Raw genomic sequence first — 113,814 nt, 5'->3', positions numbered from 1 at the left:
CTCTCCCATGTTGACCACGCGCCGCTGCGAAGCGCGCTGATCTTTTTTGCGCTCTACGTGGCGGTCTCCGCCCTGTCGATCCCCGGCGCGGCGATCCTCACCCTGCTGGGCGGAGCGTTATTTCCCCTGTGGGAAGGCACCGTTCTGGTCTCGTTTGCCTCCACGCTCGGGGCGACGCTTGCGATGCTCGCCAGCCGTTATCTGCTGCGCGAATGGGTCCAGCGGCGGTTTGCTCAGCAGATGAAAACGGTGAACGCCGGTATGGCGCATGACGGCGCGGGCTATCTTTTTGCCCTGCGCCTGATGCCGCTGTTCCCGTTTTTCCTGGTGAATTTGCTGATGGGGCTGACCCGCATTGGAGTCTGCCGCTACTGGTGGGTCAGCCAGGTCGCGATGCTGCCCGCGACGGTTGTGTTTCTGAACGCCGGGCGCGAGCTGGGGAAAGTGGCGTCGCTGCGCGAGATTGTGTCGCCGGGCATGCTAATCGCCTTTACACTACTGGGATTATTGCCGCTGGCGACGCGCCGGCTGTTTTCCCGTTATCTCCCGTCTGTTAAAAAGTGAGGCATTATGCGCCGTGTGCGTTTTTGCGCGTTCCTGACCGGTCTGCTGCTGGCAGCCCCCCTCTGTGCCGCCGAAAGCTGGCACGCTATTCAACAGCAGGCCAAAGGCCAGACCGTCTGGTTTAACGCCTGGGGCGGCGATCCGGCGGTCAACCGCTACCTTGAGTGGGTCAGCGGTGAGATGCAAACGCACTACGCCATTACCCTAAAAATCGTCCCGCTGGCGGACGCCGCCGATGCGGTAAAACGGATCCAGACCGAAGCCGCCGCAGGACGTAAGGCCAACGGCTCGGTTGACCTGCTGTGGGTCAACGGCGAAAACTTCCGCACGTTAAAAGAGGCGAACCTGCTGCAAACCGGATGGGCGCAGACGTTGCCAGACTGGCGCTATGTCGATACCCGCAAACCCGTCACGGAAGATTTTGCGATTCCAACCGACGGGGCGGAATCCCCGTGGGGCGGCGCGCAGCTGACCTTTATCGCCCGCAAATCCAGCATGCCGACGCCGCCGGAGGATCCTCAGGCGCTGCTGGCCTACGCGCAGCAGCACCCGGGCAAGGTCAGCTATCCGCGCCCGCCCGATTTTACCGGCACGGCATTTCTTGAGCAGCTTCTTCTGACGCTCACCGATCGCCCTGATGCTTTACAAAAAGCGCCCGATGCAACGTTTGCTGAGGTTACGGCACCGCTCTGGGCCTACCTTGATAAGCTGCACCCGCTGCTGTGGCGCGAAGGAAAAGATTTCCCTCTCTCACCTGCCCGAATGGATACCCTGCTTGCCAGCAGCAGTCTGAACCTGTCGCTGACCTTTAACCCGGCTCATGCGCAGCAGAAAGTGGCGAGCGGCGAACTGCCTGCCGACAGCTACAGCTTTGGTTTCCAGAGCGGGATGCTCGGCAACGTCCATTTTGTGGCTATCCCGGCCAATGCCAGCGCGAGCGCGGGTGCAAAGGTGGTCGCTAATTTCCTGCTGTCACCGCAGGCGCAAATCCGCAAGGCCGACCCGGCCATCTGGGGAGACCCGAGCGTCCTGGATGCGAAAGCGCTGCCCGAAGAGGAAGCGAAACAGCTGCTGGCCCATACGCCTCAGGGGCTGCCGCAGGTGCTTGCAGAGCCGCAGTCCGCCTGGGTGAACGCGCTGGAGCAGGAATGGCTGCGTCGTTACGGCACCCGCTGAGCGGGCTTGTCTGGCTGGCGATGGCGGTGATTTATCTGCCGATCCTGCCCGCCGGCGTCATGCTGCTCGCACCGGCGTTTTCTGCGACAAACTGGCAGCGGCTGCTGAACGATCCGCAGCTGCCGCAGGCGACCGTCGCCACGCTGGTCTCAACGCTCATCGCCACGCTGGGGGCGTTGCTGATTGCCCTTTTCTTCGTCTGCCTTTTGTGGCCCGGTCAACGCTGGCGACGCCTCACGACCCGCCTGCCGTGGCTACTGGCGATCCCCCATGTGGCGTTCGCCACCAGCGCGTTACTGCTGTTTGCCGAGGGCGGTCTGTTTTATCAGCTCTGCACCGTCTGTACGGCTCCGTTTGACCGCTACGGCGTCGGGCTGGGCGTGACGCTCGCGGTCAAAGAGAGCGCGTTCGTGCTGTGGGCCATTTACGCCGTGCTGCCGGAACAACGGCTCGCGCAGCAGAAGATCGTCCTGCAAACCTTTGGCTACGGGCGTTATCAGACGCTCAGCTGGCTGATCCTCCCGGCGATCGCGCCTGTCCTCGGCGCGGTGATGCTGGCGGTGCTGGCATGGTCGCTCTCGGTCGTGGACGTGGCGATCGTTCTCGGGCCCGGCAACCCGCCCACCCTGGCCGTGCTGGCCTGGCAGTGGCTAAGCCAGGGCGACGCGCAGCAGCAGGCAAAAGGAATGCTGCTGTGCCTGCTTCTCCTTGTGCTGTTGGCCGCGCTGGCCGCCCTCGGATACGGCCTCTGGAAAGCATGGCGTCGCACGATCCCGAATCTCGCGGGGACGCGCCCCCGTTCTCCACTCGTTCTGCCTGAGCGGGCATTCAGCGGGTTACTGCCCGCGTGCGGCATCCTGTGCACCGCGGTACTGCTGATGCAGGCGCAAGGGGGCGACGTTGGCCCCGTGGAGACCAGCCTTTCCTTCGGCCTGCTGTCGAGCCTGATCGCCCTCATCGTCATTTTTCTCTGGCTGGAATGGGGACCGCAGCGCGGCGCAGCGTGGGTGTGGTCACCGCTCGCCCTTCCTGCGCTGCCGCTCGTCACCGGGCAATACTTTATTGCATTGCGTCTGGGACTCGACGGGCACTATGCCGCCGTGCTCTGGAGCCATCTGCTGTGGGTATTACCCTGGATGCTGCTGGTTCTGCAGCCCGCCTGGCGGCGGATCGATCCCAGGCTTATCCTTACCGCCAGAACGCTCGGCTGGCGACCGGCAAAAATATTCTTACTGCTGAAATGCCCCCTGCTGGTGCGCCCGGCGCTGCTGGCCTTTGCCATTGGTTTTTCCGTCAGCATGGCGCAATACATGCCGACGCTCTGGCTTGGCGCGGGGCGTTTCGCCACGCTGACCACTGAAACCGTCGCGCTCAGCAGCGGGGGCAGCATCCCGATTCTCGCTAACCGGGCGCTGGGATTACTGCTGGTCACGGGCACGGTGTTCGGTCTTGCCGCCCTGTTATCCCGGCTCGTGGGCCGCTACCGTCAAGGATTACGTTAATGCTGAAGGTAAAAGATCTCACCATCGAACCGCTTTTCCGCGAGGTCAATTTTTGCGTTCCCCGCGGGGAGATCGTTACCCTGATGGGGCCGTCCGGCAGCGGTAAATCGACCCTTTTTGCGTGGATGGTCGGCGCGCTGTCAGACGATTTCCAGGCGCGGGGCGAACTGTGGCTCGACGCGCGTCGCTGCGACGGCCTTCCCGTTGAATCACGCGGGCTGGGCATTCTCTTTCAGGATGCGCTGCTGTTTGAACCGTTCAGCGTCGGGCAAAATTTGCTGCTGGCCTTGCCTGAGCGGATCGTCGGACGCGCGCGTCGGGAAGCGGTCGAGCAGGCGCTGGATTCCGCCGGCCTGAGCGGTCATTACGCCAGCGATCCGGCCACCCTCTCCGGCGGGGAGCGTGCCCGTGTCAGCCTGCTGCGGGCCCTGCTCGCAGAGCCGCAGGCGCTGCTGCTGGATGAACCGTTCAGCCGTCTCGATAAAACGCTGCGCACAACGTTTCGGACATGGGTTTTTGACGCCGTCCGCACGCGCAATATCCCGGTGGTGCTGGTCACCCATGACGAAGATGATATTCCGCCCGGCGGCGAGCTGATTGAGATTTCTCGCTGGCAATAATGTGCTAACGCAATGTTTTCCGTTTCGGGAGAGACGACAATGCCCCCCTCTTTTACTGACGTCAGGTTATTCGATGAAACGTGTTTCTCAACTGACCGCGCTGGCCCTGCTCTGCGGCCTCGCGTCCTTTTCCTCTCTGGCAGCTGACATGGCCAACGCGATGACGCTCTCCCAGCTTCAGGCGCAGCACGGCACGCCTGTCGACACCCGTCCCAGCGCGTTTTACAACGGCTGGCCGCAGACCCTCAGCGGCCCCTCCGGGCATGAACCCGCCGCACTCAACCTGGCTGCCGCCTGGCTGGGCGCAATGAGCGACGAGCAGATTGCGAGCTGGGCAAAACAGCATCAGCTTACGCCTGCAACCGCCATCGCCCTTTACGGCGACGAGAACGATAACCTGGCGGTGAAGTCCCGCCTGGAGAAAGCCGGATACCGCCACGTCTCGCTGCTCAGCGACGCGCTGCAGACGCCCGACCGCCTTCAGCGCCTGCCCCACTTTGAACAGCTGGTTTACCCGCAGTGGATCCACCGCCTTCAGCAGGGTAAACCCGTGACCGCCGCGCCGGCGGGTGACTGGAAAGTGATTGAAGCCGCCTGGGGCGCACCGAAGTTTTACCTGCTGAACCACATTCCCGGCGCGGGCTACATCGACACCAACGAGGTGGAGAGCGAGCCGCTGTGGAATAAAGTCTCCGACGACGCGCTGAAAGCGATGCTGGCAAAGCACGGGATCCGTCACGACACCACCGTCATTTTGTATGGCCGTGACGTTTACGCCGCCGCGCGCGTGGCGCAGATCATGCTGTATGCGGGCGTGAAGGATGTGCGTATTCTCGACGGCGGCTGGAAGACGTGGTCGGATGCAGGCCTGCCGGTTGAACGCGGCACGCCCGGTAAAGTAACGCCAGCCCCCGATTTCGGCGCGCCGATCCCCGGCCAGCCGCAGCTGATGGTTGATATGGAACAGGCGCGCGGGATGCTGCACCGTCAGGATGCCGCCCTGGTCAGCATTCGTTCGTGGCCGGAGTTCATCGGCGAAACCAGCGGCTACAGCTACATCAAGCCAAAAGGTGAAATAGCCGGTGCCCGCTGGGGTCATGCGGGCAGCGACGCGACCCATATGGAAGATTTCCATAACCCGGATGGCACCATGCGCAGCGCGGACGATATCGCCGCCCAGTGGAAGCGCTGGAATATTCTGCCGGAACAGCACGTCGCGTTTTACTGCGGCACCGGGTGGCGCGCGTCAGAAACCTTTATCTACGCCCGGGCGATGGGCTGGAAGAATGTCGCCGTCTATGACGGCGGCTGGTACGAATGGAGCAGTTACCCGCAGAACCCGGTCACCGCCGGAGAGCGCGGGCCCGAGAGTACTCTCTAACGGGTGAGTGACTTCAGCGTTACATAACCGCTCCAGACGCGCGTTGTGGTGGTCAGCCAGCACAGCGCGCCGAATACCCACGCGAACAGCGCAAAGTGCGCCGGGAAGAGGCAGCACAGCACGAACAGCGCGATGGTCTCCGTCCCTTCCGTTAACCCACCGATGTAATAAAACGACTTGTGCGCATAGCCGGGGTTGTCGATGTCGTGCTTTGCGGCCAGCGCCGCAAACGCCAGAAAGCTGCTGCCGGTACCGATAAACGCAAACAGTAGCCAGGCGGCCGCGAGCGCATTCTCTGCCGGAGCCGCGAGCGCAAAGCCAAACGGTACCAGGGCGTAGAACAGAAAATCGAGCGCGATGTCGAGAAATCCCCCCGCATCGGTCAGCCCTCTCCGGCGCGCCAGCGCGCCGTCCAGACCATCCAGCAGGCGGTTAAGCACGATGGCGGCCAGCGCCGCCGGATACCAGCCGAGGGCCAGAAACGGCAGCGCCAGCACGCCGAAGACAAACCCGGTCAGGGTCAATCCGTCGGGCGTGATGCCCGGCCTATCCAGCACGGAAACCAGACGATTCAGAACGGGCTTTACCCGCGGATGAAGATGACGGTCAAGCATGAGGAGTCTCGTTAAACGTGGCGCACAGCCCCTGCGCCGGAATATCCAGCGCGGCATTAAAGCGGGCGGAGAGATTCTGAAACGCAATCAGCGCCGTCATCTCGGTGATGGCATCATCCGTGAAGTGGCGTTTCAGCGCCGTTCTGACTGACTCATCCGCCCGGGGCGGCGTGGCGGTCATCGCCTCGGCGTAGGCCAGGGCCGCGCGCTCTTGCTCGGTAAACAAGGCGGAATCCTGCCAGTCGCTCACGGCCTGAACCTTATCCAGCGCGCCGCAGCGCTCGGCCAGCCGCAGGCTGTTGGCATCAATACAGAAAGCGCAGTGACAGAGCTGGGATACCCGCGTCATGAGCAGCGAACGCAGCGCGGGCGTCAGGCGCGCGTGACGACGCTCCAGAAAGCCGACAAACAGCGCCACCAGCCAGAACAGACGCGGCATTCGCCCCCACCAGCGGGTGGGATTCAGCACCGCGCCAAAGTGCTTTTTCTGCATGGCGGCAATCGGTTTTAGGCTGGCGGGAAGGGATTCGAGGGGGGCAACCCAGGCGGTGGACTCTTTCACCTGATTCTCCTGTTTACTGGACTCTGAGAAAGGGCACGATAATATGTCTTTTTTCGCTATCAATTATTGACGACCATGCTGAAAACACTCGATGTCGTTGCCGCCATCATCGAAAAAGACGGCAACATTTTACTGGCGCAGCGCCCTGCCCACGCCGACCAGCCGGGAATGTGGGAATTTGCAGGCGGTAAAGTCGAGGCCGGAGAAACCCAGCCAGAAGCGCTTATCCGCGAGCTGCGTGAAGAGTTGGGCATTGACGCCCTGCCGGGGCAATACGTGGCAAGCCACCAGCGGGAAGTGTCGCAGCGGTTGATTAACCTGCATGCCTGGCACGTTCCTGCTTTTCGCGGCGAGCTCACGGCGCACTACCACAGCGCGCTCGCGTGGTGTACGCCGGAAGAGGCGTTTGGCTACGACTTAGCCCCGGCGGATATTCCGCTGCTGGAAGCCTTTATTGTTTTACGCGACGCCAGACCAGCGGGTTCGTGCTGATGGCGCGCTCGTCGCGCTGGCACTGCAGCAGAATGCCGTCCGCTTTCACAACGGCCCCTTCCGAGTAGTTCTGATTCTGATAGATACAGCACTGATTACAGGGCTGCACCGTTTGATTCTGGCCGCTGGAGCTAAACACTTCCGGCGGCACATTCACTTCCACGTCCGGGAGAATGGGGTTGGCCTGCACGCCTGCGGCAAAGATCGCGCATAACGCGGTGAGTAGATAACGTTTCATAGACACATCTTCCAGTAGTTCCTTGATAATGACTATAACGGTAAACCAGAGCGGAACCTTTAATTTATCTCTTCATCGCTTTTCGTTATGACGCCCGCCCTCTCATTAATTTCCCTTTCGTCATAAATTTCTGCTTGCCTCACAAAGCGGTACGGGTGGTATAGTCAAAAAAACAACACAAATCGCATAAGTAATACACATAAAATACGATAAGAGGTTCTTATATCTATGGATCAGACACGCTCTCTGGAAAGTTTCCTTGCCCATGTTCAGCAGCGCGACCCGCACCAAAGCGAGTTCGCGCAGGCCGTGCGTGAAGTTATGACCACCCTGTGGCCCTTCCTTGAACAAAACCCGCGTTATCGCCAGATGTCTCTGCTTGAACGCCTGGTCGAGCCAGAGCGCGTGATCCAGTTCCGCGTGACGTGGGTTGACGATCGCAACCAGGTACAGGTTAACCGCGCGTGGCGCGTTCAGTTTAACTCGGCCATTGGCCCGTTTAAGGGCGGCATGCGTTTTCATCCGTCCGTGAACCTGTCGATTCTGAAATTCCTCGGCTTCGAGCAGACCTTTAAAAACGCCCTCACCACGCTACCGATGGGCGGCGGGAAAGGCGGCAGCGATTTCGACCCGAAAGGCAAAAGCGAAGGCGAAGTCATGCGCTTCTGCCAGGCGCTGATGACCGAACTCTACCGTCACCTCGGCCCGGATACCGACGTTCCTGCCGGTGATATCGGCGTGGGCGGACGTGAAGTGGGCTTTATGGCCGGGATGATGAAAAAGCTCTCCAACAACAGCGCCTGCGTCTTTACCGGCAAGGGGCTGTCGTTTGGCGGGAGCCTGATCCGCCCGGAAGCGACGGGATACGGCCTGGTTTACTTCACCGAGGCGATGCTCAAGCGTCACGGTTTAGGCTTTGAAGGTATGCGCGTCGCGGTGTCCGGCTCAGGTAACGTGGCGCAGTACGCGATTGAGAAAGCGATGCAGCTTGGCGCTCGCGTGGTGACCGCCTCTGACTCCAGCGGCACGGTAGTGGATGAAGCGGGCTTCACGGCAGAGAAGCTGGCGCGCCTGTGTGAAATCAAAGCCAGCCGCGACGGTCGCGTGGCGGATTATGCCCGGGAGCTTGGCCTGACCTACCAGGAAGGGAAACAGCCGTGGGGCGTGCCGGTGGATATCGCCCTGCCGTGCGCCACGCAGAACGAGCTGGATGCGGACGCCGCACGTACCCTGATTAGCAACGGCGTAAAAGCGGTGGCCGAAGGGGCGAATATGCCGACCACCATCGACGCGACGGACCTGTTCCTCGAAGCGGGCGTGCTGTTTGCGCCGGGCAAGGCCGCTAACGCGGGCGGCGTGGCGACCTCCGGCCTCGAGATGGCGCAAAACGCCGCGCGTCTCGGCTGGAAGGCGGAAAAAGTGGATGCGCGCCTGCACCACATCATGCTGGATATTCACCATGCCTGCGTGGAGTACGGCGGCGAGGCGTCGCAAACCAACTACGTGCGCGGGGCGAATATCGCCGGATTCGTGAAGGTGGCGGATGCGATGATTGGTCAGGGCGTGATTTAAGGTTTATCGCGTGCGGCCGGGAGCCCTCATCCCGGCCCTCTCCCAGAGGGAGAGGGAGAAAACCGGGCGTATCAGGCCGCGCTCTTTTTCTTTTTGAACGGTTTCTTCGCGCCGCCACCGGGCGCAACCATCCCTCTGAACGTTTTCACCGGCGTGCTGCGCGCCTGATCGATCAGCTGGTAAAGCGTCCCGACCAGCGGCTGCATAAAGTCCTGATAGCGGCACTGCTTCTCGCTGATCTGCGTCAGCACCGATTCCCAGTGCGCGGTCATGTCCGGCCTCGCGGCCAGCTCCGGCAGAGAATGAATCAGCGCCCGGCCCGGTTCCGTTGAGTGGATGTAGCGTCCCTTTTTCTCCAGGAAGCCGCGCTTAAAGAGCAGCTCGATGATCCCCGCTCGCGTCGCTTCCGTCCCCAGACCATCGGTGGCGCGCAGGATCTTCTTCAGATCTTTATCCTGCACAAACCGGGCGATCCCGGTCATCGCCGACAGCAGCGTCGCATCGGTGAAATGGCGCGGCGGCTGGGTCTGACGTTCAACCACTTCGCCCTTCTCGCACAGCAGTTCGTCATCTTTAGCGACCACCGGCAGCGGCGTGCCGTCGTTCTCTTCGTCGCGCTCTTTGTTACCGAGCAGCGTGCGCCAGCCTGCTTCCGCGAGGAAACGCGCTTTGGCGATAAACTTGCCTTTGGCAATCTCAAGCTCAATCACGCACTTACGGAATACCGCGTCCGGGCAGAACTGCATCAGGTACTGACGGGCGATCAGGTTATAGACCTTCGCTTCGTTCTCGGTCAGGTTGACGTTGCTGGCGCGCGCCGTCGGGATAATCGCGTGGTGAGCATCGACTTTTTTGTCGTCCCAGCAGCGATTATGGGTGTCCGGATTCACCGCCGGCTGCGGGAGCAGATCCGGCGCGTGCACGCTAATGGCGTTCATCACCGAGTGGCGTCCGGCAAAGTGTTCTTCCGGCAGATAGCGGCTGTCCGAACGCGGATAGGTGATGAGCTTGTGGGTTTCGTAGAGCTTCTGGCAGATGTCCAGCACGTTCTGTGCGCTTAAGCCAAACTTTTTGGCCGCCTCAATCTGAAGTGCGGAAAGCGAGAACGGCAGCGGCGCGGGTTCTGATTCCCGTTTATCGTTATAGCTGGTGACGATAGCCGGCTGGCCGGTAATGCGGTTAACCACGTGATCCGCCAGCGGACGATGGAGCAGTCGCCCCTCTTCATCCTGATACGATTCACAGGCATCGCTCGGCTGCCAGACGGCGGTAAAGCGTTCGTCTTTAGGCGTGACGATATGCGCTTTCACCTCAAAGAAATCTTTGGCGACGAAGTTCTCAATCTCTTCGTCACGACGCACGACCAGCCCCAGCACCGGCGTCTGCACGCGCCCCACGGAAAGCACGCCCTGATAGCCCGCGTTGCGCCCGAGGATGGTGTAGGCGCGGGTCATGTTGATGCCGTACAGCCAGTCGGCGCGTGCGCGGGCTAATGCCGAGACGCACAGCGGGATAAACTCGCTGTTGGCGCGCAGGCGCGAAATCGCCCGCTCGACGGCCTGCGGGTTGAGGTCGTTTATCAGGCAGCGCTGTACCTGCTGGCGCTTTTCCGGCGCCAGCTCAAGATAGTCCAGCACCTCATCCACCAGCAGCTGCCCTTCCCTGTCCGGGTCACCCGCGTGCACAATTTCAGCCGCTTCATGCAGGAAACGCTTGATCACGTTGAGCTGTTTGGTGACCGAAGGCCGGGGCTGCAGACGCCATTTTTCCGGCACGATGGGCAGATCGTTCAGGTTCCAGCGGGCGTAGCGGCTGTCGTAAACGTCCGGCTGCGCCTGCTCAAGCAGGTGACCAATACACCAGGTGACCACCTGCCCGTTACCGCATTCGATAAAGCCGTCGCCCTTGCGATGCGGCTTAGGCAGCACGTCGGCGATGGCACGGGCCAGGCTCGGCTTTTCGGCAATAAACAACCGCATCGAATTAACGGATCTCAATCATCGGACGACCGCCGCGCGCGGTCACCAGCTCGCCGATCGCCGTCAGGGTGATGCCGAACTCGGCGGCAGTGGCCTGAACCTCGGCTTCGGATTCCGGCGTGACCGCCAGCAGCAGGCCGCCGGAGGTTTGCGGATCGCACAGCAGGTTGCGCCACTCCTCAGGCATTTCGCCCATCAGGTGACCGTAGCTGGCGAAGTTGCGCTGGGTACCGCCCGGGACCGCGCCCTGAGCAATATACTCCTCCACGCCCGGCAGCTTCGGCACGTCCTGATACCAGACCTGCGCCTGAACGCCCGCGCCCTGACACACTTCAGAGAGATGTCCCAGCAGACCAAAACCGGTGACGTCGGTCATCGCCTTCACGCCGTCGATATTGGCAAACGCCGCACCGGCAAGGTTCATCTGGCACATGACTTCCGTTGCCAGGCCTTTGTGCTCCGGTTTCAGCAGGGATTTTTTCTCGGCGGTGGTCAGCACGCCAATGCCCAGCGGCTTGGTGAGGAACAGTTTGCAGCCCGCCTGGGCGGTGCTGTTGCGCTTGACGCGTTCGGTCGGCACCACGCCGGTGACGGCCAGGCCGAAGATAGGTTCGGGCGCATCAATAGAGTGACCGCCGGCCAGGGCAATCCCCGCCTGCTGGCAGGCAAAACGTCCGCCATCAATCACCTCACGGGCCACTTCCGGCGGGATGGTGTTGATCGGCCAGCCCAGAATGGCAATCGCCATGATCGGCTTACCGCCCATCGCGAAGATATCGCTGATGGCGTTGGTGGCCGCAATGCGCCCGAAGTCGAACGGGTTATCGACAATCGGCATAAAGAAGTCGGTAGTACTGATAATGCTGGTGCCGTTACCTAAGTCATAAACTGCAGCATCGTCACGCGTTTCGTTGCCGACAAGCAGGTTCGGGTCGACAAACTTCGCCTGTTCACTGTGCAGGATGGTCTCCAGCACTTTCGGGGAAATTTTACAACCGCAACCGGCTCCGTGGCTGTACTGCGTTAAACGAATGGTTTGCTCGCTCATGGACGTCTCCTGTCATCTCAATCGCGCTATGGTAGCGCTCATTCCATAAAGAGGTAAGTATGACTGTCTGAATTCTGCGGCAGATGCTCAGAATCCAGACAGTTTAGGTGCGTTATCAGAAATGGCTGACGAAAGGCGTGGTGTCCGGAATGCTGATGGTGCTGGAGGCTTTAAGCTGCGGGGTGCCGAGATAGAGGAAGCCGACAATTTTGTCATGCTCACCGCAGCCAAAACCGTCACGGACCGCCGGGCTTTCGGTCAGCGCACCGGTACGCCAGATACCGTTAAAGCCCTGCGCGACGGCGGCCATTTGCATCGCCATGACCGCACAGCCTGCGGACATTTCCTGCTCCCAGACCGGCACCTTATGACCGGCCTGGCATTTCGCCACGACGGCGATAATCATCGGGGCGCGGAACGGAGCATTGCGCGCCTTGTCGATACCTTTCTCATCCTGACCGGCGGCAACCGCGCCCTGCTCCAGCAGCTGACTGAAACGATCGCGGCCTTCGCCTTCAATCACAAAGAAGTGCCACGGCTGCAGCGTGCCGTGATCGGGGGCACGCATGCCGGCACGCAGAATGTTCTCCAGCTGCTCGCCTGCCGGTGCAGGTTCGGCCAGACGGGAAGCGCTACGGCGGTTAACAAGCAGTTCGAGTGCGTCCATTGGTTAACTCCTTTCTTGAAATTTACTCACAAAATTAACACGACGGCAGATTTTGTTACAGCCTGGCAGGCGATTCCTGCTGACAAGTGGCGGTTGGGTCATTACGATAACCCCACATTACCGTCCAGTGGCGACGGAAACAGTCATTTTCTGGTTAGGGAGAATACATGCGAACCCTTTGGCGAATCATTGCCGGTTTCTTTAAATGGACGTGGCGACTGCTCAACTTCGTCCGCAACCTGGTGATGAACATCTTCTTCATCCTGCTGGTTCTGGTTTGCGCGGGCATCTGGATGCATATCAGCAACGCGAATCAGGCTCAGCATTCGACTCGCGGGGCCCTGTTACTCGATATCACCGGCGTTATCGTTGATAAACCGTCCGCCAGCAACCGTCTGGGGGCAATCAGCCGCCAGCTGTTTGGCGCGACATCAGACCGTCTGCAGGAAAACTCCCTGTTCGATATCGTCGATACCATCCGCCAGGCCAAAGACGACCGTAACATCACCGGGATCGTGCTGGATCTGAAAGATTTCGCCGGAGGCGATCAGCCTTCAATGCAGTACATCGGTAAAGCGCTGCGTGAATTCCGCGACAGCGGCAAGCCGGTGATTGCCGTGGGCGACAGCTACAGCCAGGGGCAATATTATCTGGCGAGCTTCGCCAATAAAATCTGGCTCTCACCGCAGGGGACGGTGGATCTGCACGGTTTTGCCACCAACGGCCTGTACTACAAATCCCTGCTCGACAAGCTGAAGGTCACCACCCACGTCTTCCGCGTCGGCACGTATAAATCAGCCGTCGAGCCGTTTATCCGCGACGACATGTCTCCTGCCGCCCGTGAAGCGGACAGCCGCTGGATTGGCGAGCTGTGGCAGAACTTTCTCGGCACCGTTGCCGCCAACCGCCAGATTACGCCTGAGCAGGCGTTCCCCGGCGCGCAGGGCGTGCTGGATGGCCTGCGTAAGGTTGACGGTGATACCGCGAAATATGCGCTGGATAACAAACTGGTTGATGCCCTGGGCACCAGCGCCGAGATTGAAAAATCCCTGAGCAAGCAGTTTGGGTGGAGCAAAGAGGACAAAAATTACAGCGCCATCAGCATGTATGATTACTCGGCGAAAAAGCCGGATGACAGCGGTGACAGCGTCGCGGTGGTGTTTGCCAACGGCGCCATCATGGACGGCCAGGAGACGCCGGGGAACGTGGGCGGCGATACTACCGCGTCACAAATCCGCGATGCTCGCCTGGATCCGAAAGTGAAAGCTATTGTCCTGCGGGTGAACAGCCCTGGCGGCAGCGTCAGCGCCTCCGAGGTGATCCGCGCTGAACTGGCCGCGGCGCGCGCCGCCGGCAAGCCGGTGGTTGTATCCATGGGCGGAATGGCCGCCTCCGGGGGTTACTGGATCTCAACGCCAGCCAACTACATCGTGGCCAACCCAAGCACGCTGACCGGTTCGATTGGCATCTTCGGGGTGATCAACACCGTGGAAAACAGCCTGGATTCTCTGGGCGTGCATACCGATGGCGTGGCCACCTCTCCGCTGGCGGATGTGTCGGTGACCAAATCCCTGCCGCCGGAAGTCTCTGAGATGATGCAGCTCAGCATTGAGAACGGCTATAAGCGCTTTATCACCCTGGTGGCGGACTCGCGTAAAAAGACGCCTGAGCAGATCGACCAGATTGCACAGGGACACGTCTGGACCGGCCAGGATGCGAAGAACAACGGTCTGGTGGACAGCCTGGGCGACTTCGATGACGCGGTGAAGAAAGCCGCCGAGCTGGCGAAGCTCAAGCAGTGGCATATCGAGTATTACCAGGACGAGCCGTCGTTCTTCGATATGGTCATGGACAGCATGTCCGGCTCGGTACGCGCCATGCTGCCGGAGGCGATGCAGGCTTACCTGCCTGCGCCAGTCGCCACGGCGGCGAAAGCGATGAAGGCGGAAAGCGACAAGCTTGCGGCCTTTAACGATCCACAGAGTCGTTACGCGTTTTGCCTGACCTGCGCTAACGTCCGTTAAAAACCGTCCCCTCTTCCCGCGAAGAGGGGATTTTTTTCTTTGAAGAACAAGAACTCACTACCATGCAGAAGAAATCGATTTATGTAGCCTACACTGGCGGTACCATCGGTATGCAGCGCTCTGAAAACGGCTATATCCCTGTCTCCGGCCACCTTCAGCGTCAGCTTGCGCTGATGCCAGAATTCCACCGTCCGGAAATGCCTGACTTCACCATCCACGAATACGAGCCGCTGATGGACTCCTCCGACATGACGCCGGAAGACTGGCAGCATATCGCGGATGACATTAAAGCCCATTACGACCAGTACGACGGCTTTGTGATCCTGCACGGCACCGACACCATGGCGTTTACCGCCTCGGCGCTCTCCTTCATGCTGGAGAACCTGAGCAAGCCGGTTATCGTCACCGGGTCGCAAATCCCGCTGGCTGAGCTGCGCTCGGACGGGCAGATCAACCTGCTTAACTCCCTGTACGTGGCGGCGAATTACCCGATTAACGAAGTGTCGCTGTTCTTCAATAACCGTCTGTATCGCGGCAACCGTACCACCAAAGCCCATGCCGACGGTTTTGACGCCTTCGCCTCCCCTAACCTGCAGCCGCTGCTGGAGGCCGGGATTCATATCCGTCGTCTGGGCACGCCGCCTGCGCCGAACACCGCCGGCGAGCTGATCGTGCATCCGATAACTCCGCAGCCGATTGGCGTGGTCACTATCTACCCGGGTATCTCTGCCGACGTGGTGCGTAACTTCCTGCGCCAGCCGGTGAAAGCGCTGATTCTGCGCTCCTATGGCGTCGGCAACGCGCCGCAGAACGGCGAATTCCTGAAAGAGCTTCAGGAAGCCAGCGAGCGCGGAATTGTGGTCGTGAACCTGACCCAGTGTATGTCCGGAAAGGTCAACATGGGCGGCTATGCCACCGGCAACGCGCTGGCACATGCGGGGGTTATCAGCGGCTTCGATATGACCGTTGAGGCAACGCTGACTAAACTTCACTATTTACTGAGTCAGGATCTGGACATTCAGTCCATTCGCAGCGCGATGATGCAAAACCTGCGCGGCGAGCTGACCCCGGACGAATAAGGAGTGCTCATGAAGCAACGCGCCCTGCTACTGGTCGATTTGCAAAATGATTTCTGCGCGGGCGGTGCGCTGGCCGTCGCCGAAGGTGACAGTACCGTTGAAGTGGCAAACACGCTGATTGACTGGTGCAAAGCCCGCGGTGAAGCGGTTGTCGCAAGCCAGGACTGGCACCCGGCGAACCACGGCAGCTTTGCCAGCCAGCACGACGTCGAGCCTTTCACTCCGGGGGAACTCGACGGGCTGGCGCAAACCTTCTGGCCGGATCACTGCGTACAGCAGACGGAAGGCGCGGAGCTGCATCCGCTCCTGAACCAGAAAGCCATCGACGCGGTGTTCCATAAAGGTGAAAACCCGGCTATCGACAGCTATAGCGCGTTTTTTGATAACGGGCATCGCCAGAAAACGGCGCTGGACGCGTGGTTACGCCACCATGAAATCACGGAGCTGATCGTGCTGGGCCTGGCGACGGATTACTGCGTGAAGTTTACCGTGCTGGACGCGCTCCAGTTGGGGTATACCGTCAGCGTCATCACCGACGGCTGCCGCGGGGTAAACATTCACCCGCAGGACAGCGCTCAGGCGTTTATGGATATGGCTGCGGAAGGCGCAACGCTGTATACGCTCGAAGACTGGCTGGAAACACAGGCGTAGTCTTTTACGCCCTCTCCCTGTGGGAGAGGGTATCAACCTGCACCGTTATTGCATTTTCATCGTCGCAATCGGCTTCGGCGTGATGCCAAAGTCTTCTTTCAGCTCGCGCTTGCTCTTCATGACCATCTGGCCTTTGGTGTCGATCGTCATGTGCTGCGCGTCGGTGTTATTGCGCGCCTGCCACAGCATCACCAGCTGCAAACTGTTCTCTTTTTGCTCCGGCGTCAGCGCAACGCCGTCGGGCCATTTTCCCAGTTCTACGGCGGTCACCAGACGCTGATAAATCTCCGGCGTCATGCCGCTAATCATGTCATCAATATTCACTCTCGCACCCTTTCAAAGGAATAATTTGCTGAATCGTTTTTTCAACCCTTAATCTGGTCACCGTTTTCATCATCGGTGAAGCTCATTGAGGCTGAATTTACGCAGAAACGCTCGCCCGTAGGCTGGGGGCCATCCGGGAAGACGTGCCCAAGGTGCGCATCGCAGTTGCCGCAGCGAATTTCCGTACGCACCATGCCGTGCGACGAGTCGGTCAGGTAGCGGATGGCCTCATCGCTCACCGGCTCGTAGAAACTCGGCCAGCCGCAGCCAGAATCAAATTTCGTTTGTGAATTGAACAGAGGCGCATCGCAGACCAGGCAGTGGTACACGCCGTCTCGCTTGTTGTGCAGTAAACGCCCGGTGAACGGCGGTTCCGTTCCGTGATTCTGCGTCACGTAAAACTGCATTTCTGTGAGGTTTTTTTTCAAATCGTCAGGGTTACGTTGGTTCGACATATGCTTACATCTCGCTGTAGAAACAGACATCTTTCAACCCGGATTCTAACAAAACATTAACACCCTTGCGTGCACTTTTGATCTAAACTTATGTGTCGCGAATAAGCGGTCAGGCAATTGTGATCACGTTCACATTTTTATCCTGCGAGGACTTTAAAATCCCGGCTCAGCCCCCATATGGGTGCAAGCTCAAAGGGAAAGTGAGGCGAGTCAGTCGCACAAACGTTAGTCACAGGATTGATTTGTCGCAATGATTGACACGATTCCGCTTGACGCTGCGTAAGGTTTTTGTAATTTTACAGGCAACCTTTTATTCACTAACAAATAGCTGGTGGAATATATGACTATCAAAGTAGGTATCAACGGTTTTGGCCGTATCGGCCGTATTGTTTTCCGTGCTGCTCAGAAACGTTCTGACATCGAAATCGTTGGTATCAACGATCTCCTGGACGCTGAATACATGGCGTACATGCTGAAGTACGACTCAACTCACGGTCGTTTCGACGGCACCGTTGAAGTGAAAGACGGCCACCTGGTTGTTAATGGCAAAACCATCCGCGTTACTGCTGAAAAAGACCCAGCTAACCTGAAATGGAACGAAATCGGTGTTGACGTTGTTGCTGAAGCAACCGGTATCTTCCTGACCGACGAAACTGCGCGTAAACACATCACCGCTGGTGCGAAGAAAGTTGTTCTGACTGGTCCTTCCAAAGACAACACCCCAATGTTCGTTCGTGGTGCAAACTTCGAAACTTACGCTGGCCAGGATATCGTGTCTAACGCATCCTGCACCACCAACTGCCTGGCACCGCTGGCTAAAGTTATCAACGACAACTTCGGCATCATCGAAGGTCTGATGACTACCGTTCACGCGACTACCGCTACTCAGAAAACCGTTGATGGCCCGTCTCACAAAGACTGGCGCGGCGGCCGTGGCGCGGCTCAGAACATCATCCCATCCTCTACCGGTGCTGCTAAAGCTGTAGGTAAAGTACTGCCAGAACTGAATGGCAAACTGACTGGTATGGCGTTCCGCGTTCCAACTCCTAACGTATCCGTTGTTGACCTGACCGTTCGTCTGGAAAAAGCTGCTTCTTATGAAGAAATTAAGAAAGCGATCAAAGCTGCTTCCGAAGGCGCAATGAAAGGCGTTCTGGGCTACACCGAAGACGACGTTGTATCTACCGATTTCAACGGCGAAATCTGCACTTCAGTATTCGATGCTAAAGCAGGTATCGCACTGAACGACAACTTCGTGAAACTGGTTTCCTGGTACGACAACGAAACTGGCTACTCTAACAAAGTACTGGACCTGATCGCTCACATCTCCAAATAAGTTGAGATGAGTGTTTGATCCAAAAAGGCGACTTCGGTCGCCTTTTTTTATTTATAAGACAGAGGATTGCTTAATGACTAATAAAATTTTTGCACTTCCGGTAGTCGAACAACTTACCCCTGTGCTCTCCCGCCGTCAGATTGACGGTGCTGATGTCATCGTCGTTGACCACCCACGCGTTAAAGCCTCCGTAGCGCTCAACGGCGCCCACCTGCTCTCCTGGAAACCGGAAGGCGAAGCAGAAGGCTTATGGCTGAGCGATGCGACCTCCTTCAAAAAAGGGGCCGCAATCCGCGGTGGCGTACCGATCTGCTGGCCGTGGTTCGGCCCGTCCGCACAGCCGGGTTTGCCGTCTCACGGTTTTGCCCGTAACCAGCAGTGGACGCTGAAAGCGCATAACGAAGATGACAACGGCGCAGTGCTGACCTTTGAGCTGCAGGCTAATGATGAAACCCGCGCCCTCTGGCCGCACGATTTCACCCTTTATGCCCGCTTCAAGCTGGGTAAAACCTGTGAAATCGAACTGGAAGCTCACGGCGAGTTCGAAACCACCTCTGCCCTGCACACCTATTTCAACGTGGGTGATATCAGCGCCGTGAAGGTGAGCGGCCTGGGCGATACCTATATCGACAAAGTGGATAACGCGAAAGAAGGCAAACTGAGCGACGGCGTTCAGGCATTCCCTGACCGTACCGACCGCGTTTACCTGCACCCGGAAGCGTGCAGCGTGATCCACGACGGCGCCCTGAACCGCGGCATTGAAGTGGTCCATCATCATCACAGCGACGTGGTGGGCTGGAACCCGGGCCCTGCGCTGTCCGTCAGCATGGCCGACATGACGGATGATGGCTACAAAACGTTTGTCTGCGTGGAAACCGCTTGCGTGAGCAACCCGCAAAAAGCGAGTGAGGAAAAACCGTCTCGTTTAGGGCAGACGATTCGCATTGTTAAGCGATAAATTCACTGCACCACGCTAAAGCAAACGGGGCGCAAGCGCCCCGTTTTGATGCATAGATTGCACTAAATTAATGCACAATCAGAACTTGTAGCTCACACCCACAGAGAAGATGCCTGCCCAGGACTTATCGACCATCGGGCTATCCTTCACTTCGTCGCTCAGACGCTCATAGCGGCCGGTACCGTACACGCTCCAGTCGCCAAGGAAGTTGTAGCTCGCGGTCAGCTCCAGGTAAGGATCCCAGCCGTCATCTGCACTGTAGCTTTTCAGACCACTGCGGCGGGACTCGTTTTTAGAGACGCCGTAGTAGTAGTCGTTGTAGTTCTCGCTGTTGTACTGCACACCGATACCCGGCGTCAGGGTGAGCCCACCGTTGGTGTAGCGGTACAACCACGCCAGATCCCAGATAAAGCCGTTGCTGTTATCCAGCGTGTCACCCGCCAGGGCCGTACGCAGGAAGCCATACTCGGTGTTATGTACATACGAGAGCCCGGCCATCATGGTGCTTTTACGCTTGTCGAGCTGGCGAAGCGCATGGCTGTCGCTGTCACCCGGCTTGAAGTGCGTTGGATCGTAGTAGGCCATGATGGAAAGCTTATCGGCCTTATCGTTCCAGAGATAGTAGCCGCCGCCGAGCCCGCGGAACCAGACGTTGTCGCCTTCATAGGTGATAACGGGAACAGGATAAACATCACGGTCATACTGTTTATACGGGCTGTTAATGACGCCAACACCCGCGCCAACCGTCCACTGACTTTCCGCCTGCGCGGTGTTCACTGCGGTTGCGGCAAGGATGCCTAATGCCAGAAGTTTGAGTTTGGTCACAATCCATTCTTTCCTGTAGTCAAATAATCAGCGGATGAAGTGTAACCGCCATTCCCGCACATCCCAAAATTTTTTGCCTGCTAATCAGTCTAATTAACCCGTTATTTTTAACTTTTCAGATGACAACACGCTTTCATTTATATGACCACTGAATGAAAAACGTGCATTTGTCTTATAACGACAGTGGAAATTTTTGGATGAGTTATTGATATGTCATTGAAAGTAGATTTTCTGGGCATGCAAGTTTTGCAAATGCCATCTACGCTTTAATTTAAGAAGAGTTTTCCTGAACACCCTGCGGTTCTTAGCGTCTGACCTGGCACACAGGTTGCTGCTCTGGCAGTGAGGTGCGAGAGATTCTCTTCCGGGAGCCTCCACTACTCATACGAACGGCTCTTATCCTGTGCTAAAAAACGAAAGGACGGCATGCCATGAATATATTCGATCACTATCGCCAGCGCTATGAAGCTGCCAAGGACGAAGAGTTCACACTGCAGGAGTTTCTTACCATCTGTCGGCAAGATCGCAGTGCCTATGCCAATGCGGCAGAACGGCTATTGATGGCTATTGGTGAGCCAAACATGGTTGACACTGCCCTGGAGCCTCGGCTTTCCCGTCTCTTTTCGAACCGGGTGGTCGCCCGATACCCGGCGTTTGAAGAGTTCTATGGTATGGAAGATGCCATCGAACAGATTGTCTCCTATCTGAAGCATGCCGCTCAGGGTCTGGAAGAGAAGAAACAGATCCTCTATTTACTCGGCCCGGTGGGTGGCGGTAAATCATCGCTGGCTGAACGTCTGAAGTCGCTGATGCAGCGCGTCCCTATCTATGTGCTGAGCGCCAACGGTGAACGCAGCCCGGTAAACGACCATCCGCTGTGCCTGTTCAATCCGCAGGAAGACGCGCAAATTCTGGATAAAGAGTATGGCATCCCGCGTCGCTACCTCGGCACCATCATGTCGCCGTGGGCGGCAAAACGCCTGCACGAGTTTGGTGGTGACATCACCAAATTCCGCGTGGTGAAGGTCTGGCCGTCTATCCTTGAGCAGATCGCCATCGCCAAAACAGAACCCGGTGATGAGAACAACCAGGATATCTCGGCGCTGGTGGGTAAAGTCGATATCCGTAAGCTGGAAAACTTCGCGCAAAACGATCCGGATGCCTACGGTTACTCAGGCGCGCTGTGCCGTGCGAACCAGGGGATTATGGAATTCGTCGAGATGTTTAAAGCACCGATTAAAGTGCTGCATCCTCTGCTGACGGCTACCCAGGAAGGCAACTACAACGGGACGGAAGGTATCTCCGCCCTGCCGTTTAACGGGATTATTCTCGCCCACTCGAACGAATCTGAATGGGTGACCTTCCGTAATAACAAAAACAATGAGGCCTTCCTTGACCGCGTGTACATCGTCAAGGTGCCTTATTGCCTGCGGATCTCCGAAGAGATCAAAATTTACGAGAAACTGCTTAACCACAGCGAGCTGGTGCACGCTCCCTGCGCGCCCGGCACGCTGGAAACGCTGTCGCGCTTCTCCATCCTTTCGCGTCTGAAAGAGCCGGAAAACTCCAGCATCTATTCGAAAATGCGCGTCTATGACGGTGAAAGCCTGAAAGATACCGACCCGAAAGCGAAGTCGTATCAGGAATACCGCGACTATGCCGGGGTTGATGAGGGGATGAACGGTCTGTCCACGCGTTTCGCGTTTAAGATCCTCTCCCGCGTCTTTAACTTCGACCATGCGGAAGTGGCGGCCAACCCGGTTCATCTGTTCTACGTGCTGGAGCAGCAAATCGAACGCGAGCAGTTCCCGCAGGAGCAGGCTGAACGCTACCTTGAGTTCCTCAAAGGTTACCTGATCCCGAAATACGCCGAGTTCATTGGCAAAGAGATCCAGACGGCCTACCTGGAATCCTATTCAGAATACGGGCAGAACATTTTCGACCGTTATGTCACCTATGCTGACTTCTGGATCCAGGATCAGGAGTACCGCGACCCGGATACCGGCCAGCTGTTTGACCGTGAATCCCTGAACGCGGAGCTGGAAAAAATCGAGAAGCCTGCCGGGATCAGCAACCCGAAAGACTTCCGTAACGAGATTGTGAACTTTGTCCTGCGCGCCAGAGCGCATAACAACGGGCGCAATCCGAACTGGACCAGCTACGAGAAACTGCGCACGGTCATTGAGAAGAAAATGTTCTCCAATACCGAAGAGCTGCTGCCGGTGATCTCGTTTAACGCCAAAACCTCAACCGATGAGCAGAAAAAACACGACGACTTTGTCGACCGTATGATGGAAAAAGGCTACACCCGCAAGCAGGTCCGTCTGCTCTGCGAATGGTATCTGCGCGTGCGTAAATCGTCTTAAAAACAAGTGCCCGGTGGCGGTTAGCGCTGACCGGGCCTACAAAATGCAAGTTGGCAAATGCAGTACGGGGGGTATATGACCTGGTTTATTGACCGGCGTCTTAACGGCAAAAACAAGAGCACGGTGAACCGCCAGCGCTTCTTGCGTCGTTATAAAACGCAAATTAAACAGTCTATCTCCGAGGCCATCAACAAACGCTCGGTGACCGACGTCGACAGCGGCGAGTCTGTCTCCATCCCCACCGATGACATCAGCGAACCGATGTTTCATCAGGGGCGAGGCGGCCTGCGCCATCGCGTACACCCAGGTAATGACCACTTCGTTCAGAACGACAGAATTGAGCGTCCTCAGGGCGGCGGCGGTGGTTCAGGAAGCGGTCAGGGACAGGCCAGCCAGGACGGTGAAGGTCAGGACGAATTTGTCTTCCAGATTTCGAAAGACGAATATCTCGACCTGCTGTTTGAAGACCTGGCGCTGCCGAATCTGAAAAAGAATCAGCATCGTCAGCTTAATGAATACAAAACCCATCGCGCGGGCTATACCGCCAACGGCGTGCCCGCCAATATCAGCGTCGTGCGTTCGTTGCAGAATTCGCTGGCGCGACGAACGGCCATGACGGCGGGCAAACGGCGCGAACTGCGCGAGCTGGAGAGCAGCCTGAAGGTCGTGGAAAACACGGAACCGGCGCAACTGCTGGAAGAGGAGCGTCTGCGTAAAGAGATTGCGGAACTAAGAGCGAAGATCGAACGGGTACCGTTTATCGACACCTTCGACCTGCGCTACAAGAATTACGAAAAACGCCCTGAGCCCTCCAGCCAGGCGGTAATGTTCTGTCTGATGGACGTTTCCGGCTCGATGGACCAGGCCACGAAGGATATGGCGAAGCGTTTTTATATTCTGCTCTACCTGTTCCTGAGCAGAACCTATAAGAACGTGGAGGTGGTTTATATTCGTCACCACACTCAGGCGAAAGAGGTGGATGAACATGAGTTCTTCTACTCGCAGGAGACCGGCGGGACCATCGTATCAAGCGCCCTGAAGCTGATGGATGAAGTGGTGAAAGAGCGTTACGACCCGGCGCAGTGGAACATTTATGCCGCGCAGGCGTCCGATGGCGACAACTGGGCCGATGACTCACCGCTGTGTCACGAGATTCTGGCGAAGAAAATTCTGCCGGTGGTGCGTTACTACAGCTATATCGAAATTACCCGTCGCGCGCACCAGACCCTGTGGCGGGAGTATGAACATCTGCAAGCAATGTTCGATAATTTTGCCATGCAGCATATCCGTGACCAGGATGATATTTATCCGGTGTTCAGGGAGCTGTTCCACAAGCAATCTGCTACCAGCAACGCATAATCCAACAGCCAGCGAACCCGCTGGCTGTTTTCTTTCGACCCCGTTCATCCCGTGCTAATGTAGAACCCTGCAAAATGGATTATCACCGGGAAATCGTTATGACTGACGACGTTATTGGGGCAGGAACCCACCAGCAGCTGATTACCTTACTCACCGAACAGGGCGCGCGGTTTCGCGTCATGGAGCACGAGGCGGTTGGGAAATGCGAAGCGGTAAGTGAAATTCGCGGGACCGATCTGCGGCAAGGCGCAAAAGCCCTGGTCTGCAAGGTGAAGGGAAACGGCGTAAAAAAACACGTTCTGGCGATCCTCGCCGCCGATCTGCAGGCCGACCTGAGCCAGCTTGCCAGCCATTTTGGCGGGCTGAAGGCCTCCCTCGCCAGCCCTGCCGAGGTCGATAGCCTGACCGCCTGCGTTTTCGGCGCGATCCCGCCCTTTAGCTTCCATCCTGATTTGGCGCTGGTTGCCGACCCGCTGCTGTTCGAGCGCTTTGACGAAATCGCCTTTAACGCCGGTTTACTGGAGAAATCCGTGATTATGGATACCCAGGATTACCTTCGCATCGCCCGTCCTGAGCTGGTGACCTTCCACAAAGCGTAACCGCGATGGCTGACGACCCTGTCAGCCTTTTCTTTCCAGAAACAGCACGGAGGCGACGAGAATAATGGCAATAGCAAAAAACGATGAGGAGATAATCAGCGTTTCAACAAACATGTGATCGTTCATGATGGCGACCCCTTTTGCGATATCTGCCTTCGTTTTAATCCGCGTAAATGACAAGGTTATGACAGCAATATAATCTTTTTAAAACTGTCCTCCGCCGCGTTTGCGCGTAAAGTAAGCAAGTTGATTATTTTGGCAAGGATTCCCTATGTTTGACCCTACTCTGCTCATTCTTCTGGCACTCGCCGCGCTCGGCTTTGTCAGCCATAACACCACGGTCGCCATCTCGATTCTGGTGCTGATTATTGTTCGCGTGACCCCGTTAAATACCTTCTTCCCGTGGATAGAAAAACAAGGCCTTACCATCGGGATCATTATTTTAACCATCGGGGTAATGGCGCCTATCGCCAGCGGCACGCTTCCCGCCTCAACCCTGCTGCACTCGTTTGTAAACTGGAAATCGCTGGTGGCGATCGCGGTGGGGATTTTTGTTTCGTGGCTGGGCGGGCGCGGCGTTACGCTGATGAGCAGCCAGCCCTCGCTGGTGGCGGGTCTGCTGGTGGGCACCGTGCTGGGCGTGGCGCTCTTTCGCGGCGTTCCGGTGGGGCCGCTGATTGCGGCAGGCCTTGTCTCTCTGTTTATCGGGAAGTCGTAGTCAGGCTGGCCATATAACGCGCCGGCGTCTGGCCCAGTCCCTTTCTGAACATGGTGATAAACGCGGTGGTAGAGTCGTAGCCAAGTGTCTGTGCCACCTGCTGTACCGATTTCCCACCGATCAAATGCTGTAACGCCACGATCAGCTGCAGCTGGTGACGCCAGCGGCGAAAGCTTAAGCCGGTCTCTTTCACTACCAGCCGCGCCAGGTTGCGTTCGCTCATGGCAAAGTGGCTCGCCCACTGCGTCAGCGTCTGCCAGGCGGCGGGCTCTTCCGCCATTTTCTCGCTCATCAGCCGAATTTTAGGATGGGGCGAGACGGGCAGCTGCAGATGCTCCTGACGCTGGAGCGGCAGCTCGTCAAACAGAACGTCTACCAGGCGCGACGTGGCCGCAAGAGAGAATTGTTCACGCGATTTTTCCGCCAGGGATAAAATCAGCTCCCGCACCAGAGGGGAGATTTTCAGGGTGCAGCAGCGGTCGGGCAAGCTTGCCGCCCCCGGTTCAATGAACAAAAAGCAGAGCTGCGCGCCCGGGGTGGCCCTGTTGCTGTGCGGCATCTGGCCGGGGATCCAGACGGCGTACTGGGGCGGAACCATCAGCATGGCATTTTCCACTTCGCAGGTGATCGCGCCGCCGAGGGCCAGAATCAGCTGCCCCTTACGGTGATGATGCCGGGGAATATACTGTTCCTCAGCCACCACGCGGATGCGAAATGCGACGGCCGCGTCGTGCTGGCTATCGGGATCATAGCCGTCCAGTCCCAGACCAATCATCAGTTTGTCCGATTTTAGCGATAAACTGTCATTTTAGCCTGATTTCAACCGCCGGGAAAATCGGTATTGTGTGCGCTCGCTTGAACGTATGAGAACATAATGACTACTGCTATTCGCACCTCAGGAAAACACGGCGCGCTGTTGATTGCAGGCATCCTGATGATTGCCACTACGCTTCGCGTCACCTTTACCGGCGCAGCTCCGCTGCTCGACACTATTCGTCTTGATTATGGCTTAAGCACGGCGCAAACCGGTCTGCTGACTACCCTGCCCCTGCTGGCTTTCGCCCTTGTCTCGCCGCTCGCCGCAGGCGTTGCCCGACGTATCGGCATGGAGCGCAGCCTGTTTGTCGCCCTGCTGCTGATTTGCGCCGGAATTGCACTTCGCTCGCTGCCTTCCGCCGCGCTGCTTTTCATCGGAACCGCGGTCATCGGCTGCGGAATTGCGCTCGGGAACGTGCTGTTACCCGGATTAATTAAGCGTGACTTCCCGGGCCTGGTAGCCCGACTCACCGGGGCCTATTCTCTGACGATGGGCGTCTCGGCGGCGTTTGGCTCAGCGATGATTGTTCCCCTGGCGCAGGGTAGCGCGGGCTGGCATGGCGCGCTGCTGATGCTGATGGCGTTTCCGCTGGTCGCGCTGCTGCTCTGGCTGCCGCAGTGGCGCCAGAAACACGTTGCGACGGTAACGGGCGCTGGCGCGCTGCATAATCGCGCCATCTGGCGTTCGGCCCTCGCCTGGCAGGTGACGCTCTTTTTGGGGATTAACTCGCTGATTTACTACGTCATCATCGGCTGGCTGCCGGCGATATTGCTCAGCCACGGCTACAGCGAAGCGCAGGCCGGCTCGGTGCACGGGCTGTTGCAGCTGGCCACGGCCGTGCCGGGGCTTGCCGTTCCGCTGGTTCTTCACCGTCTGAAAGATCAGCGGGGGATCGCCGGCGCGGTGGCGCTGATGTGCGCGGTAAGCGCGGCAGGGCTATGGTTTATGCCTGACATGGCGGTGATGTGGACGCTGGTGTTTGGCTTTGGCTCCGGAGCAACGATGATCCTCGGCCTGACGTTCATCGGTCTGCGCGCCAGCTCCGCGCACCAGGCTGCGGCGCTGTCCGGCATGGCGCAGTCGATTGGTTATCTGCTCGCCGCCTGCGGCCCTCCGCTGATGGGGAAAATTCACGATAGCGCGGGAGACTGGCAAATCCCGCTTCTGGGCTGCGCTCTGGCCGCCGTGATAATGGCGCTCTGCGGCGTGCTTGCCGGGCGAGACCGCGAGATCGCGCCCCGTTAAAGACTCTGGCAGACCATCGGGTCTGCCTTTTCCTACCCGCGAGCCGCGCGCAGCATCGCCTGCACCAGCACGACCGGACGGCCTTCCAGCGCGGCACGCTCATGCTGGAATAAGGTGATCACGAAGAACGGGTGCGTAACCAGCTCTGCGGCGCGAATTTCCCCCTGTTCGTCCCAGCCCGTAACATGCATATCACCGCTTTCCAGCGCCTGGGAAAACGCCGGCGACACGCCATAGTTACAGTGATAACCCTCTTCTATTTCCGGCTTGCCGTAGGCTTTCGCGATCAGCGTATTTTTGCGCAGCTCAATGGCATCGGTTTTTTCCACCAGCGAGCAGGTCAGCGGCGCAATCACCATGGTGCCTTCGGTATCCGTCTCGGCATGTGCCGCATCGGCCCAGCCCAACACATTGCGGGCATACTCAATCAGCGCGTGCTGGAATCCACCGCAGGTGCCCAGGAACGGTACGCCGTTTTCACGCGCGTAGCGCGCGGCGATAAAGGCGGCCTCGGTGTTTTTATAGGGGCTGGCAGGCACCAGCCAGATGGCATCGTAGCCCACCAGATCTTCAGGGCTTGTCAGCTCCGTGGTGGCAAGCCAGTCGTAATCGGCGGTGAGGTCAAGGACTGCGGCGGCGTCGTCAATCGCCAGCGGGATCGCCTGATGCGCAATAACACTGGGATTGTAATCGCCAACCAGCGCAATGCGCAGCGTCGTTTTAACCGGGAGGTGTTCCATGAAAGGTTCCTTATGCCAGAGTATTATCAGATAACATAAGGAACCTCAGACTACCGATCTTCTGCAATTATCACAATACCTTAAATTGGGAGGGTGGAATTATGATTCAATGCAAACGCGTATACGAGCAGGCTGGTCCGGACGACGGCTATCGGGTGCTGGTAGACAAGCTGTGGCCGCGCGGGGTCAAGAAAACGGACCTCGCGTATGATGAATGGTGTAAAGCGCTCACGCCTTCGAATGAATTACGCAAGGCCTTTCATAGCGAAACCATTGATTTCGCCGCCTTCAGCAAAGCCTATCGGGAAGAGCTGGCGCAGCATGCTGACGAGGGAATGCGTCTGGCGACGCTGGCGAACAGGCAGACCGTCACCCTGCTCTACGCTGCCAAAGACACGAAGCAAAATCACGCCCTGGTATTAGCCGACTGGCTGCGCCATCTCTGATCAGCCGATCGCCAGCTCATCGAGGATTTGCGGCGCTTCATCGGGAGTGAGCGGCATCAGATGTTCGGCGCGGACAAAGGCAAAGCCGTGCTGATTGTCAAAGGCGTAAACATCGCCAGTCACCAGCCAAAGGGCGCGATCGGCGGTAGCGGGTAATTGCGTCATTACGCCGTTGACCGGGTTAACGAAACGCAGGCCAGGCTGACAAAGGCCAAACAGCTCAACAGATTTACCAATATTGCGACGGCCTGACGCCGTGCGGGCACCGATGATCATCGCCATGCTGCCCGGTTTAAGCTGAAACATACTTCTCTCACGGTAACGATAGCCAGGGACTGGCTAAGAATAATCCTAAAGAGAAGTGTATCGCAGGCAATATACGTCTGTCACCTGGTGGGTTGCGGACGATCGCGACGGTAGAGCGTCCATTCATCAATCACTTCGCCCCCCGGTAGTTTGCACTCCGTGCGTACGCCCTGCGGGCTTTGAACCGGGATCTGTTCCCCACCTTTCTCCAGGCAGTACACGGAGGCCGGGTTCGCCATACCGATAGCGTGCGGTGGTTTCGGCGCATCGGGTGGGGTTGTTTTCGCGGTGCAGGCAGCCAGGGGAAGCGCCAGCGCCAGAAGCAGAAATCTCATCTCATTGATCCTTGTGACATCATGACAATCTAAGGTTAACGGGTCATCGCCCCTTTCTCCATGATTTCTCCATTTTAACTGCACTTTTCAACACTATAGTGTGGCATGTTCTCGATATGACCAGAGAACATCATTCCGTAATCAAGATGTCTTTGCCCCGGTCTCAACAACGGGGCCTTTTTTTCTCTGCTGCTGCCCTCTCCCTGCATATATTAAATTTTTTATATTCATGTTTTACTATGCCTGAAGTCTAAAAATTCAGCATAACATGCAGATGCAGACGTCTTCTGCCTGGGAGTCATTCTACGTCATGTCGGATATTATCCTTGCCCGTGTTTCAGAAACCCTCGCCACTGAACAATCCCTTGAAGGTCTCGTTCGCCAGCTGCTGGAGATGCTGGAGATTGTGACTGACATGGAGTCGACTTACCTCACCAAGGTAGATATCGAAGCCCGACTGCAGCATATCCTCTACGCCCGCAACAGCAAGCAGATGACAATTCCTGAGGGGCTGAGCGTCCCATGGGATGAAACACTGTGCAAGCGCGCGCTGGATAGCGACACCGTATTCAGCAACGACGTTCCCGAACGCTGGCCGGAATGCGAGGCGGCGAAAGCGCTCGGCATTACGACCTACATGAGTATTCCTGTCCATCTTGCGGATGGTTCACTCTACGGAACGCTTTGTGCCACCAGCACGGCCAGAAAGCCGCTTAGCGAGCGCGGTGAACAGGTCCTGAAGTTATTCGCCGGTCTGATTGCCCAGTCCATTCAGAAAGAGTCGCTGGTAACCCAGCTTCGCGAAGCCAACGCGGCCCTCATCGCGCACTCTTACACAGATGCCCTTACCGGTTTACCCAACCGTCGCGCCATTTTTGAAGATCTGACCACGCTATTTTCGCTGGCGCGGCACCTTAAACGTAACACCGTCATCGCGTTCATCGATCTGGATGATTTCAAGCTGATTAACGATCGCTACGGCCACGAGGCTGGCGACCAGTTCCTGATTGAAGTGGGCAAGCGTCTGACGGAAGAAAAACAGCAGGACGATATCATTGGCAGGCTGGGCGGCGATGAGTTTCTGGTGGCGTCGTTGAGCACATCCCACAGCGAAGGAGATAACGCGCAGGTCACGCTGCTCAAAACGCGCCTCAGCGCCTCTATTGCCGGTGAATACTGGCTGGGTAGCGTCAACCTCATTTACCCCGGAGCCAGCGTCGGCGTTATCGAAGTGGACCCTCGGGTAACCGATCCGGACAGCGCATTACGCGACGCGGATGTCGCGATGTATCAGGATAAGAAAGGAAAAAGCAAAACACGCTTTCTCACTATCGATTAACCCCGTACACTCTACGGCGTTACAAAAACCGAAACAGGTGATGATATGAGAATAGGGATCCTCTTCCCGGTCGTTATTTTTATAACGGCGGTGATTTTTTTAGCATGGTTTTTTGTCGGTGGTTACGCGGCGCCTGGGGCATAAATGAGAAAAACGACCCTCGTTATGCTGATCGTTGCCATCGCGGCATTTGCCGGCACGCAGCTTGGCTGGTGGTAAACGCCACTACGTAAAAAGGCCGCCATCTGGCAGCCTTTTTTAACGCTTGTAAGCCTTAGCTTTTGATTTTTCTGTAGATAAACAGAACAACCAGCGCACCGATGACCGCGACGGCAAAGCTGCCGAAGTTAAAGCCATCGACTTTGCCAAAACCGAACAGCGTACTGATCCAGCCGCCGACTACCGCGCCGATAATACCCAGTATTACGGTGACGATAAACCCACCGCCATCTTTGCCCGGCATGATCCACTTCGCCAGAATACCCGCAATAAGCCCAAAGATAATCCAGGATAAAATTCCCATAACTTTCCTCTCTGTATGGTTTTTGTCATTAAATCAACGACACAAAAAAGAATAGCACAGGATTTCAGAAAGGAAATTTGTGATAGGCATCACAATGAGAGAGTGCGCAATTATTCATCAACAAAAAGAGCCTGCCGCATAAACTGTGGGGTTGCATCTTCTGTTGAGAAAGATTATCTTTCTCAACACTGAATAGTTGAGCGTAACACTCAGGTATTCAGTACGACATTGCTCACATTGCTTCCAGTATTTCTTGCCCACTCCTGTGTGGGCTTTTTTTTCTGTTCATACCCCAACAAACGCGTACCGGTTACGTCCCGCGCGCTTTGCCTGATAGAGCGCCTGGTCAGCGGCAATAATGATATTCTGCTGGCTGCCCGCGATGTCGACCGCACGCGCGGTAGAAATCCCGACGCTTACCGTCACCCGTCCGAAGGGGCTAAAATCATGCGTGATTTGCAGGGAGAACACGTTGCGAATAATCGTCTGCGCCAGTCGAAGCGCCTCCTGAATATCCGTATCAGGCAATATCAGCGCAAACTCCTCTCCGCCGTAGCGCGCCACAATCTGATTATCACGGGTAAGGCTCTCCCTGAGACTGTTTCCCAGCAGCGTCAGACACCGGTCCCCTTCCGGATGGCCGTAGTTATCGTTGTATTTTTTGAAGTAGTCCACGTCCACAATCAGTATCGAAATTGCTGCGTCATGCGCGGCACAAGTCGCGATTTCCGAGAGGATTCTTTCATCAAAAATGCGACGGTTATACAGCCCGGTCAACGCATCCTCGGAAGCGATAATCTTCAGCGCCTTATTATCTCTGGTTTTTCTGGATAAGTCGGAATACAGGAAGTATGACGCGACGATAAGTATCGCAGTGAAAACGAAAATGAGCAGCGCCAGCTGAATGGCCTGCTTGCGCCACGGTGCGAGGGCTTCATCAATGCTGACGGCCACGGTGGTCACCAGCCCGTAGCGTCGGTTTTTCTCATAGGCGTAAATGCGTTCGATTTTATCAAACCGCGAGACGGAACTGGCTATCCCGGTATTTTGTACCTTTAGGTATTTCCTGAAGAGGGGTGAATCAGAAAAAATCGTGCCGACGTAGGTATTTTTAAAGGGGTGACGGACCAGCAGCACGCCGGATTGTGTCGTTAAGCCAATGACGCCCAGGTGACCAATATTAATCTGCCCGTAAAGCGCGAGAAAATTCTCGATACCCAGCGTCACCACCACGACACCGTTAAATGCCCCGGTGTGGGTTTCAAGGCGACGACTAATGGTAATGACCCATTTGCCATTGGTTCTGCTGACCACGGGCTCACCAATAAAAATCTGCTGATTTTTATTTTCCTTGTGATAGATAAAAAATGACCTGTCCGATCCTTTGCGTGGGCCTGTAAAAGTTTCGTGCAACGCGGTAAAGATATCGCCCTGAGCGTCGTAAACAACCACATTATTAATCTGGGTAAGAAGATTATCCTGATTATTTATCATCCGCTGAATATTGGTCGCCTGTTGCGGCGTCATGCCATAAATTTCGATTATGTCGGAAACGGTAGTAATTAACATTTCGCTTTGGCGCATGATCCCCTCGGTGTAGACATCAAGGGTATGGCTCAGGTTAGCAACGCTGGTATTAATTTGCTGAATTGACTGCTGTCTGGACGTGGCAATTTGGACGGCAAGCGACAGCGAGATGATCAATGAGACAATGATGACGGTAATGGTTGTTGTGTAAAAAGTATTTTTCACATGCACGAGCTTTTCCACCTTATCACGCCTGACATCCCTGGCTGACAACTCTTGTCACTGTAACAAAGCTCGGGATAAGAGGAAAATGAATTGCACTTAAGCATACAACAGAAGCTCGTCTTTATTTCGTTTTACAAACTAACAGTCTCCCTGGGTTTAGATAAAATGACTTTAATAAAATCGATATAGGAGACGGGCTTACCAAAATAATATCCCTGTAACAGGGTTATCTCATTACGGTTGAGATACTCCAGTTGCTCTTTTGTTTCTACGCCTTCAGCGACAATGCGCAAAGAGAGTTTTTTCGCCAGGTCAATGACGCAGTCCAGCAGGATCGTTGAGTCTTTTTCCTCTGAAACCCGGTTCACAAAGCTTTTATCAATTTTAATATAATCAATGGCCAGCGCATTAAGGCATGACAGCCCGGAATAACCCGTACCAAAATCATCCAGGGCAATAACAAAGCCGGCGTTATGCAGCATGTTAAGGTTCTCCACGAGGTGAGGATTATCGACCAGCGGTTCACGCTCGGTCACCTCGAGAACCAGTTCGACCTCTTTACCCTGAAACCCCTTCCCGAAAACGCGACAGTCACCGATAAATGAAGGCGCATTAATATGCCTGGCGCTGATGTTCACCCCGATATGAAACCCGTCCGGTAGCTTAGGCAAAAGCGGCTTAAGCTGGGTCACCACTTTCGCCATCAATCCTTTGGTCAGCGGAATAATCAACCCGCTACGTTCAGCAATAGGAATAAAGACATCCGGCGGGATAAAGCCTGACTTTGGATGCTTCCATCTTGCCAGGACCTCAACGCCGTACAGCCCGCCGGTATCGCCGTTCACGATCGGCTGGTAATAAGGCTCGATCTCCCCCTGCAAAATCGCTTTACGCAAATCGTCTTCAAATGAGGTACTTTTCCCCTTGTATCGGCGGATCAAAATACCTACCGCCACCGATAGCGCGAGAATAAGCAGTATCAGGCTCCATCCCTGTTGCAAAAGCCGCGTCAGGCTGAAAAAGGCAGGAGGTTGCCAGGCCAGGCTAAAGGGAAATTGCGTTGATGCCGTAAGCGACCCCGTCCAGGAGGCCGCTTTCCAGCCCCTCACATCGCCGTTGCGAACAAGCATGCTTTCGCCGACAACCAGCCCCAGATCCACGCTGTTCGATGCACTTGCAATGACGTCCTGCAAATGCGCGTCACTGATGCTGACAATGACGCGCCCTCCCGCGATGGGCATCTGGAAGATAAGCACCGGAATGCCGTTCACCAGTCGATTGCCGGGTAACAGCATCAATTTTTCGGCAGGTAACGTCTCAGGATGAATAATCAACACGCCATTCCCGGGAAGGGAAGTACAGATGATTTTCCCCTGCAGCTCGATCATGATGGCGCGCAGATGCGGTTTTAGCGCTGCCTCTGTTCCCAGCACCAGCTGTCCGCTACTGGTACACCCTTGAGCCGCAACGCGCTTTGCCGTGCTGGCCGCACTGACTGCTTCAGCCAGAATGTTTTCTATTTTTTGGGTGCTGGCCGTGGCGGTATGACTATTACTCAGCTTCGCCATCTGCCATAGCTGCCAGTTAATAATCAAAATGCCGCTCAGAAAAAGAAACAGAGCGCTAAGAATAGGGATCATCACGTTGCGCACGATGTTTTCCTTAATAGAAAAAACAAGCATGGATGTTCTGGTAGAAGAGCCTGTGCTATCCCGGTATTGCATATAACAATGAAAATAGCTTAGCTGAGAATTGTCTTAAAAAACTGATACTTTCGTATGAGTTCACCTGCCGGCATTTACTCACATGACGTGACTATCAGGCTTGTTCCTTGCCCTGGCTGTGTTAAGATTTGTGAAATCAGGGAGCGGACTGGATATCTGGAAAATGAAAAAGCTCATTGCCATTGCTATCGTTTCGACGCTTCTGGTCTTCCTGTCTCTTTATGCGGTCAATGCTGTAATCATCGGTCAGCAGAAGAGTAAACAGCGTGAAATATCCCGTACCCTTTTACATTATTCAGAAGACGTGTCCCAAAGCGTGGCGCTGGGTCTCAAAAGCATCACGACGCAGGGATGTGATAAAACCAGCCTCGATCGCTACAGACAAATTAAGCTTAATAATCTTTATTTTGCCGATATCGGCTTTATTGAGAAGGGAAAAATAGTCTGTACCGCTTTTTGGGGGAAACTCGCGACGCCCGTTGCACTTCCTGCAGAACTGCATAAAACGCCGAGGGGCTTTCTCCTGGCCCAGTTTTCGAGAAAAGACTTTTTCACGGGCAATGCGGCAATTTATAATAATATTATTATCTTCACCTCCCGCTATGCTTACGATAAATTCACCCCGGTCACCGCAAGCTATTCGCTCAGTGCTACCACCAAAGACTTCGGCAGAGTCTTTTTTTCGGCCGCCACGGAGCTAAATCAGCAGAGCTGGCTGCATTCGACATTGTTTACCCTGACCCTGACACAGTGCAGCGCCTTCTGGGACCTGTGCGTCATCGTGCAGCATCACGACGCCGGGCTCGCCTCGTTACCTCCGTTTATCTTTGCGCTTCTCGCGGTCATTCTCTGTTTTATCTGGATTGCGATAACGTTATTTATCTTCCGTATCTATGAAGACCGTTTTTCTCTGGAACGTACGCTGATAAAAGCCGTCCTCACGAATACCATAAGCGTTAACTATCAGCCCATTATTCGTATTCACGATCAAAAAATCGTGGGTGTAGAAGTTCTGTCGAGATGGCGTGACCAAAAGCACGGGGACGTCTCTCCGGAGCTGTTTATCCCATTAATTAAGAAGATCGGTTTGTATAAAAAATATTACAGTAATATTATCGAAAAATCCCTTTCCGAAATTGCCCCTCTGGCGATAAAACACCAGCTGATAGTCTCAATAAACGTTGGGCACAAGGAAATTGAAGATGGACAGTTCATTACCATTTTGCGTCGTGCGTGTTTTGCCAATCACCTTCCCCTTTCCCTGATGAAGGTCGAACTTTCTGAGAAAGCCGTTTCCACGGCAGATATCCTCGAGGGATTCTGTCAGGAGCTGAAATCGCTCGGCGTTAAAATATCAATAGATGATTTTGGCGTGCAAAACTCCAATCTCGCCCGCCTGTCGCTGCTTGAATATGATGAAATCAAAATTGATAAGTCGCTGGTGGACGGCATCAGCGAGCATTATAAGCAAAACATCTTTGCAATCTTCTGCGATGCCCTTGCAAGATTGAATAAAACGCTTGTTTTCGAGGGCGTGGAAAATGAAATTCAATATCGCTTTATTGCAAGCAGATATCCCGATGCGCTGATTCAGGGATGGTATTTTTCAAAAGCACTCACCCGGAGCGAGCTGGCGAAGCGACTCACCGGGGTCGCACCGTAACCCGAAGCCTTGCGCGTCCGTTTTTTTCCAGTCGGGCATTTCTATTTTTTACGCAAAAACATATAGTCGTCACATTCAGACGGTAGATTACCCTGAAGCACACTCATATTTTGGTTAAAAACGTGAAATTATCCTTACTATTCCCAGTGGTACTCTTTTGTCTGACCGTTATTTTCGCGCTGTTTATCGAAGCCCCCGCTTCGCATATTCTGCGGAAAAAATGCATGTGGTCCGATAGCGTGATGCTGAGCTGTATCGCAAAGCATCAGCATAACGGTTTTTGAAGCAGACTATTCATTTCCCCACTGATTGAGGAAGTTCGCAATATCATCAACGCGACCCGCACGGATCCCGGCCTCAGTGGCCATCTCCTGCTGGGCTTCCTCGCTAATCTCCTCATTATTCGATAAACGGGTGAGCAGCAGCTGGAAATAATGTGCCAGCGCGTCGCGCTCTGACTCAGCGACCTGTTCAGCGGCTTCCGTCGCGTACTCATCGGCAATGTCATAATATTTCAGTGGGATATCGTTGTTCATAACTGTCTCGTCGCTAATTTTTACGGGTAAAGCCATCAGTATATCGGACGCCTAATCTCAACCAAAGCATTGCTTCAGATGAGTAACGCAAGCAGCGCTGCGAGAGCAGGCGCGGCCTGTACATACAAAATTTTTCGGCTGGCGGTGGCTGCGCCAAAGAGTCCGGCGATCAGCACGCAGGTAAGGAAGAAGATGGCCACCTGAATCCCCTTTTCCCCGAGCCAGAGGCTCCAGAGCAGACCGGCCGCCAGAAAACCGTTATACAGCCCCTGATTCGCGGCCAGCACGCGGGTCTCGCGCGCAAAATCAGGACGCAGATTAAAGGCCTTATGCCCTGTTTTGGTATTCCACAGGAACATTTCCAGCACAAGAATATAAAGATGGATGAATGCAACGACAGCGATAAGGACGGTGGCTAACATCGTGTTGTTTCCCGCAGGCAGAGGCAAAAAAAACGGGAACCCTCAGGCCCCCGCTCTTGTTTAACCCAGAATCCTGGATTACATGTTCGCGATAATCGCGTCGCCAAACTCTGAGCATTTCAGCAGCTTAGCGCCTTCCATCAGACGTTCGAAGTCATAGGTTACGGTTTTCGCGTTGATCGCGCCTTCCATACCTTTAACGATCAGGTCTGCGGCTTCGAACCATTCCATATGACGCAGCATCATCTCTGCGGACAGGATGATAGAGCCTGGGTTCACTTTGTCCTGGCCCGCGTATTTAGGTGCAGTACCGTGGGTCGCTTCGAACAGGGCGCACTCGTCACCGATGTTCGCGCCAGGGGCGATACCGATACCACCAACCTGAGCAGCCAGGGCGTCAGAGATGTAGTCACCGTTCAGGTTCATACAGGCAATTACGTCGTATTCTGCAGGACGCAGCAGGATCTGCTGCAGGAACGCATCGGCGATCACATCTTTAATGATGATCTCTTTGCCGGTGTTCGGGTTCTTAATCTTCTGCCACGGGCCGCCGTCGATCAGCTCACCGCCGAACTCTTCTTTCGCCAACTGGTAGCCCCAGTCTTTGAACGCGCCTTCGGTGAACTTCATGATGTTGCCTTTGTGAACCAGAGTCACAGAGTCACGGTCGTTGGTGATCGCGTATTCGATGGCCGCACGCACGAGACGTTTAGTACCGTCTTCAGAGCATGGCTTGATGCCGATACCGCAATGCTCAGGGAAGCGAATCTTCTTCACGCCCATCTCTTCGCGCAGGAATTTAATCACTTTTTCTGCGTCAGCAGAGTCCGCTTTCCATTCGATACCCGCGTAGATGTCTTCTGAGTTTTCGCGGAAGATAACCATATCGGTCAGTTCAGGGTGCTTAACCGGGCTTGGGGTGCCCTGATAGTAACGAACCGGACGCAGACACACGTACAGGTCCAGCTCCTGACGCAGTGCCACGTTCAGGGAACGGATACCGCCGCCAACTGGCGTCGTCAGTGGGCCTTTAATAGCAACGCGGTAGTCGCGGATCAGGTCCAGCGTTTCTGCTGGCAGCCAGACGTCCTGGCCATAAACTTGAGTAGATTTCTCACCGGTGTAAATTTCCATCCAGGAAATTTTACGCTCGCCTTTGTAGGCTTTCTCAACAGCGGCATCAACCACTTTCAGCATCGCCGGGGTAACGTCTACACCGATACCGTCACCTTCGATGAACGGGATAATCGGATTGTGAGGAACGTTAATCTTGCCGTTTTGCAGGGTGATCTTTTTACCTTCCGCCGGAACAACTACTTTGCTTTCCATTAACCTCTCCTTCGAGCGCTTCTGGTTGTTACTGATCTTATGTTAATAAATTGTAATGAGCCCTTCGATAGTACCTGATTGTCCTGCGCCATGAAAGGTCTTCGTTATTAGGCTATAATGCGGCAATTGATAACGCCTGAAAATACCATGAAGAAAACTTCTTTTACAAAACACCGGGTTGAGCGATTCAGCTCGCGACAAGCCGCCAGAAGACCGCAGGAAACCCAGCCGAAGCGGGTTATTTTGTTCAATAAACCCTACGATGTTTTGCCGCAGTTTACCGATGAAGCCGGGCGCAGCACGCTGAAGGACTACATTCCCGTTCAGGGCGTCTACGCGGCCGGGCGCCTGGACCGCGACAGCGAAGGCCTTCTGGTCTTAACCAACGACGGCGCGTTGCAGGCGAAGCTCACGCAGCCGGGCAAACGCACCGGTAAAATTTACTTCGTCCAGGTGGAAGGCGAGCCGGATGACGCGACGCTGGCAGCGCTACGCAGCGGCGTGACGTTGAACGACGGCCCAACCCTGCCCGCGGGTATTGAACGCGTGAATGAGCCGGAGTGGCTGTGGCCGCGCAACCCGCCGATTCGTGAACGTAAATCCATCCCGACAAGCTGGCTCAAAATCACCCTTTATGAAGGCCGCAACCGCCAGGTTCGCCGCATGACCGCACACGTCGGCTTCCCTACCCTGCGTCTCATTCGCTACGCCATGGGCAGCTACACCCTGGAAACGCTGGCAAACGGCGAATGGCGCGACGTCGCCCCTTAAGGAGTCACTATGTTTAAACCTCATGTCACGGTTGCCTGCGTGGTCCACGCCAGGGGTAAATTCCTTGTTGTTGAAGAGAGCATTAACGGCAAAGCGCTGTGGAACCAGCCTGCCGGACACCTTGAAGCCAATGAAACCCTGCTGCAGGCAGCAAAACGCGAGCTGTGGGAAGAGACCGGTATTCACGCTGAGCCCCAGCACTTCATCCGTATGCACCAGTGGATCGCGCCGGATCACACCCCGTTTCTGCGCTTTTTATTCGCCGTTGAGCTTAGCGAAACGTGCGCCACAGAGCCGCAGGATGACGATATCGATCGCTGTCTCTGGGTCACCGCCGACGAGATCCTGAACGCGCCAAACCTGCGCTCGCCGCTGGTTGCGGAAAGCATTCGCTGCTGGCAGTCTGCTGGCCGCTTACCGCTGGACGTCATCGGCGCATTTAACTGGCCGTTTACAGAGGGTGTCAATGGTGGGGGGGCGTGATAGAATACGCCGCCTTGAAGTTCAATGTCGTGAGTATTCCATGTCAGATAACAGCCAGAAAAAAGTGATCGTCGGCATGTCCGGCGGTGTCGATTCCTCCGTTTCCGCCTACCTGTTACAGCAACAGGGCTATAAGGTGGAGGGCCTGTTCATGAAGAACTGGGAGGAAGATGATGGCGAGGAATACTGCACCGCCGCTGCGGATCTCGCCGACGCGCAGGCCGTATGCGATAAGCTCGGCATTGAACTGCACACCGTTAACTTTGCCGCAGAATACTGGGACAACGTTTTTGAACTGTTCCTGGAAGAGTACAAAGCGGGCCGCACGCCGAACCCGGATATTCTGTGCAACAAAGAGATCAAATTTAAGGCCTTCCTGGAATTCGCCGCGGAAGATCTGGGCGCTGACTACATCGCGACCGGTCACTACGTGCGTCGCGCAGACGTCAATGGCAAAAGCCAGCTGCTGCGCGGTCTGGACGGCAACAAAGATCAAAGCTACTTCCTCTATACGCTGAGCCACGAGCAAATCGCCCAGAGCCTGTTCCCGGTCGGCGAGCTGGAAAAGCCGCAGGTGCGTAAAATCGCCGAAGAGCTGGACCTGATCACCGCGAAGAAAAAAGACTCTACCGGCATTTGCTTCATCGGCGAGCGCAAATTCCGCGATTTCCTGGGACGTTATCTGCCTGCTCAGCCGGGTAAAATTGTCACCGTCGACGGGGAAGAGATTGGCCAGCATCAGGGGCTGATGTACCACACGCTCGGCCAGCGTAAAGGCCTCGGTATTGGCGGGACCAAAGAAGGTAGCGAAGATCCATGGTATGTTGTCGACAAAGACGTCGAAAACAATATTCTGGTTGTTGCCCAGGGCCACGATCATCCGCGTCTGATGTCCGTTGGCCTTATTGCACAGCAGCTGCACTGGGTCGATCGTGAGCCGCTGAAAGGCACCCTGCGCTGCACGGTGAAAACACGCTACCGCCAGACCGATATTCCTTGCACCATTACCGCGCTTGATGACGATCGCATTGACGTGCGTTTCGACGAGCCGGTCGCGGCCGTCACCCCGGGTCAGTCTGCTGTCTTCTACAGCGGCGAAATCTGTCTGGGCGGCGGGATCATTGAACAGCGCCTGCCGCTGCCTGCTGTTTAATACGATTCACACATAAAGGAGAGCGTGTGGCGAAGAACTACTATGACATCACCCTGGCGCTGGCGGGAATTTGCCAGTCAGCCCGTCTGGTGCAACAGCTGGCGCATCAGGGTCATTGCGACGCAGATGCCCTGCACGTTTCACTGAACAGCGTTATCGATCTCAACCCCGGCTCGACCCTGGGCGTGTTCGGCGGCAGTGAAACTAATCTTCGTCTCGGTCTTGAAACCCTGCTCGGCGTGCTTAACGCCAGCAGCCGTCAGGGATTAAACGCGGAGCTGACCCGCTACACGCTGAGCCTGATGGTGCTGGAGCGTAAGTTGAGCGCTGCAAAAGGCGCAATGAATACCCTGGGCGATCGTATTGCCGGGCTGCAGCGCCAGCTCGATCATTTTGACCTGCAGTCCGACACGCTGCTGAGCGCTATGGCCGGCATTTATGTTGACGTCATCAGCCCGCTGGGCCCGCGTATTCAGGTCACCGGATCCCCTGCCGTGCTGCAAAGTCCGCAGGTACAGGCAAAAGTGCGCGCGTCCCTGCTGGCAGGTATCCGCGCCGCCGTGCTGTGGCACCAGGTGGGCGGTGGCCGCCTGCAGTTAATGTTTTCTCGTAATCGCCTGACCACTCAGGCAAAACAAATTCTTGCTCATTGTTAACCTCCCGGAGTTGCGAATTATGGAATTATCCTCACTGACCGCCGTATCCCCTGTCGATGGACGCTACGGCGATAAAGTCAGCGCGCTGCGCGGGATCTTCAGCGAATATGGTTTGCTGAAGTTCCGTGTTCAGGTTGAAGTACGCTGGCTGCAAAAGCTGGCCGCCCAGGCAGCAATCAAGGAAGTTCCTGCTTTTGACGAAAAGGCAAACGATTACCTTGATAAAATCGTTGCCGAGTTTAGCGAACAAGACGCCGCGCGCATTAAAACCATCGAACGCACCACCAACCACGACGTGAAAGCGGTTGAGTACTTCCTGAAAGAGAAAGTGGAAAGCGTCCCTGCGCTGCATGCCGTGTCTGAGTTCATTCACTTCGCCTGTACCTCTGAAGACATCAACAACCTCTCTCACGCGCTGATGCTCTCCACCGCGCGTAAAGAGGTGGTGCTGCCTTACTGGCGTAAAATCATCGACGCGGTAAAAGCGCTGTCCGTGGAATACCGCGACATTCCGCTGCTCTCCCGTACCCACGGCCAGCCGGCCACCCCATCCACGATGGGTAAAGAGATGGCTAACGTCGCGTACCGTATGGAGCGCCAGTACCGTCAGCTGGAGCAGGTTGAGATCCTCGGCAAAATCAACGGCGCGGTCGGTAACTATAACGCCCACATCGCCGCTTACCCGGAAGTGGACTGGCACCAGTTCAGCGAAGAGTTCGTGACCTCTCTGGGCATTCAGTGGAACCCGTACACCACGCAGATTGAGCCGCACGACTATATCGCCGAACTGTTTGACTGCATCGCGCGCTTCAACACCATCCTGATCGACTTCGATCGTGACGTGTGGGGCTACATCGCCCTGAACCACTTCAAGCAGAAAACCATCGCCGGTGAAATCGGCTCTTCCACCATGCCGCACAAAGTGAACCCAATCGACTTCGAAAACTCCGAAGGCAACCTGGGCCTGGCGAACGCCGTGCTGCAGCATATGGCGAGCAAACTGCCGGTATCCCGCTGGCAGCGCGACCTGACCGACTCCACCGTACTGCGTAACCTGGGCGTGGGCATTGGCTACGCGCTGATCGCGTACCAGTCCACCCTGAAAGGCGTGAGCAAACTGGAAGTGAACCGTGACCGTCTGCTGGACGAGCTGGATCACAACTGGGAAGTGCTGGCGGAGCCAATCCAGACCGTGATGCGCCGTTACGGTATCGAAAAACCGTACGAGAAGCTGAAAGAGCTGACCCGCGGCAAACGCGTTGACGCCGAAGGCATGAAGCAGTTTATCGACGGTCTGGCGCTGCCGGAAGAAGAGAAAACGCGCCTGAAGGCGATGACCCCGGCGAACTACATTGGTCGCGCTATCACCATGGTCGACGAGCTGAAGTAACGCCCTTCTCCCCCTTTTCGCCCGAAAAGGGGGATGCTTTTCCCCGGTTTACTCAATGTTTATCCCCACAACAACATAATCAGCGTTAAACTATTCATACCAATTATTTAGGGAGAAGAGATGATGCGCGTACTGGTTGTTGAGGATAACGCATTGCTACGCCATCACCTGAAGGTTCAGCTTCAGGAGATGGGACATCAGGTGGACGATGCTGAAGATGCAAAAGAAGCCGATTATTATCTCAATGAACACCTGCCGGATATCGCCATTGTCGATTTAGGGTTGCCTGACGAAGACGGTCTGTCGTTAATTCGCCGCTGGCGCAGCCACGATGTCTCCCTGCCGGTTCTGGTTCTGACCGCCCGTGAAGGCTGGCAGGATAAGGTCGAAGTGCTCAGCGCGGGTGCAGACGATTACGTCACCAAGCCGTTTCATATTGAAGAGGTGGCGGCGCGCATGCAGGCGCTGTTACGCCGCAACAGCGGGCTGGCTTCACAGGTTATTTCCATCCCACCATTCCAGGTCGATCTCTCCCGGCGGGAATTAGCAATCAATGATGAAGTGATTAAGCTCACCGCCTTCGAATACACCATTATGGAAACGCTGATCCGTAACAATGGCAAAGTGGTGAGCAAAGATTCCTTAATGCTCCAGCTTTATCCTGATGCTGAACTGCGCGAGAGCCATACCATTGACGTGCTGATGGGACGTTTGCGTAAAAAAATTCAGGCGCAGTATCCGCAGGATGTGATTACCACCGTCCGTGGCCAGGGCTACCTGTTCGAATTACGCTAAATGAGAGGGATTTTACGCCACATTCTGCCCCTCTCGCTGCGGGTTCGTTTCTTACTGGCAACAGCCGCCGTCGTGCTGGTGCTGTCGCTCTCCTACGGCATGGTCGCCCTGGTGGGCTACAGCGTCAGCTTTGATAAAACCACCTTTCGACTGTTACGCGGCGAAAGCAATCTGTTTTATACCCTGGCGAAGTGGGAAAACAACCGAATCACCGTCGAAATGCCGGAAAACCTCAACCAGCAGAGTCCAACGCTGGCCCTGATTTATAACGAAAAAGGGAAATTACTGTGGGCGCAGCGTGATATCCCCTGGCTGGTTAAAAGCATTCGTCCGGACTGGCTCAAAACCAACGGGTTTCATGAAATTGAAGCCGATCTCAACACCACCAGCTCGCTGATCCGTGAAGATCGCTCCCTGCAGCAAAAGCTGAACGAGATCCGCGCCGACAACGCCGAAACGGAGATGACGCACTCCGTCGCGATTAACCTCTATCCGGCGACGCTGAACATGCCGCAGCTGACCATTGTGGTGATCGACACCATTCCGGTCGAGCTGAAGCGTTCTTATATGGTCTGGAGCTGGTTCATCTACGTTCTGGCTGCGAATCTCCTGCTGGTGATCCCGCTGCTGTGGGTGGCAGCGTGGTGGAGCTTGCGCCCCATTGAGTCACTGGCGAAAGAGGTTCGTGAGCTGGAAGAACATCATCGCGAGAAGCTGAACCCGGAAACCACCCGTGAGCTCACCAGCCTGGTGCGTAACCTCAACCGCCTGCTGAAAAGTGAACGCGAACGCTACGATAAATACCGTACCACCCTTACCGACCTGACCCACAGCCTGAAAACTCCGCTGGCCGTCATGCAAAGTACCCTGCGTTCAATGCGCAGTTCGAAGCTGAGCGTCGATGATGCCGAGCCGGTGATGCTGGAGCAGATCAGCCGTATTTCACAGCAAATTGGCTATTACCTGCACCGCGCCAGCATGCGTTCCGGCAGCGCGCTTCTGAGCCGCGAGCTGCACCCGGTAGCCCCGCTTCTGGATAACCTCACGTCCGCCCTCAACAAGGTGTATCAGCGTAAAGGGGTGAACATCAGCCTCGATATCTCGCCAGAGATAAGCTTTGTGGGTGAAAAAAATGACTTCATGGAAGTGATGGGTAACCTGCTGGATAACGCCTGCAAATACTGCCTGGAGTTCGTGGAAGTGTCAGCGCGTCAGACGGAAACCGAACTGCATATTATCGTTGAGGATGATGGCCCGGGGATCCCGCGAAATAAACGCGATGTGGTGTTCGATCGCGGTCAGCGCGCCGATACGCTACGTCCTGGCCAGGGCGTAGGATTAGCCGTCGCCCGTGAGATTGTCGACCAGTACGACGGGAAAATCGAAACCGGCGAAAGTCTGCTGGGCGGCGCCAGAATGGAGGTTATTTTTGGCCGCCAGCAGCCCACATTGAACGATAGTTAACCCGTTATGTGAAAAATGCGAGGATCTCGCAGCCGGGGGGCTGAGCTTCCGTTATAATCCGAGTCAGTAAGAGCCTGCGGAATAAAAAAATATGGATTATCACTTAACGCTTAACTGGCCCGAGTTTATTGAACGTTACTGGCAAAAACGCCCGGTGGTTCTGAAACGCGGATTCAGCAATTTTGTCGACCCTATCTCGCCTGACGAGCTGGCAGGTCTGGCCATGGAAAACGAAGTCGACAGCCGTCTGGTGAGCCACCAGGACGGGAAATGGCAGGTTAGCCACGGTCCTTTCGAGAGCTACGATCACCTCGGTGAAAACAACTGGTCGCTGCTGGTGCAGGCGGTCAACCACTGGCACGAGCCGACTGCCGCCTTAATGCGCCCGTTCCGCGCCCTGCCCGACTGGCGCATGGACGATCTGATGATCTCCTTCTCCGTGCCGGGCGGCGGCGTAGGTCCACATCTTGACCAGTACGACGTGTTCATCATTCAGGGTACGGGCCGCCGCCGCTGGCGCGTGGGCGAAAAAGTCCCGATGAAGCAGCACTGCCCGCATCCTGACCTGCTTCAGGTTGACCCGTTTGAAGGGATTATCGATGAAGAGCTGGAGCCGGGTGATATTCTCTACATTCCGCCGGGATTCCCTCACGAAGGCTACTCCCTGGAAAACTCACTCAACTACTCCGTGGGGTTCCGCGCGCCAAGCGGCCGCGAGATGATCAGCGGATTTGCCGACTATGTTCTGCAACGCGAGCTGGGCAGCTATCGTTACAGCGATCCTGATGTGCCTGCGCGCGAGCATCCGGCGGATATTCTGCCAGAAGAACTCGATAAGCTGCGCGGCATGATGCTGGATCTGATCAACGAGCCGGAGCACTTCAAACAGTGGTTTGGTGAGTTTATCAGCCAGTCTCGTCATGAGCTGGACGTTGCGCCGCCGGAGCCGCCGTATCAGGCCGACGAGATTTATGATGCGCTTCAGCAGGGCGACAAGCTGACGCGTCTGGGCGGGTTGCGCGTGCTGCGCATTGGTGAAGAGGTGTTCGTCAACGGCGAGAAGCTGGACTCTCCGCACCGTCCGGCGCTGGAAGCCATTGCCAGCCATCTGGTGCTGACTGCCGACACCTTTGGCGATGCGCTGGAGGATCCTTCCTTCCTCGCGATGCTGGCCGCGCTGGTCAACAGCGGGTACTGGTTCTTTGAGGACTGAGTCGCCTTAATTCCCGGTGGCGCTTCGCCACCGGGCTTTTCTTACCGCTTCGCGGTCAACTCCGCTATCCGCACTATCACCTTCACCGCTTTTTCCATCCCCTCCAGCGTCACGAACTCATGCTTACCATGGTAGTTGTAGCCACCGGTAAACAGGTTCGGGCACGGCAGCCCCATAAACGACAGCTGAGAACCGTCGGTGCCGCCGCGAATCGGCTTCAGCTGCGGTTCAATATCGCAGTCGCGCATTGCCTGCTGGGCGATATCGAGAATATGCGGATGCGCCATCACCTTCTCGCGCATGTTGTAATAGCTGTCTTCAATGATCAGCTCAATATAGCAATCAGGGTGTAAACCTTTACCGACCTTCTTTGCGATCTCCATCATCTTGCGCTTGCGCGCCTCAAAGGCTTTGCGGTCGAAATCGCGGATGATGTAGTGCATCTGCGCGCTGTCCACGGTGCCTTTGATGCTGGTCAGGTGATAGAAACCTTCATACCCTTCGGTCTGTTCAGGGCTCTCTTCCGACGGGACTTCTGCATGAATTCTGGACGCCAGCGACAGCGCGTTCACCATGACGCCTTTCGCCGAACCGGGATGAACGTTGTTGCCGACAATTTTGATCGTGACGGACGCGGCATTGAAGTTTTCATACTCCAGTTCACCGACGCCGCCGCCGTCGACGGTATAGGCCCACTGCGCGTTAAAAGCTTCCACGTCGAAGTGCTTCGCGCCCTTGCCGACCTCTTCATCCGGCGTAAAGGCCACGCGGATATCGCCGTGCGGGATGTTTTTGCCCTTCAGCACCGCCAGCGCGGTCATGATCTCCGCAATGCCCGCCTTGTCATCCGCCCCCAGCAGCGTTTTACCGTCGGTGGTGATCAGCGTCTGGCCCAGCAGCTGGTGCAGTACCGGGAACATCACCGGCGAGAGCACCTCGTCGCCAATGCCCAGCGCAATATCGCCGCCGCGGTAATTTTCCACAATCTGCGGGTTCACATGTTTACCGCTAAAATCCGGAGAGGTGTCGACATGGGAGATAAAGCCAATCGCCGGAATATCCCCCTGGACATTCGCCGGCAGCGTTGCCATCACAGTGCCTTTTTCGCTTAACGTGACGTTGACCAGCCCCATGGCGTCAAGCTGCTCTTTAAGCAGGTTTAATAACTTCCACTGGCCTTCGGTGCTCGGCACCTGGCGAACACCCGGCTTAGATTGGGTATCCAGCGAAACGTACTGTAAAAAACGCTCAAGTAATTTATCCATGCAGTCACCCTCACTTTTCGTGACAACATTATCAGTAAGCATCAAAACGCAAATATTGCGTCAGGTCACTTTTATCCCGCAAACGAGAATATTTTCCGTTTATATGGTTATGCGTTAGTAAATGTAGCTTATGAATCAGTGACAAGGTTTGGCGATCGCAGGGGATTGCCGTAGAATGTCCGCCCTCATTACGAGTCACCAAGGTGGTTACACACAAACCCCGCTTCAGTCTGCTGCCTGAGGCGTCTATATGGGACAGCGCAAAAATTGAATACACAATCCCGTTCACGTTCACCGCTGGTGCAACTGGAACGAATTCGTAAAAGTTTTGATGGTAAAGACGTTATTTCCGACCTCACTCTGACCATCAATGACGGTGAGTTTCTGACGCTGCTTGGCCCCTCGGGCTGCGGCAAAACAACCGTACTGCGCCTTATCGCCGGGCTGGAAAGCGTCGATAACGGCCATATCCATCTTGAAAACCAGGACATCACCCAAGTTCCTGCCGAAGACCGCCACGTCAATACCGTCTTTCAGAGCTACGCCCTGTTCCCGCACATGACCGTGTTTGAAAACGTGGCGTTTGGCCTGCGGATGCAAAAAACGCCGGCGAATGAGATCGAACCGCGCGTCACCGACGCCCTGCGCATGGTGCAGCTTGAGACGTTTGCCCAGCGTAAACCCCATCAGCTTTCCGGCGGCCAGCAGCAGCGCGTGGCCATCGCCCGCGCCGTGGTCAACAAGCCGCGCCTGCTCCTGCTGGATGAATCCCTCTCCGCGCTGGATTACAAGCTGCGCAAGCAGATGCAGAACGAGCTTAAAGCCCTGCAGCGCAAGCTCGGCATTACCTTTGTCTTCGTCACCCACGATCAGGAAGAGGCCCTGACCATGTCCGACCGCATCGTGGTAATGCGCGACGGCAAAATCGAGCAGGACGGCACGCCGCGCGAAATCTACGAAGAGCCGAAGAATCTGTTTGTCGCCAGCTTCATTGGCGAGATCAATATCTTCGACGCCACGGTGATTGAGCGTCTGGACGACCAGCGCGTGCGCGCCAGCGTCGAAGGACGCGAGTGTAATATCACGGTGACTTTCCCCGTCGAAAAGGGACAAAAACTCAACGTTCTGCTGCGCCCGGAAGATCTGCGCGTCGATGAAATTCACGGCAATACCGAGGCCGAAGGGTTAATCGGCTATATCCGCGAGCGCAACTACAAAGGGATGACGCTGGAGTCCGTTGTCGAGCTGGAGAACGGCAAGATGGTGATGGTCAGCGAGTTCTTTAACGAAGACGACCCTGACTTCGACCACTCTCTCGACCAGAAAATGGTTATCAACTGGGTAGAAAGCTGGGAGGTTGTGCTGGCTGATGAAGAACACAAGTAAATTCCAGAATGTGGTGATCGCCACGATCGTCGGTTGGCTTGTGCTGTTTGTCTTTTTACCCAACCTGATGATCGTTGCCACCAGCTTTCTGACCCGCGACGACGCTAGCTTCGTTTCGCTGGTCTTTACGCTGGACAACTACGCGCGCCTGCTCGATCCGCTCTATTTTGACGTGCTGCTGCACTCGCTCAACATGGCGCTGATTGCCACCCTTGCCTGTCTGGTGCTGGGGTATCCTTTCGCATGGTTCCTCGCGGGCCTGCCGCAAAAGGTGCGGCCCCTGCTGCTGTTTTTACTGATTGTTCCCTTCTGGACCAACTCGTTAATCCGCATCTACGGGCTGAAGATCTTCCTCAGCACTAAAGGCTATCTCAACGAGTTTCTACTGTGGCTGGGGGTGATTGATACGCCGATCCGCATCATGTTTACCCCGAGCGCGGTGATTGTCGGCCTGGTCTATATCCTGCTGCCGTTTATGGTGATGCCGCTCTACTCCAGCATCGAGAAGCTGGATAAACCGCTGCTGGAGGCGGCAAAAGATCTGGGCGCTAACAAGCTGCAGACCTTCATACGCATTATTATCCCGCTGACCATGCCGGGCATTATTGCGGGCTGTCTGCTGGTAATGCTCCCGGCGATGGGTTTGTTCTACGTGTCGGATCTGATGGGCGGCGCGAAAAACCTGCTGATCGGTAACGTGATCAAGAGCCAGTTCCTGAACATCCGCGACTGGCCGTTCGGCTCCGCGACCAGCATTACGCTGACGGTGATCATGGGCCTGATGCTGCTGGTCTACTGGCGCGCCTCACGCTTGCTGAATAAAAAGGTGGAACTCGAATGATCGGTCGACTGCTTCGCGGCGGTTTTATGACCGCCATTTATGCCTGGCTCTATATCCCGATCGTTATTTTGATCGTGAACTCGTTTAACAGCTCACGCTTCGGGATTAACTGGCAGGGCTTTACCACCAGCTGGTACAGCCTGCTGATGAACAACGATAGCCTCCTTCAGGCCGCGCAGCACTCGCTGACGATGGCGATCTTCTCCGCCACCTTCGCGACGCTGATTGGCTCGCTCACCGCCGTGGCGCTCTACCGCTATCGCTTTCGCGGCAAACCGTTTGTCAGCGGCATGCTGTTTGTGGTGATGATGTCGCCGGACATCGTGATGGCCATTTCGCTGCTGGTGCTGTTTATGCTGCTGGGCGTACAGCTTGGCTTCTGGTCGCTGCTGTTCTCACACATCACCTTCTGCCTGCCGTTTGTGGTGGTGACTGTTTTCGCGCGCCTGAAAGGGTTCGACGTGCGCATGCTGGAGGCGGCGAAGGATCTGGGCGCCAGCGAGATGACCATCCTGCGCAAAATCATCTTGCCGCTGGCGATGCCCGCCGTGGCGGCCGGATGGCTACTTAGCTTCACCCTGTCGATGGATGACGTGGTCGTGTCCTCCTTCGTCACCGGTCCGAGCTATGAAATTCTGCCGTTGAAGATCTATTCAATGGTGAAAGTCGGCGTCTCACCGGAGGTGAACGCGCTGGCAACCATTCTGCTGGTGTTTTCGCTGGTGCTGGTGATCGCCAGCCAGGTTATTGCTCGTGATAAAACAAAATCTCAGGGGACAATGAAATGAAAAAAATGCTCGCCGCTGCGGCGCTGGTGCTTGGCATGGGTGCCGCGCACGCTGATGACAGCAAAACGCTCTACTTCTACAACTGGACCGAATACGTGCCGCCGGGCCTGTTGGAACAGTTCACAAAGGAGACGGGCATCAAGGTTATCTACTCGACCTACGAGTCGAATGAAACCATGTACGCCAAGCTGAAAACCTACAAAGACGGCGCGTACGATCTGGTCGTGCCTTCCACCTACTTTGTCGACAAAATGCGCAAAGAGGGCATGATCCAGAAGATCGACAAAACGAAGCTAACCAATTTTGCAAACCTCGATCCAGAGATGCTCAACAAGCCGTTCGACCCCAATAACGACTACTCCATTCCGTACATCTGGGGGGCAACCGCGATTGGCGTGAATAGCGATGCCGTCGATCCGAAAACAGTGACAAGCTGGGCCGACCTGTGGAAACCGGAATACAAGGGTAGCCTGCTGTTAACCGACGACGCGCGTGAAGTGTTCCAGGTCGCGCTGCGCAAGCTGGGCTACTCGGGCAACACGACGGATCCCAAAGAGATTGAAGCGGCATATGCCGAGCTGAAAAAGCTGATGCCTAACGTGGCGGCGTACAACTCTGATAACCCGGCAAACCCGTATATGGAAGGCGAAGTGAACCTGGGGATGGTGTGGAACGGCTCCGCGTATGTCGCCCGCCAGGCCGGGACGCCGCTTGAGGTGGTCTGGCCGAAAGAAGGGGGGATCTTCTGGATGGACAGCCTTGCGATCCCCGCCAACGCGAAAAACGCTGAAGGGGCGCACAAGCTGATTAACTTCCTGCTGCGCCCGGACGTGGCGAAACAGGTTGCCGAGACGATTGGCTACCCGACGCCAAACCTCGCCGCACGCAGGCTGCTGAAGCCTGAAGTGGCTAACGATAAATCGCTCTACCCGGATGCCGAAACCATCAGCAAAGGTGAATGGCAAAACGATGTCGGTGACGCCAGCCGCCTCTACGAAGAGTATTACCAGAAATTAAAAGCGGGCCGATAAACGGTATCGCGTTCTTCCTCACGCCGTACGTGCGGCGTGAGGAGGATTAACTGACCGCATTCTCCCCAGCCCAGATCGTCGCCTTTCTCATCGCCTCAACCACATCCTCATCCGACAGACCCAGCGCCTGACGAACCCGGGCAGCCTCGTCCCACTGCTGCTGTTCATAGTAACGGCACAGGCTCACCATATCGGCTAACCGTCCCTCCTGGTGGCACAGGGCATTGCTCACGCTCTGCGGGACCGCAATTTGCTTCATCAACTCGGCCATCGGCTGTTCGAGGAGGGTATCGAGCAGCGAAAACAGGCCGCACATGAAGGCATTTTCAGCCAGCGCCGGTTCGTTCATCGTCCCGGCTATCAGCTCGCAGAACTTGCCGCGCATCATGCTCAGCGGATAAAGCTCGCTGACGGTGTCATTGCCTGCGCTCGCCAGGACCACGACGGCAACAAACCGTCTCAGCTGGTTTTCTCCGAGATATCTGAGGACTTCACTCAGGGTTAACTTGCTGAAATTACAGGCACCGATATGTTTAAAGGCGGTGTGCTTCATGTAGCGCATGATTTTCCAGGACAGCGTGAGATCGGTTTTAATCAACGACTCGACGATCCGAAAATCAGGCTTATTGCGCCCAACCTCCATTTGCAGCCGAAAAATTGCCAGCTGATTTTGCGATAGCCGTTTATATTTAATGACCTCCGGACGGCAGAAAAAATAGCCCTGAAACAGCGAGAATCCCTCTTCCCTGTATTGGCTGAATTCCTCTTTAGTCTCAATTTTTTCAGCGAGATATTTAATATGCCCGGTTAAATGTTTACGCTCTTTCAGATACTGTTTAATTTGCGCTAAGGTATAATTTCTGACGTCAAATTTCAGTATTGAAATATAGGGTAAAAAAGCATCCCATTCTGGAGCAAGGGTGAAATCATCAAGCGCAAACTGATAACCATCCGCACTCATCTCCCTGACGGCCTGCAACAGCTCCGCTCCCGGCACAGCATCTTCCAGGATCTCAATGACCACGCTCTCTTTATCCAGCGCTTCTCCACTGCGGTCTATGACCATCCGCGAAGGGAAATTAATAAACGACGTATGTGCCCCGGCGATGCGCTGGGACGGCACGCATAAAAACTGATCTGATATCATCCTGGAGGTGGCATATTCCGCCGACACGTCCGGAAAACGGTTTGTCATCCCATCTCTGAAGAGCAGCTCATAGGCCACCGTCTTCATCTCAGGGTTAAAAATGGGTTGTCGCGCAATAAATCCGTACATATCCCATCCTCCTCTACAACTTTATATTTATTAGCATCCTCTTTCTACACGACGATAACGAGCTTTATCGAGCACTATTTTGATAGAATGCACAAAATAAAAGCATCCACACTAATTAACCGGATTTACAAATCAAAATTTAAATTAAATATCCCTGGCGCTCTACAGAAAGAGGAGAAAATATCCGATAAGGAATATGTGCCTGCCCGACATGCACGATATTACGGGAGATGAGAATGAAAGACGCCGTGGTCCAAAGAAAAAAAATAAGAGTCAAGACGTTGATGCTATTGTCCATTTTCCTCACCGTAACGGTGGGCTTTACGGCAACGATCGGGTTTATGATGTGGCAGTGGATGGCACAGCAGGAGGTTCTGGCCAAAAAGCATATCCGCCAGATTGCCGAGGTGCAAGCGTTGCAGGTCAGTAAACAGCTGGATTCTGCCCTGACTGCCGCCCGGGATATGGGCAACAGCGCCCTGGCGCTGCGCGAGGCGGGCGTGACCGATCGCCAGAGCCTGAACCAGCTGCTCATCCACTACCTTTCGGCTCACCCGCAGTTTCTCTCCATGTCGATGGCCTTTGAGCCTAACGCGTTCGACGATAAAGATGCCGTCTGGGCCGGTCAAAGCGGTGAAGATCCTGCCGGGCGCTACGCCCGCTACGTTGACCGGGACGCCACCGGCAAACCGGCATTACACCTGCTGACGGACATCGAAACGCCCGGCAGCGGCGATTATTATCTGCTGCCGAAACAACGCCATAAAGATGTGATCATCGAACCCTATATCTATCCCTACAACGGCGTGGACGTGATGCTCACCTCGATTGCCGCCCCCATCATGCGTGACGGTCAGTTTCTGGGCTCGGTCACCTCTGACTTCTCTCTCGCCACGCTGCAATCGACGATCGGCGCGATTAAACCGTGGAACGGCACGGGCTATGCCCTGCTCCTCTCCGCAGGTCATAACGTGGTGTCCAGCCCGGACAAGCGCGCGGCGGGCAAGCCTTACGCCGGTCAGATTGCCGGTCATGACGTCACCCGCATTAACGATCCGCTGCTGAAGGAGGACGTGTTTATCACCTGGCAGGACATCGCCGTCGGTAACAGCCAGACGCCGTGGAAACTTGCCATTATCACGCCGGTCAGCGAAGTGATGGCCGAAGCGCGCGCATTTTTACTGAAAGCCATCATCATGATGGTGCTAAGCATCGTGGCGGTTAGCCTGGTCATGGCACAGATCTTCACCCGCAAAGTTGACCGTCCGGTTGGGGGAGAACCTTCTGAGGCCGCCGGGATCGCTCTGGCCGTTGCCCGGGGAGACCTGAACAACACCATCCCGGTGCGTTCCGGAGATACCCACAGCATTTTTTACGCCCTGCACACCATGCAGATGCAGCTCAAGCGCATCGTCGACAACATCAGCGAAGCCAGCCACTCCGTGCACGGCGGCACCAGCGAAATTTCGGCGGGCAACCTGGACCTCGCCTCGCGAACCGAGGAACAGGCGGCTGCGATTGTTGAAACGGCAGCCAGCATGGAAGAGATTTCGGTCACGGTGAAGAATAACGCCGACAACGCCCACAAGGCGACCACGCTGACCGATCGCGCCGCGAGCCTCGCCGGGCATGGCGAAACGCTGGTGAACGACGTGGTCGTGGTGATTGGGGAGATTGATGAGAGCGCGCGTAAGATCGGCGAGATTAACAGCATTGTCGATGGCATCGCCTTCCAGACCAATATCCTGGCGCTGAATGCTGCCGTTGAAGCGGCACGGGCAGGCGAACAGGGGCGCGGCTTCGCGGTCGTCGCAGGGGAAGTGCGCAATCTTGCCCAGCGAAGCGCTAACGCGGCAAAAGAGATCTCTCAGCTGATTGCCGAGTCCTCAGGGCGCGTCAGCAAAGGCGTTGAGCTGGTCAATGAAACCGGCGTGATGATGAAACAGGTGATTGAAGCGGTGTCGCATGTGCATCTGGTCATCAACGATATCGTTCAGGCGCTGGACGAGCAAAATCGCGGGATTAGCCAGGTCAGCACCGCCGTTAACCAGATGGACAGCACGACCCAGCAGAACGCCTCGCTGGTTCAGCAGATCTCTGCGGCGGCGCTCTCGCTGGATGAGCAGGCTAAATCGCTCGAGAAGACGCTGGCGTTCTTCCACTCATAAATAAAAAGGCACCCGCTGGACGGGTGCCTTTTCACGCGATTGCCGTTATAGCCCTTTCAGCAGCTTGTCGACAAACTCCGGGACGACCGTGCTTGCCAGACCGTAGTGTTTCTCTTCAAACTCGCTGCCCACCTGGCTTGGCTCAAGATTGAGTTCTACCGTATGCGCACCGTGCAGTCGCGCTTCGTGGACAAACCCCGCCGCCGGATAAACATGACCGGATGTGCCGATGGCGATAAACACGTCGGCCATCGCCAGCGCGCTGTAGATATCATCCATTCCCAGCGGCATTTCACCGAACCAGACCACGTGCGGACGCAGGCGCGACGGGAACTGGCAGCAGTGGCACTTATCCTCAGGCAGCACGTCCTCTTGCCAGTCCAGCACCTGACCGCTCCAGGCGCAGCGAACCTTGAGCAGCTCGCCGTGCATGTGGATGATGTTCTTGTTACCGGCCCGCTCGTGCAGGTTATCGATATTCTGCGTCACCAGCAGAAAACGATCGCCGAGCGCCTCTTCGAGCTTCGCCAGCGCCAGATGTGCCGCATTCGGCGCGACGTCAGGCTGCTGAAGCTGACGGCGGCGGGCGTTGTAAAACGCCTGCACGAGATCCGGATCGCGGGCAAAGCCTTCCGGCGTGGCTACATCCTCCACGCGGTGCTCTTCCCACAGCCCGTCCGCCGCGCGGAAGGTTCGAATTCCTGACTCGGCGGAGATCCCCGCCCCGGTCAGCACCACCACTCTGGGTTTATCCATCGCTTCTGGCATCATTCTGTCTCTGAAAAAGATCCGCTGGCGCAAGCGCTCACGCAAGCGGCGTTTGTTTTTGCGAAAACGGCTGAGTCGACCCTGGCGACGCGACAGCATAGAAACCTCGTAAACTAATCGGTGAGATGAAGGAATGCGGCTCCGCGCATGCCTCCTGCGTCCCCGTGTCGCGCGCGTTCAATACGCGGCACGCGGGCAACCGGCAATAAATGTCGGGGCAAACGCCCGGACAACCGTTCCGTAATCGCGGTAAAGTTTGAAAGCCCTCCCCCGATCACCAGCAGATCCGGGTCGACGATGGTGAGAATATTTCCCAGACACACCGCCAGCAGATCCAGATAGCGCTCGACGTGCTCACGCGCCTGCGCATCCCCTTGCTCCCACAGGGTAATGATTTGAGGGGCCTCAAGTTTCTGATGATAGAAGTGTTCGTAAAGCCATGCAAACCCGCGGCCGGAGAGGTAGTTCTCAATACAGCCGTGCTGGCCGCAGCCGCAGCGGGTCAGCGGGAAATCGCGCCCCACTACCTCCAGGGCATCCACCGGGAGACGGATATGACCAAACTCGCCGGTGATGTAGCTGCGCCCGGTGATTGGCTTCCCGTTGATCACAATTCCCCCGCCGACGCCGGTACCGAGGATCAGCCCCATCACCAGCGGATACTGACGGAACTCATCGTCCCAGGCTTCGGAGAGCGCAAAGCAGTTAGCATCATTGTCTAAACGCACGTCGCGTTCAAGGAGGGCAGAGAGATCGGCGCGGAGCGGTTTACCGCTGGCGGCAGGCACGTTGGCGGCATACAGCGTGCCGTCGTCGGTTTCGGGCATACCCGGAATGCCGATGCCGACGCTGCCTTTCACGCCAAAGCGTTCATCGGCCTGCGCCACCAGCGCGGCAATCGCGGTTAAAAATTCGTCGTAGCTTTCGCGCGGCGTGGGAACGCGGGTTTCCCACTGTAGTTTGAGGTCTTTATCAAACACGCCGAGCGCAATCTTGGTGCCGCCAATATCAAATCCGTAATACATAACGCATTCCTCTTTTAACCTGGCGGCCCGAAAGCCGCTAGATCATGACGTAATTACTGGCCACTTAATACCCTCGCCGGATCAATTCGGCTTGCGCGACGCGCCGGATACCAGCTTGCCAGCAGACTCAGTAAAAGTGCTGTAACCAGCACATAAAAAACGTCCAGCCAGTGCAGTTCAGACGGCAGGAAGTCAATAAAGTAGATATCACCCGACAGGAACTGGTGGCCGATAAGCTTTTCGATCCCGTTGATAATCGGCGTCAGCTGCAGGGAAACCACCACGCCAATCACTACGCCGCACAGGCTGCCGAACAGCCCCGCCAGCAAACCGTACCAGACGAAGATGGCGCGAATAAGACCGTCTTTCGCCCCCAGCGTACGCAGCACGGCGATGTCGCCGCTCTTGTCCTTGACCGCCATCACCAGCGTCGAGACGATATTAAAGCACGCGACACCAATCACCAGCACCATCGCCAGATACATGATGGCGCGGATCATCTGGATATCACGGTACATATAGCCGTAAGTGCCGATCCAGCTTTTGATGTAGACATAGTTATTGGTCACGCTGCCCGCGTCGCGAACCAGCTTGTTGGCGTTAAAGACGTCGTTCACCTTGATGGCAATGCCCGTCACGCTGTCGGCCATGTCGAGATACTGGCGCGCATCCTCCATCGGCACCATCGCAAAGCTATGGTCAAGCTGACCGCTCAGCTGAAGAATACCGGTGACGTGCAGGCGCACGCGCTTAGGCTGCTGCAGCTTGTGGTCGGCGCTGGCGTTCGGGATCATGATCGACACCCAGTCGCCCTGCTTGACCTTCAGGGCATCGGCCACGCCTTTACCCATGATGATCTGCTGCTCGCCGGCCTTAAAGTTGGCCCACGCGCCGTTCTGCACATAGTTTGGCAGCGCGCTGAGACGCGCTTCCTGGGCGGGGTTGACCCCTTTCACCTGAATCGCGCGCAGGTTTACCCCGCTCTCCACCAGCCCGGTAAAGTTAATGTAGGGCGCGGCGGCGGCAATGCCCGGCACCTTTTCGACTTTGGCGAGCGCATCGCTCCAGTTCGTCCACGGCTGGTTAACCGGCTCGATCTCCCCGTGCGGCACTACCGCCAGAATGCGGTTATTCAGCTCGCGCTCAAAGCCGTTCATGGCGCTCAAGCCGACAATCAGCACCGCCACACCGAGCGCAATGCCGATGGTCGAGATGACGGAGATCAGCGACACCATGCCGCCGCGGCGGCGGCCGCGGCTAAAACGTAAACCAATGAGTAAGGATAACGGTGACGCCATTACTCTGCTCCCATCAGGGTCAGTTCCGCGTTCAGATGGCCGTCGCGCATTTCAAGCTGGCGCCCCATGCGTTTTGCCAGCTGCAGATCGTGGGTCACGACCAGAAACGCGGTGCCCTGCGAGGCGTTCAGCTCGCCCAGAAGCTGGAAAATACTGTCCGCATTGCGGGCATCCAGGTTACCGGTAGGCTCATCCGCCAGCACCAGACGCGGGTTGTTGACCAGCGCACGGGCAATCGCCACGCGCTGGCGCTCGCCGCCGGAAAGCTCAGAGGGACGATGGTTACCGCGATGGCCCAGCCCTACCGCTTTCAGCATGTCGCTGGCGCGGGCGTTAATTTCTGCCGGTTTCTTTTTGCCAATCAGCAGCGGCATCGCCACGTTTTCCAGCGCCGTGAAATCCGGCAGCAGGTGGTGGAACTGGTAGATAAAGCCCAGCTCGCGGTTGCGCAGCTCGGCCTTCGCCGCGGAGGACATTTTGCTCATCGGCTGGCTGGAGAAAATCACGTCGCCTTCGGTTGGCGTATCCAGCCCGCCCAGCAGATGCAGCAGCGTACTTTTACCCGAGCCGGAGCTACCGACAATCGCCATCATCTCGCCTTCGCCCACGCTGAAGCTCACATTGTGCAGCACGTCGGTTTGCACAGTGCCTTCCTGATAGCGTTTGGACAGGTTGTCGCATTGCAACAGGATCTTATTCATAACGTAAAGCCTCAGCGGGTTGAGTGGCGGCAGCGCGCCAGGAAGGATAAAGCGTAGAAAGCAGCGCAATGGCCATCGCGGCCAGCGCAATACCGACCACCTGCAGCGGCTCGATAGCCACCGGCAGCGCCGCGCCGTCGAGCAGGGCGCCGATGATCGGCATTAAGTTATTAAGCTGGCTGGCAAGCAAGGCCCCCAGCACGGCGCCGAGCAGCGCGCCAATGATGCCTGCGCTGGCACCCTGCACCATAAACACCGCCATGATCTGGCGCGGCGTGAGCCCCTGGGTTTGCAGAATGGCGACTTCGCCCTGCTTCTCCATTACCATCAGGCCCAGCGAGGTGATGATGTTAAATGCGGCCACGGCCACGATCAGGCTCAGCAGCAGCCCCATCATATTTTTTTCCATCCGCACGGCCTGGAACAGTTCGCCTTTACGCTCGCGCCAGTCCTGCCATTTGGTGCCGTCCGGCAGTTTTTGCTGGCTGAGGGTATCGACCTTCAGCGGCGCATCGAGCCACAGACGCCAGCCGGTGATGTTCCCTGCCGGGTAGCGCATCAGGCGTGAAGCGTCCTGAATGTTAACCAGCATCTGGTAACCATCGACTTCGCTGTTGGCAGCAAAGGTACCAATCACGTTGAACAGGCGCTGGCTTGGCAGGCGCCCCATCGGCGTAAACTGGCTGGCAGAAGGCACCATCACGCGCAGCTGATCGCCGCGGTTGACGCCAAGCTGTCCGGCAAGCTGTTCACCCAGAATCACGTTGTATTTCCCGGCTTCCAGATCGGTCTGCTTCACGTTAACCAGATACGGCGTCAGCGGATCGTTTTGCGCCGGGTCAATACCCAGCATCACGCCGACCGCCACGCTGCGGGCGCTTTGCAGCACCACGTCACCGGTCGTCAACGGCGCGACGCGCGTGACGCCCTGTAACTTCGCCGCGCTTTCCGGCAGCTGTTGCGGGTTAACCGAACCGTTGGATGATGAGAGAACGGCCTGCGGCATCAGCCCCAGGATGTTGTTTTGCAGCTCGCGCTCAAAGCCATTCATGACGGAAAGTACCGTCACCAGTGCCATCACGCCAAGCGTAATGCCAATAGTCGAAAGCCAGGAGACAAAGCGACCGAAGCGGTCCGCGGCGCGCCCACGCATGTAACGTAAGCCTATGAAGAGTGCGACAGGTTGATACATGAAATCCGTCTGTTTGCTGATAGCAGACCCACGAGTATATAAGCGAATCCGTTAAGCGTAAATGACTGAAACAGTAAGCTTTGGTAATCATTCTTCCTAAAAATTCAGATAAATCAGGGTGCTATTGTCTGAATACTCGCCTCGCAACCTCCACCTTTTCCGAAAAACCGCCGGATACAGACTGTTACCCATTACATCCCGGCTTCGTTTTACAACAATTGCTCGTTCGTTTATGGCAATAAGGTAGTGGCGAACAATGAAGCAAAAAGCATTATGGATTAACCAGATAAAAGGGCTGTGTATCTGCCTGGTGGTTATCTATCATTCGGTTATCACGTTTTATCCGCATCTGATCGGGCTGCAGCACCCGCTCTCCGGCCTTCTCGCCAAATGCTGGGTCTATTTTAACCTCTATCTCGCACCGTTTCGTATGCCGGTCTTCTTCTTTATCTCCGGCTATCTGATCCGTCGTTATATTGACGAAGTGGACTGGCGAACCAGTCTCGATAAACGGATCTGGAGCATTGTCTGGGTCCTGGCGCTGTGGGGCGTTCTGCAATGGCAGGCGTTGACCCACCTGAACGCCTGGCTGGCGCCCGAGCGTGAGCTTGCCACCGCGTCGAACGCGGCCTACGCCGACTCGCTCTCAGGATTTGTACGGGGTATGCTCACCGCCAGCACCAGCCTGTGGTATCTGTATGCCCTGGTGGTCTACTTCACGCTGTGTAAACTGCTGAGCCGCTGGAAGCTGCCGGTTCTTGGACTGCTGGCGCTGGCGAGCATCGCGATTAACTTCCTGCCGCTGCCGTGGTGGGGAATGAACAGCGTGGTCCGCAACATGATCTACTACAGCCTCGGGGCGTGGTATGGCGCAGCGCTGATGACGTGGATGAAAAGCGTCAACCTGCGCCGCATCTGGCTGGCAACCGGCGCTTTCGCCGCCGTCTCCGTGGTGCTGTGGTTTGCTAACGTTCCGCTGCTCCTCTCATTGCTGTCGATTGTGTTGATCATGAAGCTGTTCTACAGCCTTGAGCAGCGCTACGCCGTTAACCCGAACAATCTGCTGAACGTGATTGGCTCCAATACCATTGCGATTTATACCACCCACCGCATCCTGATTGAGGCCTTTAGCCTGTTCCTGATTGGCGAAATGAATGCCGCCTCGTGGCCGGTCTGGGCAGAGCTCACCTTGGTGCTGGTCTACCCGTTTGCCAGCCTGCTTATCTGTACCCTTGCCGGGCTCGGAGTGCGTAAAATCTCCACCGCGCTGTTTGGGGACGTTTTCTTCTCTCCTCCGTCTACGCTAACCCTGTCACCTTCAACGCGTTAATGCCCTCTCCGCCCCCGTTTCGGGGGCGTTTAGCCCCGCCGTGCGGTTACGATTTGCTTATGTAAAACGATCGAGGATAATAAAGACATTGCGTATCAGTGATATGCCCCAATACTGTTGGTATATCCATAAGAGACTCTGACATAGCTATGCCTGAACACTATCGTTATTCCTTGCCTGTCAAAGCGGGCGACCAGCGCCAGCTGGGTGAACTCACGGGCGCGGCGTGCGCCACGCTGGTGGCGGAAATCGCCGAGCGTCATCCAGGCCCGGTGATTCTGGTTGCCCCGGATATGCAAAACGCCCTGCGCCTGCACGACGAAATTCGCCAGTTCACCGATAGCCTGGTATTCAGCCTGGCCGACTGGGAGACGCTGCCGTATGACAGCTTCTCTCCGCATCAGGAGATCATCTCCTCGCGCCTGTCGACGCTCTATCAGCTGCCGACCATGCAGCGCGGCGTGCTGATTGTGCCGGTGAACACCCTGATGCAGCGCGTCTGTCCGCACAGCTATCTGCACGGTCACGCGCTGGTGATGAAAAAAGGCCAGCGCCTCTCCCGTGATGCCCTGCGCGCGCAGCTTGACGGTGCCGGCTATCGCCACGTCGACCAGGTGATGGAGCACGGGGAATACGCGACCCGCGGCGCGCTGCTTGACCTTTACCCGATGGGCAGCGACCAGCCGTATCGTCTGGATTTCTTTGATGATGAAATCGACAGCCTGCGCGTATTCGACGCCGACACGCAGCGCACGCTGGAGGAAGTCGAGTCGATCAATTTACTGCCCGCGCATGAGTTCCCCACGGACAAAACCGCTATCGAGCTGTTCCGCAGCCAGTGGCGCGATAAGTTCGAGGTGAAGCGCGACGCGGAACATATTTATCAGCAGGTCAGTAAAGGCACGCTTCCAGCCGGGATCGAATACTGGCAGCCGCTGTTCTTCAACGAGCCGCTGCCTGCCCTGTTCAGCTACTTCCCGGCGAATACGCTGATTGTCAACACCGGGGATATCGACGCCAGCGCCAGCCGCTTTGAAAGCGAAACCCGCGCCCGTTTTGAAAACCGTGGCGTTGACCCAATGCGTCCGCTGCTGCCGCCGGAAGCGCTGTGGCTGCGCACCGACGAGCTCAACGCCGAGCTGAAGCGCTGGCCGCGCATGCAGCTGAAAACCGATTCGCTTGCCGACAAGGCCGCCAATACCAACCTCGCCTTCCGGACGCTGCCGGACCTGGCCGTTCAGGCGCAGCAGAAATCCCCGCTGGATAATCTGCGCAAGTTCCTGGAGTCCTTCACCGGCCCGGTGGTGTTCTCCGTTGAGAGTGAAGGCCGCCGCGAAGCGTTAGGTGAGCTGCTGGGACGCATTAAGGTGGCGCCGAAGCGCATCCTGCGTTTGAGCGAAGCGACCGGAAACGGTCGTTACCTGATGATTGGCGCCGCCGAGCACGGGTTCATCGACACGCTCAACAACCTGGCGCTGATTTGCGAAAGCGACCTGCTGGGCGAGCGCGTCGCGCGCCGCCGTCAGGACAGCCGTCGGACCATCAACCCGGACACGCTGATCCGTAACCTGGCCGAGCTGCATCCGGGCCAGCCGATTGTTCACCTGGAGCACGGCGTTGGGCGCTATCAGGGGATGACCACGCTGGAAGCGGGCGGCATCAAAGGTGAATACCTGATGCTCACCTACGCCAACGACGCCAAACTGTATGTCCCGGTCTCCTCCCTGCATCTGATCAGCCGCTACGCGGGCGGCGCCGAAGAAAATGCGCCGCTGCACAAGCTGGGCGGCGATGCCTGGGCGCGCGCGCGCCAGAAGGCGGCGGAAAAAGTGCGCGATGTGGCAGCCGAGCTGCTGGATATCTACGCCCAGCGCGCGGCCAAACAGGGCTTCGCCTTTAAGCACGATAAAGAACAGTACCAGCTGTTCTGCGACAGCTTCCCGTTTGAAACCACGCCGGATCAGGCCCAGGCCATCAACGCCGTGCTGAGCGACATGTGCCAGCCGCTGGCCATGGACCGCTTAGTCTGCGGCGACGTCGGCTTCGGCAAAACCGAAGTGGCGATGCGCGCCGCCTTCCTTGCGGTGGAAAACAACAAGCAGGTGGCGGTGCTGGTGCCGACCACCCTGCTCGCTCAGCAGCACTTTGACAACTTCCGCGACCGTTTCGCCAACTGGCCGGTACGTATCGAGATGCTCTCGCGTTTTCGCAGCACTAAAGAGCAGACGCAGATCCTCGAACAGGCCAGCGAAGGCAAAATCGATATTCTGATCGGCACCCACAAGCTGCTGCAAAGCGATGTGAAGTGGAAAGATCTGGGGCTGCTGATCGTCGACGAAGAGCACCGCTTCGGGGTACGTCATAAAGAGCGAATCAAAGCGATGCGCGCCGACGTCGATATCCTGACCCTGACCGCGACGCCGATCCCGCGAACCCTCAACATGGCGATGAGCGGCATGCGCGATCTGTCTATTATCGCCACGCCGCCGGCGCGCCGTCTGGCGGTGAAAACCTTTGTCCGCGAGTACGATAATCTGGTGGTGCGTGAGGCCATTCTGCGTGAAGTGCTGCGCGGAGGTCAGGTCTACTACCTCTACAATGACGTGGAAAACATTCAGAAAGCCGCGGACAGGCTGGCGGAGCTGGTGCCGGAAGCGCGCATAGCTATCGGTCACGGGCAGATGCGCGAGCGCGAGCTGGAACGGGTAATGAACGACTTCCACCACCAGCGCTTTAACGTGCTGGTGTGCACCACCATCATTGAGACCGGGATCGACATTCCGACGGCAAACACCATCATCATTGAGCGTGCGGATCACTTTGGTCTGGCGCAGCTTCACCAGCTGCGCGGCCGCGTCGGGCGTTCGCACCATCAGGCCTACGCCTGGCTACTGACGCCGCATCCGAAAGCGATGACCACCGACGCGCAAAAGCGTCTGGAAGCCATCGCCTCGCTGGAAGACCTCGGCGCAGGCTTTGCGCTGGCCACGCACGATCTCGAGATCCGCGGTGCCGGCGAGCTGCTGGGTGAAGACCAGAGCGGCTCCATGGAAACCATCGGCTTCTCGCTCTATATGGAGCTGCTGGAAAACGCGGTTGATGCCCTGAAGGCCGGACGCGAGCCGTCGCTGGAAGATCTCACCAGCCAGCAGACCGAGGTCGAGCTGCGTATGCCTTCCCTGCTGCCGGACGATTTTATTCCGGACGTGAATACCCGACTGTCGTTCTACAAGCGCATCGCCAGCGCGAAGAAGGAGAACGAGCTGGAAGAGATTAAGGTGGAGCTGATTGACCGCTTTGGACTGCTGCCCGATCCGGCGAGAAATTTGCTGGATATCGCGAGGCTGCGCCAGCAGGCGCAAAAGCTGGGGATCCGCAAGCTTGAAGGCAATGAAAAAGGCGGCGTGATTGAATTCGCCGAGAAGAATCACGTCAACCCGATGTGGCTAATCGGCCTGCTGCAAAAACAGCCGCAGCATTTCCGTCTGGATGGTCCAACCCGTCTGAAATTTACCCAGGAGCTGACGGAGCGCAAAACCCGTATGGACTGGGTGCGTAACTTTATGCGTCAGCTGGAAGAGAACGCGATCGCTTAACCTTCCTTCCCCCTGTTAGCTGAGGAGTTTCATGTAGTTTATTAACCGGAAGCGATGAAAGTTGCTTCCGGGAATGAACAGCTTACAGCGACACCCTGGTCCGGCTGTAAATCGCTGAGGCGTTTCCTGCAGGCCGGGGCGAGGCGCAGGGATGCGCCGAGAGGGCGGGCTTTACATGGACGTTGCCTCCGCCCGTCCCCGATAAGCCGGAAGGAATAAGCCGAGGGCATCGCGAAGCGGCGATTTACCACCGGGAGCCCGGGTCGCCAGGGTGGTGGCGACTGAGCCACCCTGGCACGTTCACCGGTTATGTCGTTAAAGAGTAGCAAGGAACATGAAGTGAACGGAATGACCACCAGAGCCGTATGTTCCCCCTCACCCCAACCCTCTCCCTCAAGGGAGAGAGGGTCGTCCGTTCAGGCATTATTTTATGGGGATCCCTTCCCCCTGTTAGCCCGGCGCTACGGGGGGACAATTTACAAACTCTTTGCACTTCACCCGATCTTCCCGACACACCCATTCGCCATAATTATGTTTAACGCCTTACAAAACAATAACCTTATCATTTACATGGATTATGGTGATGATGACCTCTTCGCGTTTTACTCGCTGGATGACTCTGTTTGCGCTGGCAGCCACCGTCGCGGTTGCGCTTCCCGCCCGGGCAAACACCTGGCCCCTTCCCCCTCCCGGCAGCAAGGTGGTGGGTGAAAACCGCTTTCATGTGGTTGAAAATAATGGCGGTTCACTGGAAGCGATTGCCAAAAAATATAACGTCGGTTTTCTGGCCCTGCTGCAGGCGAACCCCGGCGTCGATCCGTATGTCCCGCGCGCGGGCAGCGTACTGACCATCCCGTTACAGACCATCCTGCCGGACGCCCCGCGCGAGGGGATGGTGATAAACCTGGCCGAGCTGCGCCTGTACTATTACCCGCCGGGTAAAAATGAAGTCACCGTCTACCCTATCGGTATTGGTCAGCTGGGCGGCGACACGCTGACGCCGACGATGGTCACCACCGTCTCGGATAAACGCGCGAATCCAACCTGGACCCCGACGGCCAACATTCGTGCCCGTTATAAGGCCCAGGGGATCGATCTTCCTGCCGTGGTGCCGGCAGGTCCGGATAACCCGATGGGACACCACGCGATACGCCTCGCGGCATACGGCGGCGTCTACCTGCTGCACGGAACGAATGCGGACTTTGGCATCGGCATGCGCGTCAGCTCCGGCTGTATTCGTCTGCGCGATGACGATATCAAAACGCTGTTTAACGTCGTTACGCCGGGAACTAAAGTGAATATTATCAATACGCCGATTAAAGTTTCAGAGGAGCCCGGCGGCGTGCGGCTGGTTGAGATCCATCAGCCGTTATCGAAAAACATTGGTGACGATCCGCAGACGCTGCCCATTAACCTGAATGCCGCGATGGTAAGTTTCAAAACGAATGCGAATACCAACAGCGTGGTGATGGAACGTGCGATGGAAGCCCGGTCAGGCATGCCGACCGATGTCACCCGGCATCACGGTGTCGTCCCGCAGTCGATGTAAATCAGAAATAAAAAAACGCCCTGCTCAGCAGGGCGTTTTTTATTGCAGTGGCATAAATGAGGGTTCATGCACGGCTTATTTGTAGATGACAGCAGTGCCGTGCAGGGTGTTAGGACCGGTCACTGAGGTGATGCGGTAAGATTTTGCACCCATCTCTTGCGCTTTTTGCGCCAGCTGATCTTCCAGGGAACCCAGGTTAGTACCTGCAGACGCAGAGATTGTCCCGACTTTATGCTGGTCGGCAGGGGTGGATTGCACCTGTACAGCAGCAAAGCTTGCGAAAGAGAGTGAACTCAGGACAGCGGCAGCGATGAGAGTTTTTACGTTTTTCATGATGTTTACCTTTAGCAGATGAATTTGGAGGTCGTTAATCATTTAGTTAACGATCGATAGGTAAATCATAAATGTGATCCATGTCACGCGTCAACATAATTTTATAACGATCGTTAACTTAATTTTAAAATTGTTATTTTTCATACATATATGATTAATTTATTTTTAAGCATTCTGCACTGGTGGTGGGTTGCGTTTATTTTTATAATGGTCATTCACCAAACCAACAGAGGACCAACGGCAAATGACAACCGATGTCACGAGTTGTGCGAAGAAAAGCCGTGGCCGACCAAAAGTGTTTGACAGGGATGCAGCGCTTGATAAGGCCATGACTCTCTTCTGGCAACATGGGTATGAAGCAACCTCGCTTTCCGATCTGGTAGAAGCCACCGGAGCCAAAGCGCCGACGCTGTATGCCGAATTTACCAATAAAGAGGGGCTGTTCAGGGCGGTGCTGGACAGATACATTTCGCGCTTTGCGGCGAAACACGAAGCCCAGCTGTTCTGCGAAGAGAAAAGCGTTGAACAGGCGCTCCGGGACTATTTCACCGCCGTCGCGACCTGCTTTACCAGTAAAGAGACGCCTGCGGGCTGCTTTATGATTAACACCTCTGCCACCCTTGCGGCGTCCTCTAAAGAGATTGCCAATACGGTGAAATCACGGCATGCCATGCAGGAAGAGACCCTCAGCGCATTTCTGGCTCAGCGCCAGCAGCGCGGTGAAATCCCGGCGCAATGCAACCCTCAGCTGCTGGCGCAATACCTGAGCTGTATTTTGCAGGGGATGTCGATCAGCGCCCGTGAAGGAGCCACGCTGGAAAAACTGCAGCATATTAGCGAAACCACGCTGCGGCTGTGGCCTGAGCTACTGAAAATCTGAAGCAAAAAAAAAGCTCCTCAGCCTGAGCGCATGAGGAGCTAAATTCAGAGAACATCTTTTTTACACTTTGTTATTCAGAACCAGCTGGCCGTTTCCATCCAGTGGAATTTGCGTGCCCGGGTCTTTATCCATGCGGATTTTGCCCTGCTGATCGCCAATTTTGTACGTCACGTCATAGCCCAGCATTTTTTCCGACTTGTCATAGACGGTTTTGCAGCGTTGCTGAGTCGTGGTGTAGGTATCATTATCCTGCATCGCGCCCTGCACTTGGTTACCGGCATAGCCGCCACCCAGCGCGCCGACCACGGTAGCCACGTCTTTACCCCGGCCGCCGCCAAACTGGTGACCAATAACGCCACCCGCTACTGCCCCCAGAACAGAACCGGCAATGCGGTTTTCATCCTGCACCGGACGACGGTGCGTCACGGAGACGTTACGGCACTCCTGACGAGGCGTTTTTACGGTTTCTTTAATCGGTGTAGCAGAAACCACCTGTGCATACTGCGGGCCGCGATCTAATACGTTGAGACTGGCAACGGCAGCCACACCTAACGCAGCCGCGACGCCAATCCCTATACCCGCCAACATTGATTTATTCACGGGACTTCCTCCTTTGTTGCTATTGGTAACAATTTTGCAATGGAGGCACGGCTTCGCCAATAAGATAAAGGATCAAAAAAGGGGCGTTGAGAGGAGATATATTGTATTTAGGAGAACTCTTAAGCAGTCAAACTGTGATCTACAGCATGAAATGCTAAAAACTCCCTCCGGAGGGCCCGGAGGGAGTGAAAGATTAGTGCAACTTCAGACGCGGACGGATCACGCGGTTGATTCTGCCCACCAGCATCATCAGCCCGGTTTTGAAGTAGCCGTGCAGCGCAATCTGGTGCATGCGGTACAGGGAGATATACACGAAGCGGGCAATGCGCCCTTCTACCATCATTGAGCCGCGCATCAGGTTGCCCATCAGGCTGCCGACGGTAGAGAAGTTTGACAGCGACACCAGTGAACCGTGGTCTTTGTAGACATAGGCTTTCATTGGCTTGCCTTTGTACTGCGCCAGAATGTTGTGCAGCACCAGGCTTGCCATCTGGTGAGCGGCCTGCGCGCGCGGCGGCACGAATCCACCTTCAGGACGCGCGCAGGAGGCACAGTCACCGATGGCAAAGATTTCAGGATCGCGCGTGGTTTGTAGCGTTGGCTCCGTCACCAGCTGGTTAATGCGGTTGGTTTCCAGACCGCCGATCTCTTTCATAAAGTCAGGCGCTTTGATACCAGCCGCCCAGACCATCAGATCCGCTTTGATATACTCGCCGTCTTTGGTGTGCAGGCCGCCTTCGTCGGCGCTGGTCACCATGGTCTGCGTCAGCACCCGCACGCCCAGCTTGGTGAGCTCATTGTGCGCCGCACCGGAAATACGCGGAGGCAGCGCAGGCAGGATACGTTCACCGGCTTCAACCAGCGTGACGTTCAGCGCTTCGTTAGTTAACCCTTTGTAACCGTAGCTGTGCAGCTGCTTCACCGCATTGTGCAGCTCCGCTGACAGCTCAACGCCCGTCGCGCCGCCGCCGACAATGGCGATATTCACCTTACCGTTCGCACCCATATTGCTGGTGTACTTCAGGAACAGGTTCAGCATTTCCTGATGGAAACGACGCGCCTGGTGCGGGTTATCGAGGAAGATACAGTGCTCTTTCACGCCCGGCGTGTTGAAGTCGTTGGAGGTACTGCCCAGCGCCATGACCAGCGTGTCGTACGCCAGTTTACGCTCGGGAACCAGTAGCTCCCCTTTTTCATCGCGCAGCTCTGCCAGGGTGATGGTTTTGCTTTCACGGTTGATGTCCACCACCGAGCCCAGCTGGAACTGGAAATGATGGTTGCGCGCGTGCGCCAGATAGCTGAGCGCGTCCACGCCCTCATCCAGAGAACCGGTCGCCACTTCGTGCAGCAGCGGTTTCCACAGATGGCTGTGGTTACGATCCACCAGCGTAATTTTGGCTTTTTTACCGCGACCCAGCTTCTTGCCCAGCTGTGTAGCCAGCTCCAGCCCGCCAGCACCACCGCCTACAATCACTATCTTTTTCAATGGCGTAGTCAACGTGACCCCCTCAAATTATTAACCAATTGTTAATTAAAAGTTATAAAAATAACCCTTAATTAACAACAGGTTACAGCACTGAAACCATTCAGGTGCATTGAGAATACCACGTCAGGCGCATTGGTCATACCAAAATTGATATGCATCAAGTTTTGATGGCTTAAAAGTAGACAATTCTGGTCAAAAAGAAAGCCCGGTACGCTTTCGCGGCCGGGCTTTGATGCATGCGGGTAATTGATTAACCCAGCGTTTTAAACGCTTTGATACGCTGCAGATGCGGAGAGATGTTTTTGAACTTGTGGGTCTGTTCTTCGTCCCAGACGATCTCATAGTAATGATGCAGGAGCTCTGCTGCCCGATGGGTGTTGAGCGCTTCATCATTACGGGAAAGGATCACCAGGCAGCGGTCGCGGTTTTTCTCACGAAAATTGCTGACGCACTTGGTCGCAATATCGACATACTCTTCCGGGCGGTCAATTTTGCCTTCCATGTTCTCGTTCGGGAACAGGTTAGGATTGAACACCACCTGGCGAATATCGCACAGGAAGCCAATTCGCTCCGCCCAGTAGCCGCCCAGCCCCACGCCGCAAATCAACGGGCGATCGTCGACGTTGAGCTGCAACATCTTGTCCACCTCTTTGAGCAGATGCTGCATATCATGCTTCGGATGGCGCGTGCTGTAGCTGATCAACCGTACATCCGGATCGATAAACTGCAGCTGCAGCACCTTCTCATGATTGCCAGGACTGTTTGAGTCAAAACCGTGTAAATAGATGATCATCGTCTTCTCACCACGCTACGCCTTCCGGGAGGGTTTACAGGCTGGCTTTATGTGCCTGCCAGCGCTCATTCAGGTCTTCAAGCCGGGCGTTGACCGTCTTCCAGCGCGCCGAATCCATCAGCTCCTGACGGCTAAATGAACCTTTATGATACAATTGTGTAACACGCTCTGCATTGATCGGCGACAGGTTATCCAGCACGCTAACGGCACCTTTACGATTATTGCAGACCAGGATCATATCGCAACCCGCATCCAGCGATGCCTGACCGCGTTCAGCGTAGCTGCCCATGATCGCGGCCCCTTCCATCGACAAATCGTCAGAGAAAATCACGCCGTTGAAGCCCAGTTCCTGACGCAGGACGGTTTTCAGCCAGTGCGGAGAACCGCTGGCAGGACGCGGGTCGACGTCGCTGTAAATCACGTGCGCGGGCATAATGGCATCAAGCTTGTTATCGGTGATAAGCGACTGGAAAACCGACATATCTTTGGCGCGAATTTCCGCTTCCGGGCGCGGATCGCGCGGGGTCTCTTTGTGAGAATCCGCCGTCACCGCCCCGTGACCCGGGAAGTGTTTCCCGGTGGTTTTCATGCCTGCGTCGTGCATGCCGTCGATGAACCGGGTCGCCATTGCCAGCGCAATACGCGGGTCTTCATGGTATGAGCGCTCTCCAATGGCAGCGCTGATATGCCCTACATCCAGCACCGGTGCAAAGCTGATGTCGATATCCATAGCAATCATTTCGCTGGCCATCAGCCAGCCGGCCTCCTGCGCCAGTTTTCCACCCTCTTCCGTGCCGAGCAGTGCAGCGAATGACTGGGCTGCCGGGAGACGGGTAAAACCGTCGCGAAAACGCTGCACGCGCCCGCCTTCCTGATCGACGGCCACCACCAGATGGTTACGCGACGCGGCGCGGATCTGACGCACCAGCTCACGCAGCTGCGCCGGATCGTGATAGTTGCGGGTAAACAGGATCAGGCCACCCACCAGCGGATGCGCCAGAATTTCACGCTCCTCCGCATCCAGCTCAAACCCTTCTACATCCAACATGACTGGACCCACATCCACCTCTCTTATCCTTTAGGTTGTAACTGACGCCAGGCATCGTCTGCCAGCGCAATAAATTGTTTGTCTCTGGACTGCCGATAGCGCATTTCAAACCAGCCAGCCATTAACATGATGACCCAGGGTCGCCAGCGCCTGACCTGACGCCTCAGCGCGTCGGGGTCAATATGCGCTACCCGGGCGTATTCCCTGATGAGCATCTGCCGCGCGGCTTCACTTTCCGTCCAGACGGCCGCCAGCTCCAGCGCCACATCGCCATCTCCGGCATACTCCCAGTCGATAAGCCTGATCCCCGCTGGCGTATGAACAATATTCCCGGCATGAACATCCATATGCAGCGGCGTGAGCCGAATCGGCTGCGGCTCGCCCGTTTTACGCAACCGCCTGAGAAGTGCCAGCCACACTGGAGTACGCCTGTCAGGCAGGGCTTGCTGCCAGTAATGTTCCAGCAGTGGGAATAACGTAATTCGCCATCCCAGACGTGGCTGCCGGTGCAGATGATACAGCACCGCCGCAAGCTCCGGCGTGTCCGGCAGCGCGCTTTTAACTTCACCTTCCAGATAGTCGACGGCCATCCAGCCCTGTCTGAAAAAACGAGGGGCAGGTACGAGATCCGCCGGAAGACGTCTCAGGGCACGAAACTGACGACGGAAATGGGAGGCAGGCGCGTCGGGGTCGTGATTTTGCCGCAAGACCAGACGTCGTTCGCCCTGTTCTATAATGCAACTCGCGCCGCCAAGCCCGGAATGGGCCTGCGGCGCGATAAGGCGGTACTGAGGAAAATAGCGCGTCAGAATCTCTTCACGCGTGCCGTCATTGTTGCGTAACCGCACCTTTACCTGACCAGATAATTTCGCCTGTCTGAACCAGCATCAGCTGCATCTGCAGGGCTGGGGTATTCACGTTACCGGTGGCGTTAGAGTAAAGCACATACTGCGCGCCAACGTTACGGGCAATGCCGATCGCCTTGCTGCGGGTACCGAGGCTATCCTGCGGCGACAGGCCCAGCTGCTGTTTGGCGACGGCGAGCTGCTGAGCCGAGACCAGCGTAAACTTGCCGTTGTTAGCCAGAGCATTGCGCAGGGTTTCCGTGGCTTCACCCGCGTTCAGCGAACCGTTGGTACGGTTGTTCACGCTGTCGACCAGCAATACGCTGCCCGCCGTCACGCCCTGCGCCTGCAGCATTTTGCCTACCATCGGCTGCATCGCCCCGTTCCAGTCGTAATGGCGCACGCGCGGCGTGGGCTGTGACGTCTGGTCCGGATGTTCAATCGGGCCTGGCTGCGCCGGAATAGACGGTACAGATGGCACGGTTGGCTGCTGCTGCGTTGGCGATGTCGGCTGTTCAGTACCCGGTTTAGCCTCTTCCACAGGCGCAGGCTGTTCAGTTCGGGTCACACACCCTGCAAGAAACAGAGCGAAAGCTGTCACGAGCGCATAGCGGCTCAAATTTTTAATCAAGGTTCACCCCTCAGAGATAAAGATAAAGTCTCACCTTATGCGCACCCAGATAGTTGGCGCTGCCATAGAGCGTTACCGACGACCTGGCCGGAATGGTGACGCTGCGCGGCGCCTCCAGCGGATGCATTTCAAGACCTCTTACGTCATACCAGAAAAAACGGTAGTGGACCGTCACTGGTTCATGTCTTTCATTAAAGAGCGTAGAGGAGGCTGATGAGTTGATTTCACTGATGGTCAACGCAGGCTGTTGCGCCGTGATGCCCGCGGCAAGCACGGAGGATTCCATGACCAGCGTCTGTTCATCATTCACGGGGATCGCCGGACGCGAGCTGCACCCCACAATCATCATCGCCATTACCAGCGCTGCAATACGCCCTTTCAGCATGTCAAAGACCTTTATGTGCCAGCATCGGCCCCAGAGGACGTCCACCCAGCAGATGCATGTGAATATGATAAACTTCCTGGCCACCATGGCGGTTGCAGTTCATGATCAGACGGTAACCGTCTTCTGCAATCCCTTCCTGTTCAGCGATTTTGGCAGCCACCGTCAGCATACGACCTAACGCCACTTCGTGCTCGGTTTTTACGTCGTTTACAGTCGGAATCAGAATATTGGGAATGATAAGGATGTGCGTCGGAGCCTGAGGGGAAATGTCCCGGAAAGCCGTCACCAGTTCATCCTGATAGACGATATCTGACGGAATTTCGCGGCGGATAATTTTACTGAAAATCGTTTCTTCAGCCATGACCTTTTCCTTTTTTGTTTAATCTGGCGCAATGCGTCCGCTGTAAACACACTCCCGGGATCGGTGTGTGACACAATCCAAGAGTATGAGCGAGTTTCTCCTGTCCTTTCAACCTCCTCCCTCGATTTCTTTCCTGAATGTTCACCAGCTGACTGAAGAGTGACCGCTCTCGCGTCTCAGTGGCGTTTTTTAAGACACAAATAAAAAAGGCAGCCATTCGGCTGCCTTAGTCTCCCCAGGTCACAACTTAGTTGCTGCGGATGTACTCATCCATTTCGGTTTTCAGGTTATCGGATTTGGTACCGAAGATTGCCTGTACACCAGAACCTGCAACAACTACGCCCGCTGCGCCCAGTTTTTTCAGACCCGGCTGGTCTACTTTCGCCACGTCGGCAACGCTCACACGCAGACGAGTGATGCACGCGTCCAGGTTAGTGATGTTCTCTTTACCGCCGAACGCTGCGACCAGTGCCGGAGCCATTTCGCTGGTAGCGCCAGCTTTGCTGTCTTCTGTCGCATCTTCACGACCCGGAGTTTTCAGGTCCAGTGCTTTAATCAGCACGCGGAAGATGGTGTAGTAAACAACGGCATAGCACGCACCCACGATTGGGAACAGCCACAGTTTGCTGCTGTTACCGGACAGAACGATGAAGTCGATCAGACCGTGAGAGAAGGACGTACCGTCACGCATACCCAGCAGGATACAGATTGGGAACGCCAGGCCCGCCAGAATCGCGTGGATAACGTACAGGATCGGCGCAACGAACATGAAGGAGAACTCGATCGGCTCGGTGATACCGGTCAGGAACGAGGTCAGCGCTGCGGAGATCATGATACCGCCCACTTTTGCACGGTTCTCTGGCTTAGCAGAGTGCCAGATAGCAATCGCAGCTGCTGGCAGACCGTACATTTTGAACAGGAAGCCACCAGACAGTTTACCTGCAGTTGGGTCGCCCGCCATGTAACGTGGGATATCGCCGTGGAATACCTGACCTGCTGCGTTGGTGAATTCACCAATCTGCATCTGGAATGGAACGTTCCAGATGTGGTGCAGACCGAATGGTACCAGGCAACGCTCGATGAAGCCGTAGATACCAAACGCCACAACCGGGTTCTGGTAAGCAGCCCACTGAGAGAAGGTCTGGATAGCAGAGCCGATTGGTGGCCAGATGAAGGACAGGATCACGCCAGTGAAAATCGCTGCCAGACCAGAGATGATCGGAACGAAACGCTTGCCCGCGAAGAAGCCCAGATACTCAGGCAGCTTGATGCGATAGAAGCGGTTAAACATATACGCTGCAATCGCACCGGAGATGATACCGCCCAGAACACCGGTGTCCACCAGGTGTTTCGCGGCGATCTCTTCTGCCGGTAAATGCAGAACCAGCGGCGCAACCACAGCCATGGTTTTCACCATGATGCCGTAGGCAACCACTGCAGCCAGCGCAGAAACGCCGTCGTTATTGGTGAAGCCCAGAGCCACACCGATCGCGAAGATCAGTGGCATGTTAGCAAAGACAGAACCGCCTGCTTCGGCCATCACGTGGGACACTACGGCTGGCAGCCAGCTGAAGTTAGCAGAACCGACACCCAGCAGGATACCTGCGATAGGCAGTACGGATACTGGCAGCATCAGCGATTTACCGACCTTTTGCAGGTTAGCAAATGCATTCTTAAACATAATTGAGAGTGCTCCTGAGTATTTGTGCTTTTTTTTACGCTTTCACGCATTGGCCCGGGGGGAGTACCGTGCCGTGGACAGGACATCTAAGCGCCCTTTATTTATTACACAGAGTAAAATAATTCCCTCTGAGTTTGTTTGACGGCTATCACGTTTCAGCTTAAGGCGGTCGAAAAACTTTCAGTTATTTACAAAAAGCATGTCCGGATGTGTCTAAATACACACTCACCGCCCCAAATGAGGCGGTGAACTTTACTCGCTTTACTTATTAATTACGAGCCTAAAAAAAACAGGTGTATCAAACAGATTGCAGGCGGGCGGGGTCGATATGGAACAGCGTGGAGAAGTTTTCCGTCGTCACGCGGGCCAGCTCATCGATGCTGACGCCCTTCAGTACGGCCATGTACTCAGCCACATCTCTCGTCATAGCGGGCTGGTTCTCTTTACCGCGATGCGGTACCGGTGCCAGGTACGGAGAATCCGTCTCCACCAGAATGCGATCGAGCGGAACATAACGTGCAGCATCACGCAGCTGCTCAGCGTTACGGAACGTCACGATCCCCGAAAACGAGATATAAAACCCCAAATCAAGCAGCTTCCCCGCCGTTTCTCTGTCTTCTGTGAAACAGTGTAGTACGCCACCGCAATCCGTCACGTTTTCTTCCCGGAGGATAGCCAGGGTATCCGCACGCGCATCGCGGGTGTGGACGATAACCGGCTTATTCAGTTCCCGACCAATGCGAATATGGTTGCGGAAGGACTCCTGCTGGCGCGGTTTGGTTTCCGGCGTGTAAAAATAGTCCAGCCCGGTCTCGCCCATCGCCACAACGCCCTCTTCTGCTGCCAGTCGGCGCAGATCCTCAACGTCGTAGGCCTCGTCCTGATTCAACGGATGCACGCCGCAGGAGAACACCACGTTATCGCGAACGCCCACCAGCTCACGCATGGAGCGGTAGCCCGGCAGCGTCGTCGCCACCGCAAGACAGAATTTCACATCGCGGGCAGCGGCTTTTGCCAGCACGTCATCCACGTTTTTATGCAGGGATTGATAATCCAGGCCATCAAGATGGCAGTGTGAGTCGACTAAAAACATAATGTCTCTCTCAGAGATGGAAAACAGGCGGTGTGACGCCGGGTTGCAGGTAATGTTCGATACGCAGTAACTGGTCGGTCAGTAAAAGCTCGCGATTAAGACCCGTTACGGTTAAAAGCTGTTCACGGCTCTGGCAGATGTCATGGAGCATCGCGTGAAGAACCGTCCCTGAGAGCCGGTTCGCCAGCGTATTCACCAGCGGCAACGCGTCCGGGTTAGTCAGAAGCGTTGCACCTTGCTGGATTTTGAGCGCATCCAGCAGTAGGGAGGCCAGCCAGTGCAGACGATCAACGGCCCGATCGCTGTTAAGCGCAGGCAGTAAACTTAGCCAGTCCTGACTGTTCAGTGAGACATCCAGGGCCCGGCAGAGCGTTTCTCGCTCTGACCAGACGTCAGGCTGCAGTAGTGCCAGCGCCGCCGCGGGCGCGCCGCTGCTCAGGCGCAAGGCGGACAGCGCACTCTCAGGTGACGTTGTCACCTCTCGTTCAAGCCAGCTCAGCGCCCACGATTCCTGAGGTACTGCAAGGTGATGAAGACGACAACGGCTACGCAACGTTGCCAGTAATCGTCCCGGGTCACGGCATGAGAGGAAAAACCACGTTTTAACCGGCGGCTCTTCCAGGGTTTTAAGCAGGGCGTTAGCCGCCGCCTCGGTAAGCAGCGTGGCGTCTTTAAGCCAGACCACTTTAGCGCCGCCCAGTCGCGCGTGTTCATACAATTTTTCACTGACTTCACGCACGGCATCGATACCGAGCGCGCTTTTGCCCTTCTCAGGCTCAAGGGTGTAGTAGTCAGGATGCGTGCCCGCCTGCATCAGCTGGCAGCCACGGCATTTACCACAGCTCTTGTGCCCTTCCGGCTGCTGACACATCAGAAAACGGGTGATGGCATAAATCAACGCATCATCACCCATTCCTGGCAACGCCTGAATCAGTAACGCATGATGCCCCCGACCCGCCTGATAGCTGCCGATCAGCTGTTCAAAGTGTGGGCGCAACCATGGATACCATTTCATGCCTGCTGCTCCTGCACCCACTGCGTAATGGTGTGCTGAATGTCGCGCGTAACGTCGTCCAGAGACTGCGTCGCATCGATGGTACAAATTGAGCTGTCCTGTGCGGCCAGTTCAAGATAGCGCGCACGGGTGCGGTTAAAGAAATCAAACGACTCTTGTTCAATGCGGTCCAGCTCGCCGCGCGCGCGGGCACGTTTGAGACCCACTTCCGGGGTCACATCCAGATAGAGCGTCAGGTCGGGGCGAAAATCACCCAGTACGGCATTACGCAGCGTGGCAAGCATTGTCTGGTCGATGCCGCGTCCTCCGCCCTGATACGCCTGAGTCGACAGATCGTGACGGTCGCCGATCACCCACTTGCCCTCGGCCAGCGCGGGTTTGATCACCGTCTCAACCAGCTGAACGCGCGCCGCGTAGAACATCAGCACTTCGGCTTTGTCAGTGATAACTTCGTCGCCGACGGATTTGATATCCAGTACCAGGCTGCGCAACTTTTCAGCCAGCTGCGTGCCGCCCGGCTCGCGGGTAAATACCATGTCCGCCACGCCAAGCGCTTTGAGCGTATCCACCACCACGTTGCGGGCGGTGGTTTTACCCGCCCCTTCGAGTCCCTCAATGACAATGTATTTACTGCGCATTTTTTTCCTTAAGTGCCTTCAGATAGTCCTGAACAGAGCGATTGTGGCTGGCAAGGTTGGTGTTAAAGGTATGCCCCCCTTTTCCATCAGCCACAAAATAGAGATACGGTGTTTTAGCCGGATGCGCGGCGGCTTTGAGCGACGCCTCGCTCGGCGTGGCAATCGGGCCCGGCGGTAAACCGCTAATCACGTAGGTATTATACGCCGTTGGCGTCTCCAGATCTTTTCTTGAGATCTTGCCGGTATAGCTCTCACCCATGCCGTAGATTACGGTAGGGTCGGTTTGCAGACGCATGCCGATGCGCAGACGGTTGATAAATACTGACGCCACCCGATCGCGCTCAGCAGCGATGGCCGTCTCTTTCTCGATGATCGAGGCCATGGTGACGAACTGGTTCGGATCGCTGTAAGGCAATCCTTCCATCCGCCCTTCCCAGGCGGCATCTACGGCGGCAACCATTTTTTTGTGCGCCCGCTTCAGGATAGCCACATCGGTCGTGCCTGCCGTGTACATCCAGGTGTCTGGCCAGAACCAGCCTTCCACCCATTCCGGATGTTCAAGCTTCAGCGCTTCTGCCACCGTCTGATAGCTATCGTCTTTTAACGTATGTTTGATATACGGCGCGTCACGCAGCTGTTTGAGGTAATCACTCAGGCGCATCCCTTCCACAAACCGCAGGGGGAACTGGGCTTCTTTACCGCTTTCCAGCAGCTGCAGCATCTCTCTGACGGTCATTCCCGACGTAAAGCGATAGGTACCGGCTTTGAAATGTGACAGCTCAGGTTCCACGCGCAATAGCCACTGGAATACGCGTGGACGATTGATAATCTTGTCGCCATAGAGCTGTTCCCCAAGCGCCTGACGGCCGGTTCCCGCTTTCAGGGTAAAGATCGTTTCGTCTTTAACCAGGATCTTGCTGTTCGCCAGCTGGCGAACTTTCCATACGCCTGCTCCGCCGGCGACGCCCAGCGCGACGATGAGGATAAGGACAAAGCGCAACATTTTTTTCATGACTATCTGGTTTGCTCACATATCGGGGCTAAAAACTGAAACAGCTCGCGCGAAGACCAGCGTTGTTGGCCATACGCACGGACGGGTACAACAGGCATCAGCGCATTGCAGATGATGACTTCATCGGCGGTCTGTAGCGCCGCTTCTCCTGCGCTAACTTCGACAACGCGAAAGTCAGAGCGTGCCAGCTGTTGCAGACAAAACTGACGCATTAACCCATTTACGCCAGCGTGTTCCAGCGACGGAGTGAACACCTCTTCCCCCTGCCGCCAGAGTAAATTAGCCGCACAGCATTCCGTAATGAACCCTTCGCTGTCAAGAACCAGCGCCTCATCGGCGTCCGTCTGTTCAAGATGAGTACGAATGAGCACCTGCTCGAGGCGGTTGAGATGCTTAAGCCCGGCCAACATCGGGTTTCGTCCCAGTCGTACTGGGCTCAGCGTCAGCGTGATGCCGTCTTCTCGCCAGCGAGTGTAATGCGCGGGATAAGCAGAAACGGAGAGAATACGCGTAGGGTTGATACACGATGCGGCGCTGTAACCCCGGCCACCACTGCCGCGGCTGATGATGACTTTGAGTACGCCGCTGTCCTTCCCGGTTGCCAACTGGCACATTTCCTGTCGCAACGTGTCCCAGTGCGTAAAGGGGATCATGAGCTTTTCACAGCCATGCTGCAGGCGTCGAATGTGCGCCTCCAGCAGGCAGACATCGCCGTCCAGAATGCGCGCCGTCGTAAAGCAACCATCACCAAACTGTATCGCCCTGTCGCTGGCAGGCAGCGTGTCCTGCTCAAGGCCATTGATTAAAAACATGGTGGCTCCTTATGCGTGGGCATTTAGTCTGGCAGGATGTCATGCAGCCGACAAGAAGATTAGGCTTAATAAAAAAGGCCCGGCAAGCGGACCTTTTTAAAAGCTATCGGGACGTCAGGATCAGATCTTTTTGAAGATCAGAGAACCGTTGGTGCCGCCGAAGCCGAAGGAGTTACACAGGGTGTACTCCATACCGCTAACCTGACGCGCTTCGTGAGGAACGAAGTCCAGATCGCAACCTTCATCCGGGTTATCCAGGTTGATGGTTGGCGGAACAGCCTGATCGCGCAGCGCAAGGATGGAGTAGATTGACTCTACTGCACCCGCCGCACCCAACAGGTGACCGGTCATGGACTTGGTGGAGCTCACCATTACGCGGCTGGCAGATTCGCCGAAGATAGACTTAACCGCCTGAGCTTCAGCTTTATCGCCTGCAGGTGTAGAAGTACCGTGCGCGTTCACGTAGCCAATTTGTGCTGGGGTAATACCCGCATCACGAATCGCGTTTTCCATCGCCAGCGCAGCACCCGCGCCGTTCTCAGGAGGAGACGTCATGTGGTAAGCATCGCTGCTCATGCCGAAACCAACGATTTCAGCATAAATTTTCGCGCCGCGTTTTTTCGCGTGTTCGTACTCTTCCAGTACGATCATGCCCGCCCCGTCGCCCAGCACGAAGCCGTCACGGTCTTTATCCCACGGACGGCTCGCCGCCTGCGGGTTATCATTGCGGGTAGACAGCGCACGCGCCGCACCAAAACCGCCGACACCCAGTGGGGTACTGGCTTTTTCAGCACCGCCCGCAACCATAGCATCTGCATCGCCGTACGCAATAATGCGCGCGGCCTGGCCGATGTTATGTACGCCAGACGTACAGGCAGTCGCGATAGAAATGCTTGGCCCACGCAGGCCGAACATGATGGTCAGGTGACCCGCCACCATGTTAACAATCGTGGACGGAACGAAGAACGGGCTGATCTTACGCGGGCCGCCATTCATCAGAGATGTATGGTTTTCCTCGATCAGGCCAAGACCGCCAATCCCGGAGCCGATAGCGGCGCCAATACGGGTTGCGTTCTCTTCCGTAATCACAAGGCCAGAATCCTGCATGGCCTGAACGCCAGCGACAATTCCATATTGAATGAAGGCATCCATCTTGCGCTGTTCTTTGCGCGAGATGATCTCTTCACAGTTAAAATCCTTTACTAAGCCAGCAAATTTCGTTGCATAGGCGCTAGTATCGAAATGGTCGATTAGGCTGATGCCGCTCTGACCGGCAAGGAGAGCTTTCCAGGTGGACTCTACGGTATTGCCGACAGGAGACAACATGCCAAGTCCGGTCACAACTACACGACGCTTAGACACGTTTGTCCTCCAGGGAGGGATAAAAAAAGAGATTCGTGGGACTAAAAAAGATAAAACTCAGGCGGTCGAATGACCGCCTGGAGATGTTCACTTACGCCTGGTGACCGTTGATGTAATCAATGGCAGCCTGAACGGTGGTGATCTTCTCAGCTTCTTCGTCCGGAATCTCAGTATCAAACTCTTCTTCCAGAGCCATTACCAGCTCAACGGTGTCAAGAGAATCTGCGCCCAGGTCTTCAACGAAGGAAGCGGAGTTCACAACTTCTTCCTGCTTAACGCCCAGCTGTTCGCCGATAATTTTCTTAACGCGTTCTTCGATAGTGCTCATACTCTTAAATTTCCTATCAAAACTCGCTTTCGCGATGGTTTTCGTAGTGTATAAAATGTTGAAAAATTTGCAACTAAATCCCGGCAGTTCGTACCACGATTTTACGTTATTTTGAGGCCATTTGCCCTAATAACGCAAATATTTTTCTACACGTCATCATCCAGGCTGCCTCTGCGTTGGCTGCGCCCTCTAATCCCGGTCACATAGTAATCTATGCTCCCAGGCTTCTCGGTCTTGCCGCCTTGATCCAACCAGAATGATTTAGTGTATCTCGTGGTTAAACCATATACATCCCGCCGTTGACGTGGAGGGTCTCACCAGTGATGTAACCCGCTTCGTCAGAGGCTAAAAATGCAACCGCACTGGCGATTTCTTTAGGGTCGCCAAGACGACCCGCCGGAACTGCCGCCAGCGTACCCGCACGCTGCTCATCAGTCAGCGCACGCGTCATGTCCGTTTCAATAAAGCCCGGAGCAACAACGTTTACCGTAATACCGCGGGACGCGACTTCACGCGCCAGCGACTTACTGAAACCAATCAGACCTGCTTTCGCCGCAGCGTAGTTAGCCTGACCAGCATTTCCCATGGTACCAACCACAGAACCGACAGTGATAATACGTCCATGACGCTTTTTCATCATAGCGCGCATTACCGCTTTTGACAGACGGAATACAGATGACAGGTTGGTTTCGATGATATCGTTCCACTCGTCGTCTTTCATTCGCATTAACAGGTTATCGCGAGTGATCCCGGCATTGTTTACCAGAATATCCACTTCACCAAACTCTGCGCGAATATTTTCCAGAACAGATTCGATAGATGCAGGTTCGGTCACATTCAGTACCAGACCTTTACCATTTGCACCCAGATACTCGCTGATGGCCTGAGCGCCATTCTCGCTGGTTGCTGTACCAATCACCTTCGCGCCGCGCGCAACCAGTGTTTCAGCAATTGCACGCCCGATACCGCGGCTTGCGCCAGTGACCAGGGCGATTTTTCCTTCAAAACTCATGGTATTCCTCTTTTATTGCGAGAGTGCCGCTGACATCGCTTCCGGCTCGTTAATCGCCGAGGCTGTCAGGGTGTCAACAATACGTTTTGTCAGACCGGTGAGGACTTTACCTGGGCCGACTTCATACAGGTGCTCAACGCCCTGAGCGGCCATAAACTCAACGGTTTTAGTCCACTGTACCGGGCTGTAGAGCTGGCGAACCAGCGCGTCACGGATCGCTTCCGGCGTGGTTTCGCATTTCACATCGACGTTGTTCACAACGGAAATCGTCGGTGCGTTAAACGTAATTTTTTCCAGCTCAACCGCCAGTTTTTCGGCAGCAGGCTTCATCAGCGCACAGTGAGACGGCACGCTGACCGGCAGCGGCAGCGCACGCTTAGCACCCGCTGCTTTACAGGCCGCACCCGCACGTTCAACCGCTTCTTTATGACCGGCAATAACCACCTGGCCCGGCGAGTTGAAGTTTACCGGAGAGACAACCTGGCCTTCAGCAGATTCTTCACACGCTTTTGCAATTGCAGCATCATCCAGACCGATGATGGCAGACATGCCGCCCGTGCCTTCCGGCACCGCTTCCTGCATGAATTTACCGCGCAGTTCAACCAGACGTACCGCGTCAGCAAACGCGATCACGCCGGCACACACCAGCGCAGAGTATTCACCCAGGCTGTGACCCGCGAGCAGCGCTGGCGCTTTACCGCCCTGCTGCTGCCAGACACGCCACAGCGCAACGGACGCGGTCAGCAGCGCTGGCTGGGTCTGCCAGGTTTTGTTCAGTTCTTCGGCCGGCCCCTGCTGGGTCAGCGCCCATAAATCATAACCCAGTGCATCAGAAGCTTCACGGAAAGTCTCTTCAATTACCGGATAGCGTGCTGCCATTTCAGACAACATCCCAACGGTTTGAGAGCCCTGGCCCGGGAACACAAAAGCAAATTGCGTCATTTTTTATTCCTTATACTAGAAACGAACCAGCGCGGAACCCCAGGTGAACCCGCCACCGAAGGCTTCAAGCAAGACCAGCTGGCCCCGTTTGATTCGTCCATCGCGTACCGCTTCATCAAATGCGCACGGTACCGACGCCGCAGAGGTGTTGCCGTGACGATCCAGCGTCACCACAACGTTATCCATCGACATGCCCAGCTTTTTCGCGGTCGCGCTGATGATACGCAGGTTCGCCTGATGCGGCACCAGCCAGTCGAGTGCGGTACGCTCAAGGTTATTCGCTTCCAGCGTTTCATCAACGATGTGTGCAAGCTCGGTTACCGCCACCTTGAACACCTCGTTCCCTGCCATGGTCAGGTAAATCGAGTTGTCCGGATTAACGCGATCGGCGTTAGGCAGGGTCAACAGTTCGCCATAGCTGCCATCAGCATGCAGATGCGTAGAGATGATACCTGGCTCTTCGGACTGCCCCAGCAGCACCGCACCCGCACCATCACCAAAAATAATGATCGTTCCACGATCGGTTGGATCGCAGGTACGCGCCAGCACGTCAGCACCGATCACCAGCGCGTATTTAACGGCACCGGATTTCACGTACTGATCGGCGACGCTCAGCGCATAGGTGAAGCCTGCGCACGCGGCAGCGACGTCAAACGCCGGACAGCCTTTAATGCCGAGCATGTTCTGCACCTGGCATGCCGCGCTTGGGAAAGCATGCGTGGCAGACGTCGTGGCGAACACGATCAAACCAATCTGTTCTTTATCAATGCCCGCCATTTCGATAGCACGCTGTGCGGCTTCGTAACCCATGGTCGACACGGTTTCGTCTGGCGCAGCAATACGACGTTCACGGATACCTGTGCGCGTGACAATCCACTCGTCAGACGTATCTACCATTTTTTCCAGATCGGCGTTGGTACGCACTTGTTTTGGCAGGTAGCTGCCGGTACCTAAAATCTTCGTATACATGTACGCTCAGTCACTTTTAGCTAATACAGATTCCAGGCGAGCGGCAATCCGCTGAGGGACTTGTCGCTGCACCGCCTGCACTGCCTGTTCAATCGCGACAGCAAATGCTCGCTGATTGGCGGCGCCATGACTCTTAATCACGATGCCGCGCAATCCTAACAGACAGGCGCCATTATACTGGTCGGGGTTGAGGTGACTGAATCGCCGCGTCAGGCTCTTTTGTAACCAACGCTTCAATAAAATCAGCCACCAGGCGCTTTTTTTGCCTTCTCCCTGAGATTTCAGCAGAGAAAGAAACATGCGTACGACCCCTTCCATGGTCTTCAACGTGACGTTTCCGGTGAAGCCATCGCACACCAGAACATCCGTTTTACCCGTCAACAACTCATTGGCTTCGAGATAACCAATATAGTTGATGGAGGGAACCTGTTTGAGCAATTCAGCTGCTTCGCGAATGCTGTCCAGGCCTTTGGTCTCTTCTTCACCAATGTTCAGTAACGCAACACGGGGAGTGTTGATCCCGACAACTTCTTCTGCCAGCACCGATCCCATCACGGCAAACTGAGCCAGCATAGTACTATCACAGTCGACGTTAGCGCCCAAATCGAGCACCACCGTCTTGCCCTTTTGCTGATGCGGTAACACCGTTACCAGCGCAGGGCGCTCAATACCTTCAATAGGTTTGAGCAGCAATTTCGACAGCCCCATCAGCGCGCCGGTATTTCCCGCGCTGACGCAAGCCTGAGCTCGCCCTTCTTTCACCAGCTCCAGCGCTATCCGCATAGAGCTGCCACGACTATTGCGAATCGCCTGCGAGGGTCGGGCATCACTGGCAATAACTGACTGCGCAGGAATAATCTGCAGACGCGAACGTTGTTCAAAGTCAGCTTTTGCGAGTAATGGCGTGATTGCGTCGGGATTGCCGACTAAAAGAAGTGTGAGTTGCGAATTAGAATTCAGTGCCTGCAATGCTGCAGGCACTGTCACGGAAGGGCCAAAATCTCCCCCCATGACATCTAACGCCAGGGTTAGACGTGTCAAGGTATCGTCGCAGCCTGGTTCGGTAAATTCCCCGTTTGCACGGGGAAATCCTCACTAAGCCTAATCACGCTTGCGCGTGATTACTTAGTGATAACCTTGCGGCCGCGGTAGAAACCGTCAGCGGTGATGTGGTGACGCAGGTGTTTCTCACCAGAAGTCTTGTCTACAGACAGGCTGGTAACTGCGGTCAGCGCGTCATGGGAACGACGCATGCCACGTTTGGAACGGGTTGGTTTATTCTGTTGTACGGCCATGGACCTTACTCCTCAATTACTTACGCTTTAAGCTGGCTAATACGGCAAATGGGTTTGGTTTTTGCGCTTCATCAGGCAGTTCCCCAAAGACCATGTCCGCCTCGGACACTTCACAGTGTTCAGAATCATGCACCGGAACTACTGGCAAGGTGAGGATGATTTCATCTTCAACCAGAGCCAGAAGATCGATTTCACCGAATTCGTTAACCTCAATCGGCTCATACGCTTCCGGGAGTGCTTCAGCCTGTTCGTCAGAACGAACGGGACTGAAACAATACGTTGTGTGAACATGCTGTACAAACGGTTTCCCGCAACGCTGACACTCGAGCGTTACCGTCACCTTTGCATCACCGGTTAAAACGGCGAGACGCTGGTTGTCGATAGCGAACGACATGGAGCATTCTACATCACTGTCCACACTGACTACGGATTCGGCAATACGCTCAGCCTGATCGGAAGTATAGATACCTTCGTAATCGAGGCGTTTTTGAGCCGTACGAACCGGATCAAGAGTCAGGGGTAATTTTACCTTTTGCATAGGGCGCGCATATTAACTTTGTAACGTCATAGAGTCAAAGAAAAAGGCAACCAGAGCTGCCTTTTGCCAATTATTCGCACACATTGCGGCCTGTAGTTTAAAATGGCTGGCATCGATACGCTATATCTGGTGATAAAAATATGCCAAATCTCGTCCTTGCTTCCACTTCTCCCTACCGCCGAACGATGCTGGAAAAGCTCGGGATCCCGTTTGAATGCGCCGCGCCAGAGGTTGATGAAACGCCACAGCCGGGCGAATCACCGCGTCATCTGGTGATGCGTCTTGCTAAGGAGAAAGCGCAGTCGCTGGCCGCACGTTATCCCGCACATTTGATTATAGGCTCCGACCAGGTTTGCGTACTGGGCGGCGAAATCACCGGCAAGCCCCATACGGAGGAGAACGCCTGCCAGCAGCTTCTGCGAGCGCGAGGCACTATCGTGACCTTTTATACCGGCCTGGCACTCTATAACTCCGCCACCGGTCATCTGCAAACCGAATGCGAGCCGTTCGACGTACACTTCCGCCATCTCAGCGAGCAAGAGATCGTGGATTATGTGCGCCGGGAACGTCCGCTGAACTGCGCAGGAAGCTTTAAAAGTGAAGGATTGGGAATTGCGCTGTTCGACAAGCTGGACGGTCGCGATCCCAACACGCTGGTGGGGTTACCGCTGATTGCCCTGTGTCAGATGTTAAGGCGAGAAGAGTGTAATCCGCTGACCATGTGACTTTTGCCCAGCGGCGCTTCGCTTGCATGGGCCTACTAAACTGCGGCCTGATGCCCTCACCCCGGCCCTCTCCCACAGGGAGAGGGAGCAAACATTAAAAACGACAACATTCGTTGCCGTTTTACGTTTACCTTAGCCGCGCAGAACCTTAAGACAGCGTTTCAACTGCTCGTCCAGCGGCGCTTCAATACGGATGACTTCCCCCGTATTAGGATGGGTAAACTTCAGCGCTGCCGCATGCAGGAACAGACGCGACAGCCCCGTCCCCGCCAGCTGCTTATCAAACTCGCGGTCGCCATAGCGGTCATCAAAGGCGATAGGGTGCCCTGCGAACTGCGTATGCACGCGGATCTGGTGAGTACGACCGGTCACCGGACTGCAGCGCACCAGCGTGGCAAACTCATAGCGCTCTTCAACTTTAAAGCGCGTCTCAGACGGTTTCCCTTCCTGGCTCACGCGGACAATACGTTCGCCGCTTTGCAGAATGTTCTTCAGCAGCGGCGCCTGCACCACTTTTACATGGGACTGCCACTGACCGCGCACCAGCGCCAGGTAGTCTTTCTGCATCCCTTTCTCACGCAGCTGTTCATGCAGAGAACGCAGCGCAGAACGCTTTTTCGCCACCAGCAGTACGCCAGAGGTGTCACGGTCAAGACGGTGCACCAGCTCAAGGAAACGCGCTTCCGGGCGCAGGGCTCGCAGTCCTTCAATCACGCCGAAGCTCAGACCGCTGCCGCCATGGACAGCCGTTCCTGACGGTTTATTGAGCACCAGAATATGGTCATCTTCGTAAAGGATCACATCGCTCAGGGCCGCCACTTTCTGTAGCTTCGGTGAAACGGTCTCTTCTTCACGTTCCGCAACGCGCACCGGCGGAATACGCACTTCATCGCCCGCCTCGAGTTTGTACTCAGGCTTCACGCGTTTTTTGTTCACCCGCACCTCGCCCTTGCGCAGGATGCGGTAAATCATGCTCTTTGGTACACCTTTCAACTGGGTGCGCAAAAAGTTATCGATACGTTGCCCCGCGTCATCTTCGGCGATGGCAACCATTTTTACGGCTGGAGTCTCTGTTTTCATGGTTGGCGATTCTAAATATCGTCAGCCATTAGCGCCACTCATTTTTCTATGCTTATATTTACTTTTATCCGGCCAGCTCCCCGTTTCGCGCAACCGATTTGGTGGTTATTAAACCAATCGCCATTCTGAAGTGAAGAAACTGTGAGTAACCGGGTGATAATTGGTAAAAGTCATCTTGCTATAACCCGGCGAGCAGTGGAATAATGAGGCTGTTTTCCGTGTTAAATCCTGGTTAAGTAAGGATGTTGACGGAATGACCAATTTTGTCTGACCGATCATCCACGCAGCAATGGCGTAAGACGTATTGATCTTTCAGGCAGTTAGCGGGCTGCGGGTTGCAGTACTTCCCGGTATAAGGATTGTTCTCTGGAGAGTTCTACCCAGGCAATTCCCCTGATAATTGCGCTGTGTTTCCGTATGAAACACAGGCAACCGACACTCTGCGCCTCTTAAGCGAGCGACAACCGTGAGGTTGGCGACGTGAACAGACACGAGGCCATCGGTTCATACCCCGGAAAGCGTCACCTTGCCCGCAGCTTTGTCGTCAATGTAAGAATAACGAGTAAGTTACGATGAAAAGAATGTTAATCAACGCAACTCAGCAAGAAGAGTTGCGTGTCGCCCTTGTGGATGGGCAGCGCCTGTACGATCTGGATATCGAAAGTCCTGGACACGAACAGAAAAAAGCGAACATTTACAAAGGTAAAATCACCCGCATTGAACCAAGCCTTGAAGCTGCATTTGTCGATTACGGTGCTGAGCGTCATGGTTTCCTCCCTCTGAAAGAAATCGCCCGCGAATATTTCCCCGCAAACTACAACGCCCATGGCCGCCCAAACATCAAAGATGTTCTGCGTGAAGGTCAGGAAGTTATCGTTCAGATTGATAAAGAAGAGCGTGGCAACAAAGGTGCCGCACTGACCACCTTTATCAGCCTGGCTGGGAGCTATCTGGTGCTGATGCCTAACAACCCGCGTGCGGGTGGCATCTCTCGCCGTATCGAAGGTGATGACCGTACCGAGCTAAAAGAAGCGCTGGCAAGCCTCGAACTGCCTGATGGCATGGGGCTTATCGTGCGTACCGCAGGCGTTGGCAAATCAGCCGAAGCGCTGCAATGGGACCTGAGCTTCCGTCTGAAGCACTGGGAAGCCATTCAGAAAGCAGCCGAAAGCCGCCCTGCTCCGTTCCTGATCCATCAGGAAAGCAACGTTATCGTGCGTGCCTTCCGTGATTACCTGCGTCAGGACATCGGTGAGATTCTGATCGATAACCCGAAAGTGCTTGAGCTGGCGCGCCAGCACATCGCCGCGCTGGGTCGTCCGGATTTCACAAGCAAAATTAAACTGTACACCGGTGAAATCCCGCTGTTCAGCCACTATCAGATCGAATCCCAGATTGAGTCCGCCTTCCAGCGTGAAGTGCGTCTGCCATCCGGCGGTTCTATCGTTATCGATACCACTGAAGCGCTGACCGCTATCGACATCAACTCCGCGCGTGCAACGCGCGGTGGCGATATCGAAGAGACCGCCTACAACACTAACCTCGAAGCCGCTGATGAAATCGCCCGCCAGCTCCGCCTGCGCGACCTGGGTGGTCTGATTGTTATCGACTTCATCGACATGACCCCGGTACGCCACCAGCGTGCGGTTGAAAACCGTCTGCGCGAAGCGGTGCGTCAGGACAGGGCGCGTATCCAGATTAGCCATATCTCACGCTTTGGCCTGCTGGAGATGTCCCGTCAGCGTCTGAGCCCGTCTCTCGGCGAGTCCAGCCATCACGTTTGTCCGCGCTGCTCCGGCACCGGTACCGTGCGTGATAACGAATCGCTGTCCCTCTCCATTCTGCGTCTGATTGAAGAAGAAGCGCTGAAAGAGAACACCAAAGAGGTTCACGCCATTGTGCCGGTGCCCGTTGCCTCTTACCTGCTTAACGAAAAACGTGCAGCGGTAAGTGCGATTGAAGCGCGTCAGGGTGGCGTTCGCTGCATCATCGTGCCAAACGACCAGATGCAGACCCCACACTATCACGTGCTGCGCGTGCGTAAGGGCGAAGAGACGACCACCCTCAGCTACCTGCTGCCGAAGCTGCATGAAGAAGAGATGTCCCTGCCTTCCGATGAAGAGCCAGCCGAGCGCAAACTGCCAGAGCAGCCTGCGTTAGCGACCTTCATCATGCCTGAAGCACCACCGGAAGCGGCTCTGGAAAAACCTGCTGCCAAACCTGCAGCGCAGAAACCAGAAGCCGCGGTAGCAAAAGCCCAGCCGGCACAGCCGGGTCTGCTGAGCCGCTTCTTTGGCGCGCTGAAGAAGATGTTTGCTGAAGAAGAAGTTCAGCCAGAGCAGCCGAAAGAAGAGCCAAAAGCGGCCAAGCCAGAGCGTCAGCAGGACCGCCGTAAGCGTCAGAACAACCGCCGCGATCGTAACGACCGCAGCGATCGCAATGACCGCAGCGAGCGTCGTGACAACCGTGACAACCGCTCTGAGAATGGCGAAGGCCGTGAGCAACGCGAAGACAACCGCCGCAACCGTCGCGAGAAACAACAGCCGAATGTTGAAGATCGTGAAATTCGCCAGCAGGCGGGCGATGAGTCTGAGAAGAGCAAACAGCGTGACGACCAGCAGCCGCGCCGTGAACGCAGCCGTCGCCGTAACGACGAGAAGCGTCAGGCACAGCAGGAAGTCAAAAACCTGAACCGCGAAGAGCCTGTTGAACAGCAGGACGGCGAGCAGGAAGAACGTACTCAGGTTATGCCGCGTCGTAAGCAGCGCCAGCTTTCTCAGAAAGTTCGCTTCGCCTCTGAAGCAACCGAAGAGTCAGGCGCTATCGCGGTTGAAACCAGCGAGATCGCAACCGGTACACAAGTGGCAAAAGTTGACCTGCCAGCGGTCGTTGAAAACAACGTTGAGCAGGATGATAACGGTGAAAACCGTGATAACGCCGGTATGCCGCGCCGTTCACGTCGTTCTCCACGTCATCTGCGCGTCAGCGGCCAGCGCCGTCGTCGCTATCGTGACGAGCGTTACCCGACTCAGTCGCCAATGCCGCTGACTATTGCCTGTGCTTCGCCAGAAATGGCCTCCGGCAAAGTCTGGATCCGCTACCCGGTTGCTCGCCCGGAGCAGGTTGTTGAAGAACAGCCTGTAACCGAAGAGGTGATTGCACCAGCAGCCGCGGTAGAAGCTGTCGTGACTGAAGCGGCAACCGTGGTTGAACCTGAGGTTGTTGAACCTGAGGTTGTTGAAGCTGAAGCACCTCACGCAGTGGAAGTTGAAACCACCCATCCAGAAGTGATTGCCGCGCCGGTTGATGCCGCACCGCAGCTTATCGCCGAAGAAGATGCCGTGGTGGCTGAGGAAGTCGCTGAAGAGGCTGAACCTGTAGCCGCAGTGGAAGACACCGCAGAAACCCTCGTTGAAACCACCACTGAAGAAGTCGTTCAGGACGTTGAGATTCAGGTTGAACCGGTTGTCGAAGAAGCGAAAGCGCCTGAGGTAAAACCTGAGCCGGTTGTTTCTGCACCAGCCGCAGCCCACGTGGCGACAGCACCAATGACGCGCGCCCCGGCACCGGATTACGTGCCTGAAGCCCCGCGTCACAGTGACTGGGTACGCCCGGCCTTCAGCTTCGACGGTAAAGGCGCTGCAGGCGGCCACAGTGCAACGCATCAGGCGACTGCACCGGCGACGCGTCCGCAGTCTGTCGAATAACGACGCTGAAAGTAAAAAGCCGACCTTCGGGTCGGCTTTTTTTATGGCTGCTGCACGGGCTTTCTCATTCCGGTCACCTCAGGCATGACCTGCCGCATCAACTCCAGAAAACGCCGCAAGCGTGCCGGATAATAGCGGGACCAGGGGTAAACCAGATGCACCGGTAACGCCGCTGGCTGCCACTCTGGCAGCAAATGCACCAGCCGCCCTTCCCGAATATCATCCTGTACCGTCCAGCTGGATACCACCGCCACGCCAAGCCCGGTGAGCGCCGTATTGCGTGCGACATACAGGCTGTCGGTGCTCAGCCGTGGCGTAATAGCAATCCGCGCGGTGGCGGATGATGCATCGTGAAAAAGCTCCACATGGCGCTGGTAGAAAGAGCTAATCGCTATCCAGGGAAACTGCTGCAAATCCTCCGGCGTGTTGACCGTCGGGAAACGGGCCAGCAGCGCCGGAGAAGCCACTACCGAACGCGGCACTTCGGCCAGCAGCACGGACACGGTCGCCGGATCGACTTCCACGCCCACCCGAATCGCACAGTCAAGGTTGTCGCCGAGGAAGTCCGCCGACCGATCGTTGAGCATCCACTCAATCGAAAGCTGCGGATAACGTTGCAAAAACTCGGTTACGGGTTTCAGAAGCTGGTCCTGACCAAACGCGTGAGGAGCGCGCACCCGCAGCACGCCTACCGGCTCATCTTCCGTCTGCCCCACCTCATCTTCCAGCGCCAGCCAGCTGTCAATCACCCGACGGGCGTGCTGATAACAGCGCTCGCCGTCATCCGTCAGCCGCGTCGTGTGGGTGGTGCGCAATATCAGGCGCACGCCCAGCATGGTCTCCAGCGACTGTAACCGTCTGCTTACCGTGGCCTGGGTAGTAGCCAGCTGCCGTGCCGCCGCAGAGAGGGATCCCGCCTCCACAATACGAACAAACGTCCGCATTAGCTCCACCCTGTCTATACGCTCAGCTCTTTTCATCGCATTTTCACTTATACGTTTAACGTATAAGCGTTTTACCACCGGGCCCGCTACCGTCGCAAGGCGTACTGATAAAAAATAGCCTCACACGACGAATGAGGAACATCTTATGAACACAACAACCGCCGCCCATGCCGTGAGCCGCTGGGTAATCTTAATGCTGGCGATCGGTGCAGGTTTCAGCGTGGCATCTATCTATTATGCCCAGCCTCTGCTGCCGCTGATGGGCGCAGACCTTCATCTGAGTATCGAAGGAATGGGGTTGGTCCCAACGCTCACCCAGGCGGGATATGCCCTGGGGATCCTGTTCCTGCTCCCGCTCGGCGATCGCCACGACCGCAGGACGTTAATCCTGATAAAAAGTGCGGCGCTGGCGCTGTTTCTTCTCGGCTGTAGCCTGACCGGGCAGATCCACTCTCTGCTGCTGGCCAGCCTGCTCATCGGCATGGCCGCCACCATGGCACAGGATATCGTCCCTGCCGCAGCCATCCTTGCGCCGGAAGGTAAACAGGGGAAAACCGTGGGTACGGTAATGACCGGGCTGCTGATGGGTATCTTATTATCAAGAACCGTGAGCGGCGTGGTGGGCGAAGCGTTTGGCTGGCGCGTCATGTACCAGCTGGCGGCGGCGAGCATTGCGTTCGTCGGGGTGATGATGTGGTTTGTGCTTCCCCGTTTTGCCATTCACTCCACGCTGAGCTACCCCGCGCTGATGCGCTCAATGGAACATCTGTGGCGTCGCTATCCGGCGCTGCGCCGTGCGGCGCTGGCTCAGGGCTTTCTGTCGATTGCCTTTAGCGCCTTCTGGTCTACGCTTGCGGTCATGCTGCTGGAACGCTATCACCTGGGTAGCGCTGTAGCGGGAGGATTTGGTATTGCAGGTGCCGCCGGTGCGTTAGCTGCCCCGCTGGCAGGGGGTCTGGCAGACAAACTGGGCGCAGGAAAAGTCACGCAGATTGGTGCCGCTCTTGTGACCGCTTCATTCGCCCTGATGTTCCTGATGCCCGCGCTGGGCGTTCATGGACAGCTGATTCTGATCGCCATCTCCGCCGTCGGGTTCGACCTGGGGCTGCAGTCCAGCCTGGTCGCTCACCAGAACCTGGTATACAGCCTTGAACCGCAGGCGCGCGGTCGTCTCAACGCCCTGCTCTTTACGGTGGTCTTTATCGGGATGGCGCTGGGTTCCGCGTTAGGCAGCTATATCTACTCGCTGGCCGGCTGGACGGGCGTGGTCGCGCTGGCGACGGTCTGTGGCGTCATTGCGCTGGCAATCCGTCTGATAGAAAGCGCACGAGTCACCTCCGCATCAGCAGAAGTTGCATAAAAAAAATGCCCAATCCAGACGGATTGGGCAGTAAAACATGCCCAGTTTCAAGACATGTTCCAAGAGGTCAAGATGTTATTTGTTCAGCTGGAACAGAGACATGCCCTGCATATCGCTAAACGCTTTATAAGACGCCTGCAAGGCAGCCTGCTGCATGGTGTAAGAGGAAATCGCTTCGTTCCAGTCAACATCCACCAGGTCACTCATCTGCTTGGTCTGACCCAGCGCGCGGTCATCGCCCAGCGTGTCGAGTTTTTCCAGCTCGTTCATCTTGGTTCCCACATCCGCAACGACCGTCAGGACATTGTTCTGGGAGTTTTTGATGCCGATTTGCGCATTGGCAATCACCTGGCTTTGCGCCGTTGCGGCAGCCGGATCGTTCTCAATCGGTGTCTTCAGCGAGGCAATAGCAGAATCCAGGATTTTGAACATGTTGGTCTGGCCATATCCACCGCCCGGCAGCTGTTCCGCATTACTGGTAATGCTTTCGAAAATTTGCTGGCCGGTATGGCTGATGGTCATATTTCGCGCCGTATCAACCTGCTGTGTGATGGCCTCAGCGCCGCCGTTGTAATCCCCGGTCGCGGCATCAAACGGTGCGCTCTCGGTTTTGTATCCCGCAAAGATAAAACGACCATTACCATCCGTCGTGTTGGCCAGGTTCATCAGCTGATCGCGGATCCCCTGAATATCGGTTGCCAGAGAAAGACGGTCATCATCGCTTAATGTGCCGTTTGACGCATAAACGAGCTTCTCGCGCACGCTTGAGATCGCGGTGTTGACCTGGGTTAACACGTTATCTTCCAGCGAGACCTTCTGCGTTGCAAAGGTACGCGCGAGCGCAAACTGGCTGTTTTGCGACTGAGACTGTGACAGAACGATGGCCTGCGACGCGGCGATAGGATCGTCCGAAGGACGATTGACGCGCTTGCCGGTGGACATCTGCTCACCGTAGCTCAGCCATCTGCTCTGAGAATCGGTGATCCCACGCATGTTCTGCTCGTACATCATCTGGGTGCTAATACGCATTGTTCACCTCAACCTTAACGAATGTTGATAATTGCATCGAAGAGCGTACTGGCAGTTTGTAGCACCTGGGCATTGGCCAGGTAATACTGCTGATAACGCTGCAAATTGCCATACTCTTCGTCGAGGTTTACCCCAGAGATGGTCTGCTGCTGCTTGATTAACTGCGTTTCCACGTTGGCTTTCGTCTGGCTGCTCACCTTCAGTGACGCCGTTGAGCTACCGACGGTACTGACGAGAGAGGCATACGCATCGTTGAAGGTTTTATTTCCACCCACCACTTTGCCGTTTTGCAGATCGAGCAGTTTCTGGCCGTTACGGTTGTCACTTTCGCCGCCGTTCTGCACAGATGCCATCGCCAGTTTGGACTCGTCGCTGATCGCGAGATCCATGTTCATGATGACGTTGGAAACAGGCTTCACGGTAAAGCTGTCTTTGGTATTTGCCGTGCCGCTGACGTTGACGTTAAGGCCATCAAACGACAGATTGCCGCTGGCATCCGGGCTCATCGTAAAGCTGGTTTTGTCTGACGTGCGGGTGACCGTCCAGTCAGTGCCGTTAAACTGCAGCTTATAGTCTGTCGCCTGGACCTGTTTGCTGTCCGCCACAGAAGCCGTAACAACGGCAGAGCCGCCGTTCTTGCTGTTGGACAGGACCGCCGGAGAACCGAAGTTGAACAGCTTACCGCCCGCATCACCGTTCGCATCAAAACCGGCTTCATGCTGCGTGTTCATTGAATCGGCAAAGGCCAGCGCCATCTGGTTCAGGGTGTTACGGGCTTTATCCAGATCTTCCGTGCGGAAGGTCAGTAAACCGCCCAAAGAACCGGTGGTGATAAATTTCTCGGGGATCTCAATATTACCCGCCACGTCATCGACGTAGGCGATAGTCGTACGAGCCGGATCGGCGCTGGACTTCACGGCCGCCAGCTGGCTGGCTTTACTGCCCTGCACCAGGCTGTAACCGTTGCCGAGAGAGATGTTAAACGTACCGCTATCCTGCACGGAGACTTCCACGCCCACGATTTTGTTCAGTTCAGTCACGAGCTGATCGCGCTGGTCGAGCAGATCGTTAGGCGATGCGCCCGCACCGACGCCGGTCAGACGGGAGATCTGATCGTTCAGGTTCGCAATCTGTTTGGCATAGTTGTTGATCTGAGACACGCTGGTCCCAATCGCGGTATTGACCTGCGTATCCTGGTCACGCAGATACTGATCGTTGGTTTTGAACTGATTGACCAGACCGCCCGCTTTACCCAGCACCGTCTGACGTGCTGCCGGGTCTTCCGCGTTGCTCACCAGGGTTTGCAGGCTTTTAAAGAAATCCTGCAGGGTGGTGGAGAGCGAGTTGGTGGTATCGGAGAGCACATCGTCAATTTTTGACATCTGCTGATAGCGGGTCGTCAGACCGCTGCTCTGCGTCTGCGCGGCGCGCAGCTGGTTGGTGATGAAGGCGTCATACTCACGCTGGACACCGGAGACATAAACCCCGTTACCCACCCAGCCACCGCCGGTCAGCGTGCTGTTAGATGCACCCAGCACCGTGGTCTGGCGGGTGTAACCTGCCACGTTATAGCTTGAAATATTATTACTGACGGTATTGAGTGCCGACTGCGCGGCACTGAGGCCACTCATGGCGCTGTTAATCAAACTGGACATGGGGGTTCCTTTTATACGTTCAGACACGAGTCCTGATGAAGGTTATCGGCAACCTCCACCGGGACTTGAGAACTTTCAGAACAGATTTTCAATATCTGTGCTATAGGCTTTGCTGACCTTCTCGCCCATGGATTTCAGCTGCTGGATCATGCTGGTGAGCTTGCGCGCATAGTTCGGGTCAGTCGCGTAGCCCGCGTTTTGTAAGGCCTGAGCGCCCTGCTCCGCCGTCGCCGCCTGCGTAACGGCGGTATAACGCGGATTGCGGCTCAGCAGGCCAACGTAGTCGGACAATGCTTCCAGGTAGGAGCTGTAGACGCGGAATTTTGCTTTGACCTTCACCGCCGCACCGTTCTCGTATTCGGTGGTCGTGATCTCCGTTGTTGGCCCCTTCCAGCTGGAGGTGGCCTTCACGCCGAAGATGTTGAAGCTCGGATCGCCGTTTTCCTTGCGGATCTGACGCTGGCCCCAGCCCGACTCCAGCGCGGCCTGTGCCAGAATCAGGTGATGCGGCACGCCGCTCTGTTCGCTGGCAAGGCGCGCGGGCAGAGAAAGCTGCGCCAGGAAGTCTTTGCTGTCACCGGAGAGCGGCTCATCGCCGCTGCCCGTGGCTTTTGGCATCGCTTTACGCACCATTTGCGTCAGAGCCTGGTTCTGATAACTGGTCACCGTTTCCAGGTCGAACTTCATCGGCACCTGCTGCGTCTGATCCTGAGGCTGAATGCCCTGCGCGGCTTCGGTCTGTTTCACAATCATGTCAGCCAGACCGAGGCCTTTACTGGCGGTCATCTGCTGCGCAATCTGCTGGTCATACATGCTGGTGTAGAGACGCGTTGAATCACTGCTGAACATCCCGTCTTTCGGCAGGGTTTCACGCATGCTTTTCAGCATCATCTGTACAAACATCCCTTCCACCTGGCGGGCGACCGGGCGGATGTTCGCCGCCGGGTCTTTGCCTGCTTTGGTTTTCAGTTCGTTGAGCGACTGGGCGTCCCAGGCTGCACTGGTCAACAGTTTGCTATCGGTCAGCATTAGATGATTTCCAGTTTGGCGCGCAGGCAGCCTGCGCTTTGCATGGATTGCAGAATGGACATCAGATCCATCGGCGTTGCGCCCAGGGCGTTCAGGGCACGCACCACGCTGTTCAGGTTGGCGCTGGAGCGAACGCTCTGCAGCGACCCGCCGCTCTGACGCATATCAATCTGCGTTTGCGGCGTCACCACCGTCTGACCGCCACCAAATGGCGTATTCGGCTGGCTCACGTTCGCGGAGCGGTTTACCGTCACGGAGAGGTTCCCCTGCGCCACGGCACAGCTGTCCAACGACACTTCCCGGTTCATCACCACCGAGCCGGTACGGGAGTTGATGATCACTTTCGCATCCTGAACCGGAACGTTCACTTCCATATTCTGGATATCCGCCAGCATGCGCACCTGGTTGCTGCTGCCGGTGGAGGTGCGGATCTGCACGGTGCGCGCGTCGAGTGCCGTTGCATTACCGTAGCCGCGGCTGCGGTTGATGGTATCGGCAATTTGCTGCGCCATGGTGAAGTCTTCATTATTGAGCTGCAGGTTGATGGTGTTGCCCGCGCCAAACTGGGTCGGCAGTTCACGCTCAATGATCGCACCGTTGGTGATACGTCCACCGTTCAGCTGGTTCACCTGCACGCTGCTTCCGCCTGCGGATGCCCCCGCACCGCCAACCAGAATGTTCCCCTGCGCCAGCGCATAGACCTGGCTGTCAACGCCTTTCAGCGGGGTCATCAGCAGCGTACCGCCGCGCAGGCTTTTGGCGTTACCCATTGAGGAGACCACCACATCAATGGTCTGTCCCTGACGCGCAAACGCCGGGTAGGACGCGGTGACCATTACCGCGGCCACGTTTTTCAGCTGCATGTTGGTTCCCGCCGGCACGGTAATGCCGAGCTGGGAAAGCATGTTGTTCAGGCTTTGGGTGGTGAACGGCGTCTGGGTCGTCTGGTCACCGGTACCATCCAGACCAACCACCAGGCCATAGCCAATCAGGGAGTTTTCACGAACGCCCTGAACGCTGGTGAGGTCGCGAATACGGTCAGCCTGGGCAAACGTTGCCACCAGCGCGAGCGCCACGGCGAAGATCGATTTAAACATGGGTCACCTCGCTTACATCGGCGATAAATTAAGGAAGAAGCGCTGCAGCCAACCCATATTTTGCGCTTCATTGATATAGCCGTTACCGACGTACTCAATGCGCGCATCCGCCACCTGGGTGGACGGAACGGTGTTGGTGCCGCTGATGGTGCGAGGGTTAACCACGCCCGAGAAGCGAATGAATTCAGTGCCCTGGTTGATGGCGATCTGTTTTTCACCCACAACGTGTAAGTTGCCGTTAACCAGTACCTGGTCAACCGTGACCGTCAGCGTACCGCTGAAGGTGTTGCTGGCGTTCGCGCCGCCTTTGCCGTTAAAGGTATTGCCGCCGGACGCGTTCACATCAGCACGCGCGTTGCCGAACAGCCCTTCGAGATAGCGTGGCACGGTATCGAAGCCAAAATTGGTTTTGCCATCGCGGCTGGCGTTCGCCGACGAGCTCTTGCTCGCGCTGACGTTTTCCTGCAGCACAATGGTCAATGTATCGCCGACGTTACGCGGGCGGCGATCTTCAAACAGCGGCTGATAGCCGTAATTAATCGGCTGCGCGGTCTGGAAAATGGAGCCGTTTACCACTGGCGCGGGGCCAGGAACGGGTTGGGCAGTCGTCGCACCCTGGACCAATGGTTTAGACGGGATCAAAGCACACCCGCTGAGGGTGACAGCCAGAACAGTCAGTATCGGATAACGAAACGCCGCGTTTTTTTGCATTGCCTTCATCTTCGAAAACAGGGAGCCGGTGCGGCGTTTACCGCACCGGGCTACACCTTAGAGTTGCGTCAGTTTCTGCAGCATCTGGTCGGTCGTCGACACTGCTTTACTGTTAATTTCATACGCGCGCTGGACCTGGATCATATTCACCAGCTCTTCCGCCACGTTCACGTTGGACGTTTCAACATAACCCTGGTACAGCAGACCCGCGCCGTTCAGGCCCGGGGTGCTCTCATTCGGCGTACCGGAGGATTGCGTTTCGGTGTAGAGGTTCTCACCAATGCTTTCCAGACCGGTATCGTTCATGAAGGTGGTCAGGTTGAGCTGCCCGACCTGAACCGGCGCGGCCTGTCCCTGCTGGGTCACGCTGACCACACCGTCGCGTCCGATGGTGATGCTCAGGGCATTCGCCGGGATAGTAATCGCAGGCTGAACCTGGAAACCGCCCGCCGTCACCAGCTGGCCGTTCTGATCGACCTGGAACGAACCGTCGCGGGTATAGGCAGAGGTCCCGTCAGGCAGCTGCACCTGGAAGAAGCCCTGGCCTTTGATTGCCACGTCTTTACTGTTGTTGGTCTGAGACAGGTTGCCCTGGCTGTGCAGACGCTCGGTGGCCACCGGACGAACACCGGTACCGATCTGCAGGCCCGACGGCAGCGTCGTCTGTTCAGAAGACTGCGCGCCCGGCTGGCGGATGGTTTGATAAAGCAAATCTTCGAAAACGGCACGCTGACGCTTGAAACCATTGGTGCTCACGTTTGCCAGGTTGTTGGCAATCACGTCCATATTGGTTTGCTGGGCGTCCAGGCCAGTTTTCGCGATCCATAAAGAACTGATCATAAGGAGTCCTGTTAACTCATAGCCAGAAGTTGGTTAGCTTTGCCCGCGTTTTCATCCACGCTGCTGATGATCTTCATCTGCATTTCAAAACGACGGGCGCTGGCAATCATGTCGGTCATGGCTTCGACCGGCTTGACGTTGCTGCCTTCCAGAACGCCGGACATCACGCGGATGCTCGGATCGGCCTGTAACGTGGCACCACGCGTCGCCTGCGCCGCCTGGGTCAGACGGAACATGCCGTCGTCGCCGCGCTGCACGTCTTTGGCTTCCGCTTTCACCAGCTTCAGACGTCCGACGGGCGCAACGGTATTGGCCGGATCGCCCGGGTTCAGCGCCGAAATGGTGCCGTCCGCGGCGATAGTCAGCTCAGAGCCTTCCGGCACGGTCAGCGGACCCGCTTCCCCCATCACCGGATGCCCCTGAATCGTCAGCTGGCCCGTCGCGCTCACCTGGATATTGCCGTTACGGGTATAGCCTTCACTGCCGTCCGCAGTTTGCACCGCCAGCCAGCCGTCCTGCTGCAGGGCAACGTCCAGCGGGCGCGAGGTGTAGTCCATCTGCCCAGGCGTCATATCTGCGCCAGGGGTTGATGCCGTCACCAGCGTACGGGTCGGCAGGGACAACCCTTCTACCGGCACCGCGCGCAGCGCATTAAGCTGCGCGCGAAAGCCTGGCGTAGAGGCGTTTGCCAGGTTGCTGGCGGTAACGGCCTGCTGATTGAGCGTCTGACTTGCCGCGCCCATCGCGGTATATATTGCGTGATCCATTGCGCTTTCCTGTTAGCCGCTTAACGCAGGTTAACCAGCGTGTTGAGGATCTGGTCCTGGGTTTTGATGGTCTGCGCGTTCGACTGATAGTTACGCTGCGCGACGATCATGTTCACCAGTTCTTTACTCATATCCACGTTGGAAGCTTCCAGCGCGCCGTTGGTCAGCTTGCCGAAGTTACCGGTGCCTGCGGTACCCAGCAGCGCCACGCCGGAGGACTGAGTGGCAGACCAGACGTTGTCGCCTTCAGATTTCAGGCCTTCGTTGTTCGCGAAGTTTGCCAACACGATCTGGCCCAGAACCTGAGACTGTTCGTTAGAGTAGCTTCCCACCACGGTGCCATCGTCGTTGATCTGGTAGCTCACCAGGTCGCCAGGCTTGTAGCCGTTCTGATTGGTTGCCACAACGCTGTTTGCACCGGTGTTCTGCTGCATGGAGTTCTGGAAGCTCAGGGAGAAGGTCGCCGCCGTCGCACCGCTGACAGAACCCGTGGTGATGTTGATGGCCGGCGTGGCGTTTGGCGTTGCGCTCAGTACACCCGCAGCGTCGTAGTTGTAGACACCCGCCAGGTTACCGTTCGCATCAAAGTTCATCTGCGCCGCTTTCGCTGCAGTAGAACCCGCAACGCTGCCGTCCTGAGTGTAAAGATCCCATTTATTGTTGGCCGTCTTCACGTAGTAGACGTACATGTTGTGGGCGTTACCCTGGCTGTCGAATACGGTCACGGTCCCTTTTTTGTTATAGGTATCCGGGTTGGTCGCATCGAACGGGGCAGTTTGAACAGGATCGGTTGAGTTCAGGTTGATCTGCTGCGTCGCGGTGGTGGTTGATTTCGCCGCCATCAGGGTATTCGGGATAGTAATCGCCTGAGGGTTCGCACCGGTCTGAACGGTTGGAGGCGTTCCAGCTACCGGGTAGCCCGTCAGCTGCATGCCCTGCATGTTAACCAGCGTACGGTTTTCGTCCAGCTTGAACTGGCCGTTACGGCTGTAGAACACAGAACCGTTGGAATCGACCATACGGAAGAAACCGTTCTGGCTGATAGCAACGTCCAGACCACGACCGGTGTTGGTGGTGGTGCCGTCGGTAAAGTCCTGAGTGATGCCCGCAACTTTCACGCCCAGGCCGACTTTGGAACCGGCAAACATGTCCGCAAATGAAGCAGAACCGGATTTAAAACCATAGGTCGCGGAGTTGGCGATGTTGTTGCCAATGACGTCCAGGTTGGTGGCCGCAGCATTCAGGCCGCTGACCGCTTGAGAAAAGGCCATGACTTACTCCTGATAAGTGTTAAGGCTTAGATAATCTGCCGAACTTCGTCGAGTGTGGTGGAACCAGAGGTTCCCAAATCCAGTTTGTTGCCGTCGCTTCCTTTAATCACGCCCTGGACCAGCGCGAACTGCAGCGGCTGCGCCACCAGCTGGGTCGTCCCGTTGCTGGCGCTGATCGCTACTTTGTAAGAACCGTTTGGTGCTTTAGTGCCGTCGGTCAGGCTGCCATCCCACGTAAAGGTGTGAACGCCCGCCTTCAGCTCACCGATATCAATGGTACGAACCACCACGTTATTGGCATCCATGATCGTTGCAGTGACCTTCTCAGCCGCCTGCTGGAGCTCAACGCCAAACGGCGTGGTGGTCGTTGTGCTGTTGCCTTCAGTGGTGCTGGTGCCCGCCAGAATCGTGGTTCCCGGGATCATCACCCCGTGGCCAATCAGGCTTGCCGCCTGCAGAGACTGGGCACTGTTGATCTGCCCGGAGACGGAGCCGAGGGTGGTGTTGAGTTTCTCAATGCCGCTCACGGTGCTGATCTGCGCAAGCTGCGTGGTCAGTTCGTTGTTCTGCATTGGGTTGGTGGGATCCTGGTTCTTAAGCTGCGCCACCAGCAGCGTCAGAAAGCTGCCCTGAAGATCGGAGGCATTGCTCCCAGTGAGGGAGTTAGAACCCGTCGTACTCTTCGTGTTATTAACGCCCGAGTTCGTAGGATCATTCACATTTACGGCGATGGACATGCATGTCTCCTTTACTGGCCGAGAGTGAGCGTTTTGAGCATCATGCTCTTCACGGTATTCAGCACTTCAACGTTGGCCTGGTAGCTGCGGGAAGCCGACATGGAGTTCACCATCTCACCCACCACATCCACGTTTGGCATTTTCACGTATCCGCTGGCATCCGCGAGCGGGTTACCCGGCTCATACACCAGTCTGTCCGGCGCCTGGCTCTCTACCACATCAGACACCTTCACGCCGCCCGTCGCCGCGCCCGGCGCAGCATCGACCTGAAAGACAACCTGTTTGGCGCGATAAGGCTGGCCGTCTGGTCCGGTTACGCTGTCGGCGTTCGCCAGGTTACTGGCAGCCACGTTCAGGCGTTTGGACTGCGCGGTTAACGCCGAACCGGCAATATCAAAAATATTCAACAAGGCCATCTATCAGTTCCCCCCCTGCAGGACGTTCATCATGCCTTTGATTTGTCCGCCGAGTACGGTCAGGCCCGTCTGGTATTTCAGACTGTTATCGGCAAACTGGGTACGCTCCCGGTCCATATCCACGGTGTTACCGTCGAGTGAGGGCTGATCGGGAATGCGGTAAAGTAAATCGGTCGCTGGCGCGGTCATCGCCTGAGCAGGAATATGGCGAGAGGATGTCATGGCAAGTGCAACACCCGTTCCTTCGGCACGTCCACGCTCCATCACCTTTTTGAGTTCACTGGAAAAATCAATATCGCGCGCCTGAAACCCTGGGGTATCGGCGTTAGCGATGTTGGCGGCTAAAATCTCCTGCCGCTGGGCGCGTAAATTGAGCGCTTCCTGCTGAAAACGTAACGCGGCGTCGAGTTTATCGAGCATGTCTCCTCCGCTGATGGCAAAATTTCAGTTCACAGCTTAAATCTCACCCGGTCTCCCCTATCGACGGAATAAGCGCAAAATGCGTCGCTATTTATTGCGTTGATGCAAAACCACTGCAGGTAGAATTCATTCAACTCTGGAAACGGTGGAACTTGCGATGCAAACGTTAAAACGTGGCCTGGTGGCAACTTTCTTGCTGTTTAGCCCTCTGGTGCAGGCTGAAGGCTTACAGGATCGGCTGACGGCTTTTTTTGCTGAAAAGCTGGCGGGCTTTAGCGATGAGGTTAACGTTACCGTGCGCACCCCACCGAATCTGTACCCGACCTGTGACCAACCGTCATTCAGCGTGACGGGAACCACCCGGCTGTGGGGAAATGTGAACGTGCTGGCACGCTGCGCGAACGAAAAACGCTATTTACAGGTTGCAGTTCAGGCGACGGGCAATTATGTTGTCGCCGCCGTGCCCATTGCGCGCGGCAGCGTGCTGCAGACGAACAGCGTGACGTTAAAACGCGGCCGTCTGGACCAGCTGCCTCCACGCACCATGCTGGAAATGAACCAGGCACAGGACGCCGTCAGCCTGCGCGATGTCGCACCCGGCCAGCCGATACAGCTCTCAATGCTGCGTCAGTCATGGCGGGTAAAAGCGGGTCAACAGGTGATGGTGGTGGCCAACGGAGATGGCTTTAGCATCAACAGTGAAGGGAAAGCGTTAAACAATGCCGCGGTGGCGCAAAACGCCCGCGTCAGAATGTCCTCAGGCCAGGTGGTGAGCGGAACCGTCGATTCTGATGGGAATATTCTGATTAACCTATAATCTTTTTAAAGATTTCGCGGCGCGTGCCGATAAATATTCCACTAATGATGATGTCAGGCGCAAACGCCGCGAACCCTCGATGAGGACAACACTATGAGCATTGATCGTACATCAGCCCTGAAGCCGGTAAGCGCTGTACAACCTCGCGAAACGAATGACGCTCCTGCGCAGAAAACGCGTCTGGAAAAACCGTCAACGTCCAACAGCACCAGCGTGACCCTGAGCGACGCACAGGCAAAACTGATGCAGCCAGGCAGCAACGATATCAATATGGAACGTGTTGAAGCGCTGAAAACGGCTATTCGTAACGGTGAGCTGAAAATGGACACCAGCAAAATCGCTGACGCCCTGATTCAGGAAGCACAGAGTTTCTTACAGAGTAACTAACCGTATGAGTCGACTGTCAGAAATACTGGATCAAATGACGGTTGTTCTTAACGACCTGAAAACGGTAATGGACGCTGAACAGCAGCATCTCTCTTCCGGTCACATCAACGGCAGCGCGCTGCAGCGTATTACTGAAGATAAGAGTTCGCTACTGGCGACGCTGGATTATCTGGAGCAGCAGCGCCGCGCTGAGCAGGATCCTAAGCGTAGCGCCAATGACGATATTATTGAGCGCTGGCAAACCATTACCGAAAAAACCCAGCACCTGCGCGACCTTAACCAGCACAACGGCTGGCTACTGGAAGGTCAGATTGAGCGTAATCAGCAGGCGCTTGAGGTATTGAAACCGCATAAAGAAACCGGACTGTACGGTGCGGATGGTCAAACAGCGACTGCACGTATTGCGGGAGTTAAAAAGATTTCGATTTGACGCCTGTGCGACAAATCATGCAGCGGGGAGCACCATAAGGTGAACTCCCCTTTTGGCGTTTATGCCGTACGGCGGGCAAACTCTTTCACTTTGAACCCCAGCACCGCGAGCGTGGCAAAGTAAGCCACCACCCCGACGCCTACCACGGCCATCAGCCGCATCAGACGATAAGGCATGGTGCCCAGGGACCACTCCGGCATCACGTACATCATGCCGAGCAGCGCGGCTGACATCACCAGTACCGCAACGATCAGACGTGCCAGGAAACTTCCCCAGCCCGGCTGCGGCGTGAAAATATCCTGCTTGCGCAGCTGCCAGTACAACAGCCCGGCATTCAGACAGGCCGCCAGACCAATAGACAGCGACAGGCCGGCATGCTTCAGCGGACCAATAAACGCCAGGTTCATCAGCTGGGTCATAATCAGCGTCACGATGGCAATTTTCACAGGCGTTTTGATGTCCTGACGCGAGTAGAACCCGGGCGCCAGCACCTTGACGACGATCAGCCCCATCAAGCCGACCGAGTAGGCAATCAGCGCGCGCTGGGTCATAGCGGCATCAAAGGCGGTGAATTTCCCGTACTGGAAGAGCGACACCGTCAGCGGTTTGGCCAGAATACCCAGCGCCACCGCGCTTGGCAGGGCCAGCAGGAAGCAGAGACGTAAACCCCAGTCCATCAGGCGGCAATATTCATCATGATTGCCGCTGGCAAAGCTTTTCGACAGCGACGGCAGCAGGATGGTCCCCAGCGCCACGCCCAGCACCCCGGACGGGAACTCCATCAGACGGTCGGCGTAGTACATCCAGGAAACCGAGCCGGACACGAGGAAAGAGGCAAAGATGGTGTTGATGATAAGCGAGATCTGGCTGACGGAGACGCCGAGAATGGCGGGCCCCATCTGCTTGATCACGCGCATCGCCCCGGCATCTTTGAGATTGATGCGCGGCAGCACCAGCATGCCGATTTTTTTCAGATGCGGCAGCTGGTACGCCAGCTGCAGTACGCCGCCGACGGTAACTGCCCAGGCCAGCGCCAGCACCGGCGGGTTGAAGTGCGGCGCGGCGAACAGGGCAAAACCGATCATGCTGACGTTGAGAAACGTTGGCGCAAACGCCGGAACAGAGAAGCGGTTCCAGGTGTTCAGGATCGCCCCCACCAGCGAGGCCAGCGAGATGAGCAGAATATAGGGGAAAGTAATGCGCAGCAGCTGCGAGGTCAGCGCAAATTTGTCAGCCGTATCGGCAAAACCGGGCGCGGTCACCATAATCACCCACGGCGCGGCCAGCATCCCGAGTACGGTCACCACCGCCAAAGCCAGCGTCAGCAGCCCGGAGACATAAGAAACAAAGACGCGCGTCGCGTCTTCACCCTGCTTGCTTTTATATTCCGCCAGAATGGGCACGAATGCCTGGGAAAACGCCCCTTCAGCAAAAATACGACGCAGCAGGTTCGGCAATTTGAACGCGACGAAAAAGGCGTCCGTGGCCATCCCTGCACCAAATACCCTTGCCACAATGGCGTCGCGCGCAAATCCCAGCACGCGGGAAAACATGGTCATCGAGCTGACGGCCGCCAGCGATTTTAATAAGTTCATTAACGTGAATTTCCAGAACCATACGGATTTGTAGACCGGGTTAGCGTAAGCGCCACCCGGCAAAGCCAACAAGCGGCGCTTAGTCTAACCGGATTTCAACGAATTACTATCCGCAGATGTTACAGCGAGTTATTCGCTCATGGCATCGCGCCAGAGCCTTTCCACAATGCGCTGCGCCAGAATGGCCTGCTCGCCGGACGTTTCAGGAACCGTCTGATTTTGCACGCAGGTGATAAAGTGGCGGGCGCATCCTGCGAAACCGCGCTGCTCGAGGGTGCTCTGCCAGCCTGGCGCCGGGAGCGTCACCACGCCGCTGCCCTTCTCTTCCCGCCATTCGCGCATGTCCGTAATGTCGTACAGCGCGCCCTCGGTCACCGCCTGCACGGATTCACGCTGACTTCCCGCCCGACGGTGCATGCTGGTGGTAATCTGAAGATGCTCAACGGCGAAGTGGTGTTCCGCGTAGACCATCTGCCCCTGGTCATTCGTTAACAGGGTACCGCTCTTCAGCTGCGCATGGCCGTTGCTCAGCCACAGCGCCGTATCCACAACGTGCAGATAATCATCCAGAAGGGTGAAGCGCAGATCGTTTGGCCCAATGCTGTCGGTGCGGTGTTTATCCATCCGCAGCGAGGCGAGCGTGTCCGACTGCGCCTTCAGCTGCTGGTAAAGCGGCGCGAAGCGGCGGTTGAAGCCTACCATCAGCGTCAGTTTTTTGCGCGCGGCCAGCTCAATCAGCCGTTCGGCATCCTGAACATTTTCCGCCAGCGGCTTATCCACGCAGACGTGAACCCCCGCATTGAGCAGCTCGCTTACCACCTGATAGTGGGTTGCCGTTGAGGTATGCACAAAAACAGCATCACACTCGCGGGCCAGATCCTGCAGGGAGGCAGCATACGGAATGCGCCAGGTTTCGCAGATACGTTCTGCCTTTTCTCGGGTGGGTGACCATGCCCCTTGCAGGGTCCAGTCCGTTGCTGCACCTAAAACAGGCAGCCAGGCTTTTTGCGCGATGCCGCCGAGCCCCACCACGCCTACGCGTAATTTTTTCACCGTCAGTCTCCCAGATGTGCCAGCAACGCATCCAGGCGCTGTTTCAGCCCGGCGACCTCGTCTTCCAGCGCTTCTACGCGCGCGGCAAGAGTGTCATTACTTGCTGAGGATCCCGCGTCGCTCTCCACGGTAGCGGTAGCGACATCAACGTCGCCGCTGAACAGGTGCATATAGCGGCTTTCACGTTTGCCCGGCTCGCGCGCCAGACGCACCACGTACGGGCCGTCTTCACGTGAGGCCAGCCCTTCCAGGGTCTGCTCAACTTCCTGCATATCGCTGAACTCATGCATACGGGAAGCGCGCGTGCGCAGCTCTCCCGGCGTCTGCGCCCCGCGCAGCAGCAGCGTGGTGATGACCGCCACTTCCGCACCGCTCAGCTTCAGGTCGCCGAATTCGGAGTTACAGAAGCGCTGTTCGTATTTGGTCACGCGGTTGCCGAAGCCGCTGACGGTGCGCAGGTAGTGGCGTTTTACCAGCGCATCCAGCACGTCCTGAACCTCATGCTCGCTGAGGTTCATCACCGGCTCGCGGTTGGTCTTCTGGTTGCAGGCCATGGTCACGGCGTTGACGGAGAGCGGATACTGCTCCGGCGTGGTAACCTGTTTTTCGAGTAAGCACCCAATCACGCGCGCTTCTGTACCGTTTAGCTGATACTTCATCTTTTCTCCTTAACGACCTGCGGTCCAGTCCCGGGTGGTTAACGCCGTCAGAACGTGGTCGCGCCACTCTCCGTCTATCAGCAGATAGTCTTTGGCGTAACCCTCTTTCTCGAACCCTAAGCGGGCCAGCAAATTGCCGCTGCGCTGATTGTGCGGCATATAGTTCGCCATAATGCGATGGATATGCTGCGTGCGTTGCATATAGCGGATCGCCACCGTTAACGCCTCGTACATCAGCCCCTGCCCCTGCCATTTCTGGCCGATGGAGTAGCCAAGGTAGCAGGCGTGAAACGACCCGCGCACCACGTTTGAAAAGTTGGCGATCCCGATAATTTCTTTCTCTTCAGGATCCAGCAGCGCGAAATAAAACGCGCTGCCCTGCTTGTGAAATTCCGTAATCATGCTGAGGCGCGCCTGCCAGCCGGAAGGGTAACAATGGCTCTCATCCCGAACGGGTTCCCAGGGTTTTAAAAACTGGCGATTCTCGGCGTAATAATCCGCCAGACGCCAGGCATCACGCTCATGCACCAGACGAACGACCAGCCTGTCCGTTGTCAGACGCACTTTTGGCACATTGCTGCGATAGCCAAACATCGATACCACTCCTTCCCGTCACTTCTGCTGACCCATTAGCTTTACTATACCTGCGCCTGTGCCGTCTGTGAAAACAGTGACATACCATTTTCACCTCTTTTCACATTTTTCGATGAGAACTCTCTATCAAAGCACCCTTTTGATAAAAAAATATTGTCACCCACGGGGGTGGGAAAAAACGCGGCGACACCGCAGAATGTTAGCGTGCTCACCTTCTTATTTTCCCTGGAGGGAAAATGTCCCGCGTATCACAGGCCAGGAGCCTGGGTAAATATTTCCTGCTCGTCGATAACATGCTGGTCGTGCTCGGCTTTTTTGTCGTTTTTCCGCTGATATCGATCCGCTTTGTCGATCAGATGGGCTGGGCGGCATTAATGGTTGGCATTGCCCTGGGGTTACGCCAGTTTGTCCAGCAGGGTCTGGGCGTCTTTGGCGGGGCCATTGCCGACCGCTTCGGCGCTAAGCCGATGATCGTTACCGGTATGCTGCTGCGCGCGGCAGGTTTTGCCACGATGGCGGTCGCGCAGGAGCCCTGGCTGCTCTGGTTCTCCTGTTTCCTCTCCGGTATCGGCGGCACGCTGTTCGATCCGCCACGCACCGCGCTGGTGGTGAAGCTTATTCGCCCTCAGCACCGCGGCCGTTTCTTCTCGATACTGATGATGCAGGACAGTGCCGGAGCGGTTATCGGCGCCCTGCTGGGAAGCTGGCTGCTGCAGTATGATTTCCGACTGGTCTGCGCGGCTGGGGCGGTGCTCTTTATTCTGTGCGCGCTGTTCAATGGCCTGTTCCTGCCCGCCTGGAAACTGTCGACGGTCAAAGCGCCGGTCCGGGAAGGGCTTGGCCGCGTCCTGCGCGACAGGCGTTTTGTCACCTATGTGTTGACCCTGACGGGCTACTACATGCTGGCTGTACAGGTCATGCTGATGCTGCCGATCATGGTTAACGACATTGCGGGGACCCCTGCAGCCGTTAAATGGATGTACGCCATCGAAGCCTGCCTGTCGTTAACGCTGCTTTATCCGATTGCCCGCTGGAGCGAGCGGCGCTTTCGTCTGGAACATCGCCTGATGGCCGGGCTGTTCCTGATGACGCTGAGCATGATGCCGATCGGCCTGGTGAACTCTCTCCAGCAGCTTTTTACGCTGATTTGCACGTTCTATATTGGCTCGATCATCGCCGAGCCTGCCCGTGAAACGCTGAGCGCCTCGCTTGCAGATGCGCGTGCGCGCGGCAGCTATATGGGGTTCAGCCGGCTGGGGCTGGCGCTTGGCGGCGCATTAGGTTACGCGGGTGGCGGCTGGTTGTTTGATGCCGGCAAAGCGTTAAACCAGCCCGAACTCCCGTGGATGATGCTCGGCGCGGTGGGTTTTATGACGCTCCTTGCTCTGTGGTGGCAGTTCAGCCCGAAACGCAGCGCGAGCGGTATGCTCGAGCCTGGCGCGTAGCCTTTCCCTCGGGCGGCAGTCCCTCCCGCCCCACTTCTCAGTTTTTTCTGCTGGTTTCTGCCAATTCACACTGACATACTGGCGTAACAGGACAGAAGCGCCGATTTTTCGTTGAGGAACACTATGAAGAAAATTGTCTTTGCCGCGGCATTAGTAGTCAGCGGCCTGCTGGTTGGCTGTAACCAGCTCACGCAATATACCGTCAGTGAACAGGAAATTAATCAGGCGCTGGAAAAACATAACAATTTCTCTAAAGACATTGGCGTGCCAGGACTGGCGGACGCGCATATCGTCCTGACGAACCTGACCAGCCAGATCGGACGTGAAGAGCCAAACAAAGTTACCCTGGCCGGTGATGCGGATCTCGATATGTCATCCCTCTTTGGCAATCAGAAGGCCAACATCAAGCTCAAGCTGAAGGCTCTGCCCGTTTTCAACAAAGAGAAAGGGGCAATTTTCCTGCAGGAGATGGAAGTCGTCGATGCGCAGGTGTCGCCGGACAAGATGGCACCGGTTCTGCAAACCCTGATGCCCTATCTGAACCAGTCGCTGCGTAATTACTTTAACCAGCAGCCCGCGTACGTCTTAAGCGAAGACAAAAGCAAGGGTGAAGCTCTGGCGAAAAAATATGCAAAAGGTATAGAGGTGAAACCGGGAGAAATTATCATTCCTTTCACCGATTAACCTGAAGGGCGCTGCGGCGCCCTTTTTTTTACGGAAAAGTGTGCAAACGAAAACGTTTCCGCTTATGATTTGTGTCCGGCAAAAACAGCCATCCTTATGACTGATTCCTGACAAGCCGGAGCTTCCATGACTGCACAACCCCAGGTTCTTAAAATCCGCCGCCCTGACGACTGGCATATCCATCTGCGTGATGGCGATATGCTGAAAACCGTCGTGCCTTATACCAGCGAAATTTATGGCCGCGCGATTGTCATGCCTAACCTGGTTCCACCAGTCACCACCGTCGATGCCGCGATGGCCTATCGCCAGCGCATCCTGGATGCCGTTCCTGCGGGACACGATTTTACCCCGTTGATGACCTGCTATCTTACCGACTCGCTGGATCCGAACGAAGTGGAGCGCGGGTTTAACGAAGGCGTATTTACGGCGGCGAAACTCTACCCGGCAAATGCCACCACCAACTCCAGCCACGGCGTCACCAGCATTGATGCCATCATGCCGGTTCTGGAACGCATGCAGAAACTGGGCATGCCGCTGCTGGTCCATGGTGAAGTCACGCATGCCGAGATTGACATCTTCGACCGTGAAGCCCGCTTTATCGAGACCGTGATGGAGCCTCTGCGCCAGCGCCTGCCCGCGCTTAAAGTGGTCTTTGAGCATATCACCACCAAAGACGCGGCAGAGTATGTACGCGACGGCAACGATCTTATCGCCGCGACCATTACGCCACAGCATCTGATGTTTAACCGTAACCACATGCTGGTGGGCGGGGTGCGTCCTCACCTGTACTGTCTGCCTATTCTCAAGCGCAACATCCACCAGCAGGCGCTGCGCGAGCTGGTTGCCAGCGGGTTCTCCCGCGCGTTCCTCGGCACCGATTCCGCACCTCACGCCCGCCACCGCAAAGAGGCGAGCTGCGGCTGTGCAGGCTGCTTCAACGCCCCAACGGCACTGGCCAGCTACGCGACCGTCTTTGAAGAGATGAACGCGCTCGAACATTTTGAAGCGTTCTGCTCCCTTAACGGCCCGCGCTTCTACGGCCTGCCGGTCAACGATACCTTCATCGAACTGGAGCGTAAAGCGAGCCACGTTGAGGAGTCCATTGCGCTGACGGATGACACGCTGATCCCATTCCTGGCGGGCGAAACAGTTAACTGGACGGTAAAACGTTAAAAAATCAATGCCCCTTGTTGTCAAATCGATAATATACCTGTATAAACAAACAGTATATTACACAGGGGGCATTTATGCGTATTGAAGTCACCATAGCCAAAACAACTGTTCTGCCTGCCGGCGCGCTTGATGCACTGGCAGGCGAATTATCCCGCCGTATTAACAACACCTTTCCCGACAACGCGGGTGCCGTAACGGTGCGTTACGCCGCGGCGAACAACCTCTCCGTCATTGGTGCTGCGAAAGAAGATAAAGATCGCATCAGCGAAATCCTGCAGGAAACGTGGGAAAGCGCAGACGACTGGTTTATCACAGATTAACACTGCTCCCTCATTGTGTTTTTTTGCCGGGTCGCCCCGGCTTTTTTTTGTCTAAAAATCCTGCAAGTTCAAATTAATTCGGCATCTTCTTTAAAAATCGTGAACGAGATGGTGTTTTATTGTTCGAACAATCCTAAAAAGCAGAAAAATGTGTTGCCACCTGTTTATTTTTCCCGTTGGAACCCTTATTACTTGGTATACTGAAGATGCTTTCAGAAAAACATGCATTGAACCTCAGAGCCGTTGTCTTCTAACACGCATTAAGGGGGTTATAATGGAAAAGAATAGTGAAGTGATCCAGACCCATCCACTGGTTGGCTGGGATATCAGTACCGTAGATAGCTACGATGCGCTGATGCTGCGTTTGCACTACCAGACCCCGAAT

116 protein-coding genes (2 of these 116 running past the window's edge) are annotated in these 113,814 nt (G+C 56.1%); 49 read left to right on the top strand and 67 right to left on the bottom strand.

Features of this window, described 5'->3' with window-relative positions:
* The 5 genes from USF70_RS04455 to USF70_RS04435 all read left to right on the top strand — a co-directional run.
* Positions 1-564: the 3' portion of a TVP38/TMEM64 family protein gene (locus USF70_RS04455; protein ID WP_320735310.1), read on the top strand. It extends 120 nt beyond the left edge of the window; 564 of the gene's 684 nt are visible here — the last part of the coding sequence; the start codon falls outside the window, past its left edge; its stop codon occupies positions 562-564.
* A gap of 6 nt (positions 565-570) precedes the next feature.
* Positions 571-1,740 carry an ABC transporter substrate-binding protein gene (locus tag USF70_RS04450; protein ID WP_320735309.1) on the top strand — a complete coding sequence of 390 codons (1,170 nt, stop codon included), beginning with the start codon at positions 571-573 and terminating at the stop codon, positions 1,738-1,740.
* Positions 1,713-3,242 carry a thiamine ABC transporter permease gene (locus tag USF70_RS04445; RefSeq protein WP_320735308.1) on the top strand — a complete coding sequence of 510 codons (1,530 nt, stop codon included), beginning with the start codon at positions 1,713-1,715 and terminating at the stop codon, positions 3,240-3,242. The genes USF70_RS04450 and USF70_RS04445 overlap by 28 nt, the downstream gene beginning before the upstream one ends.
* Positions 3,242-3,862: an ATP-binding cassette domain-containing protein gene (locus USF70_RS04440; protein WP_320735307.1), complete on the top strand. Its 621-nt coding sequence runs from the start codon at positions 3,242-3,244 to the stop codon at positions 3,860-3,862. The genes USF70_RS04445 and USF70_RS04440 overlap by 1 nt, the downstream gene beginning before the upstream one ends.
* A gap of 73 nt (positions 3,863-3,935) precedes the next feature.
* The gene (locus tag USF70_RS04435) at positions 3,936-5,243 is read left to right on the top strand and encodes a sulfurtransferase (protein WP_320735306.1); all 1,308 of its coding nucleotides are present in this window, start codon (positions 3,936-3,938) and stop codon (positions 5,241-5,243) included.
* Here USF70_RS04435 and USF70_RS04430 read toward each other — a convergent pair.
* Together USF70_RS04430 and USF70_RS04425 are read right to left on the bottom strand one after the other, a co-directional pair.
* A complete protein-coding gene (locus USF70_RS04430; protein WP_033145253.1) occupies positions 5,240-5,857 on the bottom strand; it encodes a CDP-alcohol phosphatidyltransferase family protein in 618 nt (205 codons plus the stop codon). The two genes, USF70_RS04435 and USF70_RS04430, sit on opposite strands and share 4 nt — an antisense overlap.
* Entirely contained in the window at positions 5,850-6,419 is a 570-nt protein-coding gene (locus USF70_RS04425) for a carboxymuconolactone decarboxylase family protein (RefSeq protein WP_096151199.1), read from the bottom strand. The genes USF70_RS04430 and USF70_RS04425 overlap by 8 nt, the downstream gene beginning before the upstream one ends.
* Before the next feature lie 75 nt (positions 6,420-6,494).
* On the opposite strand from USF70_RS04425, the gene USF70_RS04420 reads away from it, so the two are divergent.
* On the top strand, positions 6,495-6,911 hold the full coding sequence (locus USF70_RS04420; protein WP_269837052.1) for a pyrimidine (deoxy)nucleoside triphosphate diphosphatase: 417 nt from the start codon (positions 6,495-6,497) through the stop codon (positions 6,909-6,911).
* On the opposite strand, the gene USF70_RS04415 is transcribed toward USF70_RS04420, so the two are convergent.
* Positions 6,871-7,149: a DUF1496 domain-containing protein gene (locus tag USF70_RS04415; RefSeq protein ID WP_023335340.1), complete on the bottom strand. Its 279-nt coding sequence runs from the start codon at positions 7,147-7,149 to the stop codon at positions 6,871-6,873. The two genes, USF70_RS04420 and USF70_RS04415, sit on opposite strands and share 41 nt — an antisense overlap.
* Positions 7,150-7,377: 228 nt before the next feature.
* Between USF70_RS04415 and gdhA the strand changes: the two genes are divergently transcribed.
* Positions 7,378-8,721, top strand: coding sequence for an NADP-specific glutamate dehydrogenase (gene gdhA, locus USF70_RS04410; protein WP_033145249.1), 1,344 nt, complete (start codon positions 7,378-7,380; stop codon positions 8,719-8,721).
* Positions 8,722-8,792: 71 nt separating this feature from the next.
* Here the strand turns inward: gdhA and USF70_RS04405 are convergent, their stop codons facing one another.
* From USF70_RS04405 to USF70_RS04395, 3 genes are all read right to left on the bottom strand, one after another.
* Positions 8,793-10,700 (bottom strand): DNA topoisomerase III, encoded by a 1,908-nt coding sequence (locus tag USF70_RS04405; RefSeq protein ID WP_058840804.1) that lies wholly within the window; start codon positions 10,698-10,700, stop codon positions 8,793-8,795.
* Between the two features lie 4 nt (positions 10,701-10,704).
* Positions 10,705-11,748, bottom strand: coding sequence for a selenide, water dikinase SelD (gene selD / locus USF70_RS04400; protein WP_008500702.1), 1,044 nt, complete (start codon positions 11,746-11,748; stop codon positions 10,705-10,707).
* A gap of 115 nt (positions 11,749-11,863) precedes the next feature.
* Positions 11,864-12,415 carry an NAD(P)H nitroreductase gene (locus USF70_RS04395; protein ID WP_033145247.1) on the bottom strand — a complete coding sequence of 184 codons (552 nt, stop codon included), beginning with the start codon at positions 12,413-12,415 and terminating at the stop codon, positions 11,864-11,866.
* Positions 12,416-12,582: 167 nt separating this feature from the next.
* On the opposite strand from USF70_RS04395, the gene sppA reads away from it, so the two are divergent.
* From sppA to pncA, 3 genes are all read left to right on the top strand, one after another.
* Positions 12,583-14,439 carry a signal peptide peptidase SppA gene (gene sppA, locus USF70_RS04390; RefSeq protein WP_320735305.1) on the top strand — a complete coding sequence of 619 codons (1,857 nt, stop codon included), beginning with the start codon at positions 12,583-12,585 and terminating at the stop codon, positions 14,437-14,439.
* Positions 14,440-14,501: 62 nt separating this feature from the next.
* Positions 14,502-15,518 carry an asparaginase gene (ansA, locus tag USF70_RS04385; RefSeq protein ID WP_008500705.1) on the top strand — a complete coding sequence of 339 codons (1,017 nt, stop codon included), beginning with the start codon at positions 14,502-14,504 and terminating at the stop codon, positions 15,516-15,518.
* Positions 15,519-15,527: 9 nt separating this feature from the next.
* Positions 15,528-16,169: a bifunctional nicotinamidase/pyrazinamidase gene (pncA, locus tag USF70_RS04380; protein WP_320735304.1), complete on the top strand. Its 642-nt coding sequence runs from the start codon at positions 15,528-15,530 to the stop codon at positions 16,167-16,169.
* A 45-nt stretch (positions 16,170-16,214) separates the two neighbouring features.
* Here the strand turns inward: pncA and USF70_RS04375 are convergent, their stop codons facing one another.
* Both USF70_RS04375 and msrB read right to left on the bottom strand, forming a co-directional pair.
* Positions 16,215-16,478, bottom strand: coding sequence for a YeaC family protein (locus USF70_RS04375; protein ID WP_196238666.1), 264 nt, complete (start codon positions 16,476-16,478; stop codon positions 16,215-16,217).
* Positions 16,479-16,534: 56 nt separating this feature from the next.
* On the bottom strand, positions 16,535-16,948 hold the full coding sequence (gene msrB / locus USF70_RS04370; RefSeq protein WP_008500710.1) for a peptide-methionine (R)-S-oxide reductase MsrB: 414 nt from the start codon (positions 16,946-16,948) through the stop codon (positions 16,535-16,537).
* A 340-nt stretch (positions 16,949-17,288) separates the two neighbouring features.
* Between msrB and gapA the strand changes: the two genes are divergently transcribed.
* On the top strand, positions 17,289-18,284 hold the full coding sequence (gene gapA, locus USF70_RS04365; protein WP_023311257.1) for a glyceraldehyde-3-phosphate dehydrogenase: 996 nt from the start codon (positions 17,289-17,291) through the stop codon (positions 18,282-18,284).
* A gap of 73 nt (positions 18,285-18,357) precedes the next feature.
* On the top strand, positions 18,358-19,242 hold the full coding sequence (locus USF70_RS04360) for a D-hexose-6-phosphate mutarotase (protein ID WP_087822391.1): 885 nt from the start codon (positions 18,358-18,360) through the stop codon (positions 19,240-19,242).
* A 78-nt stretch (positions 19,243-19,320) separates the two neighbouring features.
* Here the strand turns inward: USF70_RS04360 and USF70_RS04355 are convergent, their stop codons facing one another.
* Positions 19,321-20,067: a MipA/OmpV family protein gene (locus USF70_RS04355; RefSeq protein WP_032657936.1), complete on the bottom strand. Its 747-nt coding sequence runs from the start codon at positions 20,065-20,067 to the stop codon at positions 19,321-19,323.
* 431 nt (positions 20,068-20,498) lie between these two features.
* Here USF70_RS04355 and yeaG point away from each other — a divergent pair, with 431 nt between their 5' ends.
* The 3 genes from yeaG to USF70_RS04340 all read left to right on the top strand — a co-directional run bounded on the left by yeaG (position 20,499) and on the right by USF70_RS04340 (position 24,391).
* Entirely contained in the window at positions 20,499-22,433 is a 1,935-nt protein-coding gene (gene yeaG, locus USF70_RS04350) for a protein kinase YeaG (protein ID WP_008500713.1), read from the top strand.
* A 75-nt stretch (positions 22,434-22,508) separates the two neighbouring features.
* Positions 22,509-23,792 (top strand): YeaH/YhbH family protein, encoded by a 1,284-nt coding sequence (locus USF70_RS04345; protein WP_232938274.1) that lies wholly within the window; start codon positions 22,509-22,511, stop codon positions 23,790-23,792.
* A 98-nt stretch (positions 23,793-23,890) separates the two neighbouring features.
* Positions 23,891-24,391 carry a YbaK/prolyl-tRNA synthetase associated domain-containing protein gene (locus tag USF70_RS04340; protein WP_232938275.1) on the top strand — a complete coding sequence of 167 codons (501 nt, stop codon included), beginning with the start codon at positions 23,891-23,893 and terminating at the stop codon, positions 24,389-24,391.
* Between the two features lie 21 nt (positions 24,392-24,412).
* Here USF70_RS04340 and yoaI read toward each other — a convergent pair whose 3' ends face one another.
* On the bottom strand, positions 24,413-24,517 hold the full coding sequence (gene yoaI, locus USF70_RS04335; RefSeq protein ID WP_087822389.1) for a small membrane protein YoaI: 105 nt from the start codon (positions 24,515-24,517) through the stop codon (positions 24,413-24,415).
* A gap of 145 nt (positions 24,518-24,662) precedes the next feature.
* Here yoaI and USF70_RS04330 point away from each other — a divergent pair, with 145 nt between their 5' ends.
* The gene (locus tag USF70_RS04330) at positions 24,663-25,109 is read left to right on the top strand and encodes a DUF441 domain-containing protein (protein ID WP_024908579.1); all 447 of its coding nucleotides are present in this window, start codon (positions 24,663-24,665) and stop codon (positions 25,107-25,109) included.
* Here USF70_RS04330 and USF70_RS04325 read toward each other — a convergent pair.
* On the bottom strand, positions 25,093-25,884 hold the full coding sequence (locus tag USF70_RS04325) for an AraC family transcriptional regulator (protein WP_269837053.1): 792 nt from the start codon (positions 25,882-25,884) through the stop codon (positions 25,093-25,095). The two genes, USF70_RS04330 and USF70_RS04325, sit on opposite strands and share 17 nt — an antisense overlap.
* A 99-nt stretch (positions 25,885-25,983) precedes the next feature.
* Here USF70_RS04325 and USF70_RS04320 point away from each other — a divergent pair, with 99 nt between their 5' ends.
* Positions 25,984-27,171 carry a CynX/NimT family MFS transporter gene (locus USF70_RS04320; protein WP_232938276.1) on the top strand — a complete coding sequence of 396 codons (1,188 nt, stop codon included), beginning with the start codon at positions 25,984-25,986 and terminating at the stop codon, positions 27,169-27,171.
* A 32-nt stretch (positions 27,172-27,203) separates the two neighbouring features.
* On the opposite strand, the gene USF70_RS04315 is transcribed toward USF70_RS04320, so the two are convergent.
* Positions 27,204-27,911: a CTP synthase gene (locus tag USF70_RS04315; protein ID WP_048975694.1), complete on the bottom strand. Its 708-nt coding sequence runs from the start codon at positions 27,909-27,911 to the stop codon at positions 27,204-27,206.
* Positions 27,912-28,012: 101 nt separating this feature from the next.
* On the opposite strand from USF70_RS04315, the gene USF70_RS04310 reads away from it, so the two are divergent.
* Positions 28,013-28,357, top strand: a complete 345-nt coding sequence (locus USF70_RS04310) for a DUF488 domain-containing protein (RefSeq protein WP_023311248.1) — start codon at positions 28,013-28,015, stop codon at positions 28,355-28,357.
* Here the strand turns inward: USF70_RS04310 and USF70_RS04305 are convergent, their stop codons facing one another.
* The gene (locus tag USF70_RS04305) at positions 28,358-28,663 is read right to left on the bottom strand and encodes a periplasmic protein (RefSeq protein ID WP_039262013.1); all 306 of its coding nucleotides are present in this window, start codon (positions 28,661-28,663) and stop codon (positions 28,358-28,360) included.
* Positions 28,664-28,743: 80 nt separating this feature from the next.
* Positions 28,744-28,998 carry a DUF333 domain-containing protein gene (locus tag USF70_RS04300; RefSeq protein WP_023311246.1) on the bottom strand — a complete coding sequence of 85 codons (255 nt, stop codon included), beginning with the start codon at positions 28,996-28,998 and terminating at the stop codon, positions 28,744-28,746.
* Positions 28,999-29,308: 310 nt separating this feature from the next.
* Here USF70_RS04300 and USF70_RS04295 point away from each other — a divergent pair, with 310 nt between their 5' ends.
* On the top strand, positions 29,309-30,337 hold the full coding sequence (locus USF70_RS04295) for a sensor domain-containing diguanylate cyclase (RefSeq protein WP_232938344.1): 1,029 nt from the start codon (positions 29,309-29,311) through the stop codon (positions 30,335-30,337).
* 45 nt (positions 30,338-30,382) lie between these two features.
* Positions 30,383-30,481, top strand: coding sequence for a YoaK family small membrane protein (locus USF70_RS04290; RefSeq protein ID WP_029739841.1), 99 nt, complete (start codon positions 30,383-30,385; stop codon positions 30,479-30,481).
* Between the two features lie 130 nt (positions 30,482-30,611).
* Here the strand turns inward: USF70_RS04290 and USF70_RS04285 are convergent, their stop codons facing one another.
* The 3 genes from USF70_RS04285 to USF70_RS04275 form a co-directional block, all read right to left on the bottom strand.
* Positions 30,612-30,860 carry a GlsB/YeaQ/YmgE family stress response membrane protein gene (locus tag USF70_RS04285; protein WP_006174788.1) on the bottom strand — a complete coding sequence of 83 codons (249 nt, stop codon included), beginning with the start codon at positions 30,858-30,860 and terminating at the stop codon, positions 30,612-30,614.
* Positions 30,861-31,145: 285 nt separating this feature from the next.
* Positions 31,146-32,618 (bottom strand): sensor domain-containing diguanylate cyclase, encoded by a 1,473-nt coding sequence (locus USF70_RS04280; protein ID WP_033146522.1) that lies wholly within the window; start codon positions 32,616-32,618, stop codon positions 31,146-31,148.
* Positions 32,619-32,743: 125 nt separating this feature from the next.
* Positions 32,744-34,264, bottom strand: a complete 1,521-nt coding sequence (locus USF70_RS04275; protein ID WP_320735303.1) for an EAL domain-containing protein — start codon at positions 34,262-34,264, stop codon at positions 32,744-32,746.
* Positions 34,265-34,499: 235 nt separating this feature from the next.
* Here USF70_RS04275 and USF70_RS04270 point away from each other — a divergent pair, with 235 nt between their 5' ends.
* Positions 34,500-35,999 (top strand): cyclic diguanylate phosphodiesterase, encoded by a 1,500-nt coding sequence (locus USF70_RS04270; RefSeq protein ID WP_094935563.1) that lies wholly within the window; start codon positions 34,500-34,502, stop codon positions 35,997-35,999.
* Positions 36,000-36,289: 290 nt separating this feature from the next.
* Here the strand turns inward: USF70_RS04270 and USF70_RS04265 are convergent, their stop codons facing one another.
* The 3 genes from USF70_RS04265 to icd all read right to left on the bottom strand — a co-directional run bounded on the left by USF70_RS04265 (position 36,290) and on the right by icd (position 38,286).
* Positions 36,290-36,535, bottom strand: coding sequence for a DUF2543 family protein (locus tag USF70_RS04265; RefSeq protein WP_033145234.1), 246 nt, complete (start codon positions 36,533-36,535; stop codon positions 36,290-36,292).
* 74 nt (positions 36,536-36,609) lie between these two features.
* Positions 36,610-36,957: a DUF1304 domain-containing protein gene (locus USF70_RS04260; RefSeq protein WP_023311240.1), complete on the bottom strand. Its 348-nt coding sequence runs from the start codon at positions 36,955-36,957 to the stop codon at positions 36,610-36,612.
* 78 nt (positions 36,958-37,035) lie between these two features.
* A complete protein-coding gene (gene icd / locus USF70_RS04255; protein ID WP_032657958.1) occupies positions 37,036-38,286 on the bottom strand; it encodes an NADP-dependent isocitrate dehydrogenase in 1,251 nt (416 codons plus the stop codon).
* Positions 38,287-38,403: 117 nt separating this feature from the next.
* Here icd and rluE point away from each other — a divergent pair, with 117 nt between their 5' ends.
* The 8 genes from rluE to USF70_RS04215 all read left to right on the top strand — a co-directional run bounded on the left by rluE (position 38,404) and on the right by USF70_RS04215 (position 46,211).
* The gene (rluE, locus tag USF70_RS04250; RefSeq protein ID WP_069302654.1) at positions 38,404-39,057 is read left to right on the top strand and encodes a 23S rRNA pseudouridine(2457) synthase RluE; all 654 of its coding nucleotides are present in this window, start codon (positions 38,404-38,406) and stop codon (positions 39,055-39,057) included.
* A gap of 9 nt (positions 39,058-39,066) precedes the next feature.
* Positions 39,067-39,540 (top strand): NUDIX hydrolase, encoded by a 474-nt coding sequence (locus USF70_RS04245; RefSeq protein WP_033145233.1) that lies wholly within the window; start codon positions 39,067-39,069, stop codon positions 39,538-39,540.
* 40 nt (positions 39,541-39,580) lie between these two features.
* The gene (mnmA, locus tag USF70_RS04240; RefSeq protein ID WP_032657963.1) at positions 39,581-40,693 is read left to right on the top strand and encodes a tRNA 2-thiouridine(34) synthase MnmA; all 1,113 of its coding nucleotides are present in this window, start codon (positions 39,581-39,583) and stop codon (positions 40,691-40,693) included.
* Positions 40,694-40,719: 26 nt separating this feature from the next.
* The gene (gene hflD / locus USF70_RS04235; RefSeq protein ID WP_047061594.1) at positions 40,720-41,349 is read left to right on the top strand and encodes a high frequency lysogenization protein HflD; all 630 of its coding nucleotides are present in this window, start codon (positions 40,720-40,722) and stop codon (positions 41,347-41,349) included.
* A 19-nt stretch (positions 41,350-41,368) separates the two neighbouring features.
* Positions 41,369-42,739: an adenylosuccinate lyase gene (purB, locus tag USF70_RS04230; protein ID WP_008500757.1), complete on the top strand. Its 1,371-nt coding sequence runs from the start codon at positions 41,369-41,371 to the stop codon at positions 42,737-42,739.
* A 123-nt stretch (positions 42,740-42,862) separates the two neighbouring features.
* Positions 42,863-43,534 carry a two-component system response regulator PhoP gene (gene phoP, locus USF70_RS04225; protein WP_028019015.1) on the top strand — a complete coding sequence of 224 codons (672 nt, stop codon included), beginning with the start codon at positions 42,863-42,865 and terminating at the stop codon, positions 43,532-43,534.
* Entirely contained in the window at positions 43,535-44,998 is a 1,464-nt protein-coding gene (gene phoQ / locus USF70_RS04220; RefSeq protein WP_064672296.1) for a two-component system sensor histidine kinase PhoQ, read from the top strand.
* 91 nt (positions 44,999-45,089) lie between these two features.
* On the top strand, positions 45,090-46,211 hold the full coding sequence (locus USF70_RS04215; RefSeq protein WP_023311180.1) for a cupin domain-containing protein: 1,122 nt from the start codon (positions 45,090-45,092) through the stop codon (positions 46,209-46,211).
* Positions 46,212-46,252: 41 nt separating this feature from the next.
* On the opposite strand, the gene pepT is transcribed toward USF70_RS04215, so the two are convergent.
* Complete coding sequence (gene pepT / locus USF70_RS04210) at positions 46,253-47,476, bottom strand: peptidase T (protein WP_320735302.1); 1,224 nt, start codon at positions 47,474-47,476, stop codon at positions 46,253-46,255.
* 237 nt (positions 47,477-47,713) lie between these two features.
* Between pepT and potA the strand changes: the two genes are divergently transcribed.
* Genes potA through potD form a run of 4 tightly spaced genes read left to right on the top strand, consistent with a single transcriptional unit; the run spans position 47,714 to position 51,522 of the window.
* Complete coding sequence (gene potA / locus USF70_RS04205; protein WP_170864495.1) at positions 47,714-48,862, top strand: spermidine/putrescine ABC transporter ATP-binding protein PotA; 1,149 nt, start codon at positions 47,714-47,716, stop codon at positions 48,860-48,862.
* A complete protein-coding gene (potB, locus tag USF70_RS04200) occupies positions 48,846-49,703 on the top strand; it encodes a spermidine/putrescine ABC transporter permease PotB (protein ID WP_033145229.1) in 858 nt (285 codons plus the stop codon). The genes potA and potB overlap by 17 nt, the downstream gene beginning before the upstream one ends.
* The gene (gene potC / locus USF70_RS04195; RefSeq protein WP_047061589.1) at positions 49,700-50,491 is read left to right on the top strand and encodes a spermidine/putrescine ABC transporter permease PotC; all 792 of its coding nucleotides are present in this window, start codon (positions 49,700-49,702) and stop codon (positions 50,489-50,491) included. Before potB ends, potC begins: the two co-directional genes overlap by 4 nt.
* Positions 50,488-51,522, top strand: coding sequence for a spermidine/putrescine ABC transporter substrate-binding protein PotD (potD, locus tag USF70_RS04190; RefSeq protein WP_320735301.1), 1,035 nt, complete (start codon positions 50,488-50,490; stop codon positions 51,520-51,522). Before potC ends, potD begins: the two co-directional genes overlap by 4 nt.
* A gap of 46 nt (positions 51,523-51,568) precedes the next feature.
* On the opposite strand, the gene USF70_RS04185 is transcribed toward potD, so the two are convergent.
* Positions 51,569-52,798: an EAL and HDOD domain-containing protein gene (locus tag USF70_RS04185; RefSeq protein WP_320735300.1), complete on the bottom strand. Its 1,230-nt coding sequence runs from the start codon at positions 52,796-52,798 to the stop codon at positions 51,569-51,571.
* A 236-nt stretch (positions 52,799-53,034) separates the two neighbouring features.
* Here USF70_RS04185 and USF70_RS04180 point away from each other — a divergent pair, with 236 nt between their 5' ends.
* Positions 53,035-54,966 (top strand): methyl-accepting chemotaxis protein, encoded by a 1,932-nt coding sequence (locus USF70_RS04180; protein WP_033145225.1) that lies wholly within the window; start codon positions 53,035-53,037, stop codon positions 54,964-54,966.
* A gap of 45 nt (positions 54,967-55,011) precedes the next feature.
* Here USF70_RS04180 and cobB read toward each other — a convergent pair whose 3' ends face one another.
* From cobB to lolC, 5 genes are read right to left on the bottom strand one after another with little or no spacing between them, the layout of a single operon-like run.
* Complete coding sequence (gene cobB / locus USF70_RS04175; protein ID WP_023311172.1) at positions 55,012-55,833, bottom strand: Sir2 family NAD+-dependent deacetylase; 822 nt, start codon at positions 55,831-55,833, stop codon at positions 55,012-55,014.
* 14 nt (positions 55,834-55,847) lie between these two features.
* The gene (gene nagK / locus USF70_RS04170; RefSeq protein ID WP_048979230.1) at positions 55,848-56,759 is read right to left on the bottom strand and encodes an N-acetylglucosamine kinase; all 912 of its coding nucleotides are present in this window, start codon (positions 56,757-56,759) and stop codon (positions 55,848-55,850) included.
* A gap of 53 nt (positions 56,760-56,812) precedes the next feature.
* Positions 56,813-58,057, bottom strand: a complete 1,245-nt coding sequence (lolE, locus tag USF70_RS04165; protein WP_032657985.1) for a lipoprotein-releasing ABC transporter permease subunit LolE — start codon at positions 58,055-58,057, stop codon at positions 56,813-56,815.
* Complete coding sequence (gene lolD / locus USF70_RS04160) at positions 58,057-58,758, bottom strand: lipoprotein-releasing ABC transporter ATP-binding protein LolD (RefSeq protein WP_232938282.1); 702 nt, start codon at positions 58,756-58,758, stop codon at positions 58,057-58,059. The genes lolE and lolD overlap by 1 nt, the downstream gene beginning before the upstream one ends.
* Positions 58,751-59,950, bottom strand: coding sequence for a lipoprotein-releasing ABC transporter permease subunit LolC (gene lolC, locus USF70_RS04155; protein ID WP_032668182.1), 1,200 nt, complete (start codon positions 59,948-59,950; stop codon positions 58,751-58,753). The genes lolD and lolC overlap by 8 nt, the downstream gene beginning before the upstream one ends.
* Positions 59,951-60,206: 256 nt before the next feature.
* On the opposite strand from lolC, the gene USF70_RS04150 reads away from it, so the two are divergent.
* The 3 genes from USF70_RS04150 (at position 60,207) to ldtC (ending at position 66,425) form a co-directional block, all read left to right on the top strand.
* Entirely contained in the window at positions 60,207-61,280 is a 1,074-nt protein-coding gene (locus USF70_RS04150; protein WP_033145222.1) for an acyltransferase family protein, read from the top strand.
* A gap of 149 nt (positions 61,281-61,429) precedes the next feature.
* Positions 61,430-64,876, top strand: a complete 3,447-nt coding sequence (gene mfd / locus USF70_RS04145) for a transcription-repair coupling factor (RefSeq protein WP_023311167.1) — start codon at positions 61,430-61,432, stop codon at positions 64,874-64,876.
* Between the two features lie 583 nt (positions 64,877-65,459).
* Entirely contained in the window at positions 65,460-66,425 is a 966-nt protein-coding gene (gene ldtC, locus USF70_RS04140; protein ID WP_221702502.1) for a L,D-transpeptidase LdtC, read from the top strand.
* A gap of 75 nt (positions 66,426-66,500) precedes the next feature.
* On the opposite strand, the gene bhsA is transcribed toward ldtC, so the two are convergent.
* A complete protein-coding gene (gene bhsA / locus USF70_RS04135) occupies positions 66,501-66,758 on the bottom strand; it encodes a multiple stress resistance protein BhsA (protein ID WP_023616599.1) in 258 nt (85 codons plus the stop codon).
* 244 nt (positions 66,759-67,002) lie between these two features.
* Between bhsA and USF70_RS04130 the strand changes: the two genes are divergently transcribed.
* Positions 67,003-67,638 (top strand): TetR/AcrR family transcriptional regulator, encoded by a 636-nt coding sequence (locus tag USF70_RS04130; RefSeq protein ID WP_029739866.1) that lies wholly within the window; start codon positions 67,003-67,005, stop codon positions 67,636-67,638.
* Positions 67,639-67,698: 60 nt separating this feature from the next.
* On the opposite strand, the gene USF70_RS04125 is transcribed toward USF70_RS04130, so the two are convergent.
* The 22 genes from USF70_RS04125 to yceD form a co-directional block, all read right to left on the bottom strand.
* On the bottom strand, positions 67,699-68,238 hold the full coding sequence (locus USF70_RS04125) for a glycine zipper 2TM domain-containing protein (protein WP_008500779.1): 540 nt from the start codon (positions 68,236-68,238) through the stop codon (positions 67,699-67,701).
* Positions 68,239-68,431: 193 nt separating this feature from the next.
* The gene (locus USF70_RS04120; protein ID WP_023335290.1) at positions 68,432-69,736 is read right to left on the bottom strand and encodes an NAD(P)/FAD-dependent oxidoreductase; all 1,305 of its coding nucleotides are present in this window, start codon (positions 69,734-69,736) and stop codon (positions 68,432-68,434) included.
* A gap of 238 nt (positions 69,737-69,974) precedes the next feature.
* Positions 69,975-70,517: an alpha/beta hydrolase YcfP gene (gene ycfP / locus USF70_RS04115; RefSeq protein ID WP_320735299.1), complete on the bottom strand. Its 543-nt coding sequence runs from the start codon at positions 70,515-70,517 to the stop codon at positions 69,975-69,977.
* A gap of 34 nt (positions 70,518-70,551) precedes the next feature.
* Positions 70,552-71,577 carry a beta-N-acetylhexosaminidase gene (gene nagZ, locus USF70_RS04110; protein WP_023311162.1) on the bottom strand — a complete coding sequence of 342 codons (1,026 nt, stop codon included), beginning with the start codon at positions 71,575-71,577 and terminating at the stop codon, positions 70,552-70,554.
* An 11-nt stretch (positions 71,578-71,588) separates the two neighbouring features.
* Positions 71,589-72,413 (bottom strand): thiamine kinase, encoded by an 825-nt coding sequence (gene thiK / locus USF70_RS04105; RefSeq protein WP_320735298.1) that lies wholly within the window; start codon positions 72,411-72,413, stop codon positions 71,589-71,591.
* Positions 72,394-73,041 (bottom strand): penicillin-binding protein activator LpoB, encoded by a 648-nt coding sequence (lpoB, locus tag USF70_RS04100; RefSeq protein WP_320735297.1) that lies wholly within the window; start codon positions 73,039-73,041, stop codon positions 72,394-72,396. Before lpoB ends, thiK begins: the two co-directional genes overlap by 20 nt.
* A gap of 10 nt (positions 73,042-73,051) precedes the next feature.
* Positions 73,052-73,426, bottom strand: a complete 375-nt coding sequence (locus tag USF70_RS04095) for a YcfL family protein (RefSeq protein ID WP_023311159.1) — start codon at positions 73,424-73,426, stop codon at positions 73,052-73,054.
* 1 nt (position 73,427) lies between these two features.
* A complete protein-coding gene (gene hinT, locus USF70_RS04090) occupies positions 73,428-73,787 on the bottom strand; it encodes a purine nucleoside phosphoramidase (RefSeq protein ID WP_006809243.1) in 360 nt (119 codons plus the stop codon).
* 247 nt (positions 73,788-74,034) lie between these two features.
* Positions 74,035-75,468, bottom strand: a complete 1,434-nt coding sequence (gene ptsG / locus USF70_RS04085) for a PTS glucose transporter subunit IIBC (RefSeq protein WP_320735296.1) — start codon at positions 75,466-75,468, stop codon at positions 74,035-74,037.
* 298 nt (positions 75,469-75,766) lie between these two features.
* A complete protein-coding gene (locus tag USF70_RS04080) occupies positions 75,767-76,561 on the bottom strand; it encodes a metal-dependent hydrolase (protein ID WP_029739870.1) in 795 nt (264 codons plus the stop codon).
* A 10-nt stretch (positions 76,562-76,571) separates the two neighbouring features.
* Positions 76,572-77,576, bottom strand: a complete 1,005-nt coding sequence (holB, locus tag USF70_RS04075; protein WP_045143031.1) for a DNA polymerase III subunit delta' — start codon at positions 77,574-77,576, stop codon at positions 76,572-76,574.
* Positions 77,573-78,214 carry a dTMP kinase gene (gene tmk, locus USF70_RS04070; RefSeq protein ID WP_023311155.1) on the bottom strand — a complete coding sequence of 214 codons (642 nt, stop codon included), beginning with the start codon at positions 78,212-78,214 and terminating at the stop codon, positions 77,573-77,575. The genes holB and tmk overlap by 4 nt, the downstream gene beginning before the upstream one ends.
* Entirely contained in the window at positions 78,204-79,226 is a 1,023-nt protein-coding gene (gene yceG / locus USF70_RS04065) for a cell division protein YceG (protein WP_213787455.1), read from the bottom strand. The genes tmk and yceG overlap by 11 nt, the downstream gene beginning before the upstream one ends.
* Before the next feature lie 2 nt (positions 79,227-79,228).
* Positions 79,229-80,038, bottom strand: a complete 810-nt coding sequence (pabC, locus tag USF70_RS04060; RefSeq protein WP_213787456.1) for an aminodeoxychorismate lyase — start codon at positions 80,036-80,038, stop codon at positions 79,229-79,231.
* A gap of 120 nt (positions 80,039-80,158) precedes the next feature.
* Positions 80,159-81,400, bottom strand: coding sequence for a beta-ketoacyl-ACP synthase II (fabF, locus tag USF70_RS04055; protein ID WP_024909028.1), 1,242 nt, complete (start codon positions 81,398-81,400; stop codon positions 80,159-80,161).
* Positions 81,401-81,491: 91 nt separating this feature from the next.
* Positions 81,492-81,728, bottom strand: coding sequence for an acyl carrier protein (gene acpP, locus USF70_RS04050; RefSeq protein WP_003857954.1), 237 nt, complete (start codon positions 81,726-81,728; stop codon positions 81,492-81,494).
* A 277-nt stretch (positions 81,729-82,005) separates the two neighbouring features.
* Positions 82,006-82,740 carry a 3-oxoacyl-ACP reductase FabG gene (gene fabG, locus USF70_RS04045; RefSeq protein WP_008500795.1) on the bottom strand — a complete coding sequence of 245 codons (735 nt, stop codon included), beginning with the start codon at positions 82,738-82,740 and terminating at the stop codon, positions 82,006-82,008.
* 12 nt (positions 82,741-82,752) lie between these two features.
* Positions 82,753-83,682 (bottom strand): ACP S-malonyltransferase, encoded by a 930-nt coding sequence (fabD, locus tag USF70_RS04040; RefSeq protein ID WP_033145214.1) that lies wholly within the window; start codon positions 83,680-83,682, stop codon positions 82,753-82,755.
* Between the two features lie 15 nt (positions 83,683-83,697).
* A complete protein-coding gene (locus tag USF70_RS04035) occupies positions 83,698-84,651 on the bottom strand; it encodes a beta-ketoacyl-ACP synthase III (RefSeq protein WP_320735295.1) in 954 nt (317 codons plus the stop codon).
* 6 nt (positions 84,652-84,657) lie between these two features.
* Positions 84,658-85,692, bottom strand: a complete 1,035-nt coding sequence (plsX, locus tag USF70_RS04030) for a phosphate acyltransferase PlsX (protein WP_060568787.1) — start codon at positions 85,690-85,692, stop codon at positions 84,658-84,660.
* 80 nt (positions 85,693-85,772) lie between these two features.
* Positions 85,773-85,946, bottom strand: coding sequence for a 50S ribosomal protein L32 (rpmF, locus tag USF70_RS04025; RefSeq protein ID WP_003857964.1), 174 nt, complete (start codon positions 85,944-85,946; stop codon positions 85,773-85,775).
* A gap of 16 nt (positions 85,947-85,962) precedes the next feature.
* On the bottom strand, positions 85,963-86,484 hold the full coding sequence (gene yceD / locus USF70_RS04020; RefSeq protein ID WP_014883375.1) for a 23S rRNA accumulation protein YceD: 522 nt from the start codon (positions 86,482-86,484) through the stop codon (positions 85,963-85,965).
* A 140-nt stretch (positions 86,485-86,624) separates the two neighbouring features.
* On the opposite strand from yceD, the gene USF70_RS04015 reads away from it, so the two are divergent.
* Positions 86,625-87,209 (top strand): nucleoside triphosphate pyrophosphatase, encoded by a 585-nt coding sequence (locus tag USF70_RS04015; protein WP_320735294.1) that lies wholly within the window; start codon positions 86,625-86,627, stop codon positions 87,207-87,209.
* A gap of 132 nt (positions 87,210-87,341) precedes the next feature.
* On the opposite strand, the gene rluC is transcribed toward USF70_RS04015, so the two are convergent.
* Entirely contained in the window at positions 87,342-88,289 is a 948-nt protein-coding gene (rluC, locus tag USF70_RS04010) for a 23S rRNA pseudouridine(955/2504/2580) synthase RluC (protein WP_024909023.1), read from the bottom strand.
* A gap of 572 nt (positions 88,290-88,861) precedes the next feature.
* On the opposite strand from rluC, the gene rne reads away from it, so the two are divergent.
* Positions 88,862-91,996 carry a ribonuclease E gene (gene rne, locus USF70_RS04005; protein WP_232938286.1) on the top strand — a complete coding sequence of 1,045 codons (3,135 nt, stop codon included), beginning with the start codon at positions 88,862-88,864 and terminating at the stop codon, positions 91,994-91,996.
* 41 nt (positions 91,997-92,037) lie between these two features.
* Here rne and USF70_RS04000 read toward each other — a convergent pair whose 3' ends face one another.
* Positions 92,038-92,940: a LysR family transcriptional regulator gene (locus USF70_RS04000; RefSeq protein WP_073001132.1), complete on the bottom strand. Its 903-nt coding sequence runs from the start codon at positions 92,938-92,940 to the stop codon at positions 92,038-92,040.
* A 145-nt stretch (positions 92,941-93,085) separates the two neighbouring features.
* Here USF70_RS04000 and USF70_RS03995 point away from each other — a divergent pair, with 145 nt between their 5' ends.
* Positions 93,086-94,300, top strand: a complete 1,215-nt coding sequence (locus tag USF70_RS03995; RefSeq protein WP_320735293.1) for an MFS transporter — start codon at positions 93,086-93,088, stop codon at positions 94,298-94,300.
* 75 nt (positions 94,301-94,375) lie between these two features.
* Here USF70_RS03995 and flgL read toward each other — a convergent pair whose 3' ends face one another.
* The 11 genes from flgL to flgB form a co-directional block, all read right to left on the bottom strand.
* The gene (flgL, locus tag USF70_RS03990) at positions 94,376-95,329 is read right to left on the bottom strand and encodes a flagellar hook-associated protein FlgL (RefSeq protein WP_033145208.1); all 954 of its coding nucleotides are present in this window, start codon (positions 95,327-95,329) and stop codon (positions 94,376-94,378) included.
* Positions 95,330-95,343: 14 nt separating this feature from the next.
* On the bottom strand, positions 95,344-96,984 hold the full coding sequence (flgK, locus tag USF70_RS03985) for a flagellar hook-associated protein FlgK (protein WP_320735292.1): 1,641 nt from the start codon (positions 96,982-96,984) through the stop codon (positions 95,344-95,346).
* A 75-nt stretch (positions 96,985-97,059) separates the two neighbouring features.
* Positions 97,060-98,013 carry a flagellar assembly peptidoglycan hydrolase FlgJ gene (gene flgJ, locus USF70_RS03980; protein ID WP_320735291.1) on the bottom strand — a complete coding sequence of 318 codons (954 nt, stop codon included), beginning with the start codon at positions 98,011-98,013 and terminating at the stop codon, positions 97,060-97,062.
* A complete protein-coding gene (locus tag USF70_RS03975) occupies positions 98,013-99,110 on the bottom strand; it encodes a flagellar basal body P-ring protein FlgI (protein ID WP_029740346.1) in 1,098 nt (365 codons plus the stop codon). Before USF70_RS03975 ends, flgJ begins: the two co-directional genes overlap by 1 nt.
* A gap of 12 nt (positions 99,111-99,122) precedes the next feature.
* A complete protein-coding gene (flgH, locus tag USF70_RS03970) occupies positions 99,123-99,821 on the bottom strand; it encodes a flagellar basal body L-ring protein FlgH (protein WP_024909015.1) in 699 nt (232 codons plus the stop codon).
* Positions 99,822-99,878: 57 nt separating this feature from the next.
* The gene (gene flgG / locus USF70_RS03965; protein ID WP_008500810.1) at positions 99,879-100,661 is read right to left on the bottom strand and encodes a flagellar basal-body rod protein FlgG; all 783 of its coding nucleotides are present in this window, start codon (positions 100,659-100,661) and stop codon (positions 99,879-99,881) included.
* 11 nt (positions 100,662-100,672) lie between these two features.
* Positions 100,673-101,428 (bottom strand): flagellar basal body rod protein FlgF, encoded by a 756-nt coding sequence (locus USF70_RS03960; protein WP_033145205.1) that lies wholly within the window; start codon positions 101,426-101,428, stop codon positions 100,673-100,675.
* A 20-nt stretch (positions 101,429-101,448) separates the two neighbouring features.
* Positions 101,449-102,699 carry a flagellar hook protein FlgE gene (flgE, locus tag USF70_RS03955; RefSeq protein ID WP_039261882.1) on the bottom strand — a complete coding sequence of 417 codons (1,251 nt, stop codon included), beginning with the start codon at positions 102,697-102,699 and terminating at the stop codon, positions 101,449-101,451.
* Between the two features lie 26 nt (positions 102,700-102,725).
* The gene (gene flgD / locus USF70_RS03950) at positions 102,726-103,436 is read right to left on the bottom strand and encodes a flagellar hook assembly protein FlgD (RefSeq protein WP_033145203.1); all 711 of its coding nucleotides are present in this window, start codon (positions 103,434-103,436) and stop codon (positions 102,726-102,728) included.
* A gap of 11 nt (positions 103,437-103,447) precedes the next feature.
* Complete coding sequence (flgC, locus tag USF70_RS03945; protein WP_008500814.1) at positions 103,448-103,852, bottom strand: flagellar basal body rod protein FlgC; 405 nt, start codon at positions 103,850-103,852, stop codon at positions 103,448-103,450.
* 3 nt (positions 103,853-103,855) lie between these two features.
* Positions 103,856-104,272, bottom strand: coding sequence for a flagellar basal body rod protein FlgB (flgB, locus tag USF70_RS03940; RefSeq protein ID WP_023311135.1), 417 nt, complete (start codon positions 104,270-104,272; stop codon positions 103,856-103,858).
* Positions 104,273-104,429: 157 nt separating this feature from the next.
* On the opposite strand from flgB, the gene flgA reads away from it, so the two are divergent.
* The 3 genes from flgA to flgN all read left to right on the top strand — a co-directional run bounded on the left by flgA (position 104,430) and on the right by flgN (position 105,906).
* A complete protein-coding gene (flgA, locus tag USF70_RS03935) occupies positions 104,430-105,089 on the top strand; it encodes a flagellar basal body P-ring formation chaperone FlgA (protein ID WP_023311134.1) in 660 nt (219 codons plus the stop codon).
* A gap of 93 nt (positions 105,090-105,182) precedes the next feature.
* Entirely contained in the window at positions 105,183-105,476 is a 294-nt protein-coding gene (gene flgM, locus USF70_RS03930; protein ID WP_023311133.1) for a flagellar biosynthesis anti-sigma factor FlgM, read from the top strand.
* 4 nt (positions 105,477-105,480) lie between these two features.
* Complete coding sequence (gene flgN / locus USF70_RS03925; protein ID WP_008500818.1) at positions 105,481-105,906, top strand: flagella biosynthesis chaperone FlgN; 426 nt, start codon at positions 105,481-105,483, stop codon at positions 105,904-105,906.
* A 59-nt stretch (positions 105,907-105,965) separates the two neighbouring features.
* On the opposite strand, the gene murJ is transcribed toward flgN, so the two are convergent.
* The 4 genes from murJ to rimJ all read right to left on the bottom strand — a co-directional run bounded on the left by murJ (position 105,966) and on the right by rimJ (position 109,807).
* Positions 105,966-107,501: a murein biosynthesis integral membrane protein MurJ gene (gene murJ, locus USF70_RS03920; protein WP_048975864.1), complete on the bottom strand. Its 1,536-nt coding sequence runs from the start codon at positions 107,499-107,501 to the stop codon at positions 105,966-105,968.
* A 129-nt stretch (positions 107,502-107,630) separates the two neighbouring features.
* The gene (locus tag USF70_RS03915; RefSeq protein WP_320735290.1) at positions 107,631-108,554 is read right to left on the bottom strand and encodes a Gfo/Idh/MocA family oxidoreductase; all 924 of its coding nucleotides are present in this window, start codon (positions 108,552-108,554) and stop codon (positions 107,631-107,633) included.
* 2 nt (positions 108,555-108,556) lie between these two features.
* Complete coding sequence (locus USF70_RS03910; RefSeq protein ID WP_246947523.1) at positions 108,557-109,213, bottom strand: YceH family protein; 657 nt, start codon at positions 109,211-109,213, stop codon at positions 108,557-108,559.
* Positions 109,214-109,222: 9 nt separating this feature from the next.
* Positions 109,223-109,807 (bottom strand): ribosomal protein S5-alanine N-acetyltransferase, encoded by a 585-nt coding sequence (rimJ, locus tag USF70_RS03905; RefSeq protein WP_008500822.1) that lies wholly within the window; start codon positions 109,805-109,807, stop codon positions 109,223-109,225.
* A 236-nt stretch (positions 109,808-110,043) separates the two neighbouring features.
* On the opposite strand from rimJ, the gene mdtH reads away from it, so the two are divergent.
* From mdtH to bssS, 5 genes are all read left to right on the top strand, one after another.
* Positions 110,044-111,252, top strand: coding sequence for a multidrug efflux MFS transporter MdtH (gene mdtH / locus USF70_RS03900; protein WP_217072777.1), 1,209 nt, complete (start codon positions 110,044-110,046; stop codon positions 111,250-111,252).
* A 123-nt stretch (positions 111,253-111,375) separates the two neighbouring features.
* Complete coding sequence (locus USF70_RS03895) at positions 111,376-111,936, top strand: lipoprotein (RefSeq protein WP_023311126.1); 561 nt, start codon at positions 111,376-111,378, stop codon at positions 111,934-111,936.
* A gap of 126 nt (positions 111,937-112,062) precedes the next feature.
* Positions 112,063-113,109, top strand: coding sequence for a dihydroorotase (gene pyrC, locus USF70_RS03890; protein WP_033145198.1), 1,047 nt, complete (start codon positions 112,063-112,065; stop codon positions 113,107-113,109).
* 74 nt (positions 113,110-113,183) lie between these two features.
* Complete coding sequence (dinI, locus tag USF70_RS03885; protein ID WP_008500826.1) at positions 113,184-113,429, top strand: DNA damage-inducible protein I; 246 nt, start codon at positions 113,184-113,186, stop codon at positions 113,427-113,429.
* Positions 113,430-113,703: 274 nt separating this feature from the next.
* A protein-coding gene (gene bssS, locus USF70_RS03880) for a biofilm formation regulator BssS (RefSeq protein ID WP_008500827.1) crosses the window boundary here: on the top strand, positions 113,704-113,814 show its 5' end (the start). 144 nt of this gene lie beyond the right edge of the window; only the first 111 of its 255 coding nucleotides appear in the window; the start codon lies at positions 113,704-113,706; its stop codon lies beyond the right edge, outside the window.

The organism is Enterobacter sp. 237C8 (assembly GCF_034106865.1).
Taxonomy (GTDB): Bacteria; Pseudomonadota; Gammaproteobacteria; order Enterobacterales; family Enterobacteriaceae; genus Enterobacter; species Enterobacter asburiae_B.
Note: the sequence above shows the minus strand (reverse complement) of the source record. Positions and strands in the feature narration are given on the sequence as shown.

Bases quoted from the DNA above. Each gene is read 5' to 3' on its own strand.
- USF70_RS04450 (WP_320735309.1), top strand. From the start codon at position 571: ATGCGCCGTGTGCGTTTTTGCGCGTTCCTGACCGGTCTGCTGCTGGCA.
- USF70_RS04445 (WP_320735308.1), top strand. From the start codon at position 1,713: ATGGCTGCGTCGTTACGGCACCCGCTGAGCGGGCTTGTCTGGCTGGCG.
- USF70_RS04440 (WP_320735307.1), top strand. From the start codon at position 3,242: ATGCTGAAGGTAAAAGATCTCACCATCGAACCGCTTTTCCGCGAGGTC.
- USF70_RS04435 (WP_320735306.1), top strand. From the start codon at position 3,936: ATGAAACGTGTTTCTCAACTGACCGCGCTGGCCCTGCTCTGCGGCCTC.
- USF70_RS04430 (WP_033145253.1), bottom strand. From the start codon at position 5,857: ATGCTTGACCGTCATCTTCATCCGCGGGTAAAGCCCGTTCTGAATCGT.
- USF70_RS04420 (WP_269837052.1), top strand. From the start codon at position 6,495: ATGCTGAAAACACTCGATGTCGTTGCCGCCATCATCGAAAAAGACGGC.
- USF70_RS04415 (WP_023335340.1), bottom strand. From the start codon at position 7,149: ATGAAACGTTATCTACTCACCGCGTTATGCGCGATCTTTGCCGCAGGC.
- gdhA (WP_033145249.1), top strand. From the start codon at position 7,378: ATGGATCAGACACGCTCTCTGGAAAGTTTCCTTGCCCATGTTCAGCAG.
- USF70_RS04405 (WP_058840804.1), bottom strand. From the start codon at position 10,700: ATGCGGTTGTTTATTGCCGAAAAGCCGAGCCTGGCCCGTGCCATCGCC.
- selD (WP_008500702.1), bottom strand. From the start codon at position 11,748: ATGAGCGAGCAAACCATTCGTTTAACGCAGTACAGCCACGGAGCCGGT.
- USF70_RS04395 (WP_033145247.1), bottom strand. From the start codon at position 12,415: ATGGACGCACTCGAACTGCTTGTTAACCGCCGTAGCGCTTCCCGTCTG.
- sppA (WP_320735305.1), top strand. From the start codon at position 12,583: ATGCGAACCCTTTGGCGAATCATTGCCGGTTTCTTTAAATGGACGTGG.
- ansA (WP_008500705.1), top strand. From the start codon at position 14,502: ATGCAGAAGAAATCGATTTATGTAGCCTACACTGGCGGTACCATCGGT.
- pncA (WP_320735304.1), top strand. From the start codon at position 15,528: ATGAAGCAACGCGCCCTGCTACTGGTCGATTTGCAAAATGATTTCTGC.
- USF70_RS04375 (WP_196238666.1), bottom strand. From the start codon at position 16,478: ATGATTAGCGGCATGACGCCGGAGATTTATCAGCGTCTGGTGACCGCC.
- msrB (WP_008500710.1), bottom strand. From the start codon at position 16,948: ATGTCGAACCAACGTAACCCTGACGATTTGAAAAAAAACCTCACAGAA.
- gapA (WP_023311257.1), top strand. From the start codon at position 17,289: ATGACTATCAAAGTAGGTATCAACGGTTTTGGCCGTATCGGCCGTATT.
- USF70_RS04360 (WP_087822391.1), top strand. From the start codon at position 18,358: ATGACTAATAAAATTTTTGCACTTCCGGTAGTCGAACAACTTACCCCT.
- yeaG (WP_008500713.1), top strand. From the start codon at position 20,499: ATGAATATATTCGATCACTATCGCCAGCGCTATGAAGCTGCCAAGGAC.
- USF70_RS04345 (WP_232938274.1), top strand. From the start codon at position 22,509: ATGACCTGGTTTATTGACCGGCGTCTTAACGGCAAAAACAAGAGCACG.
- USF70_RS04340 (WP_232938275.1), top strand. From the start codon at position 23,891: ATGACTGACGACGTTATTGGGGCAGGAACCCACCAGCAGCTGATTACC.
- yoaI (WP_087822389.1), bottom strand. From the start codon at position 24,517: ATGAACGATCACATGTTTGTTGAAACGCTGATTATCTCCTCATCGTTT.
- USF70_RS04330 (WP_024908579.1), top strand. From the start codon at position 24,663: ATGTTTGACCCTACTCTGCTCATTCTTCTGGCACTCGCCGCGCTCGGC.
- USF70_RS04325 (WP_269837053.1), bottom strand. From the start codon at position 25,884: ATGATTGGTCTGGGACTGGACGGCTATGATCCCGATAGCCAGCACGAC.
- USF70_RS04320 (WP_232938276.1), top strand. From the start codon at position 25,984: ATGACTACTGCTATTCGCACCTCAGGAAAACACGGCGCGCTGTTGATT.
- USF70_RS04315 (WP_048975694.1), bottom strand. From the start codon at position 27,911: ATGGAACACCTCCCGGTTAAAACGACGCTGCGCATTGCGCTGGTTGGC.
- USF70_RS04310 (WP_023311248.1), top strand. From the start codon at position 28,013: ATGATTCAATGCAAACGCGTATACGAGCAGGCTGGTCCGGACGACGGC.
- USF70_RS04305 (WP_039262013.1), bottom strand. From the start codon at position 28,663: ATGTTTCAGCTTAAACCGGGCAGCATGGCGATGATCATCGGTGCCCGC.
- USF70_RS04300 (WP_023311246.1), bottom strand. From the start codon at position 28,998: ATGAGATTTCTGCTTCTGGCGCTGGCGCTTCCCCTGGCTGCCTGCACC.
- USF70_RS04295 (WP_232938344.1), top strand. From the start codon at position 29,309: ATGTCGGATATTATCCTTGCCCGTGTTTCAGAAACCCTCGCCACTGAA.
- USF70_RS04290 (WP_029739841.1), top strand. From the start codon at position 30,383: ATGAGAATAGGGATCCTCTTCCCGGTCGTTATTTTTATAACGGCGGTG.
- USF70_RS04285 (WP_006174788.1), bottom strand. From the start codon at position 30,860: ATGGGAATTTTATCCTGGATTATCTTTGGGCTTATTGCGGGTATTCTG.
- USF70_RS04270 (WP_094935563.1), top strand. From the start codon at position 34,500: ATGAAAAAGCTCATTGCCATTGCTATCGTTTCGACGCTTCTGGTCTTC.
- USF70_RS04265 (WP_033145234.1), bottom strand. From the start codon at position 36,535: ATGAACAACGATATCCCACTGAAATATTATGACATTGCCGATGAGTAC.
- USF70_RS04260 (WP_023311240.1), bottom strand. From the start codon at position 36,957: ATGTTAGCCACCGTCCTTATCGCTGTCGTTGCATTCATCCATCTTTAT.
- icd (WP_032657958.1), bottom strand. From the start codon at position 38,286: ATGGAAAGCAAAGTAGTTGTTCCGGCGGAAGGTAAAAAGATCACCCTG.
- rluE (WP_069302654.1), top strand. From the start codon at position 38,404: ATGCGGCAATTGATAACGCCTGAAAATACCATGAAGAAAACTTCTTTT.
- USF70_RS04245 (WP_033145233.1), top strand. From the start codon at position 39,067: ATGTTTAAACCTCATGTCACGGTTGCCTGCGTGGTCCACGCCAGGGGT.
- mnmA (WP_032657963.1), top strand. From the start codon at position 39,581: ATGTCAGATAACAGCCAGAAAAAAGTGATCGTCGGCATGTCCGGCGGT.
- purB (WP_008500757.1), top strand. From the start codon at position 41,369: ATGGAATTATCCTCACTGACCGCCGTATCCCCTGTCGATGGACGCTAC.
- phoP (WP_028019015.1), top strand. From the start codon at position 42,863: ATGCGCGTACTGGTTGTTGAGGATAACGCATTGCTACGCCATCACCTG.
- phoQ (WP_064672296.1), top strand. From the start codon at position 43,535: ATGAGAGGGATTTTACGCCACATTCTGCCCCTCTCGCTGCGGGTTCGT.
- USF70_RS04215 (WP_023311180.1), top strand. From the start codon at position 45,090: ATGGATTATCACTTAACGCTTAACTGGCCCGAGTTTATTGAACGTTAC.
- pepT (WP_320735302.1), bottom strand. From the start codon at position 47,476: ATGGATAAATTACTTGAGCGTTTTTTACAGTACGTTTCGCTGGATACC.
- potB (WP_033145229.1), top strand. From the start codon at position 48,846: ATGAAGAACACAAGTAAATTCCAGAATGTGGTGATCGCCACGATCGTC.
- potC (WP_047061589.1), top strand. From the start codon at position 49,700: ATGATCGGTCGACTGCTTCGCGGCGGTTTTATGACCGCCATTTATGCC.
- potD (WP_320735301.1), top strand. From the start codon at position 50,488: ATGAAAAAAATGCTCGCCGCTGCGGCGCTGGTGCTTGGCATGGGTGCC.
- USF70_RS04185 (WP_320735300.1), bottom strand. From the start codon at position 52,798: ATGTACGGATTTATTGCGCGACAACCCATTTTTAACCCTGAGATGAAG.
- USF70_RS04180 (WP_033145225.1), top strand. From the start codon at position 53,035: ATGAAAGACGCCGTGGTCCAAAGAAAAAAAATAAGAGTCAAGACGTTG.
- cobB (WP_023311172.1), bottom strand. From the start codon at position 55,833: ATGCTGTCGCGTCGCCAGGGTCGACTCAGCCGTTTTCGCAAAAACAAA.
- nagK (WP_048979230.1), bottom strand. From the start codon at position 56,759: ATGTATTACGGATTTGATATTGGCGGCACCAAGATTGCGCTCGGCGTG.
- lolE (WP_032657985.1), bottom strand. From the start codon at position 58,057: ATGGCGTCACCGTTATCCTTACTCATTGGTTTACGTTTTAGCCGCGGC.
- lolD (WP_232938282.1), bottom strand. From the start codon at position 58,758: ATGAATAAGATCCTGTTGCAATGCGACAACCTGTCCAAACGCTATCAG.
- lolC (WP_032668182.1), bottom strand. From the start codon at position 59,950: ATGTATCAACCTGTCGCACTCTTCATAGGCTTACGTTACATGCGTGGG.
- USF70_RS04150 (WP_033145222.1), top strand. From the start codon at position 60,207: ATGAAGCAAAAAGCATTATGGATTAACCAGATAAAAGGGCTGTGTATC.
- mfd (WP_023311167.1), top strand. From the start codon at position 61,430: ATGCCTGAACACTATCGTTATTCCTTGCCTGTCAAAGCGGGCGACCAG.
- ldtC (WP_221702502.1), top strand. From the start codon at position 65,460: ATGATGACCTCTTCGCGTTTTACTCGCTGGATGACTCTGTTTGCGCTG.
- bhsA (WP_023616599.1), bottom strand. From the start codon at position 66,758: ATGAAAAACGTAAAAACTCTCATCGCTGCCGCTGTCCTGAGTTCACTC.
- USF70_RS04130 (WP_029739866.1), top strand. From the start codon at position 67,003: ATGACAACCGATGTCACGAGTTGTGCGAAGAAAAGCCGTGGCCGACCA.
- ycfP (WP_320735299.1), bottom strand. From the start codon at position 70,517: ATGATCATCTATTTACACGGTTTTGACTCAAACAGTCCTGGCAATCAT.
- USF70_RS04095 (WP_023311159.1), bottom strand. From the start codon at position 73,426: ATGCTGAAAGGGCGTATTGCAGCGCTGGTAATGGCGATGATGATTGTG.
- hinT (WP_006809243.1), bottom strand. From the start codon at position 73,787: ATGGCTGAAGAAACGATTTTCAGTAAAATTATCCGCCGCGAAATTCCG.
- ptsG (WP_320735296.1), bottom strand. From the start codon at position 75,468: ATGTTTAAGAATGCATTTGCTAACCTGCAAAAGGTCGGTAAATCGCTG.
- USF70_RS04080 (WP_029739870.1), bottom strand. From the start codon at position 76,561: ATGTTTTTAGTCGACTCACACTGCCATCTTGATGGCCTGGATTATCAA.
- holB (WP_045143031.1), bottom strand. From the start codon at position 77,576: ATGAAATGGTATCCATGGTTGCGCCCACACTTTGAACAGCTGATCGGC.
- tmk (WP_023311155.1), bottom strand. From the start codon at position 78,214: ATGCGCAGTAAATACATTGTCATTGAGGGACTCGAAGGGGCGGGTAAA.
- yceG (WP_213787455.1), bottom strand. From the start codon at position 79,226: ATGAAAAAAATGTTGCGCTTTGTCCTTATCCTCATCGTCGCGCTGGGC.
- pabC (WP_213787456.1), bottom strand. From the start codon at position 80,038: ATGTTTTTAATCAATGGCCTTGAGCAGGACACGCTGCCTGCCAGCGAC.
- acpP (WP_003857954.1), bottom strand. From the start codon at position 81,728: ATGAGCACTATCGAAGAACGCGTTAAGAAAATTATCGGCGAACAGCTG.
- fabG (WP_008500795.1), bottom strand. From the start codon at position 82,740: ATGAGTTTTGAAGGAAAAATCGCCCTGGTCACTGGCGCAAGCCGCGGT.
- fabD (WP_033145214.1), bottom strand. From the start codon at position 83,682: ATGACGCAATTTGCTTTTGTGTTCCCGGGCCAGGGCTCTCAAACCGTT.
- USF70_RS04035 (WP_320735295.1), bottom strand. From the start codon at position 84,651: ATGTATACGAAGATTTTAGGTACCGGCAGCTACCTGCCAAAACAAGTG.
- rpmF (WP_003857964.1), bottom strand. From the start codon at position 85,946: ATGGCCGTACAACAGAATAAACCAACCCGTTCCAAACGTGGCATGCGT.
- yceD (WP_014883375.1), bottom strand. From the start codon at position 86,484: ATGCAAAAGGTAAAATTACCCCTGACTCTTGATCCGGTTCGTACGGCT.
- USF70_RS04015 (WP_320735294.1), top strand. From the start codon at position 86,625: ATGCCAAATCTCGTCCTTGCTTCCACTTCTCCCTACCGCCGAACGATG.
- rluC (WP_024909023.1), bottom strand. From the start codon at position 88,289: ATGAAAACAGAGACTCCAGCCGTAAAAATGGTTGCCATCGCCGAAGAT.
- rne (WP_232938286.1), top strand. From the start codon at position 88,862: ATGAAAAGAATGTTAATCAACGCAACTCAGCAAGAAGAGTTGCGTGTC.
- USF70_RS04000 (WP_073001132.1), bottom strand. From the start codon at position 92,940: ATGCGGACGTTTGTTCGTATTGTGGAGGCGGGATCCCTCTCTGCGGCG.
- USF70_RS03995 (WP_320735293.1), top strand. From the start codon at position 93,086: ATGAACACAACAACCGCCGCCCATGCCGTGAGCCGCTGGGTAATCTTA.
- flgL (WP_033145208.1), bottom strand. From the start codon at position 95,329: ATGCGTATTAGCACCCAGATGATGTACGAGCAGAACATGCGTGGGATC.
- flgK (WP_320735292.1), bottom strand. From the start codon at position 96,984: ATGTCCAGTTTGATTAACAGCGCCATGAGTGGCCTCAGTGCCGCGCAG.
- flgJ (WP_320735291.1), bottom strand. From the start codon at position 98,013: ATGCTGACCGATAGCAAACTGTTGACCAGTGCAGCCTGGGACGCCCAG.
- USF70_RS03975 (WP_029740346.1), bottom strand. From the start codon at position 99,110: ATGTTTAAATCGATCTTCGCCGTGGCGCTCGCGCTGGTGGCAACGTTT.
- flgH (WP_024909015.1), bottom strand. From the start codon at position 99,821: ATGCAAAAAAACGCGGCGTTTCGTTATCCGATACTGACTGTTCTGGCT.
- flgG (WP_008500810.1), bottom strand. From the start codon at position 100,661: ATGATCAGTTCTTTATGGATCGCGAAAACTGGCCTGGACGCCCAGCAA.
- USF70_RS03960 (WP_033145205.1), bottom strand. From the start codon at position 101,428: ATGGATCACGCAATATATACCGCGATGGGCGCGGCAAGTCAGACGCTC.
- flgE (WP_039261882.1), bottom strand. From the start codon at position 102,699: ATGGCCTTTTCTCAAGCGGTCAGCGGCCTGAATGCTGCGGCCACCAAC.
- flgD (WP_033145203.1), bottom strand. From the start codon at position 103,436: ATGTCCATCGCCGTAAATGTGAATGATCCTACGAACTCGGGCGTTAAT.
- flgC (WP_008500814.1), bottom strand. From the start codon at position 103,852: ATGGCCTTGTTGAATATTTTTGATATTGCCGGTTCGGCGTTAACCGCG.
- flgB (WP_023311135.1), bottom strand. From the start codon at position 104,272: ATGCTCGATAAACTCGACGCCGCGTTACGTTTTCAGCAGGAAGCGCTC.
- flgA (WP_023311134.1), top strand. From the start codon at position 104,430: ATGCAAACGTTAAAACGTGGCCTGGTGGCAACTTTCTTGCTGTTTAGC.
- flgM (WP_023311133.1), top strand. From the start codon at position 105,183: ATGAGCATTGATCGTACATCAGCCCTGAAGCCGGTAAGCGCTGTACAA.
- flgN (WP_008500818.1), top strand. From the start codon at position 105,481: ATGAGTCGACTGTCAGAAATACTGGATCAAATGACGGTTGTTCTTAAC.
- murJ (WP_048975864.1), bottom strand. From the start codon at position 107,501: ATGAACTTATTAAAATCGCTGGCGGCCGTCAGCTCGATGACCATGTTT.
- USF70_RS03910 (WP_246947523.1), bottom strand. From the start codon at position 109,213: ATGAAGTATCAGCTAAACGGTACAGAAGCGCGCGTGATTGGGTGCTTA.
- rimJ (WP_008500822.1), bottom strand. From the start codon at position 109,807: ATGTTTGGCTATCGCAGCAATGTGCCAAAAGTGCGTCTGACAACGGAC.
- mdtH (WP_217072777.1), top strand. From the start codon at position 110,044: ATGTCCCGCGTATCACAGGCCAGGAGCCTGGGTAAATATTTCCTGCTC.
- USF70_RS03895 (WP_023311126.1), top strand. From the start codon at position 111,376: ATGAAGAAAATTGTCTTTGCCGCGGCATTAGTAGTCAGCGGCCTGCTG.
- pyrC (WP_033145198.1), top strand. From the start codon at position 112,063: ATGACTGCACAACCCCAGGTTCTTAAAATCCGCCGCCCTGACGACTGG.
- dinI (WP_008500826.1), top strand. From the start codon at position 113,184: ATGCGTATTGAAGTCACCATAGCCAAAACAACTGTTCTGCCTGCCGGC.